The organism is Neobacillus sp. NRS-1170 (assembly GCF_050468025.1).
On record NZ_JBITPF010000013.1, the window covers coordinates 1 to 108,728 of the forward strand.

Here is a 108,728-nt window from a genome sequence, read left to right on the forward strand (position 1 = left end):
AGGCGCTTAAGCGCCGAGGAGGCTCTCCGCACGCCCGCGAAACCGCTCGCGCCTGGAGCGAAAATCAACAGCCAAGTTTAACAGAGAAAATGCGAGTGCTGCCATTGGTAATTGTAATACCAATGGCAGCTTTTTTGGGTTCTTAATAGACTAAAATTTTCATACTATTTATGTAGATTTACAGCATAAATAGGAGTGGATAACATGGAACGGTTTAGCCGCTATGTAAATGAATTATTTGAATGGAATGAGCAGATGAAACAGTTTCTTCGTTCAGAAACAGTCGGTGATAACTCTGAATTATGGGAACAGCTTGATGCATTTACGGAATTAATAGAAGGGACGAATCGAGAGCTGTCCAATGAGGAGCTCCTTTCTCTACAAACGAAGGCAGAGAACATCCATGAACAAATGGAAACCTATTTTAAACGGAAGCAGGAAATCGGGCAGCTTTGGGTAGTAGAAAAGACAATTCCGCCTGGGGGCCATACATTACCGGAGCTTTCTTATCCATATAATGCATTGGAGCCTTATATTTCAGAGGAAATAATGAGGCTTCACCACGATAAGCACCACCGTTCCTATGTCGAGGGGTTGAATAAGGCCGAACTTAATCTTAAAAAGGCTAGAGAGACGAATGACTTTTCGCTTATAAAGCATTGGTCAAGGGAACTTGCCTTTCACGGGTCAGGTCATTACCTTCATACGATTTTTTGGAAAAATATGAGTCCAAATGGCGGCGGAAATCCCCATGGACCGCTAAAAGGGGAAATAGAAAACTATTTTGGCAGCTTCACAGCTTTTAAAAAACAGTTTTCTGAAGCGGCAAAGCAAGTTGAAGGAGTCGGCTGGGCGCTGTTAGTCTGGTCACCAAGAGCAAGGCATCTAGAGGTATTGCAATCCGAACGGCATATGCTTCTAACCCAATGGGATACCATACCTCTCCTTGTATTAGATGTATGGGAGCATGCCTATTATCTTCAATATAAAAACAACCGGGCAGACTATGTTGATAATTGGTGGAATGTTGTGAATTGGAGCGATGTTGAAATGAGATTTGAAAAAGCAGCAGATATAAAATGGCCGGCTTTTTAAATATTTGGAAAGGTAATCTGTCTATTGGCGGATTGCCTTTTTCTCTATTAATTGTCATATCAAGCCTTGTCCTGCATAAACTTTTATTAAATCGAAAAGCGGAAGCGCCTTGCCCAGGGGCTCAAAGCATAAGCCAATCCGGTGGGAAGGTTGCTTTTTAACCTTCTCACCGGATTGGCTTAGACCAGAGAGCCCCAGGCGCTGCAGCTAGACATTAAAGAAGGGGACGAGGTAAATCTAATGAGAATGATTTCAAAGCTAGTCATTTTTTTCCTCATGGTCTCAATACTCGTTGCTAACATTCCTCAAAAGGTGGATGCTTCCCTTGGAGTAAGTGCAGCAAGTGCTGTACTCATAGAGCAGAAGACTGGACGAGTCCTATATGAAAAAGATGCGCATACAAAAAGGAGAATTGCCAGTATTACGAAAATCATGACAGCGGTTTTGGCGATTGAATCGGGAAAAATGAATCAATATGTTAAAGTAAGTGAGAAGGCAACCCATGCCGAAGGGTCATCGGTTTATTTAAAACCGGGAGAAAAAATTAAGCTGAGTGACTTGGTTTATGGGTTGATGCTAAGATCCGGAAATGATACTGCGGTAGCCATCGCCGAATATGTAGGTGGGAGTGTTGATGGCTTTGCCTATTTAATGAATCAAAAGGCCAGGGAAATCGGAATGTTTGATACTCATTTTTCAAACCCGCATGGACTTGATGATCATGAAGATCACTATTCCTCTGCCTATGATATGGCTATTTTAATGCGTTATGCGATGCACGATAAAACGTTCGCAAAAATCTCGGGGACAAAGGTACACCGTGCCCCTAACCCAACAGAAGCATGGGACCGTGTTTGGAAGAACAAAAACCGGCTGCTGACAAAATATAAATATGCCACTGGAGGAAAAACCGGCTATACAAAGCGGGCAAAAAGAACGCTTGTAACAACCGCAACAAAAGGAGATATGAGTTTAATAGCGGTTACCTTGAATGATTCCAATGATTGGGATGACCACATCTCCATGTATGAAGATGGCTTCAGAAACTATGATATGGCTGAAATTGTAGAAAAGGGGAAAATTAATGTAACGACCAATAAGGTATATAAAAATCATTTGTTTGTAAAAAAATCAATTGTGTACCCTGCTACGAGCGAGGAAATGGATTTATTTTCAGTGAAATATAAATTGAACAAGCCAGAGAAAAAATGGAGCAATGGAAAGAAAACTGAGCAAATAGTTGGTAAGGCTGCCGTTTATTTGGATGGCAGAGTTGTTACTGAAACTCCTATATACTATCAAAATGAAAAAGAAGAGAAGCAAGGGCTTCTTGATTATGCTAAAGAAATTTTCTTTTCTATTATAGGTGTGAACGCAAATGGTTAATTATATATGGGTTTTCATGACTATCGTTGGTATCGTTTTCGCGGCTTTTAACGGAACAATGGAGGCAGTAAACAAGGCGGTGTTTGATGGAGCAAAAGAGGCTGTGACCCTATGTATCGGATTAATCAGTGTCCTTGTTTTTTGGCTTGGGATGATGCGGATTGCTGAGGAATCAGGTCTCCTCGAACGGTTGTCGAAGCTATTCCGTCCGCTGGTAAAGATACTATTCCCGGAGGTACCGGCCAACCACCCTGCGATGGGATATATATTGTCCAACATGATTTCTAATATGTTCGGTTTGGGAAATGCAGCTACACCACTTGGTATCAAAGCAATGGAAGAATTGAAAAAGATAAATGGCGGAAAAAATACAGCAAGCAGGTCCATGGTCACCTTTTTAGCCATCAATACAGCAAGCATAACAATAATTCCAACCACTGTTATTGCTATCAGGATGAATTATAAATCCATTTCCCCAACAGAAATTGTTGTTCCTACCATAATCGCTACTATACTTTCAGCAATAGGTGCCATTCTTATAGATCGTTATTTTTATTATCGCAGAAGCCGAAAAGGGTGAAAAATATGGGGCTGATTTCGGGGCTATCGCTTACTTTTATCCCACTGTTAATCGGATTTATTCTAATATATGGAACTTTTAAACAAGTTCCAACCTATGAAAGTTTTGTTGAAGGAGGCAAAGAGGGAATAAAAATTGCCGTAACCATCATACCTTTCTTAGTTGGTATGCTCGTAGCCATCTCCATATTTCGGGCCTCCGGGGCATTAGATGCCTTAATGCATTGGATCCGTCCCTTTATGAAGTCGATTGGAGTGCCCGCTGAAATCGTACCATTATTGTTCATTAGACCCATCTCCGGTACAGCTGCACTTGGAATGACAAGTGATTTAATTGCTGTATACGGACCCGATTCCTTTATTGGCAGACTTGCTTCTGTGCTGCAAGGAAGTACGGATACTACCTTTTACGTTTTAACCGTATATTTTGGAGCAGTTGGGATTAAAAAAATGGGAGATGCACTTAAAGTAGGGCTGCTCGCGGATGTTTTCGGAATTATTGTTTCAATAGTTGTCGTAGGCCTAATATTTGGAACAAAATAGGTTAGAGTTTACAAAAAAGTAGGTTCACTATATTGAATCTACTTTTTTCATGTCCACTGATAAAACCCGCTACTTTGAAAAGTGAAGGATTTATGTCATAATTCATTAGGATAGAATGGATCAATTTTGAGGTGAAAAATTTGGAAAGATTACAAAAAGTAATAGCTCGAGCTGGTGTTGCATCAAGAAGAAAAGCAGAGGAATTAATTAAAGAAGGCAGAGTTAAAGTAAATGGCAAGGTTGTTAAGGAACTCGGTGTCAAGGTAACTTCTGCCGATAGAGTAGAAGTGAATGAAATTCAAATCGAGAAAGAAGAACCTGTTTATTTTCTTTTATATAAACCAAGAGGAGTCATTTCAAGTGTCAGTGACGACAAAGGAAGAAAGGTTGTAACCGATTTCTTTTCTGAATTTAAAGAAAGAATATTTCCAGTTGGTCGTCTTGATTATGATACATCAGGATTATTGTTACTAACAAACGATGGAGAATTTGCTAACTTACTTATGCATCCAAGAAATGAAATTGAAAAAGTGTATGTTGCCAAAATCAAAGGAATTCCGTTAAGAGAAAACATTAGAAAATTGGAAAAGGGAATTAGGCTTGAGGACGGTAAAACAGCACCTGCCAAAGTAAAGGTTCTTTCGGTAGATAAGAAAAAACAATCAGCCATTGTTGAGATCAGCATTCATGAGGGCCGCAACCGCCAAGTTAGAAGAATGTTTGAAGCTATAGGTCATGAAGTTATGAAATTAAAGCGGGAGCGATATGCTTTTTTAACCTTACATGGCTTGAAGGCCGGAGAGGCAAGAGAACTAACTCCGCACGAGGTAAAACAATTAAGAACCCTTGCAAATGATGTTTCTAAGAAAAATTCATAGAACCGTCACAATTAACAGCGAGGGTTTACACTATGATAGGATTGAAAAATGATATAATTTAGACTACTTGTGTCAGGAGATTTAATGGAGGGTTGGGAATGAAAAAACGGCGATTAGTAATTCGAACAGTAATATTACTTGTTCTAGGAGCAGCCGTTATCTATACGCTGTATGCTAATTTTACAAAAGACAATAAATTAAAAGTGGCGGTAGGTGAAACGGCACCAGATTTTGTTTTAACCGATATGCAAGGGAACAAGCATCGCCTTTCAGACTATCGGGGACAAGGGGTATTTTTGAATTTTTGGGGAACATGGTGCCCGCCTTGTAAAAAGGAAATGCCTTATATCAATAATCAATATCAGCAATTTAAGGACAAAGGGGTTCAGGTTTTATCAGTCGATATCCAAGAATCTGAACTTGCTGTTAATCAATTTGCTGAACACTATAAACTTGATTTTCCGATTATGATTGATACTGACAAGGAAGTAATGACTGCCTATGGAATCGATCCATTGCCAGCTACATTCTTGATTGATAAAAACGGCAAGGTGGTTAAATACAATACTGGAGAAATGTCTGAAAATACGGTCAGGGAATTTATGGAGCAAATAAAACCTTAGGTAACAGGGAGTTTTTTAAAATGAAAGATGTTAAATGTGAATGCGGGCACGTTAATCCACATGGAACTGTGTTATGCGAAGCATGCGGAAAAGTCCTGGATGAAAATGAGAAAAAGAATCCATTGCTTGATATGCGCTACGAAGGCAGTGCACGCCGCTCACAAACCTATAACAAAACAATTATAGATAAAATTTGGAATTTCTTTTCTTCAGTAAAGGTCGGAGTTTGGCTTATTATTATAACCCTTATTGCTTCTTCGCTTGGCACAATCCTGCCGCAGGAAATGTATATTGACCAGCCTCCGGAAGTGTACTATGAAGAGGAATACGGCTGGTTTGGTAAATTATATTATCAATTAGGGTTTAATGATTTGTATGGTTCATGGTGGTATTTATTATTAATTGCCATGATAGGTATTTCTCTTGTTATTTGCAGCCTTGACAGGGTCGTCCCTTTATATAAGGCATTAAAAGCCCAACGAGTAACAAGACATGAAGGCTTCTTAAAACGCCAGCGCGTGTTTGGCGTCAATTCACATATGGATAAAGACGACTTTACGGTCATTAAGAAGCATCTAAAGGAAAAACGATACCAGGTTCGTGAGGAAAATGGAGATTTATTAGCTGAAAAGGGCCGTTTTTCAAGATGGGGCCCTTATGTTAACCATGTAGGGTTAATTATTTTCCTGTTTGGCGGAATGCTTCGTTTTGTGCCTGGAGTGTACGTTAATGAGAACCTTTGGGTCAGAGAAGGCGAAACAGCCCTTGTGCCCGAGACTGGGGAAAAGCTTTACCTGAAAAATAATCAATTCATCCTGCAGCATTATGATAAAAACAAAGATAAAACTTTTAAAAAGGCGATTGAAGAAGCAGGTGAAGTAGTTAAGAATTACCAATCTAACGTTATTCTTTACAATCGTGTCGGTGAAAATATTCCCGGAGAAAAACCAAAGCTTGAAAAGATTAACGATTATAAGGTTCGAGTAAATCATCCTTTAACCTATGAAGGGTATTCTATTTTCCAGGCTTCGTTTAGAAGTGACCTTGAAGCAATGACATTTGCCTTGACCAATAAAAAGACAAGTCAATCCTTTGGTGAAATGAAAATCAACCTTAGGAATCCAAAGTCAGTTTATGAACTAGGTAATGGCTACTCGGTTAAAGTTCTTAGTTATTTTCCTGATTTTGAATTTGGAAAAAATGGAGAACCATCTACAAAGTCAAGAGTTCCAAATAACCCTGCCTTTGTTTTTCGGATGATATCACCTGAAAATCCAAAAGGAGAAACGAGTTTCGTTGCAATCAGGCAAACAATTGAACCGTCAGGTAATAATACTTATAAAATGGCCTTTAAAGGCATTGAGACTAAAAATGTTTCCGGATTTATCGTCCGCAAGGATTCATCATTATGGGTCATCATATTAGGCGGCATTATCTTTATGATTGGTGTCATTCAAGGAGCTTATTGGAACCACCGCAGGATCTGGGTGCAAAACAAAAACGGTGAGGTTTGGATTGCGGCACACACGAATAAAAATTGGTACGGACTTAAGAGAGAAATAGAAACTGTTTTAACCGATACGAAGCTGAATATGCCGGATGATCAACTTCAAATGGAGAAACAGGATAAGGAGGTAGTTTAGTTGGTAACAATAAGTAGTAATTTATTGTTTATTGCTTTTATTCTTTATTTAGCTGCAACGCTTTTTTACGGCGGTTCCATTACCTCTAAAAAGGGGGAGACGGAAAAGAAAGGAACTAATCGCTGGGGGAAAATTGCTGTCTTATTAACAATTATTGGTTTTATATCACAGTTGGGCTATTTTATAACAAGATGGATTGCAGCCGGGCACGCACCGGTTAGTAATATGTTTGAGTTTACAACTTTCTTTGGAATGGCTTTAGTTGGTGCATTTATAGTTATATATTTTATTTATCGAACAACTTTACTCGGTTTGTTTACAATGCCTGTTGCGATTCTGGTTATTGCCTATGCAAGCATGTTTCCTAGAGAAATAACCCCATTAATACCGGCCTTACAAAGCTACTGGCTTCATATCCATGTAACCACTGCAGCAATGGGCGAAGCAATTTTGGCCATTAGTTTTGCTGCCGGATTAATTTATCTGGTTAAGGCCATTGATCAATCGAGGGCATCTAAACGAACCTTTTGGCTTGAAGTGGTCATGTTTTCGCTTGTAACGGTACTGGGCTTTGTCGCTGTCTCCTCAGCATTTTCAGGGTTAGGGTATCATGAGAAATTTACCTGGATTGATAAACATGGAAATGAAGCAAATCTTGAATATACGATGCCTGCCATTACTGGCCCGCATGAAGGAAAACTATTGACAAAAGAAGGGTTTAAGCCGCTGGTAGAAATGCCGGCTTTCATTAATGCAAAAAAATTAAATACGGTTATTTGGTCATTGATGGCAGGACTTATCCTTTATGGATTAATTCGCGTTATTTTAAGAAAGCGGATTGCAGCTGCACTTAAACCGCTAGTAAAAAATATTAAGCTAGATTTCGTTGATGAAATTAGCTATCGATCAGTACTAATTGGATTCCCCGTGTTTACACTTGGGGCACTAATCTTTGCGATGATTTGGGCACAAATGGCATGGTCGAGGTTCTGGGGATGGGATCCAAAAGAAGTATGGGCTTTAGTTACTTGGCTTTTCTATGCAGCATTTATGCATCTTCGCTTATCAAAGGGATGGCATGGAGAAAAATCAGCCTGGCTTGCCGTAATAGGCTTTGTCATTATTATGTTTAATTTAGTCGCTGTAAACCTAGTCATTGCCGGTCTGCATTCCTACGCAGGCAGTTAATTAAAAAACCTTCACTTAAAGTGAAGGTTTTTTTAAAAGCACAATGTTAAAGGGAATTCTTGATTATTTACCACTGTTCATTGGAGCGGATATGAACAGACTAATTTAATAAGCGTTTAAAAAAAGCAATAGTATTTTTCAAAAAAATACCTTTGTCATAATATTGACACTTTTAATAGGAGTAATTCCCTGAAAATATAGCAAAAACCATTACCATTTTGTAAAATAAACCTCATGGGGGGATTAATAATGGAAAAAGACGTGAAAATCCTAGTAGTAGACGATGAAGAAAGAATTCGCCGCTTATTAAAAATGTATTTAGAGCGTGAAGACTATACAATTGATGAAGCTGAAGATGGTAATGAGGCGTTAATCAAAGCAATAGATAATGACTATGATGTCATACTCCTCGATTTAATGATGCCCGGCAAAGATGGTATTGAAGTTTGCCGTGAGCTTAGGGAGAAAAAGGCAACTCCCGTTATCATGTTAACGGCAAAAGGGGAAGAGGTTAATCGCGTTCAGGGATTTGAGGTAGGAACAGACGATTATATTGTGAAACCTTTCAGCCCAAGGGAAGTTGTCCTGCGTGTAAAAGCTCTTTTAAGAAGGGCCTCACAAACTAGCTACCTGCAAACCGAGACAACAACTAAGGATGTTATTGTGTTTCCACATTTAACAATAGATAATGATGCCCATAGAGTAGCTGCTGATGGGAAAGAAGTAAGCTTGACACCTAAAGAATATGAATTGCTATATTTTCTTGCCAAGGCACCGGATAAAGTATTTGATCGTGAGCAGCTATTAAAAGAAGTTTGGCATTATGAATTTTTTGGTGACTTGCGAACCGTTGATACGCATGTAAAGCGTCTCCGCGAAAAGTTAAACAAAGTGTCTGAACAGGCAGCAAGAATGATTGTTACAGTTTGGGGCGTAGGGTATAAATTTGAGGTAAATAATGAATGACCTTTTTAAGAAGTGTTGTAGGTAAACTTTGGTTTACCATCCTTTTATTAGTATCCTTTATATTATTTATCCTTACTGTCATGCTTTTGGAATACACCCAAAACAATAACATCAAAGTAACAAAAAGTGATTTGACACACACAGCTGAAAAAATTGCCAGTGTTCTCGAAAACCATCCTGATGATAAATTTCCATTAGGATTAGAAATATCTTGGGAGATTCTAGATAATGATACCCAAGTGTTAATTGTTAAAAACAATCAAGATATCTATTACTCTCCGAATACGGAAAAGGGAAAGAAATTATCCATTTCAGATATTAAAAATGATTCAGAATTATCGAAAGTATTTAATAAAAACATTACTGTCGAAAAAATCTCAAACCTCTCATCAGAAAAAATTAGGAATAATGAAGATGCCAATTATTCCATTATTGGTGTACCGCTTCATTTGACTGGTGAAGAAAATGGTGCTGTTTTTATTTATCAATCCTTGGAAGACATGCAGGAAACATCCCGCTCTACAACAAGATTTATTTTACTTGTAGCTGGTGTTGCGATTATTCTGACAACTATATTTGCCTTCTTTTTATCAACCAGAATAACGGCGCCATTACGGAAAATGAGAGAGGCAGCGTTTGAAGTGGCGAGAGGAAAGTTTGATACTAAGGTACCGATTCTAACACATGATGAAATCGGGGAACTGGCAACTGCCTTTAATCAAATGGGACGACAATTGAAATTCAATATGAATGCCCTTAGTCAGGAAAAGGAACAGCTCTCCAGCATATTAAGCAGTATGGCAGATGGAGTAATCACCTTTAATCGGGATGGAACAATATTGATCACCAATCCGCCTGCAGACCGCTTTCTTCAATACTGGTACTATGAAAACGGTGAGTTTGGACCTAGTTCGGAGGCCATTCCATCGCAAGTCATGGAGCTTTTTCAGGAGGCAGTAGATACAGAAAAAGAACAGGTAGGGGAAATTTCTCTTCAGGGCCGCCATTGGGTAATCCTTGTCAGTCCTTTATACAGCAATCGCTTTATTCGTGGAGCCGTTGCGGTCTTAAGGGATATGACGAAGGAAAGGCAATTGGAAAAAATGAGAAAAGACTTTATTGCCAATGTTTCACATGAACTTAGAACTCCCATTTCGATGTTACAGGGATACAGTGAAGCAATTGTGGATGATATTGCCGAATCCCAAGAAGAGAAAAAAGAAATGGCAAAGGTTATTTATGATGAGTCCCTTCGTATGGGAAGGCTGGTGAATGAACTTCTTGACTTAGCTCGAATGGAAGCGGGACATATCCAATTGACAATCGATGAAATAAATATTTCATCTTTTATAAATAGGATTATCCATAAATTTCAAGGCCTTGCTAAAGATAATGAGATTCAATTACACGTTGATATAGATGACCAAATTTCCGTTGTTTTCTTTGACCCTGATCGGATTGAACAAGTTTTAACAAACTTAATTGACAATGCCATAAGACACACACCAAAAGGCGGTTCAGTCCGGTTAAACGTAACTTCAGAAGACAATGGGATTAGAATAGAAGTTCAGGATTCAGGTTCAGGGATCCCTGAAGAAGATTTACCTTTTGTTTTTGAACGCTTTTATAAGGCCGATAAAGCAAGGACCAGGGGAAGGGCAGGTACTGGACTGGGACTTGCTATAGCCAAAAATATTATTGATGCCCATCGGGGGCATATTTCTGTTCAAAGCAAGCTAGGACAAGGGACGACATTTTCCTTCCTGCTTCCTCGAAAATAGTAAAAAGAGCAGGTATTTTGCCGATTGTTCTTGATTCACGAGGAACATTTTTAAAGCCTATCCATTTCGGATAGGCATTTTTGGGGTTTGAAGCTTCCAATAAATACCTTCCTTTTTACCTAAAAAGAGTCTATATTTATATGTGAAACCTTTTATACATAAATATCGACTAATATTAATGAACGGGGAGGGGAATTGATGGACTCCGTTTTCGATGAACTTTATCAAAAATATCATCATGACGTTTTTCAATTTCTATTTTATATGGTTAAAAACAAAGAACATGCAGAGGATCTTGTCCAGGAAGTTTATATAAGAGTTTTTAAGTCCTATAATCGTTTTGAGGGGAAAAGCAGTGAAAAGACCTGGCTCTTTTCTATTGCCCGTAATGTGGCTATTGACTTTTTTCGGAAGCAAAAGGGATGGAAGGAAAGAATTTTCGAAAAATTTGATTGGTCATCCAATCAAGTTAAGGATGACTATCCTATTCCAGAGGAGATAACTGTCCAAAAGGAAGAGATTAAATGGATTTACAAATGCTTAGAATATTGCACGATGGATCAACGAGCGGTAATCATTTTAAGGTATTTACATGATTTATCCATTGCTGAAACAGCAAAAACCTTGGGATGGACAGAAAGTAAAGTAAAAACCACACAGCATCGATCCTTAAAAGTTTTAAAGAAGCACATGGAAATGTTTTATGAAAAGGAGGGATTAAATAGTGAGAAAGTCAGAGTGGAGCGATAAGCAGCTCGAGGAACTATTAAGGCAAATGCCCAAAATACAAGATCATCGCAATCCTCGTGACATTTACCAGAATCTTTCTATAAAAAAGCGCAAATTGATACCATGGTTATTACCAGGTATCGCAACTGCAGCGGCCATGCTTCTTTTTCTTATTTTAGTTCCTAACTTAATGAATCGAACAAATAATTCCTTTGATCAAGCTCAAGAAAAAAGGTCCTTGGAGCAAACCACAGCTAATAAAGATGCTGGAATTGCTATGAATAAGGAGGAATCAACCTCAAAGGAGGGGGTAAACTCCGGAACCAAAGAGGCAAAGCTTTTAAGTACTGAAGTCATGAAATCTGCGATTTATGATGATGAAGTGGGTAATGGTAAGGTGTTAACCTATTGGATACCTGACCAACAAGCACAGATTCTTATTCCTGTTTCTACTATTGTTTCAGACGCAGGCAATAAATCCTGGCTGACTGTTTTTGCAGAAAATATGGCTTCTCTAAAAGAAGAAGAATGGGGATTAAGTGAATTTTACCCGTTAAATGCGACATTGGAGCTAGACCAAAATAATAATAGCGTTAATGTTGACGTTCCTTCAAACCACCTATACGGACAAGGATCAACCAATGAAACAAATTTTATTAATGTATTACAAAAAGATATAGCATCAAATAGTAACCTTAGAAAGATAAGGTTCACAACAAATGGAGAACCAGGTATAGAATTAGGTAATTACGGAAGCAGGCAGGAACAGGATATTGTAATCGAGAAAAATCATGCTTTTTTGTTTTATTATCCTGTTGGCAGTAAATTGCCCTACTTAACTCCAACCAAAAATAGCTATAAAGATTTTGGAGCTGCCTTAGAGGCAATGAGGGTAGATCAACCTGAAAATGGTTTGAAAAGTTCGCTGCAGCCATCATTACAGATTTATGATGTGACCATTTCGGACAAAACTTTATCTCTTTCTATTAAAGGCGATTCTACTTTAAAAGATAATCAACTGACATTATATTCATTTGAGGCTCTGATGTTAACCGCTAAGGATTTTGGGGTTGAGAAAATTGTTGTTAAGAATTCCCCGTTAACACATATAGGACCCTTTGATTTATCAAAGGAAAATAAAGTGCCAATTGCTCCAAATTTGCGCAATATCCAATAAATTGTAAATCAACCTATAATGGGTTGATTTTTTTTATTTAGGCTTTTTTCGTAAGAACATTTGCAAAAATTGCCCAAAAACTTAGTAAATGAACATTATTAAGTACCAAAAGCAACAAAGTTTACGAAAAAAGCCTTTATTTATGCATAAAATAGTTGATGTCTCCAAATTATAACAAGTATGCTCAGGGTCTATTACCTATTTAGTTTAAGTTCTAAACTAGAAACTGGAAACATATGGTGGATGTGAGTAGAAGATTTAAGGAGGAAAAGGATTAGAATGCGTGACTACATAAAGAGGTTTTTGATTGCCATTATTATGGCACTTTGTGTCAGTTTATTGTTTTTAGGAGGGAAACATTCACAAGCTGCAAGTTTGGAAAAAATGAAGGAATTACAGGAACATTGGATTTGGCCCGCAGATGGAGTCATTTCCGATACATACGGAACAAGGCAGGGAAAACATAAAGGGATAGATATTGCTGGGAAAATCGATACGCCAGTTCTGGCGGTTGATGACGGAATTGTCATCAAATCATATTTTTCCAATACATACGGAAATGTCGTGTTTATTAAACACCCAAGTAAGGTTGTTACTGTTTATGCACATTTAACTCGACGTAATGTTTATGTTAACCAAAACATAAAACAAGGTGACGTCGTTGGAAAAATGGGGAAAACGGGACAAGCCACAGGAACACATCTCCATTTTGAAACACATGAATTAGAATGGAGATATGATAAGAAATATGCAATCGACCCTGAAAGGCTTTTAGGAAAAGCGGATGTGGGTGAGTTTGTACAAGGCGGAGTTGCTTCTAGCGGATATGATGTCCTTGAAGCTAGCACACATGTTAAAAGTTCAACTAAAGGCCGTTCAATACACATAAAAGCTAATAAATATGTCGTTCAACAAGGAGATACCCTGTACTCGATCTCTAAAAAAAGCAATATGTCTGTCAAGAGATTAAAGGATATTAATCATTTGCATTCTGATGTGATTAAACCGAAACAAATATTATTTGTCGAATAAAGGAGTACGTGACCCGTAAATGATATTGTTTACGGGTTTAATTTTTTTACTTAACAAATTACCATTTCTCAAGTATAATAATTTTATAATTTCATATCGATCTATCTTCGGGGCAGGGTGAAATTCCCGATCGGCGGTATTAGAGTATACTCTTAAGCCCGCGAGCCTTTTAGGCAGGATTTGGTGCGATTCCAAAGCCGACAGTATAGTCTGGATGGGAGAAGATGGAGGTTCTGCAAGCGTTCAAAAAATAATGGTTTTTAGAACGTTTATTAAGTGTGCCTTTGTACTCCCTCAAGTATTTTTTACTTGGGGGGTTTATTATTTACAGGGCATCTGTATGCTGAACCTCTCTTCCTAAGGTGATGGATCAAAAAAGGAGAGAGGAAGATGAAAGTAATGAAGAAAACAAATGTAAAGGCCATGGTTTCAATTGCAATGCTAAGCAGTATTGCCTATCTACTAATGCTATTAAACTTTCCGCTGCCGTTTTTCCAAAATTTCTTATTAGTTGATTTCAGTGACATCCCAGCGTTAATTGCAGCATTAATTTTTGGGCCAATTGCAGGAATTGTTGTCGAATTTATCAAAGTTGTACTCAATTATTTAGCGACCGGTAGTCCAACAGGAATACCTGTTGGCCATATTGCTAATTTTCTCGCGGGAATCTCATTTATTTTGCCAACCTATTATTTATATACCAAAATGAAAACACGTAAGGGAATGACCATTGCATTAGTTCTTGGGACAATTACGATGGCCGTGATCATGAGTATTGCCAATTACTTTGTCATTCTTCCAGCATATACAGCCCTTTTGAAATATCCTGACATGCGTAACATAGTTGTACCTGCAATCCTTCCATTTAATATTATTAAAGGTGTGATTATGTCATCCATCTTTATGTTATTATTCATTCGACTGCAAACATGGATAAATAAATTATCCGTAATAAAAAGTGTATAATAAACAAAAGGCAACCAATTAATGTGGTTGCCTTTTGTTTATTGCAAAATGAAAAACCCTCTTCAAATTCAGAAGAGGGTTAGCAGCTTAACAATATTTTTTTGACAAAATATTATTCAAATTTAGTTGGATTGCCATCAAATGGTTCGTCAGCAACCTTAATGGAATCTGTTGGGCAGCCTTCAAATGCATCCATCATGTCATCAACTAATACATCAGGAATTTCAACGATTCCTTCATTATCGTCAAGAGTTACGAATGCAATGCCTTCATCATCGTAATCGTAGATATCTGGTGCTGCTGCGCCGCATGCGCCACATGCGATACAAGTTTCCTTGTCAACAATTGTGTACTTTGCCATGAAAAAAAACCTCCCAGTAATATAACAAAATTCATCCATATTATATGGAAATGCATTACTCATATCTATTGTAAAACTGTACGAGTAACTTTTCAATAGAAAGTTGCTTTTATATAACCCGGTTTGTTGATTTGGTTATGTTACTTTAGCATAATTTTGAGCAACAAGATCTGTCATTTCATGTTAAAATAAGATAGAAAAAATGGGTAATTTGTCTAATAACATCAGAAAAGTGTGGGGCCCTTGATGAAACAAATTGAATCGATTCTTCTAAATTGTTTAAAGAAATTAAATAGGGAAAGGACGATTTATTCCATCTATCACCTTTTAAATGGGAAAAAATCATCACAAACGATTCAAGATGCACATTTATTTTCACTGAAACATTTATTTGGGATATATGATACTCTAACTCGAGAATCCTTCGAAAATATTATTCACAATATGGTTGAAAAAAAGTGGATTCACAATTGTGGGGAGCAGCGATTCATCCTTACTCCAGATGGAGAGGTAAATTTAAATGACAATAAGATGCCCAGCTTTCTGAATGGTTGGGATTATCACCCATTTACAATGAATTTTTGGGAAAGATTATCTTTGTTAGTCCAAGTAGCTTCAAACTTTGTGTACCATGAGACCCAATATATCCCCATACAAAAAAACAAAGATGTTCATTTTTGGTTGAAAACAATCATAAAAGAAGTCCAAGTACCCAGGCAGAAAATGGGAAGCATGCTTTATTCCGAGCTGGTAGATAGTTTTAAAGAAGCCAACAATACCGATCCTTCTGTTCTAATTTTCCGATTGACAGGGTATCAACAAATTGGGTTAACTTCTGAGCAGACAGCTATGAGGCTGAATATGGATATTCACGATTATAATATTGAATTTATCAATATTATCCATTACTTGCTGCAAAAGATTAATCGAGAACCAAAGCACTTTCCATTATTATCGTTGCTTATGAGGGATTTAAAACAAAATAATGAATTAACAATTTCATCCAGAAAAACATGGAACCTATTAACTCAAGGGTATTCCCCTGAGATTATTGCAGACATAAGGCATTTAAAATTAAGTACAATTGAGGACCACTTTGTAGAATTTGCCTTACATATTAATGATTTTTCAATTGATGACTATGTAGAAAAAAATCTGCAGGACACAATTCTGGAAATTTCACGGCAAACTAAATCGCGGCAGCTTAAGTTAATAAGGGACAAAGTGAAAATGGCCAGCTACTTTCAAATAAGATTAGTATTGGCGAAGTATGGTGAGCGATAATGGAGTTAGAGATTCTATTAAAAAAACATTTTGGCTATGACTCATTCAAGATAGGACAAAAGGAAGTAATCACTTCTATTTTAGCAGGAACGCATACTTTCGCCATGCTTCCTACTGGGACAGGAAAGTCCTTATGCTATCAGCTTCCTGGGCTTATTCTAAAAGGACACATATTAATTATTTCTCCTCTCCTTTCCCTAATGCAGGATCAAGTAGAGCAATTTAAGCGCTTTGGTGAAAAAAGAGTGGTTGCATTGAATTCGTTTCTTACACAAGAGGAAAAAAATAGTGTCCTTCGCCAGTTAAAAAAATATAAATTTATCTTTATATCACCGGAAATGTTAAGTGTTCCTTTTATTATACGAAAGCTTGGTGAGCTGTCCATTTCCTTATTCGTCGTAGATGAAGCCCATTGTATTTCACAATGGGGATATGATTTTCGACCTGATTATTCGAAACTGGGCGATATTCGCCAACATTTGGGAGATCCTTTGACACTTGCTCTCACTGCAACAGCAACAAAGCAAGTTCGGAACGATATAATTCAATCACTCGGTATTGAAAATTGTAGAAAAGTGGAATCAACCATAGATCGTCCCAATATTGCTTTTAAGGTGGAGAAAATAGCGGATTACAATAATAAACATTATCGGGTAGTTGAGTTGGTTTCTAAACTGCAGAAACCCGGAATAATTTATTTTTCCAGTAAAAAATCAGCGGAGCAAATGGCTTCTTTATTAGCGGAAAAAGGGATTTGCCGAACCATGGCCTATCACGGGGGACAGGATCCGGATACTAGGGTATTAATCCAACAGCAATTTATTCACGGGCAGTTGGATGTCATCTGTGCTACTAGTGCATTTGGAATGGGTGTAAATAAAGAAAATATCCGATTTATCATCCACTATCATCTGCCTATGCAAATAGAATCCTATCTTCAGGAAATTGGAAGAGCAGGCCGAGATGGAGAACTTAGCATCGCCATTTTATTATACTCCCCCGGGGACGAGTACCTTCCGATTCAATTGGCAGAGGGGGAACTTCCATCAGAGGAGCAAATTGATTGGCTGTTTTCTAAATTAGAGCAGGAAGAAGATTATATGGATGGAAAGCTCCAATTGAATAATCATTTAAGAGAGCTAGGCGGTTTTAATGAAATTCAATGGCGTATCCTTAAGGATTTGATTAATGATGCACCACAAGACAGCCAAGTAGAACTTCAGAAAACCATTCAGTTATTTCTAAAGAAAAGGCTAACTGCGAAAATGAACAATATATATCAAATGAAAGCATGGGTGGAATCAAATGTATGTAGAAGGGAATTTATTTTGGATTACTTTGATGATGAATTCACCAAAAAGGTGATTCCGTGCTGCGATCAATGCGGGCTACAGCTGAAAGATTATCATTCTTCAATCGACCAGTCGAAAACGACAACAAACGAACTATCTTGGATGGAGTATCTTGGAAAAATATTAATGAAGAATGAGTTGAGCGAATGAAAAAGAAGTATAATGAATTGATAAAAAACTTAACTAACAAAGAGTTGCTTCTTCACCTCTATATGACGCAAATCATCCTTTTAGTCATTTCATTCATATTAGGGTTTATTTTCTTTGATCATTTCGACTATATGGATAATTTGCACTTTAAGGACTTTAATATTTTCCTAATAGGGATACCATCAGGAGCAGCTGTTGTGATGATCGATATAATCTTAATGAACTGTCTCCCATCCTCCTTTTATGATGACGGTGGATTAAATGAAAGAATTTTTAAACATAGAAATATTATTCATATCTTCATCATTGCAGCAATTGTCGCTTTTAGTGAGGAATTGTTATTTCGTGGGATCATCCAAACAAAAGTAGGTCTCATACTGGCCAGTATTATTTTTGCCATTATCCATTATCGATATCTTTTTAATTGGTTTTTATTTTTAAATATAGTCGTCCTTAGTTTTTTAATCGGTATGATATTTGAGTGGACAGATAATTTAGCCGTTACGATTGTCATGCATTTTATCATCGATTTCCTTTTGGGTGTATATATAAAATTTAGACGTTCACCAGGTAATGACGACGAGAAAGGAGTTTCTACGTGAATAAAGAGGAACCATATCGTGATCAAGCTGAAAGGTTAAAACAGCGGATACAAAAAATTAATGAAAAAATTGATGAATCAGGTGATTTGCCGCCAAGAGAGCAGCTGCACCGGCAAAAAAAGAAGAAAACAAAATGGAAGTTTAAATACCCGGTTATTCGACTATTGGTTCTTATCTTTATCCTTTTACCTGTCATTATTTTCAGCGTGATATCGTATCTAGATGGTAAGAAAATAAACAGTACCGTTAAGACATCTGGGGATTCTGTAGGCTATGAAACTATTAATCTAGAAAAAACAGAAATCGAAGAGAAAAATAAACAGGTCGATGAGCAACAGATGGAAAGTAACGAAGTAAAAACCGAAGCAGCTAATACTGAAGAGAATAGTACAAAAGAAATTTCCACAGCTCCAGGACCTGTCAACATCGATTCAAATAAGTCAGGAGATAAAAATAGTCAGCCAATACAAGAAACAAAGAAGTACCAACCACCCGCACCCAAAAAGCAAAGTAAAATCGTTTACCACACGGTTCAGCCGAAAGAAACCTTATATCATATTGCGATGGAATACTATAAGTCTCAATCAGGCATGAACATTATCAGACATGCTAACCATTTTCAAGGTGATAAAATCGATGCAGGCCAAGTACTAAAAATACCATTGAATAAATAACCGATCTATCATTAGATTGGTTTTTTAATTTGGCTGTGTTAAATGCCATTGTTAATTTTTAACACTGTTGATTGGAGCACAAATCAACAACCGAGTTTTTCTGAGCTTTAAATTAAAAAAACATAAACTAGCGGACAAGTTCATATTTATATACGGAGAAATGGAGGCTGATAAAATGGATTCTTCAATCCAATTACTTGAAAATACGGATCAAGCCACAAAGCAGGCACTTGAAAATGTGAGGAAAAGAAAAGAGAAGTTTGACAAATTTAAAAACTGGCATAAACTATCAATTTGGGGAACAATCATATTGGCTGCATTATTCTTCCTTTATTTATATATTACCGTTGCCAGTGTTTATTCGTATTCTTTTGCTGCAATGTTTTCTGCTTTTGTCAATGATTCTAAAAACTTTACCTTCTTGGTTTTTTCTGTTGGAATGTATGGAGCCATGAATTTGCTAAAAGAGAAGAAGGATAAAGCAGAAAAGGAATATCATGAACTAAGATGTGAAATTGTTGACCGCAGCAAGGACTACTGGAAAAAAGAAGAGGAATGGAAAAACCGTCATTTAGTATTTGAGATTATGAAAAAAAATTATGATATAAACCTTTATCATGAAAAGAAATAGAAGCAGAGCGATCTGCTTCTTTTATCCATTAGAAAATCTTCTTTTTTCCACGTTCCTCTTTTAAAATTTCCACTGCTTCACGGAAGCGCTGTGAATGGATAATCTCACGTTCACGTAAAAAGCGAAGACTATCATTAATATCTGGATCATCACTAATGTTAATCAACCATTGGTACGTTGCCCTGGCTTTTTCTTCTGCTGCTATATCTTCATATAAATCAGCAATAGGGTCACCTTTGGCAGTAATATAGGTAGCAGTAAAGGGTGAGCCTGCAGCATTATGGTAATATAGTGCACTGTCATGGTCAGCATAATGATCCCCTAATCCCGCTGCCTTCAATTGCTCAGGGGTAGCATCTTTTGTTAATTTATACACCATTGTGGCAATCATTTCGAGATGGGCAAACTCTTCAGTACCGATATCTGTCAAAAGACCAATTACTTTATCAGGTATGGTATACCTCTGGTTTAAATATCGTAATGCTGCGGCAAGCTCTCCATCAGCACCTCCATATTGTTCAATTAAGTATTTTGCTAAAGTCGGATTACAGGTACTGACTCGTACGGGATATTGGAGCTTCTTTTCGTAAATCCACATTTAATGTAATCCCTCCCTCTAAATTAAACCTGCCATGGCCATGGACTATCGTCCCAGTTCCAAGGATGTCCGGAGTAACTGTTGCCAAACTGCTGCAAAGGGCCAAATTGACTTTCAAATGCTTTTTTGAGTCTCTTCCTTTCCCTCACATAATGATTAAATTGGTTAATTGCCTCAAAATCATCGTTATGAGTATCTAAGTATAGGGTTAGCTCAACCAAGACGAAGTCAACAGCTTGAAGCTGTTCCATCAATTGATAATATTCGGCAGGAACCTGTTTCAAGTCGTCAGTCCCCCTCCCGCTTTCTCAAAAGCATTGTAATACGGGTCATAAAAATCCTTCCAAAGTGTGCCTGCTCTCAATGCCTCAAGCGGGGAAAATTGCGGAAGATTTGGCGGCTGGAATCCAATATATAAATGAGGTGGAGTGGAATAGGTTTTTTCAAGTATCGGCTTGCAGGGGTCAAATGGACTCGCATACGGATGATAGACCTTTTGATGAGTGTGCATTGTGGCCCTCCCTATTTTTTCAATATCATTTAAATATATGAAATTTTTATCAAAACATGACATAAAACTTTAATATATGAAAGGGTTTTTCATTGTCTTGTAGAAGTATAATATAAGTAGGAATATAACTTTGAGGTGATGGAAATTGTTCGTGAAAAATATTATGATACCAAAGCATGAATGCTTTACTGTACAAGCAGATGTAACCCTTAAACAGGCTTTGGAAAGTCTTGAAAAACATCAAATAGATGGGTTACCGGTCTTACAAGGAGAGCAATATGCAGGTGTAGTCACAAGATACAGCATCTATGAAAATTATTTCCTATCGAATAAACCAAAGGATGAATATTTAAATTTAACGGTAGTAAAAGATATAGCCACTCACCAAGAAAAGTTTTTAGAGGGCTCTGAATTATTTGAAAAGACACTCCTTGATTTAAAGGATTTTCCATTATTAGCAGTTGTTGATTCAAATCATCAATTTCTCGGGGTTGTTACACGGTCCGATGTATTAAGTTCATTCGAAAGCGCATTTGGTGTAAACCGCCCAGGTGTTAGAATTGCCTTTACATCTGTTGAAACTGAGGGACGGATTGCCCGCCTCTCTGAAATAGCTCACCAATTTCACGAGCATATCATATCACTTGTAACTTTTGATGAAACAGACAGACTCGTTCGTAGAATTGTGATGAAGGTTGAAAAGAAAAACAATATGGACCGCTTTATAAAGAAACTAGAAGAGCATGGCTTCCGAATTTTAAGTATTCAAGAGGATGATTAAACTCAAATAAAGGAAAAAAAAAGACTCCTTCTCATATATTTTTATGGGAGGGGGTTTTTATGTTTATGAGGTTAGTTCAATTTGTTTTTGCTTTTTTCAGTGGATATTTAGTGATTAAATGGATTTCAATACCACATCCTTATGTACTTGCTGACTTTTTTGTCGGAATTGTCATAAATCCATTACAATTCTTCGCAGCTGCAATTGCTTTATTCATTGGAATTTTAATCAATGGAGGAGTAATAAAAGGGATTATTAATAAGACGATAAAAGCATGGAGGAAGCAAATGTCTTGGAGTATCCTAATGTTATTGGAATATTGTGGTTTTGGAATCGTGTTTTTCCTTCTTTTTTATATTGGCTGGGAAGAAACACTCCTTTTTTTTAGTTTGAGTTTTCTTTATGGTATGATTTCTATAGAAAAATAAAAGGGGAACAAACAGAATGATTATTATATTAGTTGCTTTGATTTTAGGCGGCATACTTTTGCTTTTATATATGCTAAATCAAGCTTTTCAAAATAAAGTCAAGGAACAGGATATTTATTTTCCGGACTTTCCGGCCATGTTTGGAGAGGTAAAGATCTTTTTTATTTCAGATATACATAGAAGAACAATCTCGCAAACCATCCTTAATAATGTTAAAGGGAAGGCTGATATTGTCATCATAGGGGGAGATTTAACAGAGAAGGGAGTCCCCTTTGAGAGAGTGAAAACCAATTTAAACAAATTAAAACAAATTGGACCCGTTTACTTTGTTTGGGGAAACAATGACTATGAGGTTGACTACCATGAATTAGATGCTATCTTTATGGACCATGGTATTAAAGTGTTAGACAATACTTCTGTTACCTTTGAATCGAATCAAGGAGAAAAATTATGTTTGCTTGGAGTGGATGACTTTAACCAAAATCGTGACCGCCTTGAGTTAGCACTGTTAGATGCAGAGGAAAATAGTTTTAAAATTTTGGCAAGCCATTATCCTAATATAACAAACAAAATTCTTCCGGAGCATGAAATACGTTTAGTATTAAGCGGACATACCCATGGAGGTCAGATTCATATTTTCGGTTATAGTCCCTATAAACGAGGAAGGCTGACAAGACTTAAAAATACAACCCTTTTAATTAGTAATGGATATGGAACAACTATGCTGCCCTTAAGGTTAGGCGCCCCTGCAGAATGCCATCTTATTACCCTTAGAAATGGCCCTGCCCCGGATAAGGTGATGTAGACAATTCACAAACAAAGCCCTGAGGCATACACTACAAACAAGAGTGATGTCACAGCAGGGGGCAAAATCATGCGCTTAGAACGCTTAACAGCCAATAAAATTAAAATTTTTTTAACCTCTGATGATTTAATTGATAGGGGACTTTCCAAGGAAGATATTTGGAAGGATTCAAGCAAATGGAATCAGCTTTTTCATGATATGCTTGAGGAAGCAAGTGAGGAATTTGATGTAGATATACAGGGGTCTGTGGCAGTGGAAATATTCTCCCTTCAGGCACAGGGGATGATTATGATCATTACTGTAAATGAAGCAGAAGAAGATGAAGAGATACTATACGATGGATTTATTGAAATGCAAGTAAGGGTCGGAGGATTTGATGACCTAATATATGAGTTTGAGGAATTTGAAGACATAATTAGTCTTACCCAAAGATTATCCTACATGAATATATTTGGCGGTAGCCTATATTTTATGAACAACCACTATTACCTTTTAATGGAAAAATTAGAATCTACAAAAAACGAACAAGTGGCTTGTATATTTTCGGAATTTGGCAATGCTTCAATCATTAGTCCATTTGTACTTATGGAATATGGAAAAAAGATTATCGAAAATAAAGCGGTGGAGACTATTCTTCATTTTTTTAAAATATAAAAAATGGATGAAGTAAACCTATTGGACAAATGCTATCCATAAATCATTAAATTAATCATGGATGGCAGCGTTTACATAATATCGAATTAATGTAGAAAACTATGTTTTTTTTCTTGCATAAATCATTTAAAGGTGTATACTTGTGTCTGAAAGCGGACAACATTCGTAAAAGCAATTTCTAGGAGGATTACAAATGGTAGCCGAAAATGCAAATGAAAAGACTAATCAAGAGGAAAATCATGATGTGTTAAAATCAACACAGACTGTGATTCATAAGGCCCTTGAAAAGTTAGGTTATCCTGAAGAGGTATACGAGCTCTTGAAAGAGCCGTTACGTATGATGACAGTAAAAATTCCAATTAGAATGGATGACGGTTCAATAAAAATATTTACTGGCTACCGTGCACAGCATAATGATGCAGTTGGGCCTACAAAAGGCGGAATTCGCTTCCACCCAGGAGTAACAGAGACAGAAGTGAAAGCACTTTCAATTTGGATGAGTTTAAAATGTGGAATTGTCGACCTTCCATACGGAGGGGGAAAAGGTGGTATCATCTGCGATCCTCGTGATATGTCTTTTAGAGAGCTTGAAAGACTTAGCCGTGGATACGTACGAGCTATCAGTCAAATTGTAGGACCTACGAAGGATATTCCTGCTCCAGACGTATTTACCAATTCGCAAATTATGGCTTGGATGATGGATGAATACAGCCGAATCGATGAATTTAACTCTCCAGGCTTCATCACTGGTAAGCCGCTTGTTCTCGGCGGATCACATGGTCGTGAATCTGCTACTGCAAAGGGTGTAACCATCTGTATTCGTGAAGCAGCCCAAAAGAAAGGAATTCAAATCGAGGGTGCAAGAGTAGTCGTCCAAGGTTTTGGAAATGCCGGAAGCTATTTATCAAAATTCATGCATGACGCAGGGGCGAAGGTTGTAGGGATTTCGGATGCTTACGGTGCATTATACGATTCAAATGGTCTAGATATTGATTATCTATTAGATAGAAGAGACAGCTTTGGAACAGTAACAAAATTATTTAATAACACAATTTCAAATAAAGAATTACTAGAACTTGAGTGTGACATTCTTGTCCCTGCGGCAATTGAAAATCAAATTACTGCTGAGAACGCTCATAACATTCGTGCAAGTATCGTTGTAGAGGCGGCTAACGGCCCAACTACTTTAGAGGCAACAGAAATTTTAACAGAACGTGGTGTTCTTCTTGTTCCAGACGTTTTAGCATCTGCTGGCGGGGTTACGGTATCTTATTTCGAGTGGGTACAAAATAACCAAGGCTACTACTGGTCAGAAGAAGAAGTGGAAGAAAAGCTTGAAAAAGTAATGGTTAAATCATTTAAAAATATTTATGACACTGCTCAAACCCGACGTGTAGACATGCGCCTTGCTGCTTATATGGTTGGGGTTAGAAAGATGGCTGAAGCAAGCCGCTTCAGAGGCTGGATTTAAAGGCTAAACATTGAAAAAAAACGAAAAAACTCCTATCATTAAACGATAGGAGTTTTTTTAGTTTCGGTTATGTTAAAGGATATAACTGATTTTGAAACCCTGTTGATTTGAGCGGAAGGGGCGAGACTCCGCGAACCGCTTGCGCCTGGAGCGCAAATCAACAGCCAAGTTTAACACAGTTTATGTATTTATTAAGGAGTGTACCTAAAGTGCAAATAGAAGACATAATCATTGTTGGCGGCGGACCTTGCGGGCTTGCAGCAGCTATTTCTCTTCAAGAAATCGGAAAAAAGCCATTAATTATAGAAAAAGGGAATGTAGTTAATTCCATATATCATTATCCGACCCATCAAACCTTTTTTAGTACCAGTGAAAAATTAGAAATTGGTGATGTACCTTTTTTTACAGATACCTACAAACCTAAACGAAATCAGGCACTTGTCTATTATCGGGAAGTCGCAAGACGGAAGGAGCTCCGGATAAACTCATTCGAGAAGGTAAATAAAGTATCAAAGCAAGATGATTTATTTCATGTCATTACGGATAAAAATAGCTACTGTGCCCATTATGTAATTATTGCAACAGGTTATTATGATCATCCGAATTACATGAATGTCCCTGGGGAAGACTTGTCTAAAGTTAAACATTATTTTAAAGAAGCACATCCGTATTTTGACAAAGATGTATGTGTAATCGGCGGGAAAAATTCAAGCGTGGATGCTGCACTGGAATTGGTGAAGGCAGGGGCGAGAGTGACCGTACTCTATCGAGGAAAAGAATATTCTCCCAGCATTAAGCCGTGGATTCTCCCGGAATTTGAAGCATTGGTTCGTACAGGGACTATATTAATGGAATTTAACGCAAATGTTAAGGCTATAACCGAGGCGCAAGTTATATATAATATAGACGGTGTTGAAAAAACAATTAGTAACGATTTTGTTTTTGCGATGACCGGTTATCATCCCGATCATCAATTTTTAAAAACGATGGGTGTGAAAATTGATTCAGAATCAGGCAGACCGCTATTTAATCCTGAAACCATGGAGACCAATGTGGAGGGTATCTATATAGCGGGGGTAATTGCTGCCGGAAACAATGCGAATGAAATATTTATCGAAAATGGCAGGTTCCATGGCGGACAAATTGCACACTCCATTATAGAAAAAGAAGCTGAAGGGTGATTGAGATGATGAAAAAGGTTGTTTTATTAACAACTGGAGGAACAATCGCTAGTAAACCAAATAAGGATTCTGGAAAACTTGCTTCAGGTGCCCTTACCGGGGAAGAACTTGCTGCGATGTGTAATTTACCAAAAGACATTGAAGTCATAGTAGAATCTGTTTTTCAAAAAGCGAGCATTCATATTACATTTGAAGATCTAACTACATTAAAAAACAAAATAGTGGACTATTTTAAAGATGAGACAGTTGCAGGTGTTGTAGTGACACACGGAACTGATACGATGGAAGAGACCGCTTATTTCCTTGATTTAACGATAAAAGACCATCGTCCTGTGGTGGTCACAGGCTCTCAACGTTCTCCTGAAGATTTAGGGAGCGATGTTTATATTAATTTACGACATGCCATTTACTCAGCCTGCTCTACTGACCTGCATGAAGCTGGGGCAGTTGTTGTCTTTAATGAAAGGATATTCGCTGCCCGCTATGTAAAAAAAGAACACGCTTCAAATATTCAAGGTTTTAATGCCTTTGGTTTTGGATATCTTGGCATTATTGATAATGATCAAGTCCATGTCTTTCAAAAGCCGATTAAAAGAGAATATTATGAGATACAGACTGCAATCCCTCAAGTTGAATTGATTAAATGCTATATTGGTGCAGATGGGAAATTTATTAAAGCCGCACGTGATGCAGGGGTAAAAGGAATTGTTCTTGAAGGTGTCGGCCGCGGCCAGGTGGCTCCTCAAATGATGGATGAAATTGAAATGGCAATTAAGCAGGGAATTAAATTGGTGATTACAACCAGTGCAGAAGAGGGTTCTGTTTACACAACCTATGATTACGAAGGCAGTGCCTATGACCTCTATAAAAAAGGGGTAATTTTAGGAAGTGACAATGATTCTAAAAAGGCAAGAATCAAATTGGCTGTTGCCCTTGCAAGCGGCTTAGAAAATATAAACTTTTAAATGATTTAGACAATCTTTCTAGATGAAGTGGAAGGAAACTATCATTTTCTTTATATTGTTTCCATGGTACCATTAAGAAAACGGATTGGAAAAGAGAGGTTTAACATGCTGGGGATATTATCTGCCGGGATTGCCCCCGGACTGGCCTTACTTAGTTATTTTTATTTAAAAGATGAATATGAGCCAGAGCCAATTTCCTTTGTACTTCGGACATTTTTGTACGGAGCCTTATTGGTGTTTCCGATTATGTTTATTCAGCATGTTCTTGAAACTGAAAACCTGCTTCAATCCCATCTATTAGATGCATTTCTAAACACCGGCCTGCTGGAGGAATTTTTTAAGTGGTTTATCCTTTTTTATGCTATCTACCAGCATGTTGAGTTTGATGAGCCATTCGATGGAATCGTATATGCCGTTTCCGTTTCTCTTGGTTTTGCGACAGTAGAAAATATTTTCTATCTAATCGCAAATGGGATTGAACATGCGATGACCAGAGCATTATTGCCGGTATCAAGTCATGCATTGTTCGGGGTTATTATGGGCTTTTATCTTGGTAAGGCGAAGTTTACGGATGGAAACAAAGCAAAGTGGATTTTCCTTTCGCTTCTACTGCCTTTCATTCTCCATGGATTCTATGATTTTATTTTAATTTCACAAGAACATTGGCTGTTTATTATTTTTCCGTTTATGATTTTTCTGTGGTGGTTTGGTTTAAGAAAAGTGAAAAAAGCTAAGATATTGAGTGCCAAACATTTAAAAAAACAGTACCCAGTTCAAAAAACTCTTCATTCCTGATGAAGGGTTTTTTTATTTTTGGAATAAAAACACCAATTAGACAAAAAATAGGGTTACTGCAAAAAGATTTACAACGGGGGTTATTATTCCATGCATATGAAAAACATCCTAATAAAGTCTTTCATTTTAATTTCTGTTTTCATTATGCCGTTGTCATTTGTAAAAACTGATGAGGCGAATGCATTTACCAGGCAAGTAATCCAACAAGGAGCTGTTGGAGAAGATGTTATTGAACTTCAGGCAAGGCTCCAGTATTTAGGCTATTATAATGGTCAAATTGACGGAGTTTTTGGATGGAGTACCTATTGGGCGTTACGGAATTTCCAATATGAATTCGGTTTGCCAATTGATGGTTTAGCAGGGACAACAACTAAGAATAAACTGGCAAAGGCATCCAAGTATAATGAGTATTTTGTTAAAACTAATTTAAATAAGGGAAAAAAATTTACTCATTATGGCGGAGTAGACCAAAGCAAACAAGTTGCCCCAAATAAAAAAGCACCGGCTAATAATACACAAACTAACAAGGAAGCACCAAAGGCAACACCAAAAGCAACACCCAATGCAACACCCAAAGCATCACCAAAGGCAGTAAGAGAGGCTGCACCTAAAAAGGGAACAGCAACACCAAAAGCAGCACCTAAAAAGCCGACAGCTGCCAATACTCCTAATGGTTTTTCACAAAATGATATTCGCCTAATGGCGAATGCGGTCCATGGGGAGTCAAGGGGCGAGCCATATATTGGCCAGGTTGCAGTGGCTGCTGTCATCTTAAATAGAGTAAATAGTGCAAATTTCCCAAATACAGTATCGGGAGTAATTTTTGAACCGGGAGCTTTTACTGCTGTTGCTGATGGGCAAATTTGGCTTACACCGAATGAATCTTCAAAGAAAGCGGTCATCGATGCCATTAATGGCTGGGATCCTACAGGTGAAGCATTATATTATTTTAATCCTGCTACGGCAACAAGCGGATGGATTTGGGGCAGGCCGCAAATCAAACAAATTGGGAAGCATATTTTTTGCAAGTAGAGAGGTGAGTAAAATTGATAAGAGGTATATTAATAGCAATCCTTGCAGTCGGAGTCGCTGGAACTGCATATTGGGGCTATCAGGAACATCAAGAAAAAAATGCGATTCTTTTAAATGCTGAAAATAACTATCAACGGGCGTTCCATGATCTTTCCTATCAAATGGATTTATTGCATGACAAGATTGGGACAACGCTGGCAATGAACTCAAGGCATTCCTTATCACCATCATTAACGGAGGTATGGAGAATCACGTCAGAAGCACATAGCGATGTCGGCCAGCTCCCATTAACATTATTGCCTTTTAACAAAACAGAAGAGTTTTTAGCGAATATAGGTAACTTTAGCTATCGAACAGCCGTAAGAGATTTGGATAAGGAACCATTGTCTGATAAAGAATATGAAAACTTAAAGGTTCTTTATAAACAGTCGGGGGACATTCAGAATGAACTTCGAAATGTCCAGCATTTGGTTTTAAAAAATAACTTGCGCTGGATGGATGTTGAGCTGGCGCTTGCTTCTGGAAAAGAGCAAACGGACAATACCATTATTGATGGTTTTAAAACGGTGGAGAAAACTGTGACAGGGTTTGATGAAACCAATCAAGGGCCAACGACTGTGAACTTTCAAAAAAAGGATGAAAATTACAAAAAGATACAAGGCAAAACCATATCGCGCAAAGATGCCGTAACGATTGCCAAAAAATATATGAATTTTGACGGAAATGCCAAAGTAAAAGTAACAGAAAATGGAAAAGGGTCTGATTATGGCTTTTACAGTGTGTCCATGAAAAATCCGGATTCTGGTCAGGAAGCAAGTATGGATATTACTAAAAAGGCTGGACATCCAATTTGGTTTATTAACAACCGGGACATTAAGAAACAGGTTTTAAGCTTAAATGACGCTACCAATAAGGCACAAAACTTTTTAAAGGAAACGGGTTTTAAAGACTTAGAGCTTTTTGAAAGCACGCAATACGATAATATAGGTGTTTTCAATTTTGTTACGAGTGTCAACGGGCTAAGGGTTTACCCTGAATCCGTTAAGGTGAAAGTGGCTCTCGATAACGGAGATATAATGGGTGTTTCTGCTGAGGATTATTTAAAATCCTTCCAAACTAGAAAAATCGATAAGCCGGTAATTTCACTACAACAAGCACGTTCTAAAGTAAATCCGAAATTAAAGGTGATGGAAGATAGGCAGGCCGTAATTCTAAACGATCTCAATGAAGAAGTGACATGTTATGAGTTTCTTGGAACAATGGGCAATGATACCTACCGTATCTTTATTAATGCAAAAGATGGTAAAGAAGAAAAAGTGGAAAAACTGAAAAATGCCGAAGCAATATATGAAGATGTGTTATAAGGATAAGCAGACGCTTATCCTTTTTTTCATAGAATAAAAAAATTATCAAATCCAATAATAGAGGTAACTGAAAGTTGGAGTGGTGTTTTTGGAAAAGGTAGAAAGAATTTTAGCCAAGATAATTATTATTCAATTTATATTTCTGTTCCTATCACAACTAATTTTTCATCAATTCGATGCCCTTCCGCAAATAAAACAATTAACAAAATATGAAGGTGTTAATAAGAATACCTTTACAGAAATTATTCAAACCTTACAAGGGCAAAAATAAAAGCAGGGAAACCTGCTTTATTTTTATGAATTTAAATAGTAAAAAAAAGAAGCATTTCTATATCTTATGGTAAAATAAAAAGAAGACAGCTTATGAGAAATCATGATTGCATTTAGGAGGATTTATGAACAAGAAACTATCTATCGCAATTGACGGCCCTGCTGCAGCTGGGAAGAGTACTGTAGCTAAAATTGTCGCTGAAAAATTAGGTTATATATATATCGATACAGGTGCAATGTACAGGGCATTAACATATAAGGTAATTGCAAACAATCTTAATCTTGAAGAAGAGGATTCTTTATTAAAAATGCTTATGTCGACGAGTATCGAGCTTTTTCCTTCAGAGCGCGGACAATTAGTATATTTGGACAAACAGGATGTAACTGATGCGATTCGTTCTTCAGAAGTAACAAATTCCGTTTCCATCGTTGCAAAACATCAACTAGTCCGTGAAGAAATGGTAAAAAGGCAGCAAGCCTTTGCAATCGGTGGCGGCGTTGTCATGGATGGACGTGACATCGGTACCCATGTTCTGCCAAATGCTGAAGTAAAAGTGTTCTTGCTGGCTAGTGTAGACGAAAGAGCTGAAAGGCGGCATCAAGAAAACCTTCAAAAGGGTTTTCCATCAAATTTAGATCAATTAAAAGTAGAAATAGCACGAAGAGATAAAATCGACTCAGAAAGAGCAATTGCACCTTTGAAAAAAGCCGATGATGCTATTGAAATCGACACAACCTCTTTGGCGATTCCTGAAGTTGTAGAAAAAATTATGACTCTGGTGCACGAAAGGGTTGGAAAAGTGTGACGTTTTATACTTTTGCAAAATCAGTTGCATATGGGATTTTTAAACCTTGGTACAGGGTAGAAGCCATAGGAAAAGAAAATATCCCAAAGGAAGGCGGGGTCCTTCTTTGCTGCAATCATATTAATAATTTTGATCCAATTGTATTGGGAATCATGGCTCCTCGTCCTGTCCACTATATGGCGAAGGAAGAGTTATTTAAAGTCCCTGTGCTAGGTGAAGTTGTTCGAAAATGTAATGCCTTTCCAGTAAAAAGAGGGATGAGCGATCGAGAAGCTTTAAGAAAAGGATTAGGTGTTTTAAAGGATGGACATGTTTTAGGTCTTTTTCCAGAAGGGACTAGAAGTAAGACCGGTGAATTGGGGAAGGGCTTAGCCGGAGCCGGATTTTTTGCCCTAAAGACTGATGCAGCCGTTGTTCCTTGTGCAATTATTGGTCCGTATAAAAGCTTAAGAAAGCTAAGGGTCGTTTATGGACAACCGATTGCAATGGACGAAGCCAGAAATACAAAGGCTTCTGCTGAACAGGTTACTGAATTAATTATGTCAGAAATTCATAAACTGATTAAAGAGCATCAATAGGTATTGCTTGACAAAAAAGACTATTTGTAAGAAGTTTATAAAAAGAGATTTTTTTTTGAAAATTCATATGGTTTATTATATGTGGTGTATACTGTGTGGTATCCACCGAATCATATATAGATTTTGCAGTTAATGGATTAAGGAGGAATACATATGTCGGAAGAATTAAATCAAGTAGAAGTGAAAAGCTTTGAAGTTGGGGACAAAGTAACAGGACAAGTCACTAAAGTTGAAGAAAAGCAGGTATATGTCGACATTCAAGATAGTAAACTTGATGGGATAATCCCAATTAGTGAGCTTTCCAGCCTTCATATTGAAAAAGCATCTGATGCTGTCCAGGAAGGTAACACTCTTGAATTAGAGGTATTAAAGGTGGAAGAGGAAGCATTAATTCTTTCCAAAAAGAAAGTTGATGCTTTAAATGCATGGGATAGCTTAGAAAAGCAATACCAAAACGGCGAAGTAATAGAAACAGAAGTTAAGGATGTTGTAAAAGGCGGTCTTGTTGTCGACCTTGGTGTCCGCGGTTTTGTACCTGCATCCTTAGTTGAAGCTTATTTTGTAGAAGATTTCACTGATTATAAAGGGCGCAACCTAACCTTTAAAATTGTGGAACTTGATAAGGAAAAGAACCGTTTGATTCTTTCCCACCGTGCAGTTGTGGAGGAGGAAAAAGGTAAACAAAAACAAAATCGTTTAGGTTCCCTTCAGGTTGGCCAAATTATTGACGGCACAGTTCAAAGAATTACCGATTTTGGTGCATTTGTCGACATTGGCGGAATAGATGGTCTTGTTCATATTTCCCAATTATCCTATGAACATGTTGGTAAACCAACAGATGTTGTTCATGAAGGTCAAAAAGTCCAAGTTAAGGTTCTTAGCGTTGATCGTGATAATGAAAGAATTTCATTGTCTATTAAAGAAACGCTTCCTGGACCTTGGTCAAATATTAATGAAAAAGCACCTAAAGGAAGTGTTTTAACTGGCACAGTCAAAAGATTAGTTTCTTATGGTGCTTTTGTAGAAGTATTTCCTGGTGTAGAAGGCCTTGTTCATATCTCCCAAATCGCGCATAAGCACATTGGCACACCTCACGAAGTACTAAAAGAAGGGCAAGAAGTAAAGGTTAAGGTTCTTGATACAAATGAACAGGACCAACGTCTATCTTTAAGTATTAAAGATCTTCTCGAAAAAGAAGTTGAGGAAAACCTTGATTATGAACTTCCTGAAGAGTCAAAAGGATTTCAGCTCGGCGAAGTCATTGGCGATAAATTAAAGAATCTAAGAAAATAATGGTGATTAGAAGTGTCTAGATCTGAACGTAAATGGGACCACATTCGCTTTGCCCTCGAAAATGGGCAAGACCGTTCATCCGCTTTTGAAAATATTAAGTTTATTCACCAAAGCTTACCGAATATAAATGTGCTCGATGTTCGATTAGCCCACAAAATTGGCGAACTTTATTTAAGTTCGCCAATTTTTATCAATGCAATGACAGGCGGCGGCGGTGAAAAAACCTATCGAATAAATAAAGAGCTCGCAATGGTTGCGAAGGAAAAAGGGCTTGCCATGGCTGTTGGCTCCCAAATGGCTGCGTTAAAGGATAAATCGCAAAAATATACATATGAAGTAGTTCGAAAAGAAAATCCTGACGGTGTTCTCCTTGCTAATTTGGGAAGTGAAGCGACACCAGATGAAGCGAAATCCGCCATTGATATGATTGAAGCAAATGCTATCCAAATTCACCTAAATGTGATTCAAGAACTTACGATGCCTGAGGGTGACCGTGACTTTACGGGTGCTTTAAAGAGAATTGAAGCGATTGTAAAGAGCGTGCAAGTTCCGGTTGTAGTAAAAGAGGTAGGATTTGGAATGTCGATGGAAACAGTAAGATTTCTAAAATCTATAGGTGTGGCTGTGGTCGATGTTGGCGGATTTGGTGGAACGAATTTTGCAGAAATAGAAAATAAGCGCAGAGAAAGATCACTTTCTTTCTTTACGGAATGGGGTATTCCTACGCCTATCTCTATCATTGAAGCATCATCAGTATCGAATGATATTTCCATCATTGGTTCTGGGGGATTTACTAACGGGATTGAGATGGTAAAGGGCTTAGCAATCGGAGCCGATGCGATTGGAATTGCAGGCTATTTCTTACGAATTCTTGTTGACCATGGGGTAGATTGCTTAATGAATGAACTTGAAAATCTTCATAAAGAAATGATCATGATAATGACTGCCCTTGGGGCAAGGACGATTTCAGATTTAAAAAGAATTCCGCTAATTATCACTGGTGAAACCTGCCATTGGTTAAATCAAAGAGGAATTGATACAAGAACATTTAGCCAAAGGTCCATTTAAAAAGCTCTCGCACCCGCGAGAGCTTTTTAGTTTAAAAGAAGGTATTAATTTAGACTCGAGAATTGTCCAGCTCCAGCGACTAGTTCCTCGAGGTTTCTAGTCGGGGCTGACAAAGGCGCTTCCGCTTTTCTTATTTATCTTTTACCATCATTCAAACCCCGTGCTTCCTCAGGGCCTGATAATTTTGTTGCACCAGGATAGTGCAAAGCCTGATCACGATCTGATTCAACCCTTCTGCTTGCCTTTAACTTTTTTTCTTGGCGGTCTTTTCCCAATATCCACACCTCCTCTTTTTAAGATGAATCACGACTGAAAATATTATGCGAACAAGTATGAAAGTACATAAGTATTACCAATAATGAAAATAATAGGAGGTGTGTGTAGTGGAAGGGACTATGTTTTATTGGATTTATTGGACGTTTTGGGTGTATTTAACCTTTATAATGGAAAAGCAAAACCCATATCGTTTAAAACTTTCTGCAATTGTTCTCATTGTTATTATCTTTTCAAATTATCATTTCTTCATTGGCAGCATGGAAATATATAGTAGTGGTTTAATATTATTAATTTTTTCCTATTTATTTTTAGGACAAGAAAAACTTGGCGCACTACTCTACCTGTTTGTTGGATCTTTAATCGTTTCAATTGCTTATGTGACCTTCCATTTATTTGAGATTTTTGATCCAGTTTGGATTATTTTCAAAAAGGAATGGATGATGGGTATTGTGATTGGCTATTTAGCCATTCTTTTGCAAAAGAACTTAAAAGGGCGGTTATTAATAGTCATTTGCGGGACAATGCAGGGAGAATTTTTATATGCATTTATTTTAAGTAAATACGATTTTCCTTATCCCATCGGTGCATTTGCTTATCTAGATGCATGTTCTTTAATTGCTGGATTGCTGGCCAGCTGGAGTATTCTTGAAAATTCTGGAACCATCTTCCAAAATCATTTTCACTTTTTTGAAAAAGCAAAACAAAAATCATCGTGAAATCGAAACTTCTTAAGCTTTTCATTGCGGGAAAGCTTTAACATTTGTTAAACTATTGAAGTTAGACCCTTCTAAACAAAGAAGGGTTTATTTCTTCGTATTAGTCAATTCATTTGTTAAAAGAATAAATGAACAGTTTAGATTCTTAATATAAGGAAAGAAAGGATGGCGATCATAATGGTGAAACCTGTTATTGCCATTGTTGGACGACCCAACGTTGGAAAGTCTACGATTTTTAATCGAATAGTCGGGGAACGAGTTTCCATCGTTGAGGATATTCCCGGAGTAACACGCGATCGGATTTATAGTTCTGGAGAATGGTTAACACATGAATTTAATGTAATCGATACTGGAGGTATCGATATTGGCGATGAACCATTTTTAGAGCAAATCCGCCAGCAGGCTGAAGTAGCAATTGATGAAGCTGATGTAATTATCTTCTTAGCCAATGGAAGAGAAGGAGTAACTGCAGCTGATGAAGAAGTTGCAAAAATTTTATACAAATCAAAAAAACCGATTGTACTAGGAGTTAATAAAATCGATAATCCAGAAATGCGTGAACAAATTTATGATTTCTATGCGCTTGGTTTTGGTGAACCTATTCCGGTTTCAGGTTCTCATGGCTTAGGACTTGGGGATCTATTGGATGAGGCAGCAAAACACTTTCCAAAAAATAAGCAAATGGATTACGATGAAGATACGATTAAGTTTTCCTTAATCGGCCGACCGAACGTTGGGAAATCTTCCTTAGTGAATGCTATTCTTGGTGAAGAGCGAGTAATCGTCAGTAATGTCGCTGGGACAACACGTGATGCCGTCGATTCTCCATATACGTACAATGGTCAAAAATATGTCATAATAGATACAGCAGGGATTCGAAAAAAAGGAAAAGTGTATGAGAGTACTGAAAAATATAGTGTACTCCGTGCACTAAGAGCAATAGAAAGATCAGATGTTGTTCTTGTTGTCATTAATGCCGAAGAAGGAATTATTGAACAGGATAAGAAGATTGCCGGTTATGCCCATGAGGCAGGACGAGCAGTTGTCATTGTCGTAAATAAGTGGGATGCTATTGAAAAAGATGAGAAGACCATGAACGAGCTTGAGCAAAAAATTAGGGATCATTTCTTATTCCTTAGCTATGCTCCTATTGTGTTTTTATCTGCAAAAACGAAAAAACGAATCCATACTCTCCTTCCGATGATTAATACGGCGAGTGAAAACCATGCACTGAGGGTTGAAACGAGTGTATTAAATGACATTATAATGGATGCGGTTGCTATGAATCCTACTCCAACTGACAAAGGTAGACGTTTGAAAATTTATTATACAACCCAAGTAGCTGTAAAACCTCCAACCTTTGTTGTATTTGTGAATGAACCTGAATTACTGCATTTTTCTTATGAGCGCTTTTTAGAAAATAGGATAAGAGATGCTTTTGGATTTGAAGGAACACCAATCAAAATTTATGCAAGAGAAAGAAAATAATGATGAGGTGGTGTGATGGCCATGCAAGAAAAAAAAGAAGCTATAGCTGTGTTAGGGGCAGGGAGCTGGGGAACAGCACTTGCAATGGTATTAGCCGATAATTCTCATGAAGTCCGTCTATGGAGCCATAAAGAAGACCAGGTAAAGGAAATAAATGAAAATCATACAAATAAAAAGTATTTGCCTGGAATTGACTTGCCAGAACAAATTGTTGGGTATGCTTCTTTAAGTGATGCGTTGATTGGAATAGAAACTGTCATTTTGGCGGTTCCAACTAAAGCTATTCGAGAGGTTTTAGGGAAAGTCCGTGCTGTTTTAACAGGCCCCATTACGATTGCGCATGTCAGCAAAGGAATTGAACCGGATTCTTTATTGCGCATTACTGAAATGATTAAAGAAGAAATGCCTGATGAGCATTTAAATGACGTCGTTGTTCTTTCAGGACCTAGTCATGCTGAAGAAGTAAGCCTGCGCCATCCTACAACAGTTACAGTTGCATCGGAAAATATGGATGCTGCAGAAAAAATCCAGGATCTTTTTATTAATCACAATTTCCGTGTATATACAAATTCTGATGTAATTGGCGTTGAAATTGGTGGTGCCCTAAAGAATATCATTGCCCTTGCTGCAGGTATTACCGACGGACTTGGATATGGTGATAATGCCAAAGCTGCTCTTATGACAAGAGGATTAGCTGAAATTGCACGTCTAGGTACAAAAATGGGAGCAAATCCCCTCACATTTTCCGGATTAGCTGGAATCGGCGATTTAATTGTTACCTGTACAAGTGTGCATTCTAGAAACTGGAGAGCCGGAAATTTGTTAGGTAAAGGAAAAACGCTGGAAGAGGTACTTGACAGTATGGGGATGGTTGTGGAAGGTGTCAGGACGACCAAAGCGGCCTATCAGCTGGCCCAAAAATATGAGGTCAAAATGCCAATTACAACTGTCCTTTATGATGTTCTTTTTAATGGGAAAGAAGCAAAAGATGCAGTTGATGTTTTAATGGCACGTGGAAGAACACATGAAATGGAAGATTTAGTTAACGTTTTAGATGAAAGAAACTTTGAAAACTAAAAATGTGCTTTTTCAAAAAGAAAATAGGCATTAGATGATACGCTTTTTACCTTCTTTGCATACAATGCAACGAAGTAACTTGGTAGTATGACGCCTGGAGTATGGGTTATTTAGTCCAGTAGACTGAAGTAAAGAAATCGCCCCTCTTTACTTCAGTTTTTTTATTTTTCATGAATTGGCCAAGCTATGGTATAATAACTTTCGAAAAAAAGGGGGAATTATGTTTGTCACCAGGAATGTTAAAAATGTGGATTTCAATTGCGGGCATGGCTCTGATGTTCCTTGCCATTATCACCATATATTTCAGCAGATATAAGCTTAAGGGCATATTTCGGGTCTTTTCAGCCATTCTTGCGTATATATTTATGATTATTGCTGGACTTACGCTTCTTATCGTTTTCTTCACATAATTGATCAAATACATAATATAAAGGTGATTGTCATGAAATGGAAAGTCCATGGTTTATTTTTTGTCCTTATTGTTTTTTTATTATCTGGTTGTATGTATCCCAAAGAAGAATTAGCAAAGAATCAAATCCCATATAAAGACCAAATCCAAGCGGTTCAAACAGCTGTAAATGATTTTAAAAAAGATAATGGCGGCATTCTTCCGATCAAAACAAAGGAAGCTGAAACTCCCATATATCAAAAATATCCAATTGATTTCAAAAAAATTACACCAAAATATCTTCCGGAGCCTCCGGGAAATGCTTATGAAAGCGGCGGGATTTTCCAATACGTGCTTGTGGATGTAGAAACCAATCCAACTGTTAAGTTATTGGATTTAAGAATAACAGAAACAATCCGTGATATTAATTTAAGAATTAAAGCCAAGGGCTACCCGCCCTATAAAGATCAAATTGCTAAAAATGTGTTTTCTTTGGATTATAAAAAGCTAGGGTATGAGAAGGCCCCTTACGCTGTTAGTCCATTTACAAATCAAAATCTCTCCTTTGTCATAACTGGCAATGCTGAAGTAATTGTGGATTACCGGCCCGACCTTTTTCAGGCCCTTCAAAAGACGGACAAACAGCCAAATCCAGGAGAGGATATCCGCTCAATCCTGGTAAAAGATTCGATGTTTGTTCCTGCCTATTCCTTGCCGTATACTGTTGATGAAACAACAAAGGAGCCTGTATTCCTTGAAAAATAAGATTATCTAGCTCCAGCGCCCAGGAAAAAATGAACTGCATTTTTCCTTTGTTCAAGCCACTTCCGCTTTTAAAAATTGTCATAACCCTTTTCCTATGAAATATATTTTAGGAGAAGGGTTTTTTTGCATAAAAAATTACGATATGGCATTTAGCCCATATCCGTGACTATAGATAGAAACCCTCCATAAATTCAAACGTTCAGACACTACAGATAGTTAATTAAATTGTGGAATTTATAAGAAGGGGGTAAAAATTTTTTTGAAAAGAGTCATAACAGGATAGGACAACGTCATAAACATATACTGTCCAAAAATACCTAAATGGATGAAATTATCCCACTTTACTCAATGATCGGGAGGGGATCACTTGGAAAAGGTCGACTTATTTAAAGATATTGCCGAAAGAACAGGCGGCGATATTTATTTAGGAGTAGTAGGAGCAGTACGAACAGGAAAATCGACGTTTATAAAAAAATTTATGGAGCTCGTTGTTTTACCGAATATACACAGTGAAGCAGAAAGGTCCCGGGCACTCGATGAACTTCCGCAAAGCGCTGCTGGGAAAACCATCATGACAACAGAACCGAAATTTGTACCAAATCAGGCGGCTACTGTTCATGTTGATGAGGGCTTAAATGTGAATATTAGGCTTGTGGACTGCGTCGGCTATACGGTTCCGGGTGCAAAGGGTTATGAAGATGAAAATGGGCCAAGGATGATTAATACTCCATGGTATGAAGAGCCAATCCCATTCCATGAAGCAGCAGAAATTGGCACGAGAAAAGTAATCCAAGAGCATTCCACGATTGGGGTTGTTGTAACAACCGATGGGTCTATTGGCGAAATCCCTAGAAGCAATTACATTGAAGCAGAGGAAAGAGTCATCGAAGAGCTGAAGGAAGTAGGAAAACCATTTATTATGGTGGTAAACAGTGCACAGCCTTACCATCCAAGTACAGAAACATTAAGATCAAGTTTATCTGAAAAGTATGATATTCCTGTCATCGCGATGAGTGTTGAAAGCATGCGGGAAAGTGATGTTCTCAATGTCCTTCGCGAAGCACTCTATGAATTCCCAGTTCTTGAGGTGAATGTAAATCTTCCAAGCTGGGTCATGGTGTTAAGAGAAAATCATTGGCTTCGTGAAAGTTATCAAGAAGCAGTTAAGGAGACGGTAAAAGATATCAAGAGATTAAGAGATGTGGATCGTGTGGTGCAGTCATTCAGTGAGTTTGAATATATTGAAAGAGCTGGGCTCGCCGGGGTTGAAATGGGTTCAGGTATTGCTGAAATCGATTTAATCGCACCTGATGAATTATATGATGATATTTTAAAAGAAATCGTCGGAGTTGAAATTAGAGGTAAAGATCATCTTTTGGAGCTTATGCAGGATTTCGCTCATGCAAAAGGAGAGTACGATCACATTGCCGACGCCTTAAAGATGGTGAAGCAGACTGGATACGGTATTGCCTCTCCTACACTTTCTGATATGAGCCTTGAGGAGCCAGAAATTATTCGCCAGGGTGCCCGCTTTGGAGTGAGATTAAAGGCTGTAGCACCTTCGATTCATATGATAAAAGTCGATGTTGAATCAGAGTTTGCCCCAATTATTGGCACAGAGAAGCAAAGCGAGGAGCTTGTCCGCTACTTAATGCAGGACTTTGAGGATGACCCGCTGTCCATTTGGAACTCAGATATTTTTGGCCGCTCCTTAAGCTCTATTGTCCGCGAAGGAATTCATGCAAAGCTTTCCTTAATGCCGGAAAACGCCAGATATAAATTAAAAGAAACATTAGAAAGAATTATAAACGAAGGATCTGGCGGTCTAATTGCCATCATCCTTTAAGCTGTGGACTCCCAACCTGGAGTCTTTTTTTTGTCTTTGTCTTTGTCTTTGTTAAAGGCAAATCAACAACTTAGTTTATTAGGGCCTCTATTTTTCGCTAAAAATATGGAATATTAGCCCAGTAAAGTAGAATTTTGTAGAACGAAAGAAAAGATTACCATAATTTCATGAAATGTTCTTGCTATGCGGTTTTGATTATGATAATCTTTTAACAGAATTACGTTATAGTGCTTGAAACCTTTATTTCATAAGGTTTTTTATTAAAAAAATAGATTTAAGCCACAAAAAGAGGCTAATTTGTATAACTTTAGTAAGAAAACCTTGCTATGACGTATAGAAATTAGAAAAATTGTTTAGAAATGTAGATAAGTAATCTTATTTACGAATCTTGATAATTTCTTTGGGAGGAGGTGAATGGCATGAACAAGACAGAACTTATTAATGCAGTAGCTGAAGCTAGCGAGCTTTCTAAGAAGGACGCTACAAAAGCAGTTGATGCTGTTTTTGATGCGATTTTAGATGCTTTAAAAAATGGTGATAAAGTCCAATTAATCGGTTTTGGTAACTTTGAAGTACGTGAGCGCGCTGCGCGTAAAGGTCGTAACCCACAAACAGGTGATGAGATCGAAATCGCTGCTAGCAAAGTACCAGCTTTCAAACCAGGTAAAGCGCTTAAAGACGCAGTAAAATAATTACATAAATTTATTGCTTTAAGCGAACGCTTAAGAGCTAAGGTCATGGTGAAATCCCATGGCCTTTTTCTATTTTTTGCTTGAAGTTTACTGATTATGCTAATATGTATTTGTCATTTTATTTTTGACGGATATAGGAGGAATTCAGTATGACAGAAGTGAACCGTGCCCAAATTGAAGAGGCGGTACGTTTGATATTAGAAGCTATTGGTGAAGACCCAAATCGAGAAGGACTGCTTGATACACCTAAACGTGTGGCAAAAATGTATGAAGAAGTATTCAGTGGATTAAACGAGGATCCAAAAGTTCATTTTGAGACTATCTTCAGTGAGGATCACGAAGAGTTAGTTTTGGTGAAAGATATTCCGTTTTATTCAATGTGTGAACACCATTTAGTCCCCTTCTTTGGTAAAGCCCATGTGGCGTATATTCCGAAAAATGGACGTGTTACAGGCTTAAGTAAATTAGCTAGAGCGGTAGAGGCAGTTGCAAAAAGACCACAGCTCCAAGAAAGAATTACAGCCACGATAGCGGACAGCATGATGGAGAAATTAGAACCGCATGGCGTTATGGTTGTAGTGGAAGCAGAGCATATGTGTATGACGATGCGCGGCGTGAAAAAGCCTGGTTCAAAAACTGTTACAACCGCCGTACGTGGAAATCTTGCCGATGATTCCATTGCCCGTTCAGAAGTACTTTCGTTAATTAAATATTAAGTAGTCAAAATTAGGGGTGTTAATGTGGAAAAGCGCAATTCACAAAATAGTGAGTATGTGGTTATTAAGGCGCTTGATGATGGTGTCAGCGTAATCGGTTTAACGCGAGGGTCAGATACAAGATTTCATCATTCAGAGAAGCTTGATAAAGGTGAGGTTTTAATCGCCCAATTTACCGAGCATACTTCGGCAATAAAAATAAGGGGAAATGCAACAATACTTACCCAATATGGCCAAGTAGAAAGCGAAATGAAGAAATAAGCAAGACTATTTCCTATTAATTTGTGAATTCCTGCTCAGTACACGTCTTTTGTGTTATAATCATGTTTGGCTTGTTTTTATAATAAAAAGATTCTTTTTCATACTTTGGGACATGAATTTTACTTTGCGGATAGGAAATAAGAATACATATAGATATATTACTTCGGGGAAGCAAGGGTGATTAGAATGCAAGATATTCAACAAAAATTTACAGTTATTCTAGAGAAGGTTGAAAAAAATGTTTTTGATGCATTCTTGCACAAATATATTAATATTCCGGTGATTGACGAGGATAAGCTGCTTATCCTTATATCTATCATGGACCGTCTGAACCTCTCTTTCAGTGAATTAGAAAACTATGCATTGTCCACCATGTTAATCCAAATCGCCCTTGATACCCATGAACATATTATAAATTCACCTGAGGCCGAAAAAAGCCGTCAGCTCACTGTTTTAGCTGGAGATTATTTTAGTGGTTTATATTATAAGCTTCTCGCGGATTCAGAAGATATTTTGATGATCAAAGCCCTTTCCAAAGGGATTAAAGAAGTAAATGAGCATAAGATATCTGTCTATCATCATGAATCTGAGGGAATTGAAAAGGTAATGGCAAGTATTAAGGTGGTCGAAAGTGCATTACTTGCTAAACTATCTGAATATTTTAAAGTCGATTTGTGGAATGATTTCATTGCTAACCTTTTCTTTTTTAAACGGCTTCTTAAGGAAAAAAGGCATTTTGAACAAAAAGAAGGCTCAGTCTTATTCGATGCTTTGAAAAGAATAATTTTTCCAATGAATGAATTTAAGATTAAAGAATTATCAAATGAGCAGCAAAGGCAGTTATTGAAAATAGTTGATCATTATCTTGAACTTTCAAAAAAAGTCATCGAAAAAGGGCTCCTGCAGCTTCCTTACTTAAATGATTTACTTGAAAAAAGAATTAACATTTTGTTGAACCAGCACAAGCCATATGCCAAAACTTTTGTGGAAGAAGGTTAAATATATGCAGCAATCGAAAGAACAACGAGTTCATAATGTATTTGAAAAAATATCTGACAGCTATGATAAAATGAACTCAGTAATCAGTTTTCAGCAGCACATCAAATGGCGAATGGACACAATGAAGAAAATGAATGTTCAGCCTGGTTCAAAGGCGCTTGATGTTTGCTGCGGCACTGCTGATTGGACGATTGCCTTAGCAGAAGCTGTTGGACCGTCTGGAGAAGTTACTGGCTTGGATTTTAGCCAAAATATGTTGAATGTAGGGATTGAAAAAGTTAAACAACTTAAGTTAAATCAGGTAAAACTTATTCATGGGAATGCGATGGAACTTCCCTTCGAGGATAATAGTTTTGATTATGTGACGATCGGATTTGGTCTAAGAAACGTTCCTGATTACCTTCAGGTTTTAAAAGAAATGTACCGGGTAGTAAAACCAGGGGGAATTGCCGTATGTTTGGAAACATCGCAGCCAACTTTAATCGGGTATAGGCAGCTTTTTTATTTTTACTTTCGCTTTATTATGCCGATATTTGGTAAGTTATTTGCGAAAAGCTACAAAGAATATTCATGGCTCCAGGAGTCAGCACGCGATTTTCCAGGGATGAAAGAGCTTGCACGTATGTTTGAACAGGCAGGCTTTAATGATGTCAATTATAGATCTTACAGCGGCGGTGCAGCTGCAGTTCATATTGGCAAAAAGAAGTAATTTAATTGTACGAAAGACAGGATGAAAAGCTGGGTGAATACAAATGAAATTAAAAATGATGTATTCATTTTTGAATTCGGATATTAACATAATTGAAAAAACGCTGGAAGAGACTATCCAATCAGAGTCTATTCTTTTAAGACAAGCTTCTATGCATACATTACAAGCCGGAGGAAAAAGAATTCGTCCTGTTTTTGTTTTGCTTGCTGGTAAATTTGGTCAATACAATATAGAATTAATGAAAAATGTGGCCGTTGCTCTAGAATTAATTCATATGGCATCCCTTGTTCACGATGATGTCATTGATGACGCTGATATTCGTCGAGGGAAGCCAACCGTTAAATCAAAATGGGATAACAAGACTGCTATGTATACGGGTGACTTTGTGTTTGCACTCGCCCTTGAATTAATGACCAATATTGAAAGACCGTTAGCGCATAAAATATTAGCAGAAACCATAGTTGAAGTAACAGTAGGTGAAATTCAACAAATTAAAGATAAATACCGCTATAATCAAAATATCCGGGATTACCTCCGAAGAATAAAGCGAAAAACAGCGCTGTTAATCGCTTCAAGCTGCCAACTGGGTGCCATCGCAGCAGATGTTGAAGAATCCATCCATCAAAAGCTATTCCAATTTGGCTATTATGTGGGCATGTCCTTTCAGATTACTGATGATATATTGGATTTTACGGCAACTGAAAAGGAATTAGGAAAGCCTGCAGGCAGTGACCTATTACAAGGGAATATTACAGCACCTGCCCTGTATGCGATGGAAAATCACAAGCTTCGCGGTGAAATAGAAAAGGTTAATGAACATATGAGTCCTTCAGATATTGCCCCAATTATTAATCTGATCAAAAAGTCTGGTGCAATTGAAAAATCTATTGCCTTAAGTGATCATTATTTAGATAAGGCATTAGCTATATTAGAAGAGCTGCCAGAAAATAAAGCTAAAAAAACCCTTCGTGATATTGCCAAATTCATTGGGAGGCGGAAATTCTAGCTGACATCAGCTTGCCAAATATTCAAAACAATGATAATATTTTCGTGGATTGTTTTAAGTAACAATCATGATACATAACGAACTAGGAGTGGAATTCATGGAAAAAACATTTTTAATGGTTAAACCAGACGGCGTACAACGTAATTTAATCGGTGAAATCGTTGCGCGCTTTGAAAAAAAGGGTTTCCAATTAGTTGGAGCAAAATTAATGAATATTCCAAACGAACTAGCCGAAGAACATTACGGTGAACACAAGGAACGTCCATTCTTTGGTGAATTAGTTGATTTCATTACATCTGGTCCTGTTTTTGCAATGGTATGGCAGGGTGAAAACGTAATTGCAACTGCCCGCCAAATGATGGGTTCTACAAATCCAAAGGATGCAGCACCTGGTACCATCCGCGGTGATTTTGGACTTACTGTTGGTAAAAATGTTATTCATGGCTCTGATTCACCTGCAAGCGCAGAGCGTGAAATCGGTTTATTCTTTAAAGAAGCTGGATTAGTTGAGTATACAAAATTAGTAAACGAATGGATTTATTAATTTAAATTTGACGGGGCACTTGTATAATTAATACAAGTGCTTTTTTGTATCCGCATACAAAAAATTTATCTCTATTTTCGGAATAGTTCCACTATGTTTATTTCGCTGTATATGTTATATTGATACATAAATCTTTAATGAGTTGAAGGGGGAAAGAGAATGGGAATGAGGTACTTAACCGCTGGTGAATCCCATGGACCACAATTAACGACTATTTTAGAAGGTCTTCCTGCTGGGATGCCATTATTATCCGAGGACATTAATGAGGAGCTTGCTAGAAGACAAAAGGGGTATGGCCGAGGAAGAAGAATGCAAATCGAGAAAGATACCGCCGAAATCGTCTCAGGAGTTCGGCATGGACAAACACTTGGATCACCTATTGCATTAGTCGTTAAAAACAATGACTGGAAGCATTGGACAAATATAATGGGAGCTGAACCATTAGAAGAAGGTCAAGAAGACGAAATTAAACGAAAAGTAACCAGGGCCCGTCCTGGTCATGCGGATTTAAATGGCGCAATTAAATACGGACATCGTGACATGAGGAATGTGCTGGAACGCTCATCTGCGCGCGAAACAACCGTAAGAGTTGCTGCTGGTGCTGTTGCCAAAAAACTACTGTCTTTAGTTGGTGTAAATATCGTTGGACATGTAGTTGAAATTGGCGGAGTTAAAGCCCAAGCTGATGAATCCTTATCAATAGAGACGTTGAAGGAGCGGACCGAAAATTCACCTGTTCGGGTTGCGGACACAAATGTGGAGCAAAAAATGATGAATGCGATTGATAAGGCCAAAAAAAATGGCGACTCAATTGGCGGGGTAGTAGAGGTAATCGTAACAGGCATGCCTGCCGGGGTTGGCAGTTATGTTCATTATGATCGAAAATTGGATGCCAAACTAGCTGGTGCAATCGTAAGTATAAATGCTTTTAAAGGTGTCGAATTCGGTATTGGATTCGAAGCCGCCAGGAAGCCCGGAAGTGAAGTGCATGATGAGATTGGATGGGAAGCAGGACTTGGGTATTACCGCAAAACAAACCGCCTTGGTGGCTTTGAGGGTGGGATGACAACTGGAATGCCAATTGTTGTCCGCGGAGTAATGAAGCCAATCCCAACTCTTTACAAACCGCTTATGAGCGTTGACATCGAAACGAAAGAGCCGTTTGCTGCCAGCATTGAACGATCTGACAGCTGTGCTGTCCCTGCTGCTGCAGTTGTCGCTGAGAGTGTTGTTGCATGGGAGCTGGCAAATGCTCTTATTGAACAATTTTACAGTGATAGATTTGAAACCTTTGCCGATGAAATTAAAAGGCAGCGTGAGTATGCGAGGGAATTTTAATGGAAAAGATACACATCCAAACAGAGTCTAAAAAATATAATGTCTTTGTTGGAGAAGGTGTTAGAAAAGACCTGGAATCATTCATATCCAATCATTTTCCACAATTAACAAGAATATTAATTATGACAGATGAAACTGTGGCCAAGCTTCATCTTGACAAGTTACTCACTACTCTACAATCGTGGGATCCTATCGTTTTTACAGCACCAAGCGGTGAAAAAGCAAAAACATTTGAAGTCTATTATAATGCATTATCTGCTGCCCTTGAAAACCGCCTTGACCGAAAATCGCTTATTTTGTCTCTTGGCGGCGGTGCAGTGGGGGATTTGTCAGGATTTGTGGCTGCATCATTTATGAGGGGAATCCCTTTCATACAAATTCCGACAACTATTTTAGCTCATGATAGTGCAGTGGGCGGAAAAGTTGCTATCAATCATCCACTCGGGAAAAATATGATTGGGGCCTTTCATCAGCCTGAGGCTGTATTTTATGATTTAGAATTTCTTAAAACATTACCAGCACAGGAAATTCGCTCTGGGTTTGCTGAGGTTATTAAACATGCCCTTATTTTTGATGCGGAATTTTATGATTGGCTTCAAAAAAATGTTCATGACTTAAACACACTATCGATTGAACAGCTGTCTGAATGTTTAATAAAAGGGATTAAAATTAAAAATGAATTTGTCAGTCAGGATGAACGTGAAACGGGCGTTCGTGCTTATTTGAATCTAGGCCACACGCTGGGACATGCAATTGAGTCTGAAATGGGTTATGGGAATTTTACTCATGGGGAATCCGTAATGATTGGGATGATTTTTGCAATTAAATTAAGCCAGCAGCTGCTCGGACTATCATTCAATTTAATGGAATTTGTAAATTGGGTAGAAAAGCTTGGGTATGAAACTAAAATCCCTAGTCATTTAAAGTACGATAATTTAATAAATAAGATGAAGCAGGATAAAAAATCTGTCGGCGAAACTATTCGTTTTGTTTTGCTCGAGCATTTGGGGACACCGATTCTTCGTGAAATTTCAGATAAATTATTATTAGAGGAGCTTAAAAGCTTTTAAACAGGGAGGGTTTTTCATGTTCAGAGGGGTGAGAGGAGCGACGACGGTTACAGCTAATACTGAAGAGGCAATTGTTACAGCTACTGAAGAACTTTTGGCTAAAATCATTGAGGTGAATCAAATTCAACCTGATACCGTCGCATCCGTATTTATTTCTACTACAGAGGACGTTACAGCAGCATTTCCTGCAAAGGCCATGAGAAAATTTGAGGGGTGGACCTACGTACCTGTAATGTGTATGAGGGAAATCCCTGTTCCAAACTCGTTAAAAATGTGCATCCGTGTCATGATGCATGTCAATACAAATCAAAATCAGAAAGATATTTTTCATGTTTATTTAAATGAAGCAAAGGTTTTAAGACCTGATCTCGATAATAGTTTGGCATTATAAAAGAAATAACCAAATGGGGTGGATAAATATGAGATGGAAAGAGCAACTACTTACACTGACTCCTTATCAGCCTGGAAGACCAATAGAGTCAGTCAAGAAACAATATAATCTAGATAAAATTGTAAAGCTTGCTTCAAATGAAAATCCGTTTGGATGCTCTAAAAAGGTGCTTCCGTCGCTACAATCGATATCTAACAATTTGGCCATATATCCGGATGGTTATGCAGCAAATTTAAGAGAAGAACTAGCTGCATTTTTAGAAGTGGGTGAGGATGAGCTGATTTTTGGAAATGGTTCAGATAATATCATTCAAATGATTTCAAGGGCCCTCCTGCATCCAAATGCAAGCACAATAATGGCCACTCCGACTTTTTCACAATATAAGCATAATGCAATTATAGAAGGAGCCATTATTAAAGAGATTCCTCTAAAAGATGGTGATCATGATTTAGAAGCAATGATCTCGGCAATTGATGAACAAACAAACGTCATTTGGTTATGTAGTCCTAATAATCCAACAGGTACATACATTCCTGAAAATAAATTAATCTCGTTTTTAGAAAGAGTGCCAAAGCATATTTTAGTGGTTGTTGATGAAGCTTATTATGAATATGTTTCTGCTGATGACTATTATGATTCCATAAGTTTAACACGGAAGTACCAAAATGTTATCGTGCTCCGAACTTTTTCAAAAATTTACGGACTTGCTGCCTTAAGGGTTGGGTACGGTGTTGCACATTCATCAATAATTAAAGCACTAGAACCTGCAAGAGAGCCGTTTAATGTTAACTCTTTAGGCCAGCTGGCAGCAGTTGCTGCAATCAAAGATCAGGAATTTGTTGAGGAATGTAAAGAAAAGAATAGACAGGGCCTTGCTCAATTTTATACGTTTTGTGATGAAAACAAATTGAGTTATTATCCATCACAAACCAACTTTATACTAATTGATTTTAAAGTGGATGGGGACAAGGTTTTTCAATATTTACTAGAAAGAGGATTTATTACTCGTTCAGGTAAAGCCTTAGGGTTTCCAACCTCAGTTAGAATTACGGTTGGCCTTCCTGAACAAAATGAAGGGGTACTAAAAGCACTAAGTAATTTTCTTGCTGAGAATTAACGCAGAACGGCTTTTGGTATAGGGGAGGAATTATTTTTGAATGGCCGTGTATTCGTCATTGGCTTAGGCCTAATTGGGGGTTCCTTGGCTCTTTGTATAAAAAAAGAGCATCCTCAAGCAACCATTATAGGCTTAGACATAAATAGTGAACAAGCAAGACTTGCCAAAATGCTCGGAGTAATAGATGAAATTGCTGCCGATATTGAGGATGGGGCCCATGGCGCTAGTTTGATTATTATTGCAGCCCCAGTAAATGATACTAAAACCATTATTCAATCACTTTCAAAGCTTTCATTAAACCCGGATGTGATTGTAACGGATACAGGAAGCACGAAAAGAAAAATTGTCGAAAATGCCATCAGCTTAAAGAAACAAGGAATTACTTTTATTGGCGGACATCCAATGGCTGGTTCACATAAAAGTGGTGTGTCGGCAGCAAAAGAAATTTTATTTGAAAATGCCTTTTATCTATTAACACCTGGGGAGTATGTTGAAAATTCAAAGGTAATGTTACTTAAAGAGTGGTTAAAGGGAACAAATGCCAAGTTTTTAACGATAACGCCGCAAAATCACGATTACCTTACAGGGATTGTCAGTCATTTTCCCCATATCATTGCTGCCTCAATCGTCCGCCAAACTGAAAAATTGTCGGAAGCAGACAGTCTGATCCCCCGCCTCGCTGCAGGGGGATTTAGAGATATCACCCGTATTGCTTCAAGCAGTCCAGAGATGTGGAAAGACATCCTTTTACACAATCGAGAAAATTTAATTGAACTGTTAAATCAGTGGCAAGATGAAATGGAATGGGTTAAAACGCTATTAGAAAAAGAAAATAGCACTGCCATTTATGATTATTTTTACCAAGCAAAGCAATTCCGTGATGGACTACCTATAAAAGAAAAGGGTGCAATTCCGGCTTTTTACGATTTATATGTAGACGTACCGGATTATCCAGGTATCATTTCCGAAATAACAGGATTTTTAGCAAAAGAAAAGATTAGTATTACAAACATTCGAATCCTTGAAACACGTGAAGATATAAATGGGGTTCTGGTGATTAGTTTTCAAACGGAAGAGGATCGGCAAAGAGCTGAACGCTGTATACGTGTATATTCAGACTACGCCACATCCATCGGTTCCTAATTTATATTAATTAAAAAGGTGATTTCATGAAATCAATAACACTTAATACGAAAATAAATCGGTTAATTGGTGAAATAACTATCCCCGGAGATAAATCCATCTCCCACCGTTCAGTTATGTTTGGTTCCATTGCACACGGTGAGACAAGGATTACTAATTTCCTTCCTGGTGAGGATTGTTTAAGTACGATTTCTTGTTTTCGAAAGCTTGGGGTAACCATTGAAGAAGATGACAACCTGATCCGCATAAGCGGAAATGGATTTGAGGGGCTTACAGAGCCAATAGATGTCTTAGACGTTGGGAACTCTGGTACAACCATTCGTTTATTAATGGGAATATTGGCTGGAAGACCTTTTTTCTCTTCGCTCGTGGGTGACGCTTCTATTGGGAAGCGTCCGATGACAAGGGTTACAGGTCCTTTGGCGGAAATGGGTGCTGTGATTGATGGCCGGAAAAGCGGTTCCTATACTCCCTTATCCATTCGCGGAGGAAAATTAAACCCAATTCAGTACGAGCTTCCGGTTGCAAGCGCCCAGGTTAAATCTGCCCTTATTTTAGCTGGATTACAGGCTGAAGGGGTTACTCAAATAATCGAACCTTCTGAAACTAGGGATCATACTGAAAGAATGATTCGGAAATTTGGCGGAATGATTGATAAGGAGAATAAAATCATAACTGTTAAAGGTGGTCAAAAGCTGACAGGAGCCACGATTCACGTTCCTGGGGATATTTCCTCTGCTGCCTTTTTCTTGGTTGCTGGGGCTATTGTACCAGGCAGTGAAATCGTGCTGAAAAATGTTGGTTTAAACCCAACAAGGACCGGAATTATTGAGGTTTTGAAAAATATGGGTGCTGACTTAGAGATTATTTCAAATGAGAGCGACGCCTTTGAACCAGCAGGTGACCTTGTTATAAGAACCTCAAGTCTAAAAGGAACGGTAATTGAAGGGGATTTAATTCCAAAGCTTATTGATGAAATTCCGATTATTGCCCTCTTGGCAACACAAGCTGAAGGGAAAACAATCATAAAAGACGCGGAGGAACTGAAGGTAAAAGAGACAAATCGTATCGATACCGTTGTAAACGAACTCCAAAAATTAGGTGCATCGATAGAAGCGACAGATGATGGAATGATTATTAACGGTAAATCAAATCTACATGGCGGTACCGTCTCCAGCCATGGTGACCATCGCATAGGTATGATGCTGGCAATTGCAGCGCTAGTCAGTGATGGTGATGTACTCCTTGAAAATCCAGAGGCGATTGCTGTTTCCTACCCTAATTTCTTTGAACATTTAAAAAGCCTAACAAACTAAAAACTGCGTTTACGCAGGTCGGATTGTCGAGAAAAGTTATTTTTCTCGGCAATTTTTATTTTTTCAGAATCAAAAAACCAAATTTATTGATTGTCCCTGCAAATGGTCCTGTTGATTTCCGCTCTTACCTTGCCAAGTGTGTTGCAATCTTTATTTATTTTTTGGCAGCCTGCTCACTTGCATTCTTTAATCCCCGTAACCGATGTCCATTATCATCACTGTAATAAGGACCAATCTTTTCTAGAAGAAACGAAAGATCAAAATATCAATCAAACGAAAGAGATGGTCACCGGGTACCAATTCAATAATGGATACAAATTCCTATTCACTTTGGCTAGACTCTTTTGGCTTAAACATTGATTTCACCAATCAATCTAATTATTTGTAAGGTGAGTTGAAAGTCTTTATTAAAAACACTCTGTTGATTGGCGCGGAAGGCACGAAGACTCCTACGGGAGTACGGGGCAGGGGAGACCCCGCATGCGCCAAAGCGCCGAGGAGGCTCCCCGGCACGCCCCCGGAAAGCGAAGTGCCTGGAGCGCCAATCAACAGACCTGTTTAAAACATATATACAATAACGTTGTAACGAATTATTATGCGGTGCATTGATAGGGTGAATGAATAAAATAATAGGCTGCTAAGGGTTTTTCAACAGCCTGAGGTGCATTTACGGCAGTCTTTTTTTGAATGTCATAGTTTTAAGAATTTTCGCATAGCTTGTCTTAAGAGAATATTAAAGGGTGGGTGGACAATGTATATCATTGAAAATGCCAATATCCTTAAAGGCAAGCGGTTAACAACCTGTTCGCTCATCATTAGGGAAGACCGTATCGAGTCAATTCAAAGCAGTTCCAAGCATTATCGTTTGATGAAAATGAATGCTGAACCGTATATCATGACCCCCTCTTTTGTCCTGTTAAATTCTAAAATTTCACCTAATACTTCCTTTCGGGATTTGAAAACGATGATAATGGACCGATTCTTATTAAAAGGATGCACCACTCTAATTACATTTGTTCAGGTTTCCTTTGAAACTGAAATAATTGAAAAAATCAAAGAAATAAAGATGACATTACTCAGCAGCCCAATTGACTTTGTCATTGCGGTAAAAATCCCAGTTCGTCTTTTAACACCGTCATTTATACGAAAATGTAAAAAAGAAAAAGTACCTGCCATTTTTGTTGAAATTAAAGATCCAGAGGAGTTGGCCAATATACCATGGGGATGGATTAGGGAAGCCTTGTTTCCATTTAATAGTCCATTAATTCCAATAATTTCTACGTCAAAGAAGAAGGAAGCTGGCTTCACTTTGTCGAAATGGAAAGGTATCATGGAAAATGAAAAAATTTCCGCTTTTTACGAAGAACTAAAAGAAGACCAACCACTTTCAATCACCGTATTAAATCATTTAGGACTCTATCCCCATATGGCAAGTCTTATGAATGGCACAGAATTAAGCTATAATTTATATGTAAAGGGAAGAGGAATCATGAATGTTGATGAACTAAATTTATTTCATTATCATGGTGATAGACTTGTAGTTACAGTTCACAAAGGAAAGGTTGTTCGGTCTGGGGATGAGGTTTTATTTAAACCAGGTTATGGAGAACATGTGAAGGTGCGAAACCCAGCTTATTTTTCTTTGTAAATTTAGGGGAAGAGGTAGAAGTCAATGGACAGAGTTAATAAAATTATTTCCATGTTAGAAAACGGCCAACATAATGAGGCCTTAAATGAATATAATGTTTTACTACAAAGCGGCCAGCCTGATGAAAAATATCTTCTAAGTGAAGAATTGTATCAATATGGTTTTCTGGATGAAGCCAAGGCTCTTGTTGAGAACCTGTTAGAAATGTACCCTGAGGAGGGGGAACTGCTTGTTCTATTAGGTGAGATTCTAATTGAAGCGGGGGAAGAGGAAGAAGCCATTCTCATGCTAGAGAAAATTTCAGAACAAGATGCTAATTTTGGGCAGTCATTACTTCTATTGGCGGACCTTTATCAAGTCCAAGGTTTATATGAAGTCTGTGAAAATAAGCTTCTCAAGGCTAAGGAAATATTGCCTAATGAAATCATTATCGATTTTGCCCTGGGCGAGCTTTATAGTGAACAAGGCGAAATACGAAAGGCCATGGCTGCTTATGAAAAAGTTTTAACAGAAGAAAGTGAGATTGCCGGAGTCAATATTCACCAGAGAATGGCAGACCTTTTAAGTGCTTCTGGCGTCTTTGAAGAAGCGTTAATCTATTATGACAAAGCGCTTGATGAAAAGTTAGAAATTAACACATTATTTGGCTATGCTTTTACTGCACTGCAGGCAGGTTATAACCGAACTGCTATTGAAAAGTTCAATGAATTGAAAGAACTTGACCCAGAATATCATTCACTTTACCTCCACCTTGCCATGGCATATGAGCGGGAAGAAGAGCTTGAAAATAGCATACGTGCAATTAAAGAAGGCATTAAACAAGATGAATTTAATAAAGAATTATTTTTCTATGGCGGCAAAATATCTATTAAGCTTGGAAAGTCTGCTGAGGCAGAACAGCTGTTTCGCGAGGCAATAGCCTTAGATCCTGGCTTTACCGAGGCTGCTTTAACCTTAAATAAGCTTTTTTTTCAACAAGAACGACATGAGGATGTTTTGGATTTAATTTCGGCACTTGACATTGCTGAGGATGAGGAACCCCAATTTTTATGGGATTCTGCCCTCGCTTTAGAGAAATTAGAGAAATTTTCATCCGCATTAGACAAATATGAAAGTGCATATACTTTTTTTAAGAACAATGAGGCATTTTTACAAGATTACGGATATTTTTTAGTTGAGGAAGGAAAATCAGACCGCGCTGCCGAAATTTTTAAACAGCTGCTAATTAAGGATCCTACCAATTTTGAATACCTTGACTTGGTTGAACGTTTAACTGATTTTAAAGAATAAGCTGTGTTAAAGGACATTGTTGATTTTTGAAACTCTGGTAATTTGAGCGGAAGGCGCGAGACTCCTCCGGGAGTACGGGGCAGGGGGGACCCCACTGGCGCTTTAGCGCCTGGAGCGAAAATCAACAGCAAAGTCTAACACAGCCAAAAATTAAAAAAGCTGAATTTGCAGAGGAGGGAAACTATCATGGCAACCCCTGTTTCTGTCAACGAGAAAAAGGACTTTATACGATGGTTTTTAAATCATTATCAACTAAAGAGAAGAGAATGTGTTTGGATTCTAAATTATTTAATGAGCCACGATCAACTAATGGAAAAGGTTCATTTTGTTGAGCAAGCACAGTATTGTCCACGAGGTTTGATTATGTCTACCCATTGTGTAGATAAAGTACCGTTTCGCTTTTATAAGGAAAATGTCATGACGACTGATGCTGAAAAATCCTTTCATGATATTCGGCTTAACCGGGACGAAGATATTTTTATTCAATTAAACTTCCATGCCTCAAATCAAGCACACCAGTATGCAGCGGTTCTTGAAGAAAATCCATTTGTTCCAAAACACCTGCAGGTTAATGAGAAAGATGGAATAATTGCTGAACAGCTGCTGCAAAACAGTATTGAACGCTTTCAACGTGAAAAGCTTCTCCAATTGATTGATGAAGCACTAGATAAACAAGATCGCCAAGCGTTTAAAATGTTAACTGAAAAATTAAATATACTAAATCAGTCTGAACCAAAAGGAAGTCTGCGTTAAAGCAGGCTTCTTTTTTCTTTTGCTATTTTATAATGTAATGTTGATTATGAAACAATGTTGATTGTAGCGGAAAGCGAAGCGCCTGGAGCGCAAAACAACATTCAAGTCCAAAGCCTTTTCTTTTGCATCTTTATTATTTTATTGTTTTTGGAGAAAATGATAATATAGGAATAGTGAATTCTTAAAGGTTGGTGCACACTATGAAATGGATACCTCAAGAGGTAGAGACCTACTTGAATGCAAAAGAGTATGTCGATACCGCAGTTGTCCCTTTATATTCGGTTTCAGTTGGGGGTGAAATGAAGCAATCTGCTGCAGCTGCAGAATTTATCACATTATTAACAACTCATTTAGAAAGACAATTTACGGGAAGAATAGTCTTGTTTCCGCCATTTACATACTTAAAAAATGATCGTACCGAAAAAGTATTTAATGAACTGCTTAATTGGGAGTCCAGCATTTTTCAGAGTGAATTCAAACACGTATTTTATATAACCTCTGAAATTGATTGGAGAGAAAGTTTGGAAAAATTAAAGGGATCGTTAATTTGGCTTCCGGCCATACCGCTTGACCAAATGAGTGATTCGCAAAAATTAACGATTATCGACAGTCAAGTCAAACAGCTATTAACTCTCTTTACGCAAAAATGGCATGAAAATATGTAAAACTATCCAGATTATATGTTTTTAAAATAGTATGATATTGACCTTGCCTGCAGATTGATATATCATTGTTATGTCCTAGTTTTATATGTGTTTAATTTTTGTCCGCTGGACTTAAATTCGTTAATAGAGGGGGGATAAGCATGAGTAAAGAGCGCGTTTCAAGACGTCAATTCTTAAGTTATACTTTAACAGGTGTAGGCGGTTTCATGGCAGCTGGAATGTTGATGCCAATGGTAAGATTTGCAGTTGATCCAGTATTGAAGACTGAAGGTGCCGGAAATTTTATCGCAACAAAGCAAAAGGTTTCTGAAATAACCGATGAACCAGTAAGGGTTGACTTCACCTTCAAGCAAAAAGATGCATGGTATGAGTCCGAAGTAACCAATACTGCTTGGGTTTATAAGAATGGGGACAAGATTGTTGCCCTATCACCAACTTGTAAACATTTAGGCTGTACGGTTAACTGGAATACGGACAAGGAGCATCCAAACCAATTCTTCTGTCCATGCCACTATGGCCGTTACACGAAGGATGGTACAAACGTTAAGGGTACACCACCACTTCACCCGCTTGATGTATATCCATACAAAGAAAAAGACGGTTTCCTATATCTAGGAAAAGCTGAACCACGGAAGGAGGCGTAATCATTGTTAAACAAAATTTACGATTGGGTAGATGAACGTTTAGATATTACGCCGCTGTGGCGCGATATCGCAGACCATGAAGTACCTGAGCATGTTAACCCAGCGCATCATTTTTCAGCGTTTGTTTATTGCTTTGGCGGTCTGACATTTTTTGTTACAGTTATTCAAATTCTCTCCGGTATGTTTTTAACCATGTATTATGTGCCGGATATTAAAAATGCATGGGAGTCCGTTTATTACCTTCAAAATGAAGTAGCATTTGGACAAATCGTACGTGGAATGCATCACTGGGGAGCCAGCTTAGTACTTGTAATGATGTTTTTACATACATTGCGCGTGTTTTTCCAAGGTGCCTATAAAAAGCCGCGTGAGCTTAACTGGGTTGTCGGAGTACTTATTTTCTTCGTCATGCTGGGCTTAGGTTTTACAGGCTACTTATTACCTTGGGATATGAAAGCGTTGTTTGCAACAAAAGTAGGTCTGCAAATTGCTGAAGCAACTCCGTTTATTGGTAGCTATGTTAAAGTTCTACTTGCTGGACATGAACATATAGTTGGTGCACAAACGTTAACCCGATTCTTTGCGATTCACGTGTTCTTCCTGCCAGGTGTTCTGCTTGGTCTAATGGGAGCTCACTTTATCATGATTCGCAGACAAGGTATCTCAGGACCTCTTTAAAAATTTATTAGCTGAAATTGTAATTTTATCTTATTTTTACGGAAAAAGGAGGGGATTGCTCAATGCATCGCGGTAAAGGTATGAAGTTCGTTGGTGACTCACGTGTGTTAGCACCTGAAGCACGAAAACCGAAACTTCCAAAAGATTACTCAGAATATCCTGGTAAAACAGAAGCATTCTGGCCTAACTTCCTTTTGAAAGAATGGATGGTAGGAGCAGTATTTCTAGTTGGTTATCTATGTTTAACCGTTGCTCATCCGGCTCCGCTTGAAAGGATTGCGGATCCAACTGATACAGGTTATATTCCATTACCAGACTGGTATTTCTTATTTTTGTATCAATTGCTAAAATATACATTTGCATCCGGGCCGTACACGGTAATTGGGGCAATGATTATCCCTGGACTTGCTTTTGGAGGATTACTATTGGCACCGTTTCTTGATCGTGGACCGGAACGCCGCCCATTAAAGCGTCCGATCGCAACTGGTGCTATGCTTTTGGCGTTAGCTGCTACTGTCTATTTAACTTGGGAATCTGTTGCAACACATGACTGGGCTGCTGCAGAACGTCAAGGAAAAATTGTTGAAAAAGTCGACATTGATAAGTCTAGCGCTGGATACAAAATCGCTAGTGCAAATACCTGTATTACATGTCACGGCGATAGTTTCCAAGGTGGTGCTGGTGCCCCGACACTCATTGGTACAGGCTTATCTGCTGCTGAAGTAGCTAAGATTGCTAAAGAAGGTAAAGGCGGCAAAATGCCACCAGGAATTTTCAAAGGTACAGACGAAGAGTTAAAGACGCTTTCTGAATTCATCTCAGGCCTTGGTAAAAAATAATAAAGATTGAAAAGCTGACGATTTTCGTCAGCTTTTTTCTTAATTAGTGAAATGGGGAATCATTGTGCGCTGGATTTATCCTTTTTTAGCAAATCGAAATGTATTATTACTTTTACTAGTCATTAATATTGCTGGAACTATTTATGGATATTACTGGTATGGATGGCAGCTTAAAGAAACACCAGCGAAATTTCTCTTGTTTGTACCGGACAGCCCAACTGCAAGCTTATTTTTTGTTTTTGTCCTTATAGCTTTTTTAATGAGGAAAAATTGGCCTTTAGTAGAATCACTTGCCATAGTAACGCTTTTTAAATATGGAATCTGGGCTGTTGTGATGAACATCCTTGTGTTTTTTGTCCAAGGGGAGCTGGATTTTGTTGGCTATATGTTGATTTTCTCCCATTTTGCCATGGCGGTACAGGGATTATTATATGCTCCGTTTTATCGGTTTAAATGGTGGCATCTGATTGTAACAGCGATATGGACCTTACATAATGATGTTATTGACTATGTTTTTTTCATGCTGCCCAGCTACCATATGCTTGATCAATATATCCCTCAAATTGGATATTTTACCTTTTGGCTTTCGATCTTGTCTATTGGCATTGCCTATTATTTAAGTATCCGGGCTAATCGTTTTCAACTCGATATAAAATAGTTTGGCATCACAGGTCTAACCTTGTCCAACCCTTCATACATTTTAATTAGTAACGAAAGGGGGGACAAGAATTGAAAATAAAATGGTTTGTCATTTTAGCAATTATCATGATGCTCACTCCCATATCAGTTCAAGCAAAACAGCAATCGCCAATGGAGAAGCTTGATGATATTTCCGATGAAGCTCTCCAAATGGTGAAGTTTCATAGATACGAAGATGCTAAAAAATTGCTTGATTATTTTTCAGATCAGTTCACTAGTATTACTGGTAATGAGCAGCCCTTAACCATGGATGAGGTTAGAATTGTTCATACCTCCCATGACGAGGCAATGGAAGCTGCTGTAAGCCCAAATATGAAATATGAAGAAAGAATAAATAAACTTACGAAATTCCGTCTTGTCATTGATGCAATTGCCACAAGTCATCAACCATTATGGACAGAAATGGAAGACCAAATTATGACCGCTTTTCATCAAGCAAAGGATGCGGCCCTAAATGGTGATTCTGCTCATTTCCATTCAAATTTTAATTCGTTTTTATCCTTGTATAATGTTATCTATCCAAGTATGAAAATTGATGTACCAGTAGAAAATATTCAAAGAATAGATGCCCGAATAAATTTTATTGATGAATACAGGTCACAGGTTGTAAAGGATCACAAAAGCAGACAGGAACTGGATGCCCTCGATACAGATTTAAAGAACCTTTTTGCCAATTTGGAAGAGGATGAGGCAGACCCTTCTTTATGGTGGGTGATTATATCAACCGGTAGCATCATTATCATGACTTTATCGTATGTTGGCTGGAGAAAGTATCAAGGTGAAAAAGGGATGAAAAAAGACCGTTCAAGAGATTTAAAGGATTGATGAGTCTAATCGGCAGTTTCTATTACAAGACCGGCACCAAGAGCTGATTGGAGGTTCTATATGTCATTTCTATTATATTTTATTATTATTGCATTGATCCCATTATGGGCCCAGATGAGGGTTAAAAGTACCTTTGCTAAATATTCTCGAGTTGCGTCCTCTTCCTATCGCCGTGGCGCTGAGGTTGCAAGGGAAATTTTGAATGCCAATGGGCTTTATAATGTTGGTGTTGAAGAAGGTAGAGGTTTTTTAAGTGACCACTATGACCCAAGGTCGAAAACAGTCCGCCTTTCTCCTGAAAATTACCATGGTCATTCGATTGCAGCGGCTGCCGTGGCCGCCCATGAATGCGGACATGCGATACAGGATGCAAAGGGATACACGTTCCTGCGTTTTCGCCATGCATTGGTTCCTGTCGCGAACCTTGGTTCGAATGCTTCATGGATCCTTATTATGATAGGGATACTCTTTCATTTTAGCGGCATGCTGCTATTGGGGATTATTTTCATGGGAGCAGCAGTCCTTTTTCAACTTATCACATTACCTGTAGAATTCAATGCTTCTAATCGTGCGCTGGACCAAATTGCTGCGCTCAGGCTAATTGGTCATGGAGAAGAGAGAGAAGCTAAAAAGGTTTTAAATGCCGCAGCTCTGACATATGTAGCTGCTGCTGCCGTAGCTGTTTTGGAATTACTTAGATTGGTTTTTATTTTTACAGGTATGAATAGGAACGACGATTAAAAAGCAATGTCCTTGGCGGGGACATTGCTTTTATGTTTGAATTGGTTTTTTGTTTTCGTCTAGTGTAAAGCCTTCACCAAGGACATCATGAACAATGGAAATTGATACAAAGGCATGGGGATCTACTGTAGTAACCAAATTTTTCAAACGGATCAGTTCACTTTTCGCTACTACACAATATAATACGTCACGTTCACTTTTTGTATACGATCCATATCCTCTTAGGGCCGTTACCCCGCGTTCCATTTCATCCATTATTTTTTTTGCGACTTCCTCATTTTTTTCTGAAATAATCATCGCACCTCTTGCAGAATAGGCTCCTTCTACGATAAAGTCAATTACTCTTGCCCCAACAAAAACGGCAACAAGTGTATACATAGCTTGTTTATAGTTTAAATATGTAAGCAGTGATAAGCCAATGACACAGACATCAAACATGAACATCGTTTTCCCCATATTCCAGCCGGCATATTTTTGAACAAGCCTTGCGATAATATCCACGCCGCCTGTAGTACCGCCAAAGCGAAAGATAATCCCCAACCCAATACCAGCAAAAACTCCTGCAAATAATGCTGCCAAGGTTAAATCACTTTTCAATGGCATTTCAAGAGAATACCGTTGGAAAATCCAAAGAAATATGGAGACCCCGACTGTTCCAATGATCGTATATAAAAAAACATTTCGTCCCAGCAGCTTCCATCCAATAATAAATAAAGGAATATTTAACAGCAGGTTTGTATAAGATGGGTCTAATTTCCACAGGAAATAAAGTAGAAGGGTTATCCCTGTGAATCCGCCTTCTGCCAGCTTATTTTGCATATTAAAATTTACAAGTCCAAATGAAAAAATGGCTGCCCCTAATAGAATAAACAATATATTTTTGAATTTAAGGCCTAATACCATACACATACCTCCTCTTCCATAATTTTCTCTATCATCGCGGTTTTTATTATAGCGAATAAAGTAAACTGGAGCAATCTAAACAGTAAAGTGAACGCTTTAAACGAAAACATTTGTAAAACAGTCTTTTTTTAGCTAACATGAAAAATATGATAGCAATGAGGTGAAGATAAATGGACAAAGGGAAATCTATGAAAGACCTTCAACATGAGGTCGATACATACATTGGACAATTTAAAGAAGGTTATTTCAGTCCCCTCGCCATGCTTGCAAGACTAACGGAGGAACTTGGCGAGTTAGCAAGGGAAATAAACCATACTTTCGGTGAGAAACCAAAGAAATCAACAGAAGCTGAAAAAGCAATTGAAGAAGAGCTGGGCGATCTGTTGTTTGTAATTATTTGTCTTGCGAATTCTTTAAATATTGATCTTGAAGAGGCCCACGATTATGTTATGAACAAGTTTAATACGAGAGATAAAAACAGATGGACGAGAATTAATGAGGAAATGAGGAATGAGTCTGATGAATAACATCCGAATCGTTATTGCCGGTCCGCGCGGCCGCATGGGCAGTGAAGCAGTCAATCTAGTATCCACAACGGAACACTTTACATTAGTTGCAGTGGTTGACCATAAATACGATGGGATTATGTTAAGTGATATTGATGGCTTTCAATCGATACATAATGTACCTGTATATCGGGACATCGAAAAATGTCTGCAAAATGTAGAGGCAGATGTATTAATAGATTTAACAACACCAGAAGTAGGTATGCACCACACAACAACTGCTCTAGCGTATAATGTTCGTCCTGTGGTTGGGACAACAGGTTTTACAAAAAATGATTTAGAAGAGCTGGAACGCATTTGTCAGGAAAAAGATTTGGGTTGTATTATTGCCCCAAACTTTGCGATTGGCGCCATACTGATGATGAAATTTTCACAAATGGCTGCTAAATATTTTAACGACGTTGAAATAATTGAATTGCATCATGACAAGAAACTTGATGCTCCGTCTGGTACGGCAGTAAAAACAGCGGAAATGATATCTTCTGTTAGAGAAAAAAAACAGCAAGGTCATCCAAATGAAAAAGAAACTATAAACGGTGCAAGAGGTGCTGATTATGACGGTATGCATATCCATTCAGTCCGATTGCCAGGGTTAATCGCCCATCAGCAGGTTTTATTTGGAGCAGATGGACAAACCTTAACAATTCGTCATGATTCATATAACAGAGCTTCTTTTATGTCAGGAGTGAAGGTGGCTGTCGAAACAGTCATGAAACAAAATCATTTTGTTTATGGTCTTGAAAATATTTTAGATTAGGAGACAAATTATGAATATTGCTTTAATTGCTCATGATAAAAAAAAGAACGACTTGGTACAATTTGCCACCGCCTACCAGACCATTTTTGCCAAGCACACATTGTTCGCGACCGGAACGACAGGTTCAAGAATCAGTGAAGCTACAGGACTTCCAATTACCCGGTTTCAGTCAGGGCCGCTAGGAGGCGATCAGGAAATTGGGGCGATGATTGCCAAAAATCAAATGGATGCTGTGTTCTTTTTCCGGGATCCGCTGACTTCACAGCCTCATGAACCAGATGTTACCGCACTTGTCCGTTTATGTGATGTGTATTCTATACCTCTTGCTACCAATATGGGGACGGCTGAACTATTAATTAGGGGGTTAGAGGAAGGGTTAATAGATTGGAGAAATATCGTCAAAGAAAATGGTGGAAGCAATGGAAAATAAGAAGCTGCATGTTTTGGCATTTGGAGCCCATGCTGATGACGTTGAAATCGGCATGGGGGGTACGATTGCTAAACTAGCATCTGAAGGTAAACGAATAGGCATATGTGATTTAACAGATGCAGATCTTTCTTCCAACGGGAACGTAACCTTAAGAAAAGAGGAAGCAGCACAAGCGGCAGAAATACTGGGCGTAGAGTTCCGAACTTCATTGGGATTTCCGGATCGGGGCTTATTCCAGAAGGAACAATACATACGTGAAATTGCTGGATTAATTAGAGCATACCAGCCTCAACTTGTCTTTGCACCCTATTTTGAGGACCGGCATCCCGATCACGGGAATTGCGCCCGCCTTGTCGAGGAAGCGGTTTTCTCAGCCGGAATTAAAAAATACCAGACAGATAGAGAAAATATGCCCCACCGCGTGGAAAGGGTTTATTTTTATATGATTAATGGTTTCCATAATCCGGAATTTACGATTGATATCTCAAGATTTATGGATAAAAAGCTTTCAGCTTTACGAGCCTATAAAAGTCAATTTGAAAAAACGGACGATAGCGTCGATACACCTTTGGTGAACGGTTATATTGAAACAGTAGAGGCTAGAGAAAGAATGTTTGGCAAGCTGGTAGGCGTAAATTATGCTGAAGGCTTCAAAACGAAAGTTCCTATCCTTTTGAATCGTGATTTGATAGGAGAATAAACGATGAAGAAACTAAAAATTGGAATAACCTGCTATCCAACTGTTGGCGGTTCAGGTGTTGTTGCAACCGAACTTGGGAAAATGCTTGCGGAAAAAGGGCATGAAATTCATTTTATCTCTTCGAGTATTCCCTTTCGATTAAATAAAATGTACCACAATATATACTACCATCAAGTAGAAGTAAACCAATATTCCGTTTTCCAATACCCCCCTTATGATATTGCACTTGCTAGCAAGATGGCTGAAGTGGCAAATCGTGAGAATTTGGATATCTTACATGTTCATTACGCCATTCCTCACGCCGTTTGTGCTATTTTAGCCAAACAAATGTCTGGAAGAGATCTTAAAATTGTTACAACTTTACATGGAACGGATATTACGGTTTTAGGATATGACCCCTCACTTGCCGATCCAATTAAATTTGGTATTGAAAAATCGGATTCGGTCACAGCTGTTTCAAAAGCTCTTGTAAATCAAACATATGAACTTATTAATCCTGATAAACCAATTGAAACGGTTTATAATTTTATTGACGAACGAATCTATCAAAAAACCAATGCTGACATTTTAAAGTGTGAATTTGAAATAAAGCAAGAAGAAAAGGTCATTATTCATGTTTCGAATTTCCGGGCTGTTAAAAGGGTGCAGGATGTCATAAAAACCTTCGCTAAAATTTCAGCGTCAATGCCTGCTAAATTATTGCTGGTCGGAGATGGGCCGGAAATGACAATAGTTTGCAAACTAGTCAGGAAGTTAGGAATTGAGGACCAAGTTATTTTCCTTGGCAAGCAAGAGAATCTTGAGGAATTGTACTCGATTAGTGATTTAATGCTTCTTTTATCGGAAAAGGAAAGCTTTGGCCTAGTTGCTTTAGAGGCGATGGCTTGTGGTGTGCCTTGTATTGGAACCAATGTGGGCGGATTACCGGAAGTTATTAATCATGGTGAAACTGGGTATATTTGTGAGGTAGGAGATATTGAAGATATTGCTGCAAAAGCGATTGCCTTATTAAAGGATACCAAACTCCATGAACAATTATCCAATCGGTCAGTTGAAACCGCAACAACAAAATTTAAAGCGGACAACATCGTAGAACAGTATGAACAAATATACTTTAAGCTGCTGAATTAAGGTGAAGGAAATGATTGAACCATTTTTATCTGCCGTTCCAGTATTAATGAGATTGGAAGATGCGGGTTATGAAGCTTACTTTGTTGGGGGATCGGTTAGGGATTTACTTCTAAATAAACAAATTAGTGATGTCGATATCGCTACATCCGCGACACCGGAAGAAGTGAAAAGGGTCTTCTCAAGAACTGTCGATGTTGGGATCGAGCATGGAACTGTCCTTGTTTTATTTAATAATGAATCGTATGAAATTACCACCTTCAGAACAGAAGCTGAATATTTGGATTTTCGAAGGCCAAAAGAGGTTGCGTTTATCCGGAGCCTAAAAGAAGATCTGCAGAGAAGAGATTTTACGATGAATGCTATGGCGATGGACCGGCAGGGCAAATTAATTGACCCTTTTAATGGCCGGCTGGCAATAGACGAAAAGGTCATTCAAACTGTCGGTTCAGCTATGGAGCGGTTTCAGGAAGATGCATTAAGGATGATGAGAGCTGTCCGCTTTGTCAGCCAGCTCTCTTTTACGATGGAAAGTCATACCGTTACCGCGTTAACAAAATTGATTCCCTTACTTGACAACATTGCTGTGGAACGAAAAAGAACAGAATTTGAAAAACTTCTAGTCGGCGAAAATCGAAAAAAAGCATTCGGCATCTTGATCGATACTGAATTATATTCTTATTTGCCGGGCCTTAAAAATCAAAAGAAGTATTTAGAGCTTTTATTAACCTATCAATGTGAAAAACTGAATGTAAAAGAAATGTGGTCGTTACTTCTATTCTGTTTGGAGTTAAAAAATAAAGACGTCGATTCTTTTTTAAGAGGCTGGCGACTGCCGGTTAAAGAGGTTAGGGATATTCAAATAACCTTAGCATTCCTAGCTAAAAGACTTGAACAGGAATGGACGGTTTATGATTTGTATTCTGCAGGGTCGGATACCATTCAATCAGTAGAGAAGCTTTATCTAGTTTTAAAAGGAATAGAAGAAATAGAGTCGATTCATTATTGGCTGAATGTTTATCAGGGTCTGCCAATAAAAGAGCGTTCAGAAATGAATGTAACAGGTAATGACCTAATGCAGTGGTTCGATATAAGTGGAGGACCTTGGTTGAAGGAAACCCTTTTGGAAATTGAACATGCAATTTTAATAGGAAAAGTAGCGAATAATCATCAACAAATTAAGGAGTGGCTTGTAGAGTGCAGTCAGAATTAAGAAAGGAACTGCTTGATGCTTTTACAAATTCTGGGGAAGATTACTTATCAGGGCAGCATCTAGCTGATTTAATTGGCTGTTCCAGGACGGCAGTCTGGAAGCATATTGAGGAATTGAGGAAAGAGGGCTTTGAATTAGAAGCTGTCAGAAAGAAAGGGTATCGGATTGTAAAAACACCCGAAAAAATAACTGCTGATGAAATTAGACTGGGTTTAACAACGGATTTTATTGGACGGAACATTCATTATGAGGAAAGTGTAGAATCGACACAAAAGATTGCCCACCGATTTGCGTCTGAGGAAGTACCTGAGGGTACCGTCATCATTGCTGAAGAGCAAAGGTCTGGAAAGGGAAGAATGAACCGTAAATGGCATTCACCAAAATATACCGGTATTTGGATGAGCGTTATCCTTCGCCCTAATATCCCTTTGACAAAAACACCGCAGTTAACCCTTTTATCGGCGGTTGCCATTGTTCAGGCAATTGAAGAATTTACCGGACTTACTCCTGAAATAAAGTGGCCCAATGATATTTTAATTAATGGGAAAAAAGTGACAGGTATCTTAACAGAATTACAGGCCGAAGCCGACCGGGTTCATTCGATCATCGTTGGTATTGGGATTAATGTAAACCAAAAGAAAGAAGATTTCCCAGCTGAACTACATGAAACGGCCAGCTCCCTTTATATTGAAAAAGACGAACCAATCTCCAGGGCCGGTTTAATCAAAAGTATCTTTAAACACTTCGAGAAATTATATTTACTTTATTTAGAAGAAGGTTTCCTTCCAATCAAGCTGCTTTGGGAAAGCTATGCAATCAGCATTGGGAAAATTCTAAAGGCGAGGACCTTGACAAATGTAATAGAAGGAAAGGCTTTAGGAATTACTGATGAGGGTGTATTAATGCTCGAAGATAAGTTAGGTACGATTCATCATGTATACTCTGCTGATATTGAGCTTTAAACAGTTCGATTATTATAAATATCCTTGTACACTTTTTAAATAATTTGTTATAATTTCTTTGGGCAGTATCCTACGGAACTGCACCTTTTATGTCATACTAAAATTAAAAAGGTATCTGCCTAGATCCGTAGTACGGACCGGGACAGAGGGATGGAACAGTAATAAGAGTAACGTAGATCCTCTGCCTTCAGAAGGATCTTTTTATTTGCTCTTTAACTGTGTTTTATCACCTCTCCCAATTAAAAGGAGGGAATAAGGATGAAGCAAACAACAGATTTCTTAAAAATGAAGGAAAATCACGAAAAGATTGTTATGTTAACGGCTTATGATTATCCGTCTGCCAAACAAGCAGAACAGGGAGGAGTCGACCTTATTTTAGTTGGTGATTCACTTGGTATGGTGGTGTTGGGTTATGATTCCACTGTCCCAGTAACACTAGAAGACATGATTCATCACACAAAAGCTGTTAAACGTGGTGCAAAAGATACCTTTATTGTGGCGGATTTGCCTTTTTTAACTTACCATTTATCGGTTCGAGATACATTAATAAATGCTGGACGACTCATTCAGGAAACGGGAGCCCATGCTGTAAAACTCGAAGGGGCTGATGATGTTCTGGAGAAAATCTCTGCACTTACTAAAGCAGGGATACCTGTCTGTGCTCACCTAGGACTAACCCCGCAATCGGTCGGTGTTTTAGGCGGGTATAAGGTACAAGGTAAAGATGCCGTGGCGGCTAAGAAATTACTGGATGATGCTATCAAATGCGAAGAAGCAGGCGCTTTTGCTGTTGTGCTGGAATGTGTTCCGAAGCAGTTGGCTGATGAAGTAACAAGGGCGTTATCCATACCGGTAATTGGCATAGGAGCAGGTATTGATGTTGACGGCCAAGTTCTTGTCTATCATGATATTTTAGGCTATGGTGTTGAGCGTGTTCCAAAGTTTGTGAAACAATATCATTCAGTGAATCCTTTTATGCTTGAATCTATTCAAGCATATGTGTCTGAAGTAAAAAATAAACAATTTCCTGAAGATAAACACTCCTTTACCATGAAGGAAACGGAACTAAAGGTTTTATACGGAGGTAAAGAATGAAGGTCGTAACAACCATCCAGGAAATGCAATCTGAAATACGGCAACAGAAGGAAAAAGGACTTTCAATTGGCTTTGTTCCCACAATGGGATTTCTGCATGAAGGTCATTTAACATTGTTAAATAAGGCACGCAAGGAAAATGATATCGTGGTATTAAGTATTTTTGTCAATCCTTTGCAGTTTGGCCCAAAAGAGGATTTTTCTACCTATCCCCGTAATTTTGAGCGCGATTGTGCATTAGCTGAAGGTGAGAAGGTCGATTACGTCTTTTTCCCCTCTGTAGAGGAAATGTATCCAGGTTCTTCTTCAGTTAAAGTGGTCGTTCAAGAACGTACAGATATATTATGTGGAAAGTCACGTCCCGGCCATTTTGACGGAGTGGCCACGGTCATTACGAAACTATTTAATATCATGATGCCGACTCGGGCTTATTTTGGAATAAAAGATGCTCAGCAGGTGGCTGTCATTCATGGATTAATCTCTGATTTTAATTTTCCCATTGATTTGGTTGCAGTTGATATCGTCCGGGAACAAGACGGTCTTGCTAAAAGTTCACGCAATGTCAATCTACTCCCTGAAGATAGACTTCAGGCAACCGTTTTATATAAAAGCCTGCAGGCTGCCAAGGAAGCCATTTCACTAGGTGAGCGTAATTCTGTCACATTAGTTAACTTAATAAAAGAAATGATAACTAGTGATTCAAAAGGGGAGATCGATTATGTCGATATTCTCTCCTATCCAGATCTAAAGCCATTGGAAGAATTAAACGGTAGGATTATCATTGCACTTGCGGTAAAATTTACGAAGGTTCGATTGATAGATAATTTGATTATTGATATAGAGTAATAAGCAGGGGGAGGAAAATAAATCAATGTTTCGCACCATGATGAACGGAAAAATCCACCGCGCAACGGTTACAGAAGCTAATTTAAACTATGTTGGCAGTATAACGATTGACGAAGATATTTTAGATGCTGTCGGCATGATTGCCAATGAAAAGGTGCAAATTGTCAACAACAACAATGGTGCCCGTTTAGAAACCTATATCATTCCGGGAGAAAGAGGCAGCGGTGTGGTTTGTTTAAACGGTGCAGCAGCCCGCCTTGTACAGCCTGGTGATATCGTCATAATTATTTCTTATGCCCTAGTGGCTGAGGAGAAAGTGTCGGCGCATACACCTAAAGTGGCGATTATGGATGAGCATAACCGGATTAAAGAACTGCTTCATGCAGAACCAGCACTTACAGTTATGTAGTAATCCCCGATTTTTCGGGGATTTTTCTTTTTTACTTTTTAGTCTTTTTGTGATACCGTTTAATGAACAGAAGTTCGGGGTGTTTATTAAATGTCAAATAAATTTGTTGTTATCGATTTGGAAACTACAGGGAACATTCCCAAAAAGGGCGATAAAATCATCCAATTCGCTGCTGTAGTAATCGAAAACGGAATAATCAAAAATACATACTCATCACTTGTCAATCCGCAAAAATCCATTCCAGTTTTTATCGAAGAGCTAACTGGAATCAATGACGATATGGTTAAGGACGCTCCTTTATTTTCTGAAATTGCCGGGCAAGTATCGGAACTTTTAGAAGGGGCATATTTTGTTGCGCACAATGTTTTGTTTGATTTGTCCTTCCTGCAGGAGGAATTAATTCAGGAAGGCTTCGAGGGATTTTATGGCCCGGTTCTGGATACGGTTGAAATGGCCAGGATTTTATATCCAACCGCAGATGGCTATAAACTAACTGATTTAGCAGAAAGAGAAAATCTTAATCATGACCGTCCTCACCAAGCCGATAGCGATGCCCAGGTAACTGCAGAACTTTTTCTAATTTTTTTAAGAAAGTTATCGCAGTTGCCTTTAATCACAATGGAACAGCTTACACAGCTTTCAGGAGGGTTGAAAAGTGACCTCCAACAGCTTCTTGATGACCTTCTGGAAAATAAAAAGATGGAACCAGAGGTGCTACCAGAAGCCATCGAGATATTTAAGAATCTAGCCTTAAAAAAGGATTTAAAGCATGATCAAGAAGAAAGCGAAAGTGGAATCGATTTCAAGTTTCCTTCTGATCATGTAGAGAAAATGGAATTGATTTACCAGGGTTTTGATAAATTTGAGCAAAGAACGGGCCAATTTACGATGATGGATGAGGTTCATGAGTCTTTATTAAATATGCACCATACTTTAATTGAAGCGGGAACTGGTGTAGGCAAATCATTAGGTTATCTCTTGCCAAGTGCCTATTTTGCCAAACAAAAAAACCTCCCCATTGTAGTTAGCACACATACTATACAGCTGCAAGAGCAGATTTTAAAGAAAGAAATTCCAATTTTAGACAAAATTCTTCCATTTAAGATTCGTTCGGTATTGCTTAAAGGGAGGACCCATTATATTAGTTTAGAAAAGTTCTATCAAACACTTTTGGATGAAAACGATAATTACGATACCACGTTAACCAAAATGCAAATACTTGTTTGGTTGACGGAAACGGAAACCGGAGATAAGGACGAGCTTAATATTTCGAGCGGCGGGCTCATTTACTGGAATAAAATAAAGAATGAACCGACAGTATTCTCCCAAAACCGCGAATGGCAAGAGAAGGATTTCTACCAAAAAGCAAAAAGAGCGGTCTCGTCAGCTGATATAATCATAACCAATCATTCTTTATTATTTAGCGACATAAAGGGAGATAGCTCCATTTTACCCGAATATGACTATGTGATTATTGATGAGGGACATCATCTTGAAAAAGTCGCATCTCAGTTTTTCGGGTCAACATTAGATTATTTATCAACAAGGCTGTTATTAGGCCAATTTGGACTTTATGAGCAGAAACAGCTTTTTTATGAACTAGAAGGATTATTATCTTCTATTAGTATTACAAATGAGAAACTTGCTTCCCGACTTGAGCTGAATCAGCTAATAGCAGACTTAACCTATGAAATGGATGAATTCTTTAAGCTAATCGGTCTTTATACGAAAAAAATGCTGGCTAACAAAAAAGGTTTTTATCGTGCCAAAGTCCGCTTTTCTAAATCTGCTGGAGGGAAAGAAACAAAGGGAATCCTTCACGGTGCTGAAAGGTTTTCCTTTTTACTGAAAGACCTGCATAGTTCTATTATGGAACGGCTTCAATTGTTGGAAAAACAGACAAATTTCTTATCAAATTCACAGAAGAGTAAAATGGAAGAAATCTTACTGTTTTCAAATGATTTAGTTTTGCTAAGGGAAACGGTTATAAAGTGTTTTATAATTGATTCTCACGATGTTAAATGGATTGAGATGGATATCCGCTCACCACAAAACGTAACAACCTTTTTGGCGCAGCCTGCATCCGTGGCCAATGCTCTTAAAGAGCAATTATTTCAAGTTAAAAAAGGGGTAATCATCACATCTGCCACCTTAACGGTAAATAACTCGTTTAACTATATAATTAAAGAAATCGGATTAGATCCAGTTTTAACGAAACAAATTACGATTCCTTCGCCTTTTGAATATAAGCATCAAGTCAATCTTTTAATTCCTGAGGACTTACCAGAAATTAATGCGGTTACTTTGGATGAATATGTCATTGCAATAACTGAGCATATTATTACACTTGCAGAAGCGACAAATGGAAGAATGATGCTTCTTTTTACGGCCTATGATATGTTAAAGAAAACCTATGAATTAATTAAAGAAAGCGGTTTTCTCAATGATTATGTCATGATAGCCCAAGGTATTACGAGCGGCAGCCGTACTAGATTGACGCGGAATTTCCAGCGATATGACAAAGCTATTTTATTAGGAACCAGCAGTTTTTGGGAAGGGGTAGACATTCCTGGGGAGGATTTAACCTGTCTGGTGATTGTGAGACTACCTTTTAGCCCGCCAGACGAACCTCTGACGGAAGCAAAATGCCAAGTGATAAGAGACCAGGGAGGGAATGCTTTTTCCGAATACTCACTTCCGGAAGCCATTTTAAAATTTAAGCAGGGCTTTGGGCGTTTGATTCGGTCAGAGAACGATCGGGGAATTTTAGTTGTTTTTGATAGAAGGATTGTAACGACAAAATACGGAAGGGCGTTTTTGAAATCAATTCCTTCCGTGCCGGTTAAAAAAGGGCCAATGGATAAGCTTGTAGAATTTATTCACGCTTGGTTATGATAAATAATGGTAAAATTGTACATTCTATTAGTATCTATGGGAGGAATGTGCATGAGAATTTTATTGCTAATAATTACTATCATATTTCAAGCCACCTCGACTGTTTTTGCGACAAGTAAAATTGAAAATATTGATTTGAAACTGAAAGAACATGAGGTTGCCATTACCTTTTTGGGATTGTCTGCTGGAGAAGCGACACTTATTCAAGGACCTAATGGCGGGAATGTTTTAGTGAATATCGGGAGAGAAGAGAGCAAAGCAGAATTGGAAAAATGGCTGAGCCTATATGATGTTAAGGAAATTTCTACGCTTATCCTTACTAATGATGAACCTGAACCTCCAATTAATCTGATCAATCAGTTTCTTATAAAATATAAGACCCAAGAGCTCATTACAACACCTAAAATGGCAGCACTTCTTTCGAGAAGTTTAAATCCAGCAAATCAGGTTTCAATTGTGGCTTGGGGAGTGGGCACGAAAAAAGAAATTCTCCCTGAGTTGACAGCTCAAGTTCAATTTTTAGGAAGTATGCAGAACGAAGGTTTAGATTTTACTTTGGAGTTTTTTAAACATCGTATTTTCATGATGAATTCTTTTAGCAAACGCGCTGAACAAGCTCTTTTAACGCGGAACCTCGAGAATCTAAACGTTTTTAAAACTCCCCTTTTCGCTAAAGAAGACGCAATAACAGAAAAATTAATCGAATTTTTTAATCCGCAAATCTCGATTCTTAATGCTGATGAAGGTGAACTCTTTGATACTGATATCATTCACGATTTACATGATATTTGGTCAGAGGTATATTTTACAAAAAAGCATGGTACGGTGACAATTAAATTTACAGATTCAAGCTATGAAGTAATTCCCCTGCCTGTTGAAGCAGATGAGTAAAAAATATTCATTTAATTCTTCTATCATTTCAAGTACGTTTCTCGCTTTAACCTGTTATAATAATTGAGAAGAATTTTTTATCGATTTTGTTTTATGGAGGAATTGGATGGAAAGTAAAATTGAAGTTTTATCAACTGTAAAAATCCAGCATAGTCCGGATTTATATAAAGTAGTTGATGCTCTAAATCGTACTTTGAAAGAAAATGACCTTATGTTTGGATTAGCCCTTGATCAGCAAGATAAAAATAAAGCGATTTTTACCATATATCGTACATAAAGAGTGAATGAAAGTGAAAAAGTGGTTATTCTTTCTAGCATTATTTGTAATTGGTATTTTGGGTATCTTGATTAAGGTATATTTCTCAGCGGTTGAACCTGTAAAAGCCGCTGAAGAAAAAGCGCTATTACTTGCTAATAAAAAGGTTCAAATTAGTAATGTAGAGGACTTTCATATTTACAATGGTTTAGAGACAGTAAATGTAATAGAGGGGAAAAATAATGAAGGTGAAAAAATCATTGTGTGGATCCCCGAAAAAAGTAAAAAAGTTATTGTAAAAAAAGCAAAAAATGGACTCACTAAAAATGAGGCCGTAAAAAAATTATTACAAGAAAAAAAACCTAAGAAAATTATTTCAGTTCGGTTAGGTATGGAAAAAAATATCCCTTTATGGGAAATTTATTATCGTTCTGAAAATAATTTAATAAATTATTATTATGTACACTTTGAAACAGGCGAATGGCTGAAAAAAATTGAAAATCTATAGAGTGGATGGAGAATGGAGGAACAGGCATGGTAGTGGAGCTGGCGAAAAGAGTAATGGCACTTACACCTTCTACCACTTTAGCAATCACCGCTAAAGCGAAGGAATTAAAGGAAAAGGGAGAAGATGTAATTGGTTTAGGGGCAGGCGAGCCTGACTTTAATACACCTAAACATATTTTAGATGCTGCAGTAGAATCGATGAATGTAGGCTATACAAAGTACACCCCTTCAGCTGGTTTACCGGCATTAAAAAATGCGATTATCAAGAAATTTGAACAGGATCAGGGATTAACGTATAAACCAAATGAAATAATTGTAGCCAATGGAGCCAAGCATGCTCTTTATACATTATTTCAGGTAATTCTCAATGACGGTGATGAGGTTATCATTCCTACTCCTTATTGGGTAAGTTATCCCGAGCAAGTCAAATTAGCAGGCGGTGTCCCTGTATATATTGAGGGTTTTGAAGAAAATCAATTTAAGATTACACCGGAGCAACTACTAAAGGCCATTACGAATAAAACTAAAGCAGTGATAATCAATTCTCCTAGTAATCCAACTGGGGTACTTTATACAGCTGAAGAGCTTCTAGAATTAGGTAAAATTTGTTTGGAAGAAAATATCCTTATCGTTTCAGATGAGATTTATGAAAAGCTTGTATATGGCGGCGTCAAGCATGTATCGATTGCCGAGCTATCCCCTGAGCTTAAAGAACAAACGATTGTCATTAACGGAGTTTCCAAGTCACATTCCATGACTGGTTGGAGAATTGGTTATGCTGCCGGAAATAAAAAAATTATTGAAGCGATGACAAATCTTGCCAGCCATAGTACGTCGAATCCTACTACAACTGCACAATATGCTTCTATTGCAGCTTACAATGGTCCGCAAGAACCAGTAGAAGAAATGCGTCAAGCATTTGAAAAAAGATTAGAAATCATTTATGATAAGTTAGTTGCAATTCCTGGCTTTACTTGTGTAAAACCACAAGGTGCATTTTACTTGTATCCAAATGTAAAGGCTGCTGCTGAAATGACTGGATTTAATCAAGTTGATGACTTTGTAGAAGCATTGCTTGTAGATGCAAAAGTGGCTGTCGTTCCTGGTTCAGGGTTTGGAACACCAGATAATATTCGCCTTTCCTACGCAACTTCGCTCGAGCAATTAGAAAAAGCCGTAGCAAGGATTCACCAGTTTGTACTTGAAAAAGCAAACGTTAAAAACTAATATAGTTACAACCTTTGATATAAACAAAAAGTCTGCTTTCTGCAGGCTTTTTGATTTCCTTTCCAATGCTGGATACCTAATACTCTTACTCGGATAAAATGTTCATGATATACTTATCAGGAGGTGTCCAAAAGATGAAAACAACATTATTATCATGGCTCCAAGAGGGCAATATTTCGATACCAACACTATTATTTTCTGAATACCGCAATCTTAACTTAAACGAAACAGAGCTCGTTCTTTTACTAAATATACTTACTTTTTTAGAAAAAGGTAATGAATTTCCAACACCGGAAGAACTGTCAGCAAGAATGACTATTTCTATTTCAGATTGCAATGAAATGCTCAGAAGGCTAATCCAAAGAGGTTTTATTGAAATTATGGATGAATATTCGCATGAAGGAATCCGATTTGAAAAGTATTCCTTAAAACCTTTGTGGGAGAAACTCGTCGAGCAATTTTTGATCCAAACTCGAAGTATGAACGAAATGAACAAGAAGGCAGAAGAGACTGACTTATATACATGTTTTGAAAAGGAGTTTGGCCGGCCTTTATCACCATTTGAATGCGAAACCCTTGGGATGTGGATGGATGATGATCACCATGACCCAGTTATTATTAAAGCGGGATTAAAGGAAGCTGTAATGTCAGGCAAATTAAATTTTCGCTATATTGATAGAATCCTTTTTGAGTGGAAGAAAAACGGTATCAAAACTATAGAACAAGCGAAAAATCAGGGACTAAAGTTTCGTCAAAAACAATCTCTGAAACCAAATGTTAAAGATGAATCCCAGCATTCATCGGTTCCCTTTTACAACTGGTTAGAACAATAATAGTTTTACGGACAAGCAGGTGAAATGTTATGCTGAATAATACTCAAATCCGATATTGTTTAGATCAAATGGGAGTGATGTTCCCAGATGCACATTGCGAATTAACCCATTCAAATCCGTTTGAACTTATAATCGCTGTCTCATTATCGGCACAATGTACAGATGCACTAGTAAATAAGGTCACAAAGGAATTATTTAAAAAGTATAAAACACCAGAAGATTATTTAAAGGTTCCGCTTGAGGAATTACAAAATGACATACGTTCGATTGGACTTTACAGGAATAAAGCGAAAAATATTCAAAGTCTCTGCAGGATGATCTTAGATGAATATAGCGGAGAACTTCCAAAGGACAGGGACGAGTTAACTAAACTGCCGGGTGTAGGTAGAAAAACTGCAAATGTCGTGGTTTCTGTTGCCTTTAATGTCCCTGCAATCGCCGTTGATACGCATGTAGAACGAGTTAGTAAGCGTCTAGGAATATGCCGGTGGAAGGATTCCGTATTGGAAGTGGAAAAGACTTTAATGAAGCGAATACCAAAAGATGAATGGTCGGTTACCCATCATCGCTTAATCTTTTTTGGAAGGTATCATTGTAAAGCTCAAAATCCCCAGTGCCCATCTTGCCCATTATTAGAAATATGCCGTGAAGGTAAAAAAAGAATGAAGGGCAGTGCAGTTTCCCATGGATGATGGAGATCAAGGCGTATCGAGGATCCTTAAGGAATGGAAGTTAATAAAAGGAAGACTGGATGAATTATATTGCAGCCGAAGCCTTAAAGAGACGAAAGAATGGATGGAGAAAGGGATTGAGCTATTCATTCAATTTATAATGATAACAAATGATAGGCCCTTTTATCAAGGGCCGCTGCAATTTGACCAATTAGAGATAAAACCGGTTAATCTTGAAGAAAGATTGGCGTTTATTAAAGCGAGGCCCAATTTATATCATTCGTACAGGCAGCTCTCTGAGCTGATGCATGAACAGGAAAAACATTTTGTAAAGAAAACCATCAAAAAAAAATCGTCTAAGCCAAATGGCTAGACGATTTTTTTTTGATCATATAAATTTTTATGTTCCACTTCGTGGTCCGGTACTTTGACCGTTTGAAGGAGTACCTGGAAGGGTTACTGGTGGAATTGTTCCTCCTGTATTACCCGGGTCTCCGCCATTTCCGGTGCCGTTCCCATTTCCGGTACCATTCCCATTTCCGGTACCATTCCCATTTCCGGTGCCGTTCCCATTTCCATTATTATTTCCATCGTTGCCATTCCCACCTTCATTTCCATTGCCTGGGTCATTTTCATTGGCCGGCTTTTGAATTTCAATGGAGGCTGTTACTGGGTCACTCTTTTTATTTCCGCTAATGGCAACTATAGCAAAAGTATATTTTGTGCCAGGAGCAGCAGGAATACTCAAAGTGCTCGTTTGAACAGGGATATGATTCACCCCGGTTCCGTTATCAACGGATACATCGAAAGTAACATTTTCGGCCCCATTTTTATAGTCCCATGTCAGTACAATATTTTGACCAGCTTCATCTAATTTGGCAACAGGATTCGTTGGGGCATCAAGTTTATTATACTTCTGAGATACTTTTTTAGGCGCATGCCCTTTAACCGCATATTCGGTCGTGATTTCACTATCAGGTGTGAATTCGCTAGCCAAAACTGGAGGCATTGAGCCTTTTTCAATCCTAACCTTTTGGACACTATTTGGCATCGAAAAATCAGGCGTATCGATATCCTTTGAAACATAGGCCATTAAATTTTTAAAGATTAATTGCGCTAATCTTTGATTATTGCCAACAGCTGTTATTGGCGTTGTTCGATCCTTGTACCCGGTCCATATAGACGCCGTATAGTTTGTCGTATATCCTGTAAACCAGGCATCCGGTACAGAACTGCTATTAATATTATATTTATTCATTTCATCAGTTGTATAGTTTGTAGTTCCTGTCTTACCAGCAATTGGAAGTCCTGGTACTTTCGCTCTTACCCCAGTTCCAGGTGATACCAATACACTTTTTAACATATCCGTAACCATGAAAGCTGTTGAGTCTTTCATTACCACTTTTGGTTCTGGAGCTGTATTAATCATTGTTCCGTCACGGAGCTTGATTTTAGTAATCGCATGCGGTTTTGTGTAAATACCCTTATTACCAAAGGCACTATAGGCGCCCGCCATTTCAAGCGGCGAAACACCAATTGTTTTCCCGCCAAAGCCGCCGATAGCATAAGACTCATAAATTTCTTTCAATGGAATCCCTAAATTTAACGCAAAGTCTTTTGCTTTATCTAAACCAACTTGCTGAAGTGCTTGAACGGCAGGAGTATTACGTGATAACTGTAAGGCGGTTCTAATTGTCATAGGACCTTTGTATTTTTGATCCCAGTTTCCGAATTTTTTCCCGGTTGAGTAAGTAATCGGCTTATCCTCAATCATTTCATAGGTGCCCCAATTTAAGTATTCAATGGCAGGACCATAATCGAGAACTGGCTTTATGGTCGAGCCTGGCTGGCGCTTTGTATCGATTGCATAGTTAAATCCGCGTTTTACCTTTGGATTCCGTCCTCCGCCAATTGCCCGAACTTCACCTGTTTTCGTATCAAGGAGAGCGATCCCAGCTTGAATATTTTCATCAGGGTAGGGGATGATATCTTTTGTGTTTAAGATTTTATCAACATAGGTTTGGGCATTTGGATCTAAGGTTGTATAGATGGTTAATCCATCTGTATTGATATCAAGATCGGTTGTTTCTTTTACTTCATCAATAACTGCATCGACAAAAGAATCAAACGGCTTTTCATCAATTTTCCTTTGATCTGGTTTCAAAACAGTAGATTCAACAGATACCTTTTTGGCATCTTCCATCTGTTGCTTTGTAATATATCCATGCTGATGCATTAATGATAATACGATGTTACGTCTTGTCTCGGCTTTATCCGGATGTTCAAACGGATTATAATTATTAGGACTTTGCGGCATTCCAGCAATTTGCGCAGCTTCTCCCAGGGTTAAATCTTTTAATTCTTTCCCATAATAGATTTTTGCTGCCGTAGCAATACCGTGGCTGTTTTGGGAAACATAAACTTTATTGACATACATTTCGAAAATTTGGTGTTTCGTGTATTGCTGCTCTAGCTGATAGGAGAGCCAGGCTTCTTCCACTTTACGTTTTAACGTTTTTTCAGGGGTCAAAAATGAATTTTTAACAACCTGCTGTGTAATTGTACTAGCCCCTTCAGAGCCAAATCCATGGCGAATATTAGCCAGTACGGCACCGCCTAAGCGAATTGGATCGATACCATGGTGCTTGTAAAAACGATAATCCTCTGTGGCTAAAATGGCATTCTCGACTTGCTTAGGAATGTCCTTATAGGTTACATATTCACGATGTACGCCTCCTACCTCAGATATTAATTTTCCATCTTTATCTAAAACCTTAGAGGGGATTGGATCTTTTAATAATTTAGGATCAAGTTTGGGAGCATCCTTCACTAAATAGGCGAAAGTACCAACTCCAGCCAGAATACCAACGATACCAAGGACAACGAGAGATAGAAAGATTTTCTTAAAAAGTCCGCCTGGTTTTTTCTTGGCTTTTCCTTTTTGTTTTCCTTTGGCTTGGTGATTCTTTCGGCGCTCCTCTCGTGATTGATATTGGTCTGCCATAATGAAATTCCATCCTTTCAAACCTTTCAAAAAAGGTTAAAGTGTATCTAATATTTTAATATAGTCAATTCTTGGCTGAAATCCAAGCGGTATGTAATGCCCTAGCTGTTCGATTTCTTCCATTGTAATTGATTTTCTGCCCCCACTAGCCATTCTTTCCCAAAAAGAGAAGAGATGCTTTGCTTCAAGCAAATAAACCTTCTCATATCTTGTAAAACGAAGGATAACGAAACAAATTCCTCCTTGGTTCATGACTTCTTCCATATGATTAATTTGATGCTGATGGAAATTTTTTAATGGAAAAGAAGTTGGATTTTGTGTTTCTTTCGCTTCAAAATCGATATATTTACCTTTATAAACACCATTATAGTCGGTAGTGGAGGCTAGTTTAAAATAAGCCTCTTTTATAACAGCGGCACTTCTTTTCGGGTAATCCACTTGTACAATTTGCACTGGTGTTGGCTTTTTATGAATGACAGCTATTTTTCTTTCCCGATAATAATCATTTGTTTCATTTAAATCTTCCTCAAGTGTCATACCTCTATTACTGTAGGAGCCGTTTTTTTTATTGCCAGCTGTATTTTCTGCTGGCAGCTCCCGAGGGGTATACTTCTTCCCATTTGGATAGTTAAAATTCATGATAAACACCTCACAAGCTAAACATATCATATCAAATCTTGGAGAAAATGGGGTGAATAAAATGAATTATCAAGCACAAGCTAATAGCAATTGTACCTTGATTGTCAAACAAAAGCAGGATTCATTTCCGGATTGATTAAGGCTGGCATTAGCTAATAATCTATTAAAACTCGTTAAGGGAAGATGAGTATGAATCATCTTACAATACAGGAACAAACCATCATTCGTCAAATACGAAGTGAAACAAACAAACGAAATATCGATAATATATCTAGAACCAATGCCTACTTTTCTTATTTTAATAAAAATACGGATATTATTTGGTCCTTCCTTGCTAGTATGGTTTCACGAAATGGAGGATGGAATATGTGTGACTTGGAGGGATCAGTCCTCCCTCATTTACTTACTCCGCAGGTTAGGAAACAGCTTTTTTTAACGTATGAAAAGGCCAATTGGCTTATTTTCCATGATGTTTTCCCCCAGTTATTGCTCTATCAATATTCGACGAAAATCAATCAGCCGATGTTTCATTTACTTCCTTTTTTTAATGTATCCACATTTATTCAAAAGGAATGGAAGCGTTATTGGAATGAAAGAGACAGAAAAAGGCTGACCACGGCTTTAATTATTAACGAGCAAAATGTCATCCAAAAGCCTGTCATTGAGCACCCAGTGTATAAGAAGAAGGTTTTTCGTTCGCTTATCTTTTCATTTCAAGACTGGCTGCATTTTAGCTGTGTTTTGTTTCCGACATGCGGGGGAGAGGTTTATGGGGCTAGTGTGAACGGATTTACTTCTCTTTCCAAGCGGATAGATTTAGGAAAAAGGCTTGCCAGCATTCTGTTCCATCCTCGTTTATTTCCTTATTTCTATGAATTTGCCGAAAAAACAACGCATACAGGTTCAAGATTTGACTATGAGCAGTATTTTAAAGTTAAAACGAAACGCAATACCCCCTTATTAAGGGCAGTCTATCCCGTAATTGAACATGATCAGCATACCTGTACTGATTGGAGTCAGCATAGAAGGATTTCTCCAGCCTGGATGTATTTTCCTGTCCGTCATCGCCATCACATTCATCTAACTGATTGGTATTTTGTTAAATCAAATCAACTGCAATTATTGTTATCCCTCCAAAAAGTTCTCAACTTAAAAAAATTCGAATAAAAAAAGCAAGGTGTTCCTTGCTTTTTCTTCGAAAATATTATGTAGAAGGACGATCTGGACCCTCTAGCTTTTTATCACCGTAGCCAACACTTTTACCCGATGCTGCTTGATTTTGCTTGTTGGTTGGTTTAGTCTTTTTTGGCATCTTAACACCTCCATGCTTAGCTTGTGCCGTTTTTTATTTTTCATGCGAAATTGGGAATGTGTCGAAAAAATCGAAGTAAATTGCTATTTTGACACTTTCTTTGACGAATAGCTTCTAGTTTTGTCAAGGGGGGAGGAAGCCAAATAAAGAAATAGAATTATACTTTATAGATTAAGCGAGGAGGTTTTAATTAAATGAATAAGCCAATGTCTGAAAAAGAAAAGCTGGTATCGATGCTGACTGAAATATATGATCAATTGGAAGAATTGGATTCTGTTCTCGAGGCATCTTTCTCCGACCTTCGCATTAGTTTAAACAAGGATGAGCAAAGTAAAATAAATGACTCTGCATTGAAACTTTCATTCATAGAAAATAAAATCGATCAAGTAAACTTAGCATTTTTTGAAAACAGTCTTGAGTCAAGCAAAAACCCTGCTGCAAAACGGTTAGAACTTGAATTAGGTTTTTAATTACCGTTAAAATAATAAAGTGATAAAGTGGCAGCGAATATCTATGCTGCTTTTTTATTTGTAGAATAGGCTGTTTTAAGGTTATTGTTGATTATGAAACTCTGTTGATTGGAGCGTAAGGCGCGAGACTCCTGCGGGAGGACGGGGCAGGGGAGACCCCGCAGGCGCTATAGCGCCGAGGAGGCTTCCCGGACCGCCCGCGGAAAGCGAAGCGCCTGGAGCGCAAATCAACAGCCAAGTTTAATAGCCGTAGAATAAATAAGGGGAATTGTATAAATGAAGACAGAAATTATCGACTTAACAGAAAAACTTTTACAATATAATCGCCTCTTTCTAAAATACTACCAAGAAGGAAGGGAGCAGGGCATAAAATACGATTTTCACGAAACCATTAAACCGTTTGCAGATGAGGTAAAGATTGTTAACGATCAGTGGAAAGATGCCATTAAAGCATGGCTGAAAAAGGGGTCTCATAAACATATCCATGGAAAGCAAATTGACACAACCTCAGAACATATTGCTCAACTCTCGATTCAATGTTTTTTTCCTGAATCAAGCAGGACAAGGTTTTTAAATACCCATCGAACGATTGAATATTTTCTTTTGGAAATTTTAAAAGTGAACAAATAGAAAAGAGATGCCTTTTGCATCTCTTAAGTTTAGAGTTTAGGAATGTTCGATGAGGGAGTTTTCCTTATCAATTTCAGGAACAACCGCGCCTTGACTTTCAAGTTCGCGGACAAGAAGGCGATATTCTTTAATGCTAATTTCGTTATGAATATAGGCTTTCTTAGCAAAATCCATTAGTGCATTAACGTCATCTGTGGTATAATCCCGACTTTGAATAAATCTGCTTTTTAATTCACGAATGTTCATATAAAGCTCCTCCTTCACCATTTTTTATATCGTATCACGAAAAAAAGAGATTTCTAGTTTTTAAAATATTTAAACTTTAGACAAAATTCACGGGATTTTGACATAGGTTGTCCTTTCCAATTAATCACCTTTCACGGATATCCTTCATAAATTGTAGGAGAGATAAATGCGGAGGAGATGTTTGCCCATGTTTGGTAAAAGGCGGCCAAACCAAAACTTTCATAATGCATATTCGGGGCAAATGATGCACCAGGGCCCGATTGGTCAGCAATGGAATCAGCCATTTAATGTACGTAATCAACCCTTTCCATTTCAGACTCCACCTGGAAATTATAATTGGAATGGATATCAACAACAAAACCCTTATAACCCGCAAGTTTTTCAGCAAATGGCCCAAAACTATCAGCCTGGATTCGCCCAACAAAATATCCCATATCCGAACCAAAATTATTCACAAAAAGATTCACAATTCTTGTTCCAGAATCCCTTGCAGCCACAGGAAGAAATGTATCATCAATATCAACCCATGAATGGATATCCTATGATGAACCCCTACCCAAAACAAAATGTTATACCTAAACAGCCTGGCGGAATGCAATCCTTTATGAATTCCTTTAAATCGCAGGATGGATCCGTTGATTTTAATAAGATGATGAATACAGCAGGTCAAATGATGAATGCAGTAAACCAAGTTTCCTCACTTGTCAAAGGATTTGGAGGAATATTTAAAGCATAATGAAAGAGACGGCTAATTTGAAGCCGTCTCTTTCATTACGCTTGTTAACTTATTCTTCAATCTCAATTATTTTACCTTTTTCTTGTGGAATACGAATTTGTAATAAACCATCCCGATAGGATGCTTTAACCTTTTTTTCATTGATTGTCTGCGGGAGGGGAATCGTTCTTGAGGATTGCTGCCTAAACATTTTACGTGAATATATTTGGTTATGATCATCTTCCTGGGTTTCAATCTGGTTATTTTCAACAGAGATTGTTAAATAGTTGTCCGTCAAATTTAAATGAATCTGCTCTCTTTTTACACCAGGAAGTTCAGCTGTGATAATATATTCACCGCCTGTTTCTAATGTTTCGACATGAAAGCCTCCCGTTGGAGGAAATGGATGTTTAAAAAACTCATCGATGGATTGTAAAAACCCCCTAATCGGTTTTTCGGTGAATAAGTCGTTCATTGATTTCACTAATTCACGAAAAGGTTCAGGTACGGGCTTTTTAGAGTTATTATCTTTATCACTCGGAAGCTTTGATGACATTTTGATACCCTCACTTTCGAAATTTCACATGATATCATATGAAATTGAGCCTGGGTGGGTGCGTTTTAAAAAACAGCCCGCAGCATTTTATTTTTGCTCCGGGCTGTTTTTCAGATTAAATTAATTTCTTCCATTAAAATTTCGACATCTACAATCATATTTCCATCGTCGTCGACTTCAATTAATTCGTCTTTTTTCATTTTTGTCAGTGTCCGGCTAATGGTTTCTCTTGTTGTCCCAATCATATTGGCAAGATCCTTATTCGTGAATTCGGACCTTAGAAGGATCGTCCCGTCCTCCAGTTCCTTTCCATGCTTCTGGGCAAGCCGAATTAACAGTTTGACAATTTGTTCATAGGTGTTGTTAAGAATTTGCTCTTCAAGACGATTTTGCAGGTCAACAATCTTCTCACCAAGCACTTTAAAGACCTTAATACAAAGTTCCGGATTTTCAATCAAAACGGATTCGAATTTTGATATGGGAACAGCAATAAGTGTCGATGGCTCAAGAACTTCCGCATAGGCAGGATAATCTCCTTTTCTAAAAAATCCGACATGCGGAAACATCTCACCTTTCTTCGCGATGGCAACAATCTGTTCCCTACCATTGACATCACTTTTGTAAATTTTGATTTTTCCATCATTAATAAAATAAACATTTTCTAGAGGATCACCCTGAAGAAAAACATGGCTTTGCTTTTTCCATTCTCTGGCAATGGCAATATCGGTAATTTTGGTTAATTCGAAATCATTTAATTCACGAAAAAGCGAAAAATCAGAAAGGACCTGTTTTATTTCATCTATTTTCATTTGATCACCTTCAAATTAAATTCAATTACTATTATTGTATCAAATTAAGGGTTCAAAGTAATCTCTTTCTATTAAAGGAAAAAAATTCAGCCCAGGACTTAGAAAAAATTTTGTATAAAATCTTTTGCAGCGAACGTTTATTCGCTAAAATAGAACTAATGAGGTGAGAGTCATGTTGTTGAAAAAAAGCCTGCAAGATATTCTTTCAGAATTAAAAATAAATGATGACTTTAAAGAGAATATTGTTAAATGGCACACATTGGATGAAAAGCCTGCACAAACAGTTTCACTTCCCGAAGATTTACACCCTGTCTTAATAAAATCTCTTCAAAGTAAGGGGATTGAAAAGCTTTATACACATCAAAAAGCTGCCTATGAAAAGATTATGAAAGGTAATAGTATCGTAGCCGTTACCCCGACTGCTTCAGGAAAAACTCTTTGCTATAATCTTCCAGTGTTGCAAACGATTCTTTCAGATCCAAATGCAAGGGCCTTATACATGTTCCCTACAAAAGCGCTCGCACAAGATCAAAAAAGTGAAATAAATGAAATTATTCAAGCGGCAGGTGTAAATATCAACAGCTATACGTATGATGGAGATACACCGGCAAATATTCGTCAAAGGGTAAGACAAGCTGGGCATGTCGTTATTACAAATCCTGATATGCTTCATTCGGCCATCTTGCCGCACCATACGAAATGGGTTTCTTTGTTCGAAAATCTTAAATTTGTCGTGATTGACGAACTCCATACCTATCGAGGCGTGTTCGGCAGCCATGTTGCTAATGTCATTCGACGGTTAAAACGGATTTGCCGCTATTACGGAAGTAATCCAGTATTTATTTGTACATCCGCAACGATTGCGAATCCACTTGAGCTTGCGGAAAAATTAACAGAAGAAAAAATGCACTTAATCGATAATAATGGGGCTCCCAGCGGCCGAAAGCACTTCCTCTTTTATAATCCGCCAATTGTGAACAAACCGTTAAATATAAGAAGAAGTGCAACACTTGAAGTTCGAAAACTCGCTGGTCAACTGTTAAAAAATAAAATTCAAACGATTGTTTTCGCAAGAAGCAGAGTCAGAGTGGAAATAATTCTGACCTACTTGCAAGAATTAGTGAAAAATCAATTAGGCCCCAAATCGATTATGGGCTATCGCGGCGGATATCTGCCCACGGAAAGAAGAAGGATTGAAAAAGGTCTTCGTTCTGGTGAAATTTATGGCGTTGTTAGCACAAATGCTCTTGAATTAGGAGTTGATATTGGACAACTGCAGGTTTGTATTATGACCGGCTATCCAGGCACAATTTCAAGTGCTTGGCAGCAGGCAGGTAGAGCTGGAAGACGGCATGGCGAGGCCCTGGTTATAATGGTTGCCAGCTCAAGTCCGCTGGATCAGTATATTATTCAGAACCCAGACTATTTTTTTAATAAGAGTCCAGAAACGGCAAGGATTAATCCAGATAATTTGATTATTTTAATTGATCATATGAAATGTGCGGCCTATGAGCTTCCGTTTAAAACGGATGAACAGTTTGGCAGTGTAGGTACTGAGGAATTACTGGAGTATTTGACAGAGGAACGCGTGCTATATCGAAATGGTGACAAATGGTATTGGATGAATGATTCTTTTCCAGCCCATAATATTAGCTTGCGCTCAGCTTCGCAGGAAAATGTAATTATCGTCGATCAATCTGATGTGGCCAATGTGAAGGTTATTGGTGAAATGGATCGTTTCTCCGCGATGACCCTTCTCCATGATGAAGCCATCTATTTACATCAAGGAACCCAATTCCAGGTTGAAAAATTGGATTGGGAAGAGAAAAAGGCGTTTGTGAGAGAAGTAGACGTTGATTATTTTACCGATGCAAATTTAGCTGTCCAATTAAAAGTGTTAGAGGTAGACAAGCTTAAAACTTTGGATGATGCTGAAATTGGTTATGGCGATGTCAGCGTCAGGGCAATGGCGACGATTTTTAAGAAAATCAAGTTTGAAACCCACGAAAATATTGGGTCTGGTCCCATTCACCTCCCTGAGGAGGAACTTCATACGAATGCAGCCTGGATATCATTAAATAGACCATTACAAGATATGGGCCATGATAGACTTGAGCAAGGGCTTGTGGGAACTGCCCATGCTCTTGGGTCTATCGCTCCTCTATTTGTAATGTCTGATCCACAGGACATCCATGTGATTCCACAAGTCAAGGCCGACCATAATGAAAAGCCGACCATCTTTTTTTATGATCGCTACCCAGGCGGGATTGGCTTAAGTGAAAAAATCCACAGCGGAATGTCAGCGGTTTTGGCAGAGACAAAAAAGATGATTAATCGTTGTCAATGTGAATCCGGCTGTCCGTCATGTATCGGCACAGATACAGTAAGTGAAACAGCGAAAAAGGATGCCTTAAAAATTATTGATGCCTTTTTGCAGCCTTCAGTAAGTGACAAGGAAGTGTAACAATGTCATTAAAAAATAAATTAAATCGGCTAAAGCCGCATCTTACTGGAGGGAATCAGCCGGGAAAAATAGAAAAGCCGCAGGCAGTTCCTACAATCGATGTGCCATTCCGGGAAAGATGGGCGAGCGAAAACATATTTCCGTATTATATGGATCACGATTATTGCTTAATCAGGGAAGTGAGATATCCAATTTCCGAGAAGCATGGAATATATTATTTTCATGACTTTCTGAATGCAGTGGACCTATGGAACAAGCGGCAAGTCAATCATCCGTTATCCGCACAAGGCCATCAGCCTGGGGAATTATTCTTCTTTGATACCGAAACAACTGGACTTGGAGGAGGGACCGGAAATACTATTTTTCTATTAGGGTATGCAAGTATCGTCGGGGAAGAATTAATCTTAAGACAGCATATTTTACCGCACCCAGGGGCGGAGGTTCCTTTATACCAAAGTTTTTTAGAGAAAGTGAATTATAAAACGCTAGTCACATATAATGGAAAATCTTTCGATTGGCCACAGGTAAAAACGCGCCATACCCTTGTAAGAGAACATGTCCCAAAACTTCCGGCCTTTGGGCATTTTGATTTATTCCATGCTGCTAGAAGGCTTTGGAAGCACAAATTAGAAAAGATGAAGCTGGCTGTCGTGGAGAAAGAGGTTCTTGGGGTTGAACGCGTAAATGATATCCCTGGATTTTTGGCTCCCATGATCTATTTCGATTTTGTTGAAAGTAAGCAGCCAGAAGGGATGCTGGGAATTTTAAAACATAATGAAATCGATATTTTGTCATTGATTACTTTATATACCCATCTAACTTTTCAAATCTGCGGAATTGACGAGAAGCAAACGCGAACAGAATCCTTTGAAGTCGGCCGATGGTTTTCGGGCTTAGGAGAGAAAAGGGAAGCCGAGAAGGTATTAAGAAAGCTTATTGAGGGCAGTGATTTCCCTTCGTATCAAGCAAAACTCACTCTCGCTTTGCAACACAAAAAAGACCATGATTGGGAAATGGCTCGGAAATTGTTTATCGATGTTGTCGATTCCGGGGATGAAAAATTAAGGCTTGAGGCATGCTTAGAGCTTGCTAAAATTTATGAGCATAAAGTCAAGGATTATAAGAGAGCCATTCATTATTGTCATGAAGCGATTTTAATTGTTACTCAAGCTTCCAAACTTACTAAATTAAACGGTGAGTATTCCTATGAACAGCTTCAAAAAAGAAGTGAACGGTTAGTTCGAAAATTCGCAAAATTTCCTGGGTAAGCGCAATTTTCGGCAAAAAATGTAAAGACTCTGCTTTTTTCGTCATGCTTCGATATGTTGTCACAAAATCTTAATAATTTTTTATAAAAAAAACATATTTCCGTATTGTTAAACATAATTGAACAAGGTAAAATGTTAAATTGTGTTGAGTTAAAACACGATAGAAACAATATGGAGTGGTAATATGTATAAAGCAATTTTGTTTGCCTTTTTTCTTGTTGTTTGTTTGACTGCCTTTGTTTTTACGAATTTAAAAGATAGCTTTTATTCGTTTTTATAATATTGGCAAAAATAGGTATTTTCCTTAGTACAAGAGTAATCCCTTTAACATAGGCTGTTAATGTAAACAGAATATTTGAAGGGAGAGTATAAAATGTTTTTAGGAACTAATTTTTTGCCGCCAGTCATTCATCCGACTCAGAACATTGTGAACCATACGTTCTCATCCACAGTGGTACCGCACATTCATCCAGTACACACTACAACTATAAATCATCATTTGTTTCAACATAAACATTACTGTCCGCAGACTGCATCATGTGCTGAAGAGGTATGCAATCAACAAATTAATTGCTGCAACCCATGTGCACCAGTAATGCCAGTATCGAATGCATTACCAAATGTTGTACCAGGAGGTCCAGGATTTGCCCCAGGAGGTCCAGGGTTCGCTCCAGGAGGTCCAGGATTTGCCCCAGGAGGTCCAGGGTTCGCTCCAGGAGGTCCAGGGTTCGCTCCAGGACCGTTTAGACCTAGACCTTAAAGGGGTTAATGCTAATTACAGGGGCTTCTTAGCCCTTGTTTTTTTATTGTTTACTATATGTTATGCTTTTTTTAAAAAAATGTTTGTCCATTTTTTAAATTTTTTTAATGAGGAGAACTTCCTTGAGTAAAGTAATAGCAATATCAGGTTACAAGCCCTTTGAATTAGGTGTTTTTAAAAATGACCATCCGTCAGTTTTCTATATTAAAGCGGCCATTAAAAAGGCCTTAATGCCAATGGCAGAGGATGGACTAGAATGGGTGCTCATTAGCGGCCAGCTTGGAGTGGAATTGTGGGCAGCCGAAGTTGTGTTAGAATTGCAATCAGAATTTCCTGAATTAAAACTTGCAGTCATTACACCATTTTTGGACCAACAAGCATCCTGGAATGAAACTAATAAGGAATGGTATGAATCTATACTCGCTCAAGCTGATTTTATTGATTCGGTTACAAAAAAAGGCTATGAAAAACCTTGGCAATTCCGTCTAAAGAATCAATTTTTCATTGAAAAAAGCGATGGCCTACTTCTCCTTTACGATAATGAAAAGGAAGGAAGCCCAAAATATTTATATGAATTAGCGCAGCAATATCAAAAAAATCATTTATATTCTATTACCCTGATTACCTTTTATGACTTGCAAATAATCGTGGAAGAAGAACAATTAAAGCTAACGGATTATGAATGAAGATTGACAAATACACTTATTTTTGGAAAAATAATAGGTAATGATTGGCTAAACTTGAGGTGATTTGAATGCTGTCAGATAAAGTGAAATTAACAGCAAAGGATATTTTAGAAAAAGAGTTTAAGACTGGAGTACGCGGTTACAAACAAGAAGATGTTGATAAATTTTTAGATTTAATAATTAAGGATTATAGTACGTTTCATCAGGAAATTGAAGATCTTCAACAAGAAAATTTGCGTTTGCGCAAACAGCTTGAGGATACATCCAAAAGACAGCCTGTTGCCCAACCGGCAGGGACAACCAATTTTGATATTCTAAAACGTCTGTCCAATCTTGAAAAGCATGTTTTTGGCAACAAACTTTACGATTAACAGATTGTACCGACATTTCCTAATAAAAACCATTGAATAAACAGCATGAAATACATATAATAAGAAATGTCATCATTAATGACGTTCGGGTAATCGCTGCAAGGAGCAATTGCAACTTGTAGAGGAAAGTCCATGCTCGCACGGGCTGAGATGTCCGTAGTGTTCGTGCCTAGCGAAATCATAAGCTAGGGCAGCAGGGCGTAACGCCTTGTTGACGGCCGGAAAAATACCTAAGTCCAATTGGATATGGTATGAGTACCTATAAAAGTGCCACAGTGACGATGCCTTTCTAGAAATGGAAAGGGTGGAACGGGTAAACCCCACGAGCGAGAAACCCAAATAATGGTAGGGGCACTTTCTCTGAGGAACTGAACAAGGAGAAGGACAGATTCATTCGAATCTGTAGATAGATGATTACCACCTAAGTACGAGACGTAACGGTCGCTTGAAGTACTCTGGTACAGAACATGGCTTACAGAACGTTATTAATGGGAATGTAAAGTGCATAAATAACGGCCTTCCTTTTAAGGAGGGCTTTTTATGTGTTTAGATAGGACTCTGAATTTTTCAGCGATTTTAGCCAATAATGGATACTGTATAATTATGTGAGAGAGTTAAGGGTGAAAAAATGGGTAAATATGAATTAATAGCAACTGCTGCCATGGGGCTCGAGGCATTAGTAGCGAAAGAAGTGCGAGCCCTTGGATATGATTGTCAAGTCGAGAATGGGAAAGTTACATACACGGGGGACGAATCTGCCATTGTTAGAAGCAACTTATGGCTTAGAACCGCTGACCGGATTAAGATTAAGGTTGGTGAATTTAAAGCCTTTACTTTTGATGAATTATTTGAAAAGACTAAGGCCTTGCCATGGGAACAATTCCTCCCGGAAGATGCAGAGTTTCCAGTCATTGGGAAGTCAGTCAAATCAAAGCTCTTTAGTGTTTCGGATTGCCAGGCGATTGTAAAAAAAGCCATTGTTGAACGGATGAAAAAACATTATAAAAGGAATTCCTGGTTTGAAGAAAGCGGGGCATTGTATCGGATTGAAGTCGCGTTATTAAAAGATGTGGCAACTATCACGATTGATTCTAGCGGTCAGGGGCTGCATAAACGCGGCTACCGTACCGATCAAGGAGAGGCACCACTCAAGGAAACACTGGCTGCAGCCCTGGTTATGTTGACGAATTGGCGGCCTGATCGGCCGTTCGTTGACCCGTTCTGCGGCTCGGGCACGATTCCTATTGAAGCAGCAATGATTGGTCAAAATATCGCACCGGGTTTTAATCGAGAGTTTGTTTCAGAAGGGTGGAATTGGATTCCAGCCAAAGTTTGGGATAATGCCCGAAATGAAACAGAAGATCTGGCAAAATACGATCAGCCACTCGACATTACTGGATCAGATATTGATCATCGGATGGTAAAAATTGCTCAAGAGAATGCGTTTGAGGCAGGTTTTGCTGACTTAATTCAATTTAAGCAAATGCAGGTTAAAGATATATCTACAAATAAAGAATATGGTACAATTGTCGGCAACCCTCCATATGGTGAAAGACTTGGTGAGAAAAAAGCAGTCGAGCATATGTACAAAGAAATGGGACAGGCGTTTCAAAAACTCGATACGTGGTCTATTTATATCCTAACTTCAAATGAAGAGTTTGAGCAGTTTTATGGGAAACCGGCAACAAAGAAAAGAAAACTGTTTAACGGCTTTATCCGAACAGACCTTTATCAATATTGGGGGAAAAAGCCTCCGCGTCCAAGTGAGGCTTAAAATTAACAAACAACTTTTATAAGCGTCGTCTATGGCGCTTTTCTTTTTGGAGGGTTAACATGCAGCAAGGACTACCGTTTGGTGTTTCAAAATCGGAATCATTTTATGATAAATTAAGTGAATGGATTGGCGATTTATTTTATGATATTTTGCCGGAGGCCGGGTTTGAACTTCGTGATGAACAAATTTATATGGCTTTCCAGCTTGAAAAAGCTTTCAAGGATAAAAAGGTGATGTTTGCTGAAGCGGGTGTAGGAACAGGAAAAACGATCGTATATCTACTTTACGCAATTATGTATGCACGCTATACAAATCGACCTGCCATTATTGCCTGTGCGGATGAGACTTTAATTGAACAGCTTGTCAAAAAAGAAGGCGATATTGCAAAATTGGAAAGGGTCCTCGGTTTGGAGGTCGATGTGCGCCTGGCAAAATCCCGGGACCAATATTTATGTCTAAAGAAGCTAGACCTTGCAAGGAGCGACGACTACTCAGAAAATATTGCCAATATTTATGAACAATTGCCTGATTTTGTTCATGCCAGCGGCACCATGCAGAATTTTGAGAAGTACGGTGACCGACGGGATTATCCTGCATTGTCAGATGAGCATTGGGGAAAAGTCAATTGGGATGCCCTTCAGGACTGTTTTTCCTGTGAAAAACGCCATCGCTGCGGCCTGACATTACACCGGGAATTTTACCGGCATGCTAAGGATTTAATTATCTGTTCCCACGATTTTTATATGGAGCATATATGGACAAAAGAATCACGAAAACGTGAAGGACAATTGGCCCTCTTGCCAGAGCATTCCGCGGTCGTTTTTGATGAAGGTCATCTTCTAGAATATGCTGCACAAAAAGCCTTGAGCTACCGTTTTACTGATTATACATTAGAGACGCTGCTTACCCGGTTAATGGAAAATGAAGTTCGGGAAAAAACCTTATATACGATTGAGGAAGCATTACTAGAAAACGAAGCATTTTTTGATGCGATATCAAGCTTCTCCTCCTATTCCCAAGGATCTGAAAAACAGATGATTACCAAACATTCATTGGTTTTAAAAACCTGCCGGAAATTACTTTCTACCCTTCAATCATTAGAAGAAGAGTTAGTGTTTGAGAGTGAATTATATGTTATCAATGAATATGACTTAAAAATTGTTGAGGAATATTTAGAGCAAATTACTCATTCATTAACGCTTTTTCTCCAAGAAGTAGATGGAATTACATGGTTTGAAGAAAATGCAGGGGAACGGACGCTTGTCATCATGCCTAAAATGGTTGAAACGGTGATGAAGGAAGAAGTTTTCTCTCAGAAAAAACCATTTATTTTTTCATCGGCAACGTTAGCTAATCAAAAATCGTTCGATTATATAGCTCAAAGCCTTGGAGTTCAGGATTATTTATCCTTTTCGGTCGCTTCGCCGTTCGATTATGAAGAGAAAATGAAGGCATATCTTCCAAAATTCAAAAATGAATCAATTAATGGAAAAATAAATTATCTAATCGCTCAAATTTTGAAATCACAAGGTCGCGCATTGATTCTTTTAAATACGAAGGAAGAAATGCAGCTGCTAAAACAAAGATTAAAAGGAGTATTTCCGTATACCGTTTATTTCGAAGGGGATGAAGAAATCAGCACCCTTGTTTCAAAATTTCAAAATGAAGAACATGCGGTCCTTTGCTCTATTCATCTCTGGGAAGGGCTCGACATACCAGGCAGATCACTCGAAAATGTATTGATTTTTTCACTTCCCTTTCCTCCTCAAGATCCTGTCTTTACGGCAAAAAGAGAAGGAGTTGCGGATCCTTTTTCAGAGGTTGATTTACCATACATGCTGCTGCGTCTTCGTCAGGGAATTGGGCGGTTAATAAGAAGTGAACAGGATCAAGGAACGGTTCATATTTTATTAAGTGAAAACATAGATTACAATGTATTATCGAAAATAATAGAGGTTTTACCAACTAAGGTAATTCAAGAATAAGAAAACGGAAGCACCAAATTAAGGGTGCTTCCGTTTTTATTATTACCGTCCGAGTATTCTAAGTCCTTCTGGTGTCATTTTTTCAGGGGACCAAGCGGGCTCCCAGACGAGATTAACCTCCACATTTCTTGTTTCCTCGATTCCATTTATGGAGTAGCGTACTCCGCTTGTTATACTGTCATGCAGCGGGCATCCAGGGGTTGTTAGTATCATGGTAATCGTGACATCATTTTCCTCTGTAATCTCGATATTATAGATTAAGCCTAAATCCACAACGTTAATATTTAATTCAGGGTCATGAACACATTTTAACTGACTTTCGATCTTTTCTCTTAAATCCATTTTCAACACTCCTATTTTTTTAAGACTCTTAAAATACAAATGGCAATTAATATAAAAATAATAGAAAGAATACACTGCCCAATGTTAAAAAGCAGTGCAGATTTAAAAGCTAGTGAAGAAAATATAGCAATCACTGCGATAATAAAACTTGAAAATAATGGAACCACTATTTTCTCATCCATCATTTCCTTCAAAGAAGGAACTTTTGATTTGCCGATTTCCTTCCTATATTTGTAGGTCCACCATAAAAATGGAACAATTTTAAATAAGTACCCGACAATACTTAATACAATCCAAAGGAGCAGATAAGCATATACAAGCGGTCCAACCAGAGTAGAAAAATGCGTGCTCCAAATTAGGATAAATGCAGCAAGATGAATGAAATTTCCAAGAGCTATCGCTGTTAATGCAAAGGTAAACGGTTTATCGAGGTTTTTCTTTAATCGTTTCTTAATGATAATGCTGATGTGCCAGCTGAAAATCGAAAATCCTGCAAAAAGTAGGAAAACACCAATTTTTAATAGAAAAGTAGAATCGTTAAAAAAGGAAATAGCTATAATGGCCAAACCTGATACATAAATTCCATAGACGTATTTTGCATGAACCATTGTAAAGCCATGGGATAAAGAAAACATTGGGACCATTTTATAAGAAAACCCGAATATTAATAAGGTAAACCAGCCAGTTACGCCCATTAATAAATGGGTTTTAAAAATGGATTGATAGTGATTGGCACCAACCCCTGTTTTTAAACAATAAATCAATGTTATCCCCATAAAGATAGTACCGAATAAACAAAACAAGGCAGTGCCGACAAAGGCTGTCAGGATATTGGGTTTTGCCTGCCTTCGTAATGTCATAACCATTTGGAATAAAAACATTAATATGCCCAAAAGCGTTAGAATTCCGGGTATTAGCGCTTTTTGAGGGGCCAAATAAAGCATGCCTGAAAAGCTTATTATTCCTGCTGCTGTAATGAAAAACTGAACAAATCCGAATTTCTCATTCCAAATTTTTGTTAAGAAGGCGACGGGTACCAGCTGATACATCGCTCCCATGGCCGCCATTAATGCCCATCCGAGTACTAAAAGGTGAGCAGCTGACCAAATGGCAGGTATTCTAAAGCTGCCATCTATCATCATTTGCCCCTTTATTAATAAAATAGACTGTGAAAATACTAAGGCAATTAAACTAAAGAAAATAAATGAAAAAGGAAGCTTAATATTCGTTTCACTTCCCATGTTTTGAGGAAGCATGATATTCACCTTCTTAGCGAAAGATTTCGATTTTATAACTTCCGTCGTTTTGTTGTTCTGTTCGCTGCAGGTACCCAAGTTCTTCTAACTGCTCATAGAGAAACATTGGTCTTCGATCATTAATAATGGTTAGGATTTCGTCTTCGGCTAAGGTTTCTAAGGCTGCTAACGTTCGCATCATCGGCTGTGGCGGCTCTAAACCCCGATTATCTAATATCATCGTAAGCTCTCCCTTCTAGCTTTTTTTCCTGAAAATTACTTTCCAATGCTTTGATTCAAGTTCCTCTTCTTCATGTGTAAAACCTTTTGCTTTTAATACTGCAAAAAGGGGAACTGGTTTAAAGGGGGCATGCAGGATAAAAATATCATCTTTTTTTAATTCTTTAATAGCTACCATAATTTTTTGGAAGGGTTCGATTTTATTTTTTAAATCCTCACGGACATCTAATTCAATAATTCTTTGTTCCATTTAGAAAACAACTCCTCTTTATTATTAATAAAATAGTTCCTGTTGGAGGGCATCACGGTCAATGTGATAAAAGCCGTCAAGGTCTTGGATGATATATTCCTTCTTCTTAACATGATTGATGGCTCTGCTCACGGTCTCTCTGGAGGTTCCAATCATATTTGCGAGTTCACGGTTCGTAAATTGTGTCGTTAATTTATAGCGCTCCCCGATTTTTTCACCATTGGATTTACACAATCTAATAAGAAGTAAAATGATTTGTTCATAGGTATTATGAAGAACCTGTGCTTCTAATCTTCCTTGCAAGTCTACAATTTTCTCACCCAATACTTTAAATAACTTCACACAAAGCTCTGGATAGGAAATGAGAATTTCTTCAAATTTGTCAATCGGGATAACTATCAAGTTTGCATCTTCAATGACTTCTGCATGTGCCGGGAAATTCCCCTGCCTGAAAAATCCAGCATGCGGAAACATTTCACCAGGCTCAAGAACCGAAATAATTTGTTCTTTTCCGGAAAGATCCGTTTTATAAATTTTGATTTTGCCGCTATGAATAAAGAAAACTCGATCTAGCGGGTCATCCTGCATAAATACATACATCTTATTCTTATAAAATCGGGTCTGAGCAATCTTAAGGAATGAAGCCAGTTCCTCGCTGGATAATTCTTTGAAGATGGGAACAGCCGCTAGTCTTTTTTCAATGTCCTCTTGTTTCATTAACATCACCTTCATGTTAGTAATCTATTTAGTAACATTGTAGCAGTGATTTAACAGTAAATATGTGACCTCCATCATAGCTATGAAGATCTTTATGAAAATAATTCTCAGTAGAGTGAGAAAAATCACAGTCGAAAGATGAGGAGGTTCACTTTGTTACAGCCTTGTGAAAGTTACAATACGGACTGTAATAACACATGAGAGGATGAAAGGAATGGAAATACAGCGGGCGACCTCACCACAACAAGCGGTGAAGGCAAATAAAAATGCACTTTTGAAATCCGTTTTGATTATTACTATTTTACTTAGCTTCACTGTTCTCCTAGCAGGCGGCTATTGGATCTTTAAGGAGCAGGCTCCTAGACCGCTAGAGGTCACGAATGAAAATGGTGAGGTGTTATTTACAAAAGATTCAATTATGGGGGGGCAGGCGGTTTTCCAAAAATACGGCTTAATGGATTATGGTACTGTTTTAGGACATGGCTCTTATATGGGGCCTGATTATACTGCTGAAGCACTAAAAATTTACACTGAAGGAATGCAGGACTATAAAGCAAATGAAGAGTACGGCAAAACCTATGCATCTTTATCAGTGGACGAAAAAACAATTATTAAAAATAAAGTAATAAAAGAAATGCGCAAAAACCGCTATGACAGCAGCAAGGATACAATGGAGCTTACAGCTGCTCAAGCATTTGGTCTTGAAAAAGTAAGAGCATATTATAAGGAAGTATTTACAAAAGGTGACGGATGGGGGTTAAAGGCCAATCTGATTAAAGAATCGGATCTCCCAAAAGATGACCGTTCCTATGTAGCAAAAGGTGATCAAATCACGCAAATCTCAGATTTCTTCTTCTGGACAGCATGGCTGTCAAGTACTGTTCGTCAAGGCGACAAGATCACTTATACAAATAACTGGCCATATTATGAAGATGCAGGAAATCAATTATCGTTCTCTGCTATTTGGTGGAGCGGTGCTAGTATTACGATACTTATTTTAATGATTGGTGTTATCCTTTACTTCTTCTATCGTTATCAATTTGGGATGCAGGAAGCGTATAAGGAAGGTAAATTTCCGCATATTGATTTACGGAAAATGCAAGTAACTAGTTCACAGGTAAAAACAGGAAAGTATTTTACTGTTGTATCTGTACTATTCTTTGTTCAATGTATGTTTGGTGCGTTGCTCGCACACTATTATATCGAGCCAGATAGTTTCTTTGGCATTAAGTGGATCCACGATATTCTTCCATTTAATATCTCAAAAGGCTACCACTTACAATTGGCGATTTTCTGGATTGCCACAGCATGGCTTGGAATGGGGATTTATGTTGCACCGCTAGTGGGCGGCTATGAACCAAAGAAACAAGGCTTATTAGTAGATATCTTATTCTGGGCATTAGTTGTTCTTGTTGGCGGCAGTATGGTCGGAGAATGGCTTGGGGCAAATGGCAAATTAGGAAACCAATGGTTCTTATTTGGCCATACAGGCTGGGAATATATTGAATTAGGACGAATTTGGCAGCTTATCCTGATTGTCGGTATGTTAATCTGGCTGTTCATTGTATTCAGGGGAGTTAAAGCTGGACTTAAGAGAGAATCCGATAAGGGAGGACTTATCCATTTACTATTCTACTCAGCAATTGCTGTACCAGCTTTCTATATTTTTGCCTTATTTATCAATCCAGGAACAAGCTTTACGTTTGCCGATTACTGGCGCTGGTGGATCATCCATCTTTGGGTTGAAGGTATTTTTGAAGTATTTGCAGTTGTAGTTATTGGTTTCTTGTTAGTTCAATTAGGTTTGGTTACGAAAAAATCAACCGTAAGACAATTGTATTTCCAATTAATCTTGTTATTAGGAAGCGGTGTTATCGGAATTGGACATCACTACTACTACAATGGTTCAGCAGAAGTTTGGCTTGGTCTTGGTGCTGTGTTTTCAGCGTTAGAAGTCATTCCATTAACATTATTAATTTTAGAAGCATATGAACAATACAAAATGATGCGTGAAGGCGGGGTTGACTTCCCGTATAAAGGTACGTTCTGGTTCCTAATCTCGGTTGCGATTTGGAACTTAGTGGGTGCCGGTGTACTTGGATTCCTCATTAACCTGCCGGCAGTAAGCTATTTCGAACACGGACAATTCTTAACACCAACACATGGTCATGCTTCCATGATGGGTGTATACGGTATGTTTGCCGTAGCCGTACTTCTTTACTCTTTAAGAAATATTGTAAAACCAGAATCTTGGAATGATAAATGGATCAAAATCAGCTGTATTTTATTGAACATTGGTTTAGCAGGAATGGTATTCGTTTCGTTACTTCCTGTCGGCTTCATGCAAATTAAAGAAGCATTCTATCATGGTTATGCTGCCAGCCGTTCAAGCAACTTCCTCCAGAAGGATATTGTGCAAACCATCTTAACGTGGCGTGCGGTGCCTGACACCATTTTCCTTATTGGTGTATTGATTTTAGTTTTATTCTGTTTAAAAGCATTGTTTAATTTACGGAAACCGACTCATAAAGAGGAAGAGAGACTTCCTGTTAAAGATCTTTCCGTTGATGAAGATTAATAGTAAAAATCCGCAAAGCTTCATGTCAGCTTTGCGGATTTTTTTCTTTCTCGTCATTGCTATCAATACACTCGAAACAAAAAATCTCTTTATCTTTTGTTACGACTCCATTTAAAAAGCCGTCTAAACAATAGATATCCTTTTTACAGCCAGCACACTCTCCTACTAATTCAGCCATTAGATTTTCCCCCTTAAATTCCGACTATTAACAAATTCATGTATGAGGTGTGATGAAGTTCACTCGTAGTCTGCGTTCCTTCCTCTATAATAAAAGAGAATTAACAAACTAAAAGGAGTGATAATGATGAAAACTTACGCAAAAGTAATTAATGTACCAGATTACCCGCCGCGTGAAAAACATCCAGCAATCTTTAACGCATTCGACGAAATAGTATCGGGCGAGACAATGCAGATTGTCAATGACCATGATCCAAGACCGCTTTTATATCAGTTCATGATGGAAAGACCTGAGCAATTTACTTGGGAATACCTTGAAGAAGGTCCTGAAGTTTGGAAAGTCGTAATTAGCAAGAAGTAATTTTTTTAACACTACACTCTCTCTTTAGTCCATTTTATTTATTTTTCATTGAATCATCTCTATTTTTCTATACACTAATTTTACAACAGAATTCGATTCTGTTGTTTTTTTTATAAACCATAAAGGTAACTATTTTTCAGAAAAATATGATAAAATCTATCTGAAGGAAAAGGGGGAGTTACCATGACTGCACATTTAGAAAAAGAATTTTTAGAGCATGTAAAAAAAATGTCTGCCTACAATGAGGCAATTGGTTTAATTTATTGGGATTTACGGACTGGTGCTCCAAAGCAGGGAGTGGAACAAAGATCAGAAGTAATTGGAATGTTATCATCCGAAGTCTTTAAAATGTCCACTTCCGAAGAAATGGCCGCCTACATAGCAAGCTTAACAAATGCAGAAATGTCTGAATCGACAAGAAAAATTCTTGAAGAATGCAAAAAAGAATATGAACGCAACAAAAAAATCCCTGCTGAAGAGTATAAAGAGTTTGTTATCCTTCAATCCAAAGCAGAAAGCATTTGGGAAGAGGCAAAAGAAAAGGCAGACTTTGATTTATTTAGGCCCTATTTAGAGAAATTGGTAGACATGACAAAGCGATTCATTTCCTATTGGGGAAATGAAGGCAACAAATATAATGTGTTACTAGATATGTTTGAACCGGGGATTACAACAGATGTATTGGACAAGGTATTTGGTGAACTAAGGGAAAAAATTGTCCCCCTGGTCAAGGAAATTTCAGAATCTCCCAATAAACCTAAAACCGATTTTTTATTTAAAAACATTAAGAAGGAAAAACAGCGTGAATTCAGTTTGGATATCCTTGCAAAAATGGGTTATAACTTTAATGCAGGCAGGCTGGACGAGACTGTTCATCCTTTCGCAATCGGTCTAAATCCTGGCGATGTCCGCGTTACAACAAAATATGATGAACAGGATTTCCGGACAGCGATTTTTGGAACGATCCATGAAGGCGGCCATGCTTTGTACGAACAAAATATTTCAAAAGACTTGGTCGGTACTCCGCTATGTTCAGGAACGTCCATGGGGATTCATGAATCGCAATCTCTTTTCTATGAAAATATCGTAGGTCGGAGCTTTTCTTTTTGGAAACAAAATTACGAACTGTTAAAGAAATATGCAAGTGGTCAGTTTGATGATGTTGAAATTGAAGAGTTTTATCGTGCGATAAACGAATCAAAGCCTTCATTCATACGAATTGAAGCAGATGAATTAACTTACCCGCTGCATATCATCATACGGTATGAAATTGAAAAAAGGCTATTTAATGATGAAATCGAAGTGGGTGACCTGCCGAAGGTTTGGAATGACATGTATGAGGAATACTTAGGAATCCGTCCTATAAATGATGCCGTTGGAGTTCTTCAAGATGTTCATTGGGCAGGAGGAAGCTTCGGGTATTTCCCATCCTATGCATTAGGATATATGTATGCGGCTCAATTTAAGCAAAAAATGCTCGAGGATCTTCCAAATTTTGATCAATTGCTGGAAGAGGGAAATTTGCTTCCGATTAAAGAGTGGCTGACAAGAAATATTCACCAATTCGGGAAAATGAAAAAACCTTTAGAAATCTTGCATGACGTGACTGGCGAAGGGCTGAACGCTAAATATTTAATCGAATATCTCTATGAGAAGTATGGAAAGGTTTATCAATTAAATTGAAGAAGTCAATTCCGATTGTGCTGATTTCCACCAGTGCAGCCTTATGGGGAATCATTGCAATTTTTATTAGAAAACTCTCTAGTTTTGGCTTTTCCCCAATGGAAATTGTGACATTGCGGGTTATCACTGCAGCGGCATTACTAGGGTTACTTGGGGGATTTCAATATCGCAGCCAATTAAGAATCGCGTATAAGGATCTCCCGCTATTTATTGGCACAGGGATTTGCAGCATTGTCTTATTTAATTGGTGTTATTTCTCTGCTATTAATCAAATGAATTTATCCATTGCTGTAATTTTACTGTATACAGCTCCTGCTTTTGTCGCAGTTTTATCTTATTTTTTCTTAAAGGAAAAAATGAATTCAATAAAGCTCATTTCAGTTGCAGGGACGATATTGGGCTGTATATTGATTGCAGGACTTAATTCTAATGATACGGCATCAATGAGTGGTGCAGGACTCTTAACGGGGCTAGGTGCTGGCTTCGGCTATGCACTTTATAGTATTTTTGGGAAGTTTGCCCTGAAGAAATATCCGCCCTTCACTGTTACGTTTTATACCTTTATTGTTGCCGCAATCACTTTGCTGCCTTTAACAGGATTATGGACTAAGGTAGATATCCTTATTAATGGCGATGTTTTCTTTTATGCAATTGGATTAGGAGTGTTTCCAACCGTACTCGCCTATTTACTTTATACAAAAGGCCTTGAGGAAATCGAAACCAGTAAAGCGGCCATTATTGCCACAGTTGAGCCCGTTGTCGCGACGCTTTTAAGCGTTTTTGTATATAATGAAAATTTTGGTGCCGTTCAAGGCATAGGCTCTACAATTATTCTATTATCTGTATTAATTATTAATCTTCCTGTCGGCTTCGAACGAAGGATTCTAAAAGAAAAGGCTTCAATCAAAAATGATTGAAGCCTTTTCTTCTGATTTTACCAAGTTTTGAACCCTTTTGATCCAGGTGGTGCATTTTGAATAATATCAATAAATGGTATCGTGTAAGCGAAAAGGATTAGGGCTGCAGTGATGCCAAGCCATAACTTCCAGTTTTCGAAAACCATTGGTGCTGTTTCCTGTGGATTTTCTGCTTCACCTACAGGGAATTCTTCCTCGCCTTTAGGAGCAAAGAATGCTAGATTAATGAAGATAATTAAAACTAGGATAATGCCTAAGAATAATATCGATCCGCCAACTGCCTGGGCAATTTGATAAGGGATCCATTCAGCCGCTTGCTTTGCTCCTCCATAAGTGGAGAAGGCAGAACGTCTAGGACCGCCAAGCAAGCCTTGGAAGTGCATCGCGCCGGACATGAAGACCATACCAATAAACCAAACCCAGCCCTGGATAATTCCTAATTTATTCATCGCTTTTGTTAATTTACGGCCTGTTAAATGAGGAATTAGCCAATAGGAAATTCCAAAGAATGTTAATACAACAGAAGTTGCTGCTGTTAAATGGAAGTGACCTGTAATCCAAATCGTATTATGAACGACTTGGTCCATCTGGTTTGAAGCATTGATGATACCGCCTGCACCCGCAGGAATGAAGGAAGCCATTCCAATGAATGGAACAGTAAAACGTGCATCTCCCCATGGAAGAACTCTAAACCAGCCAAAAAGCCCTGTTGCGCCTTTTGAACGGCCATACCTCTCAAAGGTAGCAAACAACGAGAAAGCTGTCATTAAGGATGGAATAACAACCATAAAGGTTAAAACTACTTGAAAGAACTTCCAAGCTGGATCAATTCCCGGTTCTGTTAATTGGTGATGGAAACCAACCGGAATAGAGAAGAGCAGGAACAAGATAAAGGACAATCTAGCTAATGAATCTGAGAAAATTTTTCCGCCAATAATTTTTGGAATAATAGTATACCAGCACATATAGGCAGGTAATAACCAGAAATAAACTAATGGATGTCCGAAATACCAGAACAATGTACGGCTGACTAAAACATCAACTGTGTCAACTAATCCAAGCGACCAAGGAAGCAATTGGAATAAAACGGTTGCCGCTACCCCTAATGTTGCTACGATCCAAAGGACGGTATTAATAACGGCCATAAAGCTTAATAGCGGACTAGGTTTTCCGGGATTATTTTTGCGCCATTTTGCATAGGTCATAATTTGTGCGGCACCATCAATCCAGCTGCCGACCACAACAAGGGTCAATCCTAAGTAAAAAATCCAATGTGCCTGCAGCGGAGCATAGAAAGTATATAAAACAGTTGCTTTATTAAGTAAAACCATGGTCGCAGCCATTGCTGTTCCTGTAGTCATGGTCCAAAAGCCAATCCATCCCATCCGTCTAGCTGCATTAGAATGAGTACCTGCTGTACGGCTTACTGCAGCGTATTGAAACCCCATAATAAAGAAGGTTGTTAATACTAGACCCATCATGACTCCGTGAACGGTTAAGATTTGATAATAACCGATACCGCCAGGAAGTTCATATTTACCGGAACGGACTAGAGTTTGCAGCAACCCCATTAGTCCGCCAAGTGCAAGGGCAGTAAAAGCAACATAAAAATGTGCCATTGAAAGCTTTGCATCACGCGGGTCAACTTTAATTTTTGTAATTGCTGAGTTAACCATTATTCTACCACCTCAATCTTCGAGCTCATTAAATGGTGACCTGTACCACAATATTCGTTACATACGATTAAGTACTCACCAGCTTTGTCAAACGTTGTTGTATATTCACTGACATAACCAGGTTCAAGCATCATATTAATATTTGTTCCTGCCACTTCGAAGCCGTGAACGACGTCTTTAGTAGTAGCGATAACTCTTACCTTTGCGCCGAGCGGCACTTTAACTTGTGCAGGATTATAAGAGAAAGCTGATGCTACATATACTAATTCATAATCCCAATCTTTTCCCTCAACTTTATGTAGGCCTGGTTTGTCGAAGGGTTTTGTTTGATCCACCTTTTCTGGATTAACAGTTGTCAAACAGCTTGGCGGCTTATTCCCTAAATAGAAGGCGCTTACCCCCACGACAGATAAGAAAAAAATAAGACAGGTAATCCCGAAAATCAGCCAAATTTTTTCAAATTTATGCATATGCATAATTGTTTCCTCCTCAAATTTTAAAAACGTTCAACGAATAAATAGTAGACACTGACCCAAGTGACAATAATGAAGATTCCCAAAAAGAAAACAGATGCGAGTGTCCCCTTGAGAGAAGAGCTGTCTTCCATTTCAGTTTTATGTTTTGTTTTTAGTTCCGCCTTCGCCATCCCCTTGCACTCCCTTCAGAAAATTAAATAATAAATTTATTAATTCTCTTTCATAATACAAAACAATTGTGAAAGGAAAATATGAAATTTCGAAGTTCACAAATTGTTCATTCCTAAGATATCTACTATGTTAATGGTAAAAACTTGATGCAACAGTGATTTATATCACAAAAGCCTGCTTGCAATTGTGAATAAAATGTGAATTATCACATCTAACCTGTGATAAAAGTAATTGAATAATAGTGTATATGTGAAATAATGAACAAATTTAAATAATAGTCACAAATTGGGAAATAGAAAATAAGATAAAAATAAATACCTAATTTTCCTTCAGAAAAGAGCGTGTTTTTTGTGGAAAAGTATTATTGCGAGAATTGTCGTCTTCTATACGATGCGGTCGAAATTTGCAAGATTTGCGGATCAGTAGCCAATAAGAAAATTAAAATTGAAGTTCAAAAACAACCGGATAAACAGTAAATTGGAAATGTTTATGCAATGTACGAAAACGATTTCCGAGTTATAATAAGAGAGCACAACAACAACCTTCAAAACGTTTGCTTCTCCTTATAGGGGAAGCTTTTTTTTTATCTTTTTTTCTCTTCGCATAATTTTCTCTCCTGCTGGAAAAAATACCCTTACATATGTCGAAGGAGAATGATAATGCCTACGATTATTTCCATTGCAGAGGCAATTCCCCCGTTTGAAATTAATCAAGAACAAGCATCAAAATTCGCGCGAGAACTCTTTACCGATTCATTTAAGGATATTGAACGATTATTAAAAGCGTTTCAAAATGGTCAAATTGAAAAAAGGCATTTTGTGAACAATATTGAGTGGTTCCAAGAAGACCATTCTTTTGAGGAAAAAAATAATGCTTATATCAATTCCGCCACCACATTAGGAATCGAAGCCATTGAAAAGTGTTTAAATAATAGCGTTTTTCTCTCGGAAAATATCTCTTATGAAGAAATCGACGCTATTTTTTATATTTCCACTACTGGTATCTCTACACCAGGCATTGAAGCGAGAATCATGAATACCTTGCCCTTTCGTTCCCAGACGAAGCGGGTGCCAATCTGGGGATTGGGATGTGCAGGCGGGGCTGCAGGGTTATCTAGGGCATTTGAATATTGTCTGGCCTTTCCAAAAGCAAAAGTTCTTGTTCTTTCTGTTGAGTTATGCAGCTTGACTTTCCAACGTAACGACCTATCAAAAAGCAATTTAATTGGTACTTCTCTATTTGCCGATGGCATTGCTTGTGCATTGATTTGTGGTGATGACGTGAAAATGGAGGTTATTAGGAAAAAGGCGGCATCACCGATGATTCTGACTACACAATCCACGTTAATGCCTAATTCTTTGGATGTGATGGGCTGGGACCTTAAAAATACTGGCTTGTATGTCGTATTCTCACGTGATATCCCCCATATCATTGAAGATTGGCTTAAACCAAATGTTAGTGGATTTTTGCAGGAAAACGAATTGACACTTGAGCAAATTGACTATTTCATCGCCCATCCAGGTGGAAAAAAAGTTATTGATGCCTATGTAAAGTCATTAGAAATTCCCCCTAATATGACGGAAGTATCACTTGAGGTATTAAAACAGTATGGGAATATGTCCTCGGCAACCATTTTATATGTTTTAAAGCGTTATATGGAGATGGATATTTCTGAAGGATCCATTGGGCTCTGCACCGCCCTTGGTCCAGGATTTAGCTCAGAATTACTTCTATTGAGGTGGAATTAAATGAAGGATATCCTTCCTTTTACCCTGTTATTTAGTTTCATCATATTTCAACGGATTGTGGAACTCTTGGTTGCGAAAAACAATGAATCTTGGATGATGCAGCGTGGAGCCATTGAATTTGGTGAAGGACATTACCGTTTTATGGTACTAATGCACAGCTTGTTTTTTATCAGTTTATTATTGGAAAAGCTGTTATTCAATCGAGGATTGTCCATTGTTTGGCCGTTGATCCTCATTATATTTGTTCTTGCCCAGCTTTTTAGAATTTGGGTTATCGCTTCATTAGGGAGATTTTGGAATACAAAAATAATTGTCTTGCCTGATGCTCCAGCCATTCGGAAAGGGCCTTACCGTTATATGAAACATCCGAATTATTTTGTTGTCACAATCGAATTATTAGTTATTCCATCCTTGTTTTCTGCCTATTTGACAGCTTTTCTTTTTATGATTATCAATGCGATTATGCTGGATATTCGAATTCGAGAGGAAGAAAATGCTCTAAAAAGTTTAACAGAATATGAAGGAACCTTTAAGGACTGCCATCGCTTCATCCCAAAGTTTATTAAATAATTGTGACAATTCATAAGAGATATTGAAAATCATTATCAGCTATGATACTATTTAATCAACGATGAAAATCATTCTCAGCTGAGAGTCTGATAAGGAAGGTGTTACATATGACTTTTGCTTTTGTGGGCGGAACCGTTTTAATTTATGCATTTGTCATGAAGCACGTTTTAAAAAATGTTACACATTAATAGAATTTAAAAAAAACCAAGGTGAATGCCTTGGTTTTTTTTGTCTGAATCTAAATTACCTATGGTTAGTTAATTGAGTCCCTGCATCTGGCCTGTTGATTTCCGCTCCGGACACTCGCTTTCCGCGGGGAGGGCATGTTTGCTTAAATTTTTTAATCCCCTTAACCGATAGGAGCGAAGCTCGTGCAGCGATGGTCTAGGAAGATTCGCACAATTTTTTCCCTTTCTGATTGACGTCAGAACGAATGCCATAAAGATAAAAAGTAATCTTCATTTATAATCGCTATAATAAGGACGTGCATTTTCAAAAGAGATGAAAAATCAATATTTATAAAAATCAAGCCAAGAAGGTAGTCATCTGGAACAAATTCATCAATAACACAAATTAATATTCACTTTGGTTAGTCTCTTTGGAGTAAACATTGAATTCACCACTTATTCATTTTATTTATTAATATTAGAATGTCATTATTGAAAACACTCTGTTGATTGGAGCGGAAGGCGCGAAGACTCCTGCGGGAGTACGGGGCAGGGGAGACCCC

Annotated in this window: 118 protein-coding genes, 1 other RNA gene and 1 riboswitch; of the genes, 99 read left to right on the forward strand and 20 right to left on the reverse strand. The window is 38.0% G+C overall.

The window, feature by feature from the left end; genetic code table 11:
* Window positions 1-204 precede the first annotated feature (204 nt).
* The 14 genes from ACIFOT_RS04960 (at window position 205) to ACIFOT_RS05025 (ending at window position 14,586) form a co-directional block, all read left to right on the forward strand.
* Complete coding sequence (locus ACIFOT_RS04960) at window positions 205-1,095, forward strand: superoxide dismutase (RefSeq protein WP_430062450.1); 891 nt, start codon at window positions 205-207, stop codon at window positions 1,093-1,095.
* Between the two features lie 240 nt (window positions 1,096-1,335).
* Complete coding sequence (locus tag ACIFOT_RS04965) at window positions 1,336-2,481, forward strand: D-alanyl-D-alanine carboxypeptidase family protein (RefSeq protein ID WP_430062453.1); 1,146 nt, start codon at window positions 1,336-1,338, stop codon at window positions 2,479-2,481.
* Complete coding sequence (locus tag ACIFOT_RS04970; protein ID WP_430062456.1) at window positions 2,474-3,061, forward strand: nucleoside recognition domain-containing protein; 588 nt, start codon at window positions 2,474-2,476, stop codon at window positions 3,059-3,061. Before ACIFOT_RS04965 ends, ACIFOT_RS04970 begins: the two co-directional genes overlap by 8 nt.
* Before the next feature lie 5 nt (window positions 3,062-3,066).
* Window positions 3,067-3,603 carry a spore maturation protein gene (locus tag ACIFOT_RS04975; protein ID WP_430062459.1) on the forward strand — a complete coding sequence of 179 codons (537 nt, stop codon included), beginning with the start codon at window positions 3,067-3,069 and terminating at the stop codon, window positions 3,601-3,603.
* 140 nt (window positions 3,604-3,743) lie between these two features.
* Entirely contained in the window at window positions 3,744-4,481 is a 738-nt protein-coding gene (rluB, locus tag ACIFOT_RS04980) for a 23S rRNA pseudouridine(2605) synthase RluB (protein ID WP_430062462.1), read from the forward strand.
* Window positions 4,482-4,579: 98 nt separating this feature from the next.
* Window positions 4,580-5,104, forward strand: coding sequence for a thiol-disulfide oxidoreductase ResA (resA, locus tag ACIFOT_RS04985; RefSeq protein ID WP_430062465.1), 525 nt, complete (start codon window positions 4,580-4,582; stop codon window positions 5,102-5,104).
* Window positions 5,105-5,124: 20 nt separating this feature from the next.
* The gene (gene resB / locus ACIFOT_RS04990; protein ID WP_430062466.1) at window positions 5,125-6,747 is read left to right on the forward strand and encodes a cytochrome c biogenesis protein ResB; all 1,623 of its coding nucleotides are present in this window, start codon (window positions 5,125-5,127) and stop codon (window positions 6,745-6,747) included.
* The gene (gene ccsB / locus ACIFOT_RS04995; RefSeq protein ID WP_430062469.1) at window positions 6,748-7,935 is read left to right on the forward strand and encodes a c-type cytochrome biogenesis protein CcsB; all 1,188 of its coding nucleotides are present in this window, start codon (window positions 6,748-6,750) and stop codon (window positions 7,933-7,935) included.
* A gap of 249 nt (window positions 7,936-8,184) precedes the next feature.
* Window positions 8,185-8,901 carry a response regulator gene (locus ACIFOT_RS05000; protein WP_430062472.1) on the forward strand — a complete coding sequence of 239 codons (717 nt, stop codon included), beginning with the start codon at window positions 8,185-8,187 and terminating at the stop codon, window positions 8,899-8,901.
* The gene (locus ACIFOT_RS05005) at window positions 8,898-10,682 is read left to right on the forward strand and encodes an ATP-binding protein (protein ID WP_430062475.1); all 1,785 of its coding nucleotides are present in this window, start codon (window positions 8,898-8,900) and stop codon (window positions 10,680-10,682) included. The genes ACIFOT_RS05000 and ACIFOT_RS05005 overlap by 4 nt, the downstream gene beginning before the upstream one ends.
* Before the next feature lie 198 nt (window positions 10,683-10,880).
* A complete protein-coding gene (sigX, locus tag ACIFOT_RS05010) occupies window positions 10,881-11,432 on the forward strand; it encodes an RNA polymerase sigma factor SigX (protein WP_430062478.1) in 552 nt (183 codons plus the stop codon).
* Complete coding sequence (locus tag ACIFOT_RS05015) at window positions 11,407-12,588, forward strand: negative regulator of sigma-X activity (RefSeq protein WP_430062480.1); 1,182 nt, start codon at window positions 11,407-11,409, stop codon at window positions 12,586-12,588. The genes sigX and ACIFOT_RS05015 overlap by 26 nt, the downstream gene beginning before the upstream one ends.
* Before the next feature lie 279 nt (window positions 12,589-12,867).
* The gene (locus ACIFOT_RS05020; RefSeq protein ID WP_430062482.1) at window positions 12,868-13,620 is read left to right on the forward strand and encodes a peptidoglycan DD-metalloendopeptidase family protein; all 753 of its coding nucleotides are present in this window, start codon (window positions 12,868-12,870) and stop codon (window positions 13,618-13,620) included.
* Between the two features lie 99 nt (window positions 13,621-13,719).
* Window positions 13,720-13,850: riboswitch (FMN riboswitch) on the forward strand.
* Window positions 13,851-14,019: 169 nt separating this feature from the next.
* Window positions 14,020-14,586, forward strand: coding sequence for an ECF transporter S component (locus ACIFOT_RS05025; protein ID WP_430062765.1), 567 nt, complete (start codon window positions 14,020-14,022; stop codon window positions 14,584-14,586).
* A 112-nt stretch (window positions 14,587-14,698) separates the two neighbouring features.
* Here ACIFOT_RS05025 and ACIFOT_RS05030 read toward each other — a convergent pair whose 3' ends face one another.
* Complete coding sequence (locus ACIFOT_RS05030; RefSeq protein ID WP_223591608.1) at window positions 14,699-14,947, reverse strand: ferredoxin; 249 nt, start codon at window positions 14,945-14,947, stop codon at window positions 14,699-14,701.
* Between the two features lie 246 nt (window positions 14,948-15,193).
* On the opposite strand from ACIFOT_RS05030, the gene ACIFOT_RS05035 reads away from it, so the two are divergent.
* The 5 genes from ACIFOT_RS05035 (at window position 15,194) to ACIFOT_RS05055 (ending at window position 19,640) form a co-directional block, all read left to right on the forward strand.
* On the forward strand, window positions 15,194-16,231 hold the full coding sequence (locus tag ACIFOT_RS05035) for a helix-turn-helix domain-containing protein (RefSeq protein WP_430062484.1): 1,038 nt from the start codon (window positions 15,194-15,196) through the stop codon (window positions 16,229-16,231).
* Complete coding sequence (locus tag ACIFOT_RS05040; RefSeq protein WP_430062487.1) at window positions 16,231-17,733, forward strand: RecQ family ATP-dependent DNA helicase; 1,503 nt, start codon at window positions 16,231-16,233, stop codon at window positions 17,731-17,733. Before ACIFOT_RS05035 ends, ACIFOT_RS05040 begins: the two co-directional genes overlap by 1 nt.
* A complete protein-coding gene (locus ACIFOT_RS05045; protein WP_430062489.1) occupies window positions 17,730-18,335 on the forward strand; it encodes a CPBP family intramembrane glutamic endopeptidase in 606 nt (201 codons plus the stop codon). The genes ACIFOT_RS05040 and ACIFOT_RS05045 overlap by 4 nt, the downstream gene beginning before the upstream one ends.
* The gene (locus ACIFOT_RS05050) at window positions 18,332-19,009 is read left to right on the forward strand and encodes a LysM peptidoglycan-binding domain-containing protein (RefSeq protein ID WP_430062491.1); all 678 of its coding nucleotides are present in this window, start codon (window positions 18,332-18,334) and stop codon (window positions 19,007-19,009) included. Before ACIFOT_RS05045 ends, ACIFOT_RS05050 begins: the two co-directional genes overlap by 4 nt.
* A gap of 175 nt (window positions 19,010-19,184) precedes the next feature.
* The gene (locus ACIFOT_RS05055; RefSeq protein ID WP_430062493.1) at window positions 19,185-19,640 is read left to right on the forward strand and encodes a YpbF family protein; all 456 of its coding nucleotides are present in this window, start codon (window positions 19,185-19,187) and stop codon (window positions 19,638-19,640) included.
* A 28-nt stretch (window positions 19,641-19,668) separates the two neighbouring features.
* Here ACIFOT_RS05055 and cotJC read toward each other — a convergent pair whose 3' ends face one another.
* Genes cotJC through ACIFOT_RS05070 form a run of 3 tightly spaced genes read right to left on the reverse strand, consistent with a single transcriptional unit; the run spans window position 19,669 to window position 20,749 of the window.
* Window positions 19,669-20,238 (reverse strand): spore coat protein CotJC, encoded by a 570-nt coding sequence (cotJC, locus tag ACIFOT_RS05060; RefSeq protein WP_430062496.1) that lies wholly within the window; start codon window positions 20,236-20,238, stop codon window positions 19,669-19,671.
* A 23-nt stretch (window positions 20,239-20,261) separates the two neighbouring features.
* Entirely contained in the window at window positions 20,262-20,522 is a 261-nt protein-coding gene (locus ACIFOT_RS05065; RefSeq protein ID WP_430062499.1) for a spore coat protein CotJB, read from the reverse strand.
* Window positions 20,519-20,749, reverse strand: a complete 231-nt coding sequence (locus ACIFOT_RS05070) for a spore coat associated protein CotJA (protein ID WP_430062502.1) — start codon at window positions 20,747-20,749, stop codon at window positions 20,519-20,521. The genes ACIFOT_RS05065 and ACIFOT_RS05070 overlap by 4 nt, the downstream gene beginning before the upstream one ends.
* Window positions 20,750-20,894: 145 nt before the next feature.
* On the opposite strand from ACIFOT_RS05070, the gene ACIFOT_RS05075 reads away from it, so the two are divergent.
* From ACIFOT_RS05075 to fni, 15 genes are all read left to right on the forward strand, one after another.
* Complete coding sequence (locus ACIFOT_RS05075; RefSeq protein ID WP_430062504.1) at window positions 20,895-21,530, forward strand: CBS domain-containing protein; 636 nt, start codon at window positions 20,895-20,897, stop codon at window positions 21,528-21,530.
* Window positions 21,531-21,589: 59 nt separating this feature from the next.
* Window positions 21,590-21,958 carry a hypothetical protein gene (locus ACIFOT_RS05080; protein WP_430062507.1) on the forward strand — a complete coding sequence of 123 codons (369 nt, stop codon included), beginning with the start codon at window positions 21,590-21,592 and terminating at the stop codon, window positions 21,956-21,958.
* A 16-nt stretch (window positions 21,959-21,974) separates the two neighbouring features.
* The gene (locus ACIFOT_RS05085; RefSeq protein ID WP_430062510.1) at window positions 21,975-22,763 is read left to right on the forward strand and encodes a metallophosphoesterase; all 789 of its coding nucleotides are present in this window, start codon (window positions 21,975-21,977) and stop codon (window positions 22,761-22,763) included.
* A gap of 69 nt (window positions 22,764-22,832) precedes the next feature.
* Complete coding sequence (locus ACIFOT_RS05090; protein ID WP_430062513.1) at window positions 22,833-23,417, forward strand: genetic competence negative regulator; 585 nt, start codon at window positions 22,833-22,835, stop codon at window positions 23,415-23,417.
* A 193-nt stretch (window positions 23,418-23,610) separates the two neighbouring features.
* Window positions 23,611-24,888: a Glu/Leu/Phe/Val family dehydrogenase gene (locus tag ACIFOT_RS05095; RefSeq protein ID WP_430062516.1), complete on the forward strand. Its 1,278-nt coding sequence runs from the start codon at window positions 23,611-23,613 to the stop codon at window positions 24,886-24,888.
* Between the two features lie 209 nt (window positions 24,889-25,097).
* On the forward strand, window positions 25,098-26,069 hold the full coding sequence (locus tag ACIFOT_RS05100; protein ID WP_430062519.1) for a YpdA family putative bacillithiol disulfide reductase: 972 nt from the start codon (window positions 25,098-25,100) through the stop codon (window positions 26,067-26,069).
* 8 nt (window positions 26,070-26,077) lie between these two features.
* Complete coding sequence (locus ACIFOT_RS05105; RefSeq protein WP_430062769.1) at window positions 26,078-27,034, forward strand: asparaginase; 957 nt, start codon at window positions 26,078-26,080, stop codon at window positions 27,032-27,034.
* Between the two features lie 105 nt (window positions 27,035-27,139).
* Window positions 27,140-27,829, forward strand: coding sequence for a glutamic-type intramembrane protease PrsW (gene prsW / locus ACIFOT_RS05110; RefSeq protein WP_430062522.1), 690 nt, complete (start codon window positions 27,140-27,142; stop codon window positions 27,827-27,829).
* Between the two features lie 90 nt (window positions 27,830-27,919).
* On the forward strand, window positions 27,920-28,861 hold the full coding sequence (gene sleB / locus ACIFOT_RS05115) for a spore cortex-lytic enzyme (protein ID WP_430062525.1): 942 nt from the start codon (window positions 27,920-27,922) through the stop codon (window positions 28,859-28,861).
* A 14-nt stretch (window positions 28,862-28,875) separates the two neighbouring features.
* Window positions 28,876-30,225, forward strand: coding sequence for a germination protein YpeB (ypeB, locus tag ACIFOT_RS05120; RefSeq protein ID WP_430062528.1), 1,350 nt, complete (start codon window positions 28,876-28,878; stop codon window positions 30,223-30,225).
* Window positions 30,226-30,307: 82 nt separating this feature from the next.
* The gene (locus tag ACIFOT_RS05125; protein WP_430062531.1) at window positions 30,308-30,496 is read left to right on the forward strand and encodes a DUF5359 family protein; all 189 of its coding nucleotides are present in this window, start codon (window positions 30,308-30,310) and stop codon (window positions 30,494-30,496) included.
* 124 nt (window positions 30,497-30,620) lie between these two features.
* Window positions 30,621-31,301, forward strand: coding sequence for a (d)CMP kinase (cmk, locus tag ACIFOT_RS05130; protein WP_430062534.1), 681 nt, complete (start codon window positions 30,621-30,623; stop codon window positions 31,299-31,301).
* Window positions 31,298-31,879, forward strand: coding sequence for a lysophospholipid acyltransferase family protein (locus ACIFOT_RS05135; RefSeq protein ID WP_430062537.1), 582 nt, complete (start codon window positions 31,298-31,300; stop codon window positions 31,877-31,879). The genes cmk and ACIFOT_RS05135 overlap by 4 nt, the downstream gene beginning before the upstream one ends.
* Window positions 31,880-32,032: 153 nt before the next feature.
* A complete protein-coding gene (gene rpsA, locus ACIFOT_RS05140) occupies window positions 32,033-33,172 on the forward strand; it encodes a 30S ribosomal protein S1 (RefSeq protein WP_430062540.1) in 1,140 nt (379 codons plus the stop codon).
* Between the two features lie 12 nt (window positions 33,173-33,184).
* Window positions 33,185-34,240, forward strand: a complete 1,056-nt coding sequence (gene fni, locus ACIFOT_RS05145) for a type 2 isopentenyl-diphosphate Delta-isomerase (RefSeq protein WP_430062543.1) — start codon at window positions 33,185-33,187, stop codon at window positions 34,238-34,240.
* Between the two features lie 134 nt (window positions 34,241-34,374).
* On the opposite strand, the gene ACIFOT_RS05150 is transcribed toward fni, so the two are convergent.
* Window positions 34,375-34,515, reverse strand: coding sequence for a YpzI family protein (locus ACIFOT_RS05150; protein ID WP_066257239.1), 141 nt, complete (start codon window positions 34,513-34,515; stop codon window positions 34,375-34,377).
* Between the two features lie 108 nt (window positions 34,516-34,623).
* On the opposite strand from ACIFOT_RS05150, the gene ACIFOT_RS05155 reads away from it, so the two are divergent.
* The 29 genes from ACIFOT_RS05155 to ACIFOT_RS05295 all read left to right on the forward strand — a co-directional run bounded on the left by ACIFOT_RS05155 (window position 34,624) and on the right by ACIFOT_RS05295 (window position 60,880).
* The gene (locus ACIFOT_RS05155; RefSeq protein ID WP_430062546.1) at window positions 34,624-35,232 is read left to right on the forward strand and encodes a YphA family membrane protein; all 609 of its coding nucleotides are present in this window, start codon (window positions 34,624-34,626) and stop codon (window positions 35,230-35,232) included.
* A gap of 177 nt (window positions 35,233-35,409) precedes the next feature.
* On the forward strand, window positions 35,410-36,720 hold the full coding sequence (gene der / locus ACIFOT_RS05160; RefSeq protein WP_430062549.1) for a ribosome biogenesis GTPase Der: 1,311 nt from the start codon (window positions 35,410-35,412) through the stop codon (window positions 36,718-36,720).
* A gap of 21 nt (window positions 36,721-36,741) precedes the next feature.
* Complete coding sequence (locus ACIFOT_RS05165) at window positions 36,742-37,797, forward strand: NAD(P)H-dependent glycerol-3-phosphate dehydrogenase (RefSeq protein WP_430062772.1); 1,056 nt, start codon at window positions 36,742-36,744, stop codon at window positions 37,795-37,797.
* A 224-nt stretch (window positions 37,798-38,021) separates the two neighbouring features.
* On the forward strand, window positions 38,022-38,207 hold the full coding sequence (locus ACIFOT_RS05170) for a DUF2768 domain-containing protein (protein WP_430062552.1): 186 nt from the start codon (window positions 38,022-38,024) through the stop codon (window positions 38,205-38,207).
* Window positions 38,208-38,239: 32 nt separating this feature from the next.
* Window positions 38,240-38,950: a hypothetical protein gene (locus ACIFOT_RS05175; RefSeq protein WP_430062555.1), complete on the forward strand. Its 711-nt coding sequence runs from the start codon at window positions 38,240-38,242 to the stop codon at window positions 38,948-38,950.
* Window positions 38,951-39,317: 367 nt separating this feature from the next.
* Window positions 39,318-40,796, forward strand: a complete 1,479-nt coding sequence (gene spoIVA / locus ACIFOT_RS05180) for a stage IV sporulation protein A (RefSeq protein ID WP_430062558.1) — start codon at window positions 39,318-39,320, stop codon at window positions 40,794-40,796.
* A gap of 419 nt (window positions 40,797-41,215) precedes the next feature.
* The gene (locus tag ACIFOT_RS05185; protein ID WP_007084878.1) at window positions 41,216-41,488 is read left to right on the forward strand and encodes an HU family DNA-binding protein; all 273 of its coding nucleotides are present in this window, start codon (window positions 41,216-41,218) and stop codon (window positions 41,486-41,488) included.
* 149 nt (window positions 41,489-41,637) lie between these two features.
* Window positions 41,638-42,204 carry a GTP cyclohydrolase I FolE gene (gene folE, locus ACIFOT_RS05190; RefSeq protein ID WP_430062562.1) on the forward strand — a complete coding sequence of 189 codons (567 nt, stop codon included), beginning with the start codon at window positions 41,638-41,640 and terminating at the stop codon, window positions 42,202-42,204.
* 24 nt (window positions 42,205-42,228) lie between these two features.
* Window positions 42,229-42,465 (forward strand): trp RNA-binding attenuation protein MtrB, encoded by a 237-nt coding sequence (gene mtrB, locus ACIFOT_RS05195; protein WP_430062565.1) that lies wholly within the window; start codon window positions 42,229-42,231, stop codon window positions 42,463-42,465.
* 186 nt (window positions 42,466-42,651) lie between these two features.
* Window positions 42,652-43,464: a heptaprenyl diphosphate synthase component 1 gene (locus tag ACIFOT_RS05200; protein WP_430062568.1), complete on the forward strand. Its 813-nt coding sequence runs from the start codon at window positions 42,652-42,654 to the stop codon at window positions 43,462-43,464.
* A 4-nt stretch (window positions 43,465-43,468) separates the two neighbouring features.
* Entirely contained in the window at window positions 43,469-44,173 is a 705-nt protein-coding gene (locus ACIFOT_RS05205; RefSeq protein ID WP_430062571.1) for a demethylmenaquinone methyltransferase, read from the forward strand.
* 43 nt (window positions 44,174-44,216) lie between these two features.
* A complete protein-coding gene (hepT, locus tag ACIFOT_RS05210) occupies window positions 44,217-45,179 on the forward strand; it encodes a heptaprenyl diphosphate synthase component II (RefSeq protein ID WP_430062574.1) in 963 nt (320 codons plus the stop codon).
* 97 nt (window positions 45,180-45,276) lie between these two features.
* The gene (gene ndk, locus ACIFOT_RS05215) at window positions 45,277-45,723 is read left to right on the forward strand and encodes a nucleoside-diphosphate kinase (protein WP_335442016.1); all 447 of its coding nucleotides are present in this window, start codon (window positions 45,277-45,279) and stop codon (window positions 45,721-45,723) included.
* A 165-nt stretch (window positions 45,724-45,888) separates the two neighbouring features.
* A complete protein-coding gene (gene aroC / locus ACIFOT_RS05220) occupies window positions 45,889-47,061 on the forward strand; it encodes a chorismate synthase (RefSeq protein WP_430062775.1) in 1,173 nt (390 codons plus the stop codon).
* Window positions 47,061-48,131, forward strand: coding sequence for a 3-dehydroquinate synthase (gene aroB / locus ACIFOT_RS05225; RefSeq protein ID WP_430062577.1), 1,071 nt, complete (start codon window positions 47,061-47,063; stop codon window positions 48,129-48,131). Before aroC ends, aroB begins: the two co-directional genes overlap by 1 nt.
* A 16-nt stretch (window positions 48,132-48,147) precedes the next feature.
* Window positions 48,148-48,522, forward strand: coding sequence for a chorismate mutase (gene aroH / locus ACIFOT_RS05230; RefSeq protein WP_430062580.1), 375 nt, complete (start codon window positions 48,148-48,150; stop codon window positions 48,520-48,522).
* A 28-nt stretch (window positions 48,523-48,550) separates the two neighbouring features.
* On the forward strand, window positions 48,551-49,639 hold the full coding sequence (hisC, locus tag ACIFOT_RS05235; RefSeq protein ID WP_430062583.1) for a histidinol-phosphate transaminase: 1,089 nt from the start codon (window positions 48,551-48,553) through the stop codon (window positions 49,637-49,639).
* Between the two features lie 36 nt (window positions 49,640-49,675).
* Window positions 49,676-50,782 (forward strand): prephenate dehydrogenase, encoded by a 1,107-nt coding sequence (locus ACIFOT_RS05240; RefSeq protein WP_430062587.1) that lies wholly within the window; start codon window positions 49,676-49,678, stop codon window positions 50,780-50,782.
* A gap of 26 nt (window positions 50,783-50,808) precedes the next feature.
* Complete coding sequence (gene aroA / locus ACIFOT_RS05245) at window positions 50,809-52,098, forward strand: 3-phosphoshikimate 1-carboxyvinyltransferase (RefSeq protein WP_430062590.1); 1,290 nt, start codon at window positions 50,809-50,811, stop codon at window positions 52,096-52,098.
* 751 nt (window positions 52,099-52,849) lie between these two features.
* The gene (locus tag ACIFOT_RS05250) at window positions 52,850-53,746 is read left to right on the forward strand and encodes a hypothetical protein (protein ID WP_430062593.1); all 897 of its coding nucleotides are present in this window, start codon (window positions 52,850-52,852) and stop codon (window positions 53,744-53,746) included.
* Between the two features lie 24 nt (window positions 53,747-53,770).
* Complete coding sequence (locus ACIFOT_RS05255) at window positions 53,771-55,036, forward strand: tetratricopeptide repeat protein (RefSeq protein WP_430062596.1); 1,266 nt, start codon at window positions 53,771-53,773, stop codon at window positions 55,034-55,036.
* 186 nt (window positions 55,037-55,222) lie between these two features.
* A complete protein-coding gene (locus tag ACIFOT_RS05260; protein WP_430062599.1) occupies window positions 55,223-55,789 on the forward strand; it encodes a ReoY family proteolytic degradation factor in 567 nt (188 codons plus the stop codon).
* A gap of 200 nt (window positions 55,790-55,989) precedes the next feature.
* Window positions 55,990-56,454: a YpiF family protein gene (locus tag ACIFOT_RS05265; protein WP_430062602.1), complete on the forward strand. Its 465-nt coding sequence runs from the start codon at window positions 55,990-55,992 to the stop codon at window positions 56,452-56,454.
* Between the two features lie 140 nt (window positions 56,455-56,594).
* Complete coding sequence (locus ACIFOT_RS05270; protein WP_263297852.1) at window positions 56,595-57,098, forward strand: ubiquinol-cytochrome c reductase iron-sulfur subunit; 504 nt, start codon at window positions 56,595-56,597, stop codon at window positions 57,096-57,098.
* Between the two features lie 3 nt (window positions 57,099-57,101).
* Complete coding sequence (gene qcrB, locus ACIFOT_RS05275) at window positions 57,102-57,776, forward strand: menaquinol-cytochrome c reductase cytochrome b subunit (RefSeq protein WP_430062605.1); 675 nt, start codon at window positions 57,102-57,104, stop codon at window positions 57,774-57,776.
* A gap of 62 nt (window positions 57,777-57,838) precedes the next feature.
* Window positions 57,839-58,615: a c-type cytochrome gene (locus ACIFOT_RS05280; RefSeq protein WP_430062608.1), complete on the forward strand. Its 777-nt coding sequence runs from the start codon at window positions 57,839-57,841 to the stop codon at window positions 58,613-58,615.
* Between the two features lie 64 nt (window positions 58,616-58,679).
* On the forward strand, window positions 58,680-59,273 hold the full coding sequence (locus ACIFOT_RS05285; RefSeq protein ID WP_430062612.1) for a DUF1405 domain-containing protein: 594 nt from the start codon (window positions 58,680-58,682) through the stop codon (window positions 59,271-59,273).
* 71 nt (window positions 59,274-59,344) lie between these two features.
* A complete protein-coding gene (gene ypjB / locus ACIFOT_RS05290) occupies window positions 59,345-60,139 on the forward strand; it encodes a sporulation protein YpjB (protein WP_430062615.1) in 795 nt (264 codons plus the stop codon).
* A gap of 60 nt (window positions 60,140-60,199) precedes the next feature.
* Window positions 60,200-60,880 carry a zinc metallopeptidase gene (locus ACIFOT_RS05295; protein ID WP_430062618.1) on the forward strand — a complete coding sequence of 227 codons (681 nt, stop codon included), beginning with the start codon at window positions 60,200-60,202 and terminating at the stop codon, window positions 60,878-60,880.
* A gap of 30 nt (window positions 60,881-60,910) precedes the next feature.
* Here ACIFOT_RS05295 and ACIFOT_RS05300 read toward each other — a convergent pair whose 3' ends face one another.
* Window positions 60,911-61,783 carry a YitT family protein gene (locus tag ACIFOT_RS05300; protein ID WP_430062621.1) on the reverse strand — a complete coding sequence of 291 codons (873 nt, stop codon included), beginning with the start codon at window positions 61,781-61,783 and terminating at the stop codon, window positions 60,911-60,913.
* A 170-nt stretch (window positions 61,784-61,953) separates the two neighbouring features.
* On the opposite strand from ACIFOT_RS05300, the gene ACIFOT_RS05305 reads away from it, so the two are divergent.
* The 18 genes from ACIFOT_RS05305 (at window position 61,954) to ACIFOT_RS05390 (ending at window position 77,541) form a co-directional block, all read left to right on the forward strand.
* Entirely contained in the window at window positions 61,954-62,310 is a 357-nt protein-coding gene (locus tag ACIFOT_RS05305; protein ID WP_430062624.1) for a nucleotide pyrophosphohydrolase, read from the forward strand.
* Window positions 62,303-63,106, forward strand: a complete 804-nt coding sequence (dapB, locus tag ACIFOT_RS05310; protein WP_430062778.1) for a 4-hydroxy-tetrahydrodipicolinate reductase — start codon at window positions 62,303-62,305, stop codon at window positions 63,104-63,106. The genes ACIFOT_RS05305 and dapB overlap by 8 nt, the downstream gene beginning before the upstream one ends.
* Before the next feature lie 10 nt (window positions 63,107-63,116).
* Window positions 63,117-63,536 (forward strand): methylglyoxal synthase, encoded by a 420-nt coding sequence (gene mgsA / locus ACIFOT_RS05315; protein WP_430062627.1) that lies wholly within the window; start codon window positions 63,117-63,119, stop codon window positions 63,534-63,536.
* Window positions 63,526-64,236 carry a bacillithiol biosynthesis deacetylase BshB1 gene (bshB1, locus tag ACIFOT_RS05320; protein WP_430062630.1) on the forward strand — a complete coding sequence of 237 codons (711 nt, stop codon included), beginning with the start codon at window positions 63,526-63,528 and terminating at the stop codon, window positions 64,234-64,236. The genes mgsA and bshB1 overlap by 11 nt, the downstream gene beginning before the upstream one ends.
* Before the next feature lie 3 nt (window positions 64,237-64,239).
* Window positions 64,240-65,367: an N-acetyl-alpha-D-glucosaminyl L-malate synthase BshA gene (bshA, locus tag ACIFOT_RS05325; RefSeq protein ID WP_430062633.1), complete on the forward strand. Its 1,128-nt coding sequence runs from the start codon at window positions 64,240-64,242 to the stop codon at window positions 65,365-65,367.
* A 10-nt stretch (window positions 65,368-65,377) separates the two neighbouring features.
* Complete coding sequence (locus ACIFOT_RS05330; RefSeq protein WP_430062636.1) at window positions 65,378-66,577, forward strand: CCA tRNA nucleotidyltransferase; 1,200 nt, start codon at window positions 65,378-65,380, stop codon at window positions 66,575-66,577.
* Entirely contained in the window at window positions 66,562-67,539 is a 978-nt protein-coding gene (locus tag ACIFOT_RS05335) for a biotin--[acetyl-CoA-carboxylase] ligase (RefSeq protein WP_430062639.1), read from the forward strand. Before ACIFOT_RS05330 ends, ACIFOT_RS05335 begins: the two co-directional genes overlap by 16 nt.
* 258 nt (window positions 67,540-67,797) lie before the next feature.
* Window positions 67,798-68,634: a 3-methyl-2-oxobutanoate hydroxymethyltransferase gene (gene panB, locus ACIFOT_RS05340; RefSeq protein ID WP_430062642.1), complete on the forward strand. Its 837-nt coding sequence runs from the start codon at window positions 67,798-67,800 to the stop codon at window positions 68,632-68,634.
* On the forward strand, window positions 68,631-69,479 hold the full coding sequence (panC, locus tag ACIFOT_RS05345) for a pantoate--beta-alanine ligase (protein WP_430062645.1): 849 nt from the start codon (window positions 68,631-68,633) through the stop codon (window positions 69,477-69,479). The genes panB and panC overlap by 4 nt, the downstream gene beginning before the upstream one ends.
* A 25-nt stretch (window positions 69,480-69,504) precedes the next feature.
* Window positions 69,505-69,888, forward strand: coding sequence for an aspartate 1-decarboxylase (gene panD / locus ACIFOT_RS05350; RefSeq protein WP_430062648.1), 384 nt, complete (start codon window positions 69,505-69,507; stop codon window positions 69,886-69,888).
* 90 nt (window positions 69,889-69,978) lie between these two features.
* The gene (gene dinG, locus ACIFOT_RS05355; protein WP_430062652.1) at window positions 69,979-72,783 is read left to right on the forward strand and encodes an ATP-dependent DNA helicase DinG; all 2,805 of its coding nucleotides are present in this window, start codon (window positions 69,979-69,981) and stop codon (window positions 72,781-72,783) included.
* Window positions 72,784-72,834: 51 nt separating this feature from the next.
* The gene (locus ACIFOT_RS05360; protein ID WP_430062655.1) at window positions 72,835-73,674 is read left to right on the forward strand and encodes a hypothetical protein; all 840 of its coding nucleotides are present in this window, start codon (window positions 72,835-72,837) and stop codon (window positions 73,672-73,674) included.
* A gap of 106 nt (window positions 73,675-73,780) precedes the next feature.
* Window positions 73,781-73,951 carry a YpmA family protein gene (locus ACIFOT_RS05365; RefSeq protein ID WP_430062658.1) on the forward strand — a complete coding sequence of 57 codons (171 nt, stop codon included), beginning with the start codon at window positions 73,781-73,783 and terminating at the stop codon, window positions 73,949-73,951.
* Between the two features lie 7 nt (window positions 73,952-73,958).
* Window positions 73,959-74,438, forward strand: coding sequence for a DUF5590 domain-containing protein (locus ACIFOT_RS05370; protein ID WP_430062661.1), 480 nt, complete (start codon window positions 73,959-73,961; stop codon window positions 74,436-74,438).
* A gap of 32 nt (window positions 74,439-74,470) precedes the next feature.
* On the forward strand, window positions 74,471-75,664 hold the full coding sequence (locus tag ACIFOT_RS05375; RefSeq protein WP_430062781.1) for a pyridoxal phosphate-dependent aminotransferase: 1,194 nt from the start codon (window positions 74,471-74,473) through the stop codon (window positions 75,662-75,664).
* A gap of 134 nt (window positions 75,665-75,798) precedes the next feature.
* Window positions 75,799-76,497: a DnaD domain-containing protein gene (locus tag ACIFOT_RS05380; protein ID WP_430062664.1), complete on the forward strand. Its 699-nt coding sequence runs from the start codon at window positions 75,799-75,801 to the stop codon at window positions 76,495-76,497.
* Between the two features lie 29 nt (window positions 76,498-76,526).
* Window positions 76,527-77,189, forward strand: a complete 663-nt coding sequence (gene nth, locus ACIFOT_RS05385) for an endonuclease III (RefSeq protein ID WP_430062668.1) — start codon at window positions 76,527-76,529, stop codon at window positions 77,187-77,189.
* Window positions 77,182-77,541 carry a YpoC family protein gene (locus tag ACIFOT_RS05390; RefSeq protein WP_430062671.1) on the forward strand — a complete coding sequence of 120 codons (360 nt, stop codon included), beginning with the start codon at window positions 77,182-77,184 and terminating at the stop codon, window positions 77,539-77,541. Before nth ends, ACIFOT_RS05390 begins: the two co-directional genes overlap by 8 nt.
* A 27-nt stretch (window positions 77,542-77,568) precedes the next feature.
* Here the strand turns inward: ACIFOT_RS05390 and ACIFOT_RS05395 are convergent, their stop codons facing one another.
* A complete protein-coding gene (locus tag ACIFOT_RS05395) occupies window positions 77,569-80,172 on the reverse strand; it encodes a transglycosylase domain-containing protein (RefSeq protein ID WP_430062674.1) in 2,604 nt (867 codons plus the stop codon).
* 36 nt (window positions 80,173-80,208) lie between these two features.
* Window positions 80,209-80,811 (reverse strand): Holliday junction resolvase RecU, encoded by a 603-nt coding sequence (gene recU / locus ACIFOT_RS05400; protein WP_430062677.1) that lies wholly within the window; start codon window positions 80,809-80,811, stop codon window positions 80,209-80,211.
* Window positions 80,812-81,000: 189 nt separating this feature from the next.
* Here recU and ACIFOT_RS05405 point away from each other — a divergent pair, with 189 nt between their 5' ends.
* The 3 genes from ACIFOT_RS05405 (at window position 81,001) to ACIFOT_RS05415 (ending at window position 83,223) form a co-directional block, all read left to right on the forward strand.
* Window positions 81,001-81,978 carry a DUF2515 domain-containing protein gene (locus ACIFOT_RS05405; protein WP_430062680.1) on the forward strand — a complete coding sequence of 326 codons (978 nt, stop codon included), beginning with the start codon at window positions 81,001-81,003 and terminating at the stop codon, window positions 81,976-81,978.
* 339 nt (window positions 81,979-82,317) lie between these two features.
* Window positions 82,318-82,593, forward strand: coding sequence for a hypothetical protein (locus ACIFOT_RS05410; protein WP_430062683.1), 276 nt, complete (start codon window positions 82,318-82,320; stop codon window positions 82,591-82,593).
* 276 nt (window positions 82,594-82,869) lie between these two features.
* Window positions 82,870-83,223, forward strand: coding sequence for a YppE family protein (locus tag ACIFOT_RS05415; protein ID WP_430062686.1), 354 nt, complete (start codon window positions 82,870-82,872; stop codon window positions 83,221-83,223).
* Between the two features lie 36 nt (window positions 83,224-83,259).
* Here the strand turns inward: ACIFOT_RS05415 and ACIFOT_RS05420 are convergent, their stop codons facing one another.
* On the reverse strand, window positions 83,260-83,469 hold the full coding sequence (locus ACIFOT_RS05420) for a YppF family protein (RefSeq protein ID WP_430062689.1): 210 nt from the start codon (window positions 83,467-83,469) through the stop codon (window positions 83,260-83,262).
* Between the two features lie 187 nt (window positions 83,470-83,656).
* Between ACIFOT_RS05420 and ACIFOT_RS05425 the strand changes: the two genes are divergently transcribed.
* The gene (locus ACIFOT_RS05425) at window positions 83,657-84,205 is read left to right on the forward strand and encodes a YppG family protein (protein ID WP_430062693.1); all 549 of its coding nucleotides are present in this window, start codon (window positions 83,657-83,659) and stop codon (window positions 84,203-84,205) included.
* A gap of 49 nt (window positions 84,206-84,254) precedes the next feature.
* Here the strand turns inward: ACIFOT_RS05425 and ACIFOT_RS05430 are convergent, their stop codons facing one another.
* Together ACIFOT_RS05430 and ACIFOT_RS05435 are read right to left on the reverse strand one after the other, a co-directional pair.
* Complete coding sequence (locus tag ACIFOT_RS05430; protein WP_430062696.1) at window positions 84,255-84,740, reverse strand: Hsp20/alpha crystallin family protein; 486 nt, start codon at window positions 84,738-84,740, stop codon at window positions 84,255-84,257.
* A gap of 110 nt (window positions 84,741-84,850) precedes the next feature.
* The gene (locus ACIFOT_RS05435; protein ID WP_430062699.1) at window positions 84,851-85,549 is read right to left on the reverse strand and encodes a Crp/Fnr family transcriptional regulator; all 699 of its coding nucleotides are present in this window, start codon (window positions 85,547-85,549) and stop codon (window positions 84,851-84,853) included.
* A gap of 172 nt (window positions 85,550-85,721) precedes the next feature.
* On the opposite strand from ACIFOT_RS05435, the gene ACIFOT_RS05440 reads away from it, so the two are divergent.
* From ACIFOT_RS05440 to ACIFOT_RS05475, 8 genes are all read left to right on the forward strand, one after another.
* On the forward strand, window positions 85,722-88,013 hold the full coding sequence (locus ACIFOT_RS05440; protein ID WP_430062702.1) for a DEAD/DEAH box helicase: 2,292 nt from the start codon (window positions 85,722-85,724) through the stop codon (window positions 88,011-88,013).
* Between the two features lie 2 nt (window positions 88,014-88,015).
* The gene (locus ACIFOT_RS05445; protein WP_430062705.1) at window positions 88,016-89,281 is read left to right on the forward strand and encodes a ribonuclease H-like domain-containing protein; all 1,266 of its coding nucleotides are present in this window, start codon (window positions 88,016-88,018) and stop codon (window positions 89,279-89,281) included.
* A gap of 373 nt (window positions 89,282-89,654) precedes the next feature.
* Window positions 89,655-90,041 (forward strand): CotD family spore coat protein, encoded by a 387-nt coding sequence (locus ACIFOT_RS05450; RefSeq protein WP_430062708.1) that lies wholly within the window; start codon window positions 89,655-89,657, stop codon window positions 90,039-90,041.
* Between the two features lie 122 nt (window positions 90,042-90,163).
* Entirely contained in the window at window positions 90,164-90,727 is a 564-nt protein-coding gene (locus ACIFOT_RS05455; RefSeq protein ID WP_430062711.1) for a DUF1273 domain-containing protein, read from the forward strand.
* Window positions 90,728-90,795: 68 nt separating this feature from the next.
* Window positions 90,796-91,098 carry a cell division regulator GpsB gene (gene gpsB, locus ACIFOT_RS05460; RefSeq protein ID WP_430062714.1) on the forward strand — a complete coding sequence of 101 codons (303 nt, stop codon included), beginning with the start codon at window positions 90,796-90,798 and terminating at the stop codon, window positions 91,096-91,098.
* An 81-nt stretch (window positions 91,099-91,179) separates the two neighbouring features.
* An RNA gene (gene rnpB, locus ACIFOT_RS05465) (RNase P RNA component class B) lies at window positions 91,180-91,578 on the forward strand.
* Between the two features lie 148 nt (window positions 91,579-91,726).
* On the forward strand, window positions 91,727-92,872 hold the full coding sequence (locus ACIFOT_RS05470) for a THUMP domain-containing class I SAM-dependent RNA methyltransferase (protein ID WP_430062717.1): 1,146 nt from the start codon (window positions 91,727-91,729) through the stop codon (window positions 92,870-92,872).
* 59 nt (window positions 92,873-92,931) lie between these two features.
* A complete protein-coding gene (locus ACIFOT_RS05475; protein ID WP_430062720.1) occupies window positions 92,932-94,857 on the forward strand; it encodes an ATP-dependent DNA helicase in 1,926 nt (641 codons plus the stop codon).
* A gap of 42 nt (window positions 94,858-94,899) precedes the next feature.
* On the opposite strand, the gene ACIFOT_RS05480 is transcribed toward ACIFOT_RS05475, so the two are convergent.
* The 5 genes from ACIFOT_RS05480 to ACIFOT_RS05500 are packed head-to-tail and all read right to left on the reverse strand — an operon-like array spanning window position 94,900 to window position 97,641.
* Window positions 94,900-95,199 carry a metal-sulfur cluster assembly factor gene (locus ACIFOT_RS05480; protein WP_430062723.1) on the reverse strand — a complete coding sequence of 100 codons (300 nt, stop codon included), beginning with the start codon at window positions 95,197-95,199 and terminating at the stop codon, window positions 94,900-94,902.
* Window positions 95,200-95,210: 11 nt separating this feature from the next.
* Complete coding sequence (locus tag ACIFOT_RS05485) at window positions 95,211-96,455, reverse strand: hypothetical protein (RefSeq protein WP_430062725.1); 1,245 nt, start codon at window positions 96,453-96,455, stop codon at window positions 95,211-95,213.
* A gap of 13 nt (window positions 96,456-96,468) precedes the next feature.
* Window positions 96,469-96,675 (reverse strand): DUF2249 domain-containing protein, encoded by a 207-nt coding sequence (locus ACIFOT_RS05490; RefSeq protein WP_430062728.1) that lies wholly within the window; start codon window positions 96,673-96,675, stop codon window positions 96,469-96,471.
* 15 nt (window positions 96,676-96,690) lie between these two features.
* A complete protein-coding gene (locus tag ACIFOT_RS05495; RefSeq protein WP_430062731.1) occupies window positions 96,691-96,924 on the reverse strand; it encodes a DUF2249 domain-containing protein in 234 nt (77 codons plus the stop codon).
* A 24-nt stretch (window positions 96,925-96,948) separates the two neighbouring features.
* On the reverse strand, window positions 96,949-97,641 hold the full coding sequence (locus tag ACIFOT_RS05500; protein ID WP_430062734.1) for a Crp/Fnr family transcriptional regulator: 693 nt from the start codon (window positions 97,639-97,641) through the stop codon (window positions 96,949-96,951).
* Window positions 97,642-97,855: 214 nt separating this feature from the next.
* Here ACIFOT_RS05500 and ACIFOT_RS05505 point away from each other — a divergent pair, with 214 nt between their 5' ends.
* Window positions 97,856-100,219: a nitric-oxide reductase large subunit gene (locus tag ACIFOT_RS05505; protein ID WP_430062737.1), complete on the forward strand. Its 2,364-nt coding sequence runs from the start codon at window positions 97,856-97,858 to the stop codon at window positions 100,217-100,219.
* Window positions 100,220-100,244: 25 nt separating this feature from the next.
* Here the strand turns inward: ACIFOT_RS05505 and ACIFOT_RS05510 are convergent, their stop codons facing one another.
* Entirely contained in the window at window positions 100,245-100,397 is a 153-nt protein-coding gene (locus ACIFOT_RS05510) for a hypothetical protein (protein ID WP_430062740.1), read from the reverse strand.
* Between the two features lie 126 nt (window positions 100,398-100,523).
* Here ACIFOT_RS05510 and ACIFOT_RS05515 point away from each other — a divergent pair, with 126 nt between their 5' ends.
* The 3 genes from ACIFOT_RS05515 to ACIFOT_RS05525 all read left to right on the forward strand — a co-directional run bounded on the left by ACIFOT_RS05515 (window position 100,524) and on the right by ACIFOT_RS05525 (window position 103,357).
* Window positions 100,524-100,757 carry a DUF2249 domain-containing protein gene (locus tag ACIFOT_RS05515; protein ID WP_430062784.1) on the forward strand — a complete coding sequence of 78 codons (234 nt, stop codon included), beginning with the start codon at window positions 100,524-100,526 and terminating at the stop codon, window positions 100,755-100,757.
* Window positions 100,758-100,940: 183 nt separating this feature from the next.
* Window positions 100,941-102,440 carry a carboxypeptidase M32 gene (locus tag ACIFOT_RS05520; protein WP_430062743.1) on the forward strand — a complete coding sequence of 500 codons (1,500 nt, stop codon included), beginning with the start codon at window positions 100,941-100,943 and terminating at the stop codon, window positions 102,438-102,440.
* Window positions 102,437-103,357 (forward strand): DMT family transporter, encoded by a 921-nt coding sequence (locus tag ACIFOT_RS05525; protein ID WP_430062746.1) that lies wholly within the window; start codon window positions 102,437-102,439, stop codon window positions 103,355-103,357. Before ACIFOT_RS05520 ends, ACIFOT_RS05525 begins: the two co-directional genes overlap by 4 nt.
* 17 nt (window positions 103,358-103,374) lie before the next feature.
* On the opposite strand, the gene ACIFOT_RS05530 is transcribed toward ACIFOT_RS05525, so the two are convergent.
* From ACIFOT_RS05530 to ACIFOT_RS05540, 3 genes are read right to left on the reverse strand one after another with little or no spacing between them, the layout of a single operon-like run.
* A complete protein-coding gene (locus ACIFOT_RS05530) occupies window positions 103,375-105,033 on the reverse strand; it encodes a b(o/a)3-type cytochrome-c oxidase subunit 1 (protein ID WP_430062750.1) in 1,659 nt (552 codons plus the stop codon).
* On the reverse strand, window positions 105,033-105,509 hold the full coding sequence (locus tag ACIFOT_RS05535) for a cytochrome c oxidase subunit II (RefSeq protein ID WP_430062752.1): 477 nt from the start codon (window positions 105,507-105,509) through the stop codon (window positions 105,033-105,035). Before ACIFOT_RS05535 ends, ACIFOT_RS05530 begins: the two co-directional genes overlap by 1 nt.
* Before the next feature lie 20 nt (window positions 105,510-105,529).
* Window positions 105,530-105,679 carry a cytochrome c oxidase subunit 2A gene (locus tag ACIFOT_RS05540; RefSeq protein WP_430062755.1) on the reverse strand — a complete coding sequence of 50 codons (150 nt, stop codon included), beginning with the start codon at window positions 105,677-105,679 and terminating at the stop codon, window positions 105,530-105,532.
* A gap of 660 nt (window positions 105,680-106,339) precedes the next feature.
* On the opposite strand from ACIFOT_RS05540, the gene ACIFOT_RS05545 reads away from it, so the two are divergent.
* Complete coding sequence (locus ACIFOT_RS05545) at window positions 106,340-107,428, forward strand: type III polyketide synthase (RefSeq protein WP_430062759.1); 1,089 nt, start codon at window positions 106,340-106,342, stop codon at window positions 107,426-107,428.
* On the forward strand, window positions 107,429-107,998 hold the full coding sequence (locus ACIFOT_RS05550; protein ID WP_430062762.1) for an isoprenylcysteine carboxyl methyltransferase family protein: 570 nt from the start codon (window positions 107,429-107,431) through the stop codon (window positions 107,996-107,998).
* Window positions 107,999-108,728 lie beyond the last annotated feature (730 nt).

Bases quoted from the DNA above. Each gene is read 5' to 3' on its own strand.
- ACIFOT_RS04960 (WP_430062450.1), top strand. From the start codon at position 205: ATGGAACGGTTTAGCCGCTATGTAAATGAATTATTTGAATGGAATGAG.
- ACIFOT_RS04965 (WP_430062453.1), top strand. From the start codon at position 1,336: ATGAGAATGATTTCAAAGCTAGTCATTTTTTTCCTCATGGTCTCAATA.
- ACIFOT_RS04970 (WP_430062456.1), top strand. From the start codon at position 2,474: ATGGTTAATTATATATGGGTTTTCATGACTATCGTTGGTATCGTTTTC.
- ACIFOT_RS04975 (WP_430062459.1), top strand. From the start codon at position 3,067: ATGGGGCTGATTTCGGGGCTATCGCTTACTTTTATCCCACTGTTAATC.
- resA (WP_430062465.1), top strand. From the start codon at position 4,580: ATGAAAAAACGGCGATTAGTAATTCGAACAGTAATATTACTTGTTCTA.
- resB (WP_430062466.1), top strand. From the start codon at position 5,125: ATGAAAGATGTTAAATGTGAATGCGGGCACGTTAATCCACATGGAACT.
- ACIFOT_RS05000 (WP_430062472.1), top strand. From the start codon at position 8,185: ATGGAAAAAGACGTGAAAATCCTAGTAGTAGACGATGAAGAAAGAATT.
- ACIFOT_RS05005 (WP_430062475.1), top strand. From the start codon at position 8,898: ATGACCTTTTTAAGAAGTGTTGTAGGTAAACTTTGGTTTACCATCCTT.
- sigX (WP_430062478.1), top strand. From the start codon at position 10,881: ATGGACTCCGTTTTCGATGAACTTTATCAAAAATATCATCATGACGTT.
- ACIFOT_RS05020 (WP_430062482.1), top strand. From the start codon at position 12,868: ATGCGTGACTACATAAAGAGGTTTTTGATTGCCATTATTATGGCACTT.
- ACIFOT_RS05025 (WP_430062765.1), top strand. From the start codon at position 14,020: ATGAAGAAAACAAATGTAAAGGCCATGGTTTCAATTGCAATGCTAAGC.
- ACIFOT_RS05030 (WP_223591608.1), bottom strand. From the start codon at position 14,947: ATGGCAAAGTACACAATTGTTGACAAGGAAACTTGTATCGCATGTGGC.
- ACIFOT_RS05035 (WP_430062484.1), top strand. From the start codon at position 15,194: ATGAAACAAATTGAATCGATTCTTCTAAATTGTTTAAAGAAATTAAAT.
- ACIFOT_RS05040 (WP_430062487.1), top strand. From the start codon at position 16,231: ATGGAGTTAGAGATTCTATTAAAAAAACATTTTGGCTATGACTCATTC.
- ACIFOT_RS05045 (WP_430062489.1), top strand. From the start codon at position 17,730: ATGAAAAAGAAGTATAATGAATTGATAAAAAACTTAACTAACAAAGAG.
- ACIFOT_RS05055 (WP_430062493.1), top strand. From the start codon at position 19,185: ATGGATTCTTCAATCCAATTACTTGAAAATACGGATCAAGCCACAAAG.
- cotJC (WP_430062496.1), bottom strand. From the start codon at position 20,238: ATGTGGATTTACGAAAAGAAGCTCCAATATCCCGTACGAGTCAGTACC.
- ACIFOT_RS05070 (WP_430062502.1), bottom strand. From the start codon at position 20,749: ATGCACACTCATCAAAAGGTCTATCATCCGTATGCGAGTCCATTTGAC.
- ACIFOT_RS05080 (WP_430062507.1), top strand. From the start codon at position 21,590: ATGTTTATGAGGTTAGTTCAATTTGTTTTTGCTTTTTTCAGTGGATAT.
- ACIFOT_RS05085 (WP_430062510.1), top strand. From the start codon at position 21,975: ATGATTATTATATTAGTTGCTTTGATTTTAGGCGGCATACTTTTGCTT.
- ACIFOT_RS05090 (WP_430062513.1), top strand. From the start codon at position 22,833: ATGCGCTTAGAACGCTTAACAGCCAATAAAATTAAAATTTTTTTAACC.
- ACIFOT_RS05095 (WP_430062516.1), top strand. From the start codon at position 23,611: ATGGTAGCCGAAAATGCAAATGAAAAGACTAATCAAGAGGAAAATCAT.
- ACIFOT_RS05105 (WP_430062769.1), top strand. From the start codon at position 26,078: ATGAAAAAGGTTGTTTTATTAACAACTGGAGGAACAATCGCTAGTAAA.
- prsW (WP_430062522.1), top strand. From the start codon at position 27,140: ATGCTGGGGATATTATCTGCCGGGATTGCCCCCGGACTGGCCTTACTT.
- sleB (WP_430062525.1), top strand. From the start codon at position 27,920: ATGCATATGAAAAACATCCTAATAAAGTCTTTCATTTTAATTTCTGTT.
- cmk (WP_430062534.1), top strand. From the start codon at position 30,621: ATGAACAAGAAACTATCTATCGCAATTGACGGCCCTGCTGCAGCTGGG.
- rpsA (WP_430062540.1), top strand. From the start codon at position 32,033: ATGTCGGAAGAATTAAATCAAGTAGAAGTGAAAAGCTTTGAAGTTGGG.
- der (WP_430062549.1), top strand. From the start codon at position 35,410: ATGGTGAAACCTGTTATTGCCATTGTTGGACGACCCAACGTTGGAAAG.
- ACIFOT_RS05165 (WP_430062772.1), top strand. From the start codon at position 36,742: ATGCAAGAAAAAAAAGAAGCTATAGCTGTGTTAGGGGCAGGGAGCTGG.
- ACIFOT_RS05175 (WP_430062555.1), top strand. From the start codon at position 38,240: ATGAAATGGAAAGTCCATGGTTTATTTTTTGTCCTTATTGTTTTTTTA.
- ACIFOT_RS05185 (WP_007084878.1), top strand. From the start codon at position 41,216: ATGAACAAGACAGAACTTATTAATGCAGTAGCTGAAGCTAGCGAGCTT.
- folE (WP_430062562.1), top strand. From the start codon at position 41,638: ATGACAGAAGTGAACCGTGCCCAAATTGAAGAGGCGGTACGTTTGATA.
- ACIFOT_RS05200 (WP_430062568.1), top strand. From the start codon at position 42,652: ATGCAAGATATTCAACAAAAATTTACAGTTATTCTAGAGAAGGTTGAA.
- ACIFOT_RS05205 (WP_430062571.1), top strand. From the start codon at position 43,469: ATGCAGCAATCGAAAGAACAACGAGTTCATAATGTATTTGAAAAAATA.
- hepT (WP_430062574.1), top strand. From the start codon at position 44,217: ATGAAATTAAAAATGATGTATTCATTTTTGAATTCGGATATTAACATA.
- ndk (WP_335442016.1), top strand. From the start codon at position 45,277: ATGGAAAAAACATTTTTAATGGTTAAACCAGACGGCGTACAACGTAAT.
- aroC (WP_430062775.1), top strand. From the start codon at position 45,889: ATGAGGTACTTAACCGCTGGTGAATCCCATGGACCACAATTAACGACT.
- aroB (WP_430062577.1), top strand. From the start codon at position 47,061: ATGGAAAAGATACACATCCAAACAGAGTCTAAAAAATATAATGTCTTT.
- aroH (WP_430062580.1), top strand. From the start codon at position 48,148: ATGTTCAGAGGGGTGAGAGGAGCGACGACGGTTACAGCTAATACTGAA.
- hisC (WP_430062583.1), top strand. From the start codon at position 48,551: ATGAGATGGAAAGAGCAACTACTTACACTGACTCCTTATCAGCCTGGA.
- aroA (WP_430062590.1), top strand. From the start codon at position 50,809: ATGAAATCAATAACACTTAATACGAAAATAAATCGGTTAATTGGTGAA.
- ACIFOT_RS05250 (WP_430062593.1), top strand. From the start codon at position 52,850: ATGTATATCATTGAAAATGCCAATATCCTTAAAGGCAAGCGGTTAACA.
- ACIFOT_RS05255 (WP_430062596.1), top strand. From the start codon at position 53,771: ATGGACAGAGTTAATAAAATTATTTCCATGTTAGAAAACGGCCAACAT.
- ACIFOT_RS05260 (WP_430062599.1), top strand. From the start codon at position 55,223: ATGGCAACCCCTGTTTCTGTCAACGAGAAAAAGGACTTTATACGATGG.
- ACIFOT_RS05265 (WP_430062602.1), top strand. From the start codon at position 55,990: ATGAAATGGATACCTCAAGAGGTAGAGACCTACTTGAATGCAAAAGAG.
- ACIFOT_RS05270 (WP_263297852.1), top strand. From the start codon at position 56,595: ATGAGTAAAGAGCGCGTTTCAAGACGTCAATTCTTAAGTTATACTTTA.
- ACIFOT_RS05280 (WP_430062608.1), top strand. From the start codon at position 57,839: ATGCATCGCGGTAAAGGTATGAAGTTCGTTGGTGACTCACGTGTGTTA.
- ACIFOT_RS05295 (WP_430062618.1), top strand. From the start codon at position 60,200: ATGTCATTTCTATTATATTTTATTATTATTGCATTGATCCCATTATGG.
- ACIFOT_RS05300 (WP_430062621.1), bottom strand. From the start codon at position 61,783: ATGGTATTAGGCCTTAAATTCAAAAATATATTGTTTATTCTATTAGGG.
- ACIFOT_RS05305 (WP_430062624.1), top strand. From the start codon at position 61,954: ATGGACAAAGGGAAATCTATGAAAGACCTTCAACATGAGGTCGATACA.
- dapB (WP_430062778.1), top strand. From the start codon at position 62,303: ATGAATAACATCCGAATCGTTATTGCCGGTCCGCGCGGCCGCATGGGC.
- mgsA (WP_430062627.1), top strand. From the start codon at position 63,117: ATGAATATTGCTTTAATTGCTCATGATAAAAAAAAGAACGACTTGGTA.
- bshB1 (WP_430062630.1), top strand. From the start codon at position 63,526: ATGGAAAATAAGAAGCTGCATGTTTTGGCATTTGGAGCCCATGCTGAT.
- bshA (WP_430062633.1), top strand. From the start codon at position 64,240: ATGAAGAAACTAAAAATTGGAATAACCTGCTATCCAACTGTTGGCGGT.
- ACIFOT_RS05330 (WP_430062636.1), top strand. From the start codon at position 65,378: ATGATTGAACCATTTTTATCTGCCGTTCCAGTATTAATGAGATTGGAA.
- panB (WP_430062642.1), top strand. From the start codon at position 67,798: ATGAAGCAAACAACAGATTTCTTAAAAATGAAGGAAAATCACGAAAAG.
- panC (WP_430062645.1), top strand. From the start codon at position 68,631: ATGAAGGTCGTAACAACCATCCAGGAAATGCAATCTGAAATACGGCAA.
- panD (WP_430062648.1), top strand. From the start codon at position 69,505: ATGTTTCGCACCATGATGAACGGAAAAATCCACCGCGCAACGGTTACA.
- dinG (WP_430062652.1), top strand. From the start codon at position 69,979: ATGTCAAATAAATTTGTTGTTATCGATTTGGAAACTACAGGGAACATT.
- ACIFOT_RS05360 (WP_430062655.1), top strand. From the start codon at position 72,835: ATGAGAATTTTATTGCTAATAATTACTATCATATTTCAAGCCACCTCG.
- ACIFOT_RS05365 (WP_430062658.1), top strand. From the start codon at position 73,781: ATGGAAAGTAAAATTGAAGTTTTATCAACTGTAAAAATCCAGCATAGT.
- ACIFOT_RS05370 (WP_430062661.1), top strand. From the start codon at position 73,959: ATGAAAGTGAAAAAGTGGTTATTCTTTCTAGCATTATTTGTAATTGGT.
- ACIFOT_RS05380 (WP_430062664.1), top strand. From the start codon at position 75,799: ATGAAAACAACATTATTATCATGGCTCCAAGAGGGCAATATTTCGATA.
- nth (WP_430062668.1), top strand. From the start codon at position 76,527: ATGCTGAATAATACTCAAATCCGATATTGTTTAGATCAAATGGGAGTG.
- ACIFOT_RS05390 (WP_430062671.1), top strand. From the start codon at position 77,182: ATGGATGATGGAGATCAAGGCGTATCGAGGATCCTTAAGGAATGGAAG.
- ACIFOT_RS05395 (WP_430062674.1), bottom strand. From the start codon at position 80,172: ATGGCAGACCAATATCAATCACGAGAGGAGCGCCGAAAGAATCACCAA.
- recU (WP_430062677.1), bottom strand. From the start codon at position 80,811: ATGAATTTTAACTATCCAAATGGGAAGAAGTATACCCCTCGGGAGCTG.
- ACIFOT_RS05405 (WP_430062680.1), top strand. From the start codon at position 81,001: ATGAATCATCTTACAATACAGGAACAAACCATCATTCGTCAAATACGA.
- ACIFOT_RS05410 (WP_430062683.1), top strand. From the start codon at position 82,318: ATGAATAAGCCAATGTCTGAAAAAGAAAAGCTGGTATCGATGCTGACT.
- ACIFOT_RS05415 (WP_430062686.1), top strand. From the start codon at position 82,870: ATGAAGACAGAAATTATCGACTTAACAGAAAAACTTTTACAATATAAT.
- ACIFOT_RS05420 (WP_430062689.1), bottom strand. From the start codon at position 83,469: ATGAACATTCGTGAATTAAAAAGCAGATTTATTCAAAGTCGGGATTAT.
- ACIFOT_RS05425 (WP_430062693.1), top strand. From the start codon at position 83,657: ATGTTTGGTAAAAGGCGGCCAAACCAAAACTTTCATAATGCATATTCG.
- ACIFOT_RS05430 (WP_430062696.1), bottom strand. From the start codon at position 84,740: ATGTCATCAAAGCTTCCGAGTGATAAAGATAATAACTCTAAAAAGCCC.
- ACIFOT_RS05435 (WP_430062699.1), bottom strand. From the start codon at position 85,549: ATGAAAATAGATGAAATAAAACAGGTCCTTTCTGATTTTTCGCTTTTT.
- ACIFOT_RS05440 (WP_430062702.1), top strand. From the start codon at position 85,722: ATGTTGTTGAAAAAAAGCCTGCAAGATATTCTTTCAGAATTAAAAATA.
- ACIFOT_RS05445 (WP_430062705.1), top strand. From the start codon at position 88,016: ATGTCATTAAAAAATAAATTAAATCGGCTAAAGCCGCATCTTACTGGA.
- ACIFOT_RS05450 (WP_430062708.1), top strand. From the start codon at position 89,655: ATGTTTTTAGGAACTAATTTTTTGCCGCCAGTCATTCATCCGACTCAG.
- gpsB (WP_430062714.1), top strand. From the start codon at position 90,796: ATGCTGTCAGATAAAGTGAAATTAACAGCAAAGGATATTTTAGAAAAA.
- ACIFOT_RS05470 (WP_430062717.1), top strand. From the start codon at position 91,727: ATGGGTAAATATGAATTAATAGCAACTGCTGCCATGGGGCTCGAGGCA.
- ACIFOT_RS05475 (WP_430062720.1), top strand. From the start codon at position 92,932: ATGCAGCAAGGACTACCGTTTGGTGTTTCAAAATCGGAATCATTTTAT.
- ACIFOT_RS05480 (WP_430062723.1), bottom strand. From the start codon at position 95,199: ATGGATTTAAGAGAAAAGATCGAAAGTCAGTTAAAATGTGTTCATGAC.
- ACIFOT_RS05485 (WP_430062725.1), bottom strand. From the start codon at position 96,455: ATGCTTCCTCAAAACATGGGAAGTGAAACGAATATTAAGCTTCCTTTT.
- ACIFOT_RS05490 (WP_430062728.1), bottom strand. From the start codon at position 96,675: ATGATATTAGATAATCGGGGTTTAGAGCCGCCACAGCCGATGATGCGA.
- ACIFOT_RS05495 (WP_430062731.1), bottom strand. From the start codon at position 96,924: ATGGAACAAAGAATTATTGAATTAGATGTCCGTGAGGATTTAAAAAAT.
- ACIFOT_RS05500 (WP_430062734.1), bottom strand. From the start codon at position 97,641: ATGAAACAAGAGGACATTGAAAAAAGACTAGCGGCTGTTCCCATCTTC.
- ACIFOT_RS05505 (WP_430062737.1), top strand. From the start codon at position 97,856: ATGGAAATACAGCGGGCGACCTCACCACAACAAGCGGTGAAGGCAAAT.
- ACIFOT_RS05510 (WP_430062740.1), bottom strand. From the start codon at position 100,397: ATGGCTGAATTAGTAGGAGAGTGTGCTGGCTGTAAAAAGGATATCTAT.
- ACIFOT_RS05515 (WP_430062784.1), top strand. From the start codon at position 100,524: ATGAAAACTTACGCAAAAGTAATTAATGTACCAGATTACCCGCCGCGT.
- ACIFOT_RS05520 (WP_430062743.1), top strand. From the start codon at position 100,941: ATGACTGCACATTTAGAAAAAGAATTTTTAGAGCATGTAAAAAAAATG.
- ACIFOT_RS05530 (WP_430062750.1), bottom strand. From the start codon at position 105,033: ATGGTTAACTCAGCAATTACAAAAATTAAAGTTGACCCGCGTGATGCA.
- ACIFOT_RS05535 (WP_430062752.1), bottom strand. From the start codon at position 105,509: ATGCATATGCATAAATTTGAAAAAATTTGGCTGATTTTCGGGATTACC.
- ACIFOT_RS05540 (WP_430062755.1), bottom strand. From the start codon at position 105,679: ATGGCGAAGGCGGAACTAAAAACAAAACATAAAACTGAAATGGAAGAC.
- ACIFOT_RS05545 (WP_430062759.1), top strand. From the start codon at position 106,340: ATGCCTACGATTATTTCCATTGCAGAGGCAATTCCCCCGTTTGAAATT.
- ACIFOT_RS05550 (WP_430062762.1), top strand. From the start codon at position 107,429: ATGAAGGATATCCTTCCTTTTACCCTGTTATTTAGTTTCATCATATTT.